This is a genomic window from Sphingobium sp. KCTC 72723 (genome assembly GCF_014280435.1).
GTDB lineage: Bacteria > Pseudomonadota > Alphaproteobacteria > Sphingomonadales > Sphingomonadaceae > Sphingobium.
Genome location: NZ_CP060388.1, coordinates 1,190,136 through 1,301,968 on the forward strand (window position 1 = coordinate 1,190,136; position 111,833 = coordinate 1,301,968).

At 62.8% G+C, this 111,833-nt stretch carries 111 protein-coding genes and 6 tRNA genes (2 of these 117 cut by a window edge); 60 read left to right on the forward strand and 57 right to left on the reverse strand.

The window, feature by feature from the left end; translation table 11 throughout:
* Nucleotides 1–1,121: the 5' portion of a M28 family metallopeptidase gene (locus SPBM01_RS05875; protein ID WP_188064424.1), read on the reverse strand. It extends 481 nt beyond the left edge of the window; the window shows 1,121 of its 1,602 coding nt (coding positions 1–1,121); it begins with the start codon at nt 1,119–1,121; its stop codon lies beyond the left edge, outside the window.
* Between the two features lie 118 nt (nt 1,122–1,239).
* On the opposite strand from SPBM01_RS05875, the gene SPBM01_RS05880 reads away from it, so the two are divergent.
* The 6 genes from SPBM01_RS05880 (at nt 1,240) to SPBM01_RS05905 (ending at nt 4,825) form a co-directional block, all read left to right on the forward strand.
* Nucleotides 1,240–1,983 carry a head GIN domain-containing protein gene (locus SPBM01_RS05880; protein WP_188064425.1) on the forward strand — a complete coding sequence of 248 codons (744 nt, stop codon included), beginning with the start codon at nt 1,240–1,242 and terminating at the stop codon, nt 1,981–1,983.
* Nucleotides 1,935–2,663, forward strand: coding sequence for a GIN domain-containing protein (locus SPBM01_RS05885; protein WP_188064426.1), 729 nt, complete (start codon nt 1,935–1,937; stop codon nt 2,661–2,663). The genes SPBM01_RS05880 and SPBM01_RS05885 overlap by 49 nt, the downstream gene beginning before the upstream one ends.
* A 101-nt stretch (nt 2,664–2,764) precedes the next feature.
* Nucleotides 2,765–3,529 (forward strand): 4-hydroxy-tetrahydrodipicolinate reductase, encoded by a 765-nt coding sequence (dapB, locus tag SPBM01_RS05890; protein WP_188064427.1) that lies wholly within the window; start codon nt 2,765–2,767, stop codon nt 3,527–3,529.
* A gap of 18 nt (nt 3,530–3,547) precedes the next feature.
* On the forward strand, nt 3,548–4,195 hold the full coding sequence (nth, locus tag SPBM01_RS05895; RefSeq protein ID WP_188064428.1) for an endonuclease III: 648 nt from the start codon (nt 3,548–3,550) through the stop codon (nt 4,193–4,195).
* Between the two features lie 95 nt (nt 4,196–4,290).
* Entirely contained in the window at nt 4,291–4,674 is a 384-nt protein-coding gene (locus tag SPBM01_RS05900) for a hypothetical protein (protein ID WP_188064429.1), read from the forward strand.
* 74 nt (nt 4,675–4,748) lie between these two features.
* Nucleotides 4,749–4,825 (forward strand) — tRNA-Arg (locus SPBM01_RS05905).
* A 5-nt stretch (nt 4,826–4,830) separates the two neighbouring features.
* On the opposite strand, the gene SPBM01_RS05910 is transcribed toward SPBM01_RS05905, so the two are convergent.
* The 4 genes from SPBM01_RS05910 to SPBM01_RS05925 all read right to left on the reverse strand — a co-directional run bounded on the left by SPBM01_RS05910 (nt 4,831) and on the right by SPBM01_RS05925 (nt 11,122).
* Nucleotides 4,831–5,325 (reverse strand): methylated-DNA--[protein]-cysteine S-methyltransferase, encoded by a 495-nt coding sequence (locus SPBM01_RS05910; RefSeq protein ID WP_188064430.1) that lies wholly within the window; start codon nt 5,323–5,325, stop codon nt 4,831–4,833.
* A gap of 79 nt (nt 5,326–5,404) precedes the next feature.
* Nucleotides 5,405–6,805 (reverse strand): efflux transporter outer membrane subunit, encoded by a 1,401-nt coding sequence (locus tag SPBM01_RS05915; RefSeq protein ID WP_188064431.1) that lies wholly within the window; start codon nt 6,803–6,805, stop codon nt 5,405–5,407.
* Nucleotides 6,806–6,808: 3 nt separating this feature from the next.
* The gene (locus SPBM01_RS05920) at nt 6,809–9,961 is read right to left on the reverse strand and encodes an efflux RND transporter permease subunit (protein WP_188064432.1); all 3,153 of its coding nucleotides are present in this window, start codon (nt 9,959–9,961) and stop codon (nt 6,809–6,811) included.
* Between the two features lie 3 nt (nt 9,962–9,964).
* The gene (locus SPBM01_RS05925) at nt 9,965–11,122 is read right to left on the reverse strand and encodes an efflux RND transporter periplasmic adaptor subunit (RefSeq protein ID WP_188064433.1); all 1,158 of its coding nucleotides are present in this window, start codon (nt 11,120–11,122) and stop codon (nt 9,965–9,967) included.
* A 116-nt stretch (nt 11,123–11,238) separates the two neighbouring features.
* On the opposite strand from SPBM01_RS05925, the gene SPBM01_RS05930 reads away from it, so the two are divergent.
* Nucleotides 11,239–11,838 carry a TetR/AcrR family transcriptional regulator gene (locus SPBM01_RS05930; RefSeq protein WP_188064434.1) on the forward strand — a complete coding sequence of 200 codons (600 nt, stop codon included), beginning with the start codon at nt 11,239–11,241 and terminating at the stop codon, nt 11,836–11,838.
* Nucleotides 11,839–11,869: 31 nt separating this feature from the next.
* Here SPBM01_RS05930 and SPBM01_RS05935 read toward each other — a convergent pair whose 3' ends face one another.
* The 3 genes from SPBM01_RS05935 to SPBM01_RS05945 all read right to left on the reverse strand — a co-directional run bounded on the left by SPBM01_RS05935 (nt 11,870) and on the right by SPBM01_RS05945 (nt 17,040).
* Complete coding sequence (locus SPBM01_RS05935; RefSeq protein WP_188064435.1) at nt 11,870–14,758, reverse strand: M16 family metallopeptidase; 2,889 nt, start codon at nt 14,756–14,758, stop codon at nt 11,870–11,872.
* A 114-nt stretch (nt 14,759–14,872) separates the two neighbouring features.
* Nucleotides 14,873–16,255, reverse strand: coding sequence for a DEAD/DEAH box helicase (locus SPBM01_RS05940; protein WP_188065579.1), 1,383 nt, complete (start codon nt 16,253–16,255; stop codon nt 14,873–14,875).
* A 314-nt stretch (nt 16,256–16,569) separates the two neighbouring features.
* Nucleotides 16,570–17,040: a pyridoxamine 5'-phosphate oxidase family protein gene (locus SPBM01_RS05945; protein ID WP_188064436.1), complete on the reverse strand. Its 471-nt coding sequence runs from the start codon at nt 17,038–17,040 to the stop codon at nt 16,570–16,572.
* A 97-nt stretch (nt 17,041–17,137) separates the two neighbouring features.
* On the opposite strand from SPBM01_RS05945, the gene SPBM01_RS05950 reads away from it, so the two are divergent.
* From SPBM01_RS05950 to SPBM01_RS05995, 10 genes are all read left to right on the forward strand, one after another.
* Nucleotides 17,138–17,713, forward strand: coding sequence for a NifU family protein (locus SPBM01_RS05950; RefSeq protein WP_188064437.1), 576 nt, complete (start codon nt 17,138–17,140; stop codon nt 17,711–17,713).
* A gap of 99 nt (nt 17,714–17,812) precedes the next feature.
* Nucleotides 17,813–18,439 carry a tRNA (adenosine(37)-N6)-threonylcarbamoyltransferase complex dimerization subunit type 1 TsaB gene (gene tsaB, locus SPBM01_RS05955; RefSeq protein WP_188064438.1) on the forward strand — a complete coding sequence of 209 codons (627 nt, stop codon included), beginning with the start codon at nt 17,813–17,815 and terminating at the stop codon, nt 18,437–18,439.
* Complete coding sequence (locus SPBM01_RS05960; protein WP_188064439.1) at nt 18,436–18,915, forward strand: GNAT family N-acetyltransferase; 480 nt, start codon at nt 18,436–18,438, stop codon at nt 18,913–18,915. Before tsaB ends, SPBM01_RS05960 begins: the two co-directional genes overlap by 4 nt.
* 114 nt (nt 18,916–19,029) lie before the next feature.
* Nucleotides 19,030–19,455 (forward strand): MucR family transcriptional regulator, encoded by a 426-nt coding sequence (locus SPBM01_RS05965; RefSeq protein ID WP_188064440.1) that lies wholly within the window; start codon nt 19,030–19,032, stop codon nt 19,453–19,455.
* 123 nt (nt 19,456–19,578) lie between these two features.
* Entirely contained in the window at nt 19,579–20,001 is a 423-nt protein-coding gene (locus tag SPBM01_RS05970) for a Fur family transcriptional regulator (RefSeq protein WP_188064441.1), read from the forward strand.
* 4 nt (nt 20,002–20,005) lie between these two features.
* Nucleotides 20,006–20,770, forward strand: coding sequence for a lysophospholipid acyltransferase family protein (locus tag SPBM01_RS05975; RefSeq protein ID WP_188065580.1), 765 nt, complete (start codon nt 20,006–20,008; stop codon nt 20,768–20,770).
* Between the two features lie 9 nt (nt 20,771–20,779).
* Nucleotides 20,780–22,159, forward strand: a complete 1,380-nt coding sequence (miaB, locus tag SPBM01_RS05980) for a tRNA (N6-isopentenyl adenosine(37)-C2)-methylthiotransferase MiaB (protein ID WP_188064442.1) — start codon at nt 20,780–20,782, stop codon at nt 22,157–22,159.
* Nucleotides 22,160–22,260: 101 nt separating this feature from the next.
* The gene (locus tag SPBM01_RS05985) at nt 22,261–23,262 is read left to right on the forward strand and encodes a PhoH family protein (protein ID WP_188064443.1); all 1,002 of its coding nucleotides are present in this window, start codon (nt 22,261–22,263) and stop codon (nt 23,260–23,262) included.
* Nucleotides 23,259–23,774 carry an rRNA maturation RNase YbeY gene (ybeY, locus tag SPBM01_RS05990; protein ID WP_188064444.1) on the forward strand — a complete coding sequence of 172 codons (516 nt, stop codon included), beginning with the start codon at nt 23,259–23,261 and terminating at the stop codon, nt 23,772–23,774. The genes SPBM01_RS05985 and ybeY overlap by 4 nt, the downstream gene beginning before the upstream one ends.
* Before the next feature lie 7 nt (nt 23,775–23,781).
* Nucleotides 23,782–24,726: a hemolysin family protein gene (locus tag SPBM01_RS05995; protein ID WP_188064445.1), complete on the forward strand. Its 945-nt coding sequence runs from the start codon at nt 23,782–23,784 to the stop codon at nt 24,724–24,726.
* Nucleotides 24,727–24,765: 39 nt separating this feature from the next.
* Here the strand turns inward: SPBM01_RS05995 and SPBM01_RS06000 are convergent, their stop codons facing one another.
* Nucleotides 24,766–25,413 carry a histidine phosphotransferase family protein gene (locus SPBM01_RS06000; protein WP_188064446.1) on the reverse strand — a complete coding sequence of 216 codons (648 nt, stop codon included), beginning with the start codon at nt 25,411–25,413 and terminating at the stop codon, nt 24,766–24,768.
* A gap of 97 nt (nt 25,414–25,510) precedes the next feature.
* Complete coding sequence (locus SPBM01_RS06005) at nt 25,511–25,912, reverse strand: Mov34/MPN/PAD-1 family protein (protein ID WP_188064447.1); 402 nt, start codon at nt 25,910–25,912, stop codon at nt 25,511–25,513.
* Nucleotides 25,913–25,929: 17 nt separating this feature from the next.
* Here SPBM01_RS06005 and SPBM01_RS06010 point away from each other — a divergent pair, with 17 nt between their 5' ends.
* The 3 genes from SPBM01_RS06010 to mtgA all read left to right on the forward strand — a co-directional run bounded on the left by SPBM01_RS06010 (nt 25,930) and on the right by mtgA (nt 28,666).
* On the forward strand, nt 25,930–26,886 hold the full coding sequence (locus SPBM01_RS06010) for an RluA family pseudouridine synthase (protein ID WP_188064448.1): 957 nt from the start codon (nt 25,930–25,932) through the stop codon (nt 26,884–26,886).
* A gap of 77 nt (nt 26,887–26,963) precedes the next feature.
* Nucleotides 26,964–27,878 (forward strand): RNA polymerase sigma factor RpoH, encoded by a 915-nt coding sequence (gene rpoH / locus SPBM01_RS06015; RefSeq protein ID WP_188064449.1) that lies wholly within the window; start codon nt 26,964–26,966, stop codon nt 27,876–27,878.
* Between the two features lie 98 nt (nt 27,879–27,976).
* Nucleotides 27,977–28,666 carry a monofunctional biosynthetic peptidoglycan transglycosylase gene (gene mtgA, locus SPBM01_RS06020; RefSeq protein WP_188064450.1) on the forward strand — a complete coding sequence of 230 codons (690 nt, stop codon included), beginning with the start codon at nt 27,977–27,979 and terminating at the stop codon, nt 28,664–28,666.
* A gap of 129 nt (nt 28,667–28,795) precedes the next feature.
* Here the strand turns inward: mtgA and SPBM01_RS06025 are convergent, their stop codons facing one another.
* From SPBM01_RS06025 to SPBM01_RS06050, 6 genes are all read right to left on the reverse strand, one after another.
* A complete protein-coding gene (locus SPBM01_RS06025; protein ID WP_188064451.1) occupies nt 28,796–31,354 on the reverse strand; it encodes a TonB-dependent receptor in 2,559 nt (852 codons plus the stop codon).
* Between the two features lie 368 nt (nt 31,355–31,722).
* On the reverse strand, nt 31,723–32,991 hold the full coding sequence (gene clpX, locus SPBM01_RS06030) for an ATP-dependent Clp protease ATP-binding subunit ClpX (RefSeq protein WP_188064452.1): 1,269 nt from the start codon (nt 32,989–32,991) through the stop codon (nt 31,723–31,725).
* 141 nt (nt 32,992–33,132) lie between these two features.
* Nucleotides 33,133–33,765 (reverse strand): ATP-dependent Clp endopeptidase proteolytic subunit ClpP, encoded by a 633-nt coding sequence (gene clpP, locus SPBM01_RS06035; RefSeq protein WP_188064453.1) that lies wholly within the window; start codon nt 33,763–33,765, stop codon nt 33,133–33,135.
* 90 nt (nt 33,766–33,855) lie between these two features.
* Nucleotides 33,856–34,863, reverse strand: coding sequence for a glycosyltransferase family 2 protein (locus SPBM01_RS06040; protein ID WP_188065581.1), 1,008 nt, complete (start codon nt 34,861–34,863; stop codon nt 33,856–33,858).
* A gap of 140 nt (nt 34,864–35,003) precedes the next feature.
* Entirely contained in the window at nt 35,004–36,602 is a 1,599-nt protein-coding gene (gene tig, locus SPBM01_RS06045; RefSeq protein WP_188064454.1) for a trigger factor, read from the reverse strand.
* A gap of 58 nt (nt 36,603–36,660) precedes the next feature.
* Nucleotides 36,661–36,745 (reverse strand) — tRNA-Leu (locus SPBM01_RS06050).
* 138 nt (nt 36,746–36,883) lie between these two features.
* On the opposite strand from SPBM01_RS06050, the gene SPBM01_RS06055 reads away from it, so the two are divergent.
* The 3 genes from SPBM01_RS06055 (at nt 36,884) to SPBM01_RS06065 (ending at nt 38,857) form a co-directional block, all read left to right on the forward strand.
* Nucleotides 36,884–37,075, forward strand: coding sequence for a hypothetical protein (locus SPBM01_RS06055; protein WP_188064455.1), 192 nt, complete (start codon nt 36,884–36,886; stop codon nt 37,073–37,075).
* A gap of 230 nt (nt 37,076–37,305) precedes the next feature.
* Nucleotides 37,306–37,911 (forward strand): RNA polymerase sigma factor, encoded by a 606-nt coding sequence (locus SPBM01_RS06060; protein ID WP_188064456.1) that lies wholly within the window; start codon nt 37,306–37,308, stop codon nt 37,909–37,911.
* Nucleotides 37,829–38,857, forward strand: coding sequence for a FecR family protein (locus tag SPBM01_RS06065; protein ID WP_188064457.1), 1,029 nt, complete (start codon nt 37,829–37,831; stop codon nt 38,855–38,857). Before SPBM01_RS06060 ends, SPBM01_RS06065 begins: the two co-directional genes overlap by 83 nt.
* On the opposite strand, the gene SPBM01_RS06070 is transcribed toward SPBM01_RS06065, so the two are convergent.
* A complete protein-coding gene (locus SPBM01_RS06070) occupies nt 38,854–39,555 on the reverse strand; it encodes an NAD-dependent deacylase (protein WP_188064458.1) in 702 nt (233 codons plus the stop codon). The genes SPBM01_RS06065 and SPBM01_RS06070 overlap by 4 nt on opposite strands.
* Before the next feature lie 110 nt (nt 39,556–39,665).
* Between SPBM01_RS06070 and SPBM01_RS06075 the strand changes: the two genes are divergently transcribed.
* The gene (locus tag SPBM01_RS06075; RefSeq protein ID WP_188064459.1) at nt 39,666–40,937 is read left to right on the forward strand and encodes an ammonium transporter; all 1,272 of its coding nucleotides are present in this window, start codon (nt 39,666–39,668) and stop codon (nt 40,935–40,937) included.
* A 5-nt stretch (nt 40,938–40,942) separates the two neighbouring features.
* Entirely contained in the window at nt 40,943–41,788 is an 846-nt protein-coding gene (locus SPBM01_RS06080) for a glycosyltransferase family A protein (RefSeq protein WP_188064460.1), read from the forward strand.
* On the opposite strand, the gene SPBM01_RS06085 is transcribed toward SPBM01_RS06080, so the two are convergent.
* On the reverse strand, nt 41,785–43,119 hold the full coding sequence (locus tag SPBM01_RS06085; protein WP_188064461.1) for an MFS transporter: 1,335 nt from the start codon (nt 43,117–43,119) through the stop codon (nt 41,785–41,787). The genes SPBM01_RS06080 and SPBM01_RS06085 overlap by 4 nt on opposite strands.
* Nucleotides 43,120–43,283: 164 nt before the next feature.
* Between SPBM01_RS06085 and cyoA the strand changes: the two genes are divergently transcribed.
* The 8 genes from cyoA to SPBM01_RS06125 all read left to right on the forward strand — a co-directional run bounded on the left by cyoA (nt 43,284) and on the right by SPBM01_RS06125 (nt 50,348).
* The gene (gene cyoA / locus SPBM01_RS06090) at nt 43,284–44,435 is read left to right on the forward strand and encodes a ubiquinol oxidase subunit II (RefSeq protein ID WP_188064462.1); all 1,152 of its coding nucleotides are present in this window, start codon (nt 43,284–43,286) and stop codon (nt 44,433–44,435) included.
* A 190-nt stretch (nt 44,436–44,625) separates the two neighbouring features.
* The gene (cyoB, locus tag SPBM01_RS06095; protein ID WP_188064463.1) at nt 44,626–46,656 is read left to right on the forward strand and encodes a cytochrome o ubiquinol oxidase subunit I; all 2,031 of its coding nucleotides are present in this window, start codon (nt 44,626–44,628) and stop codon (nt 46,654–46,656) included.
* Nucleotides 46,657–46,662: 6 nt separating this feature from the next.
* Nucleotides 46,663–47,307, forward strand: a complete 645-nt coding sequence (gene cyoC / locus SPBM01_RS06100) for a cytochrome o ubiquinol oxidase subunit III (protein ID WP_188064464.1) — start codon at nt 46,663–46,665, stop codon at nt 47,305–47,307.
* Complete coding sequence (cyoD, locus tag SPBM01_RS06105; protein ID WP_188064465.1) at nt 47,304–47,678, forward strand: cytochrome o ubiquinol oxidase subunit IV; 375 nt, start codon at nt 47,304–47,306, stop codon at nt 47,676–47,678. Before cyoC ends, cyoD begins: the two co-directional genes overlap by 4 nt.
* A gap of 62 nt (nt 47,679–47,740) precedes the next feature.
* A complete protein-coding gene (locus SPBM01_RS06110) occupies nt 47,741–48,391 on the forward strand; it encodes an SURF1 family protein (RefSeq protein ID WP_188065582.1) in 651 nt (216 codons plus the stop codon).
* A complete protein-coding gene (locus SPBM01_RS06115; RefSeq protein ID WP_188064466.1) occupies nt 48,388–49,713 on the forward strand; it encodes an ATP-binding protein in 1,326 nt (441 codons plus the stop codon). Before SPBM01_RS06110 ends, SPBM01_RS06115 begins: the two co-directional genes overlap by 4 nt.
* The gene (locus SPBM01_RS06120; protein WP_188064467.1) at nt 49,706–50,239 is read left to right on the forward strand and encodes a response regulator transcription factor; all 534 of its coding nucleotides are present in this window, start codon (nt 49,706–49,708) and stop codon (nt 50,237–50,239) included. The genes SPBM01_RS06115 and SPBM01_RS06120 overlap by 8 nt, the downstream gene beginning before the upstream one ends.
* A gap of 35 nt (nt 50,240–50,274) precedes the next feature.
* Nucleotides 50,275–50,348, forward strand: a tRNA-Gly gene (locus SPBM01_RS06125).
* A gap of 98 nt (nt 50,349–50,446) precedes the next feature.
* On the opposite strand, the gene SPBM01_RS06130 is transcribed toward SPBM01_RS06125, so the two are convergent.
* On the reverse strand, nt 50,447–51,355 hold the full coding sequence (locus tag SPBM01_RS06130; protein ID WP_188064468.1) for a sugar kinase: 909 nt from the start codon (nt 51,353–51,355) through the stop codon (nt 50,447–50,449).
* 180 nt (nt 51,356–51,535) lie between these two features.
* On the opposite strand from SPBM01_RS06130, the gene SPBM01_RS06135 reads away from it, so the two are divergent.
* Together SPBM01_RS06135 and SPBM01_RS06140 are read left to right on the forward strand one after the other, a co-directional pair.
* Entirely contained in the window at nt 51,536–53,500 is a 1,965-nt protein-coding gene (locus SPBM01_RS06135) for a PAS domain-containing sensor histidine kinase (RefSeq protein ID WP_188064469.1), read from the forward strand.
* Between the two features lie 145 nt (nt 53,501–53,645).
* On the forward strand, nt 53,646–54,524 hold the full coding sequence (locus SPBM01_RS06140; protein ID WP_188064470.1) for an alpha/beta fold hydrolase: 879 nt from the start codon (nt 53,646–53,648) through the stop codon (nt 54,522–54,524).
* Nucleotides 54,525–54,536: 12 nt separating this feature from the next.
* Here the strand turns inward: SPBM01_RS06140 and SPBM01_RS06145 are convergent, their stop codons facing one another.
* Nucleotides 54,537–55,469 carry an NAD(P)H-dependent flavin oxidoreductase gene (locus SPBM01_RS06145; RefSeq protein WP_188064471.1) on the reverse strand — a complete coding sequence of 311 codons (933 nt, stop codon included), beginning with the start codon at nt 55,467–55,469 and terminating at the stop codon, nt 54,537–54,539.
* 139 nt (nt 55,470–55,608) lie between these two features.
* Between SPBM01_RS06145 and SPBM01_RS06150 the strand changes: the two genes are divergently transcribed.
* Nucleotides 55,609–56,652 carry a hypothetical protein gene (locus SPBM01_RS06150; RefSeq protein ID WP_188064472.1) on the forward strand — a complete coding sequence of 348 codons (1,044 nt, stop codon included), beginning with the start codon at nt 55,609–55,611 and terminating at the stop codon, nt 56,650–56,652.
* On the opposite strand, the gene SPBM01_RS06155 is transcribed toward SPBM01_RS06150, so the two are convergent.
* The gene (locus SPBM01_RS06155; RefSeq protein ID WP_188064473.1) at nt 56,649–56,993 is read right to left on the reverse strand and encodes a DUF2794 domain-containing protein; all 345 of its coding nucleotides are present in this window, start codon (nt 56,991–56,993) and stop codon (nt 56,649–56,651) included. The two genes, SPBM01_RS06150 and SPBM01_RS06155, sit on opposite strands and share 4 nt — an antisense overlap.
* Entirely contained in the window at nt 56,993–57,709 is a 717-nt protein-coding gene (epsC, locus tag SPBM01_RS06160) for a serine O-acetyltransferase EpsC (protein ID WP_188064474.1), read from the reverse strand. Before epsC ends, SPBM01_RS06155 begins: the two co-directional genes overlap by 1 nt.
* 184 nt (nt 57,710–57,893) lie before the next feature.
* On the opposite strand from epsC, the gene SPBM01_RS06165 reads away from it, so the two are divergent.
* Nucleotides 57,894–58,667, forward strand: a complete 774-nt coding sequence (locus SPBM01_RS06165) for a sulfite exporter TauE/SafE family protein (protein ID WP_188064475.1) — start codon at nt 57,894–57,896, stop codon at nt 58,665–58,667.
* 39 nt (nt 58,668–58,706) lie between these two features.
* Nucleotides 58,707–59,636 (forward strand): hydrogen peroxide-inducible genes activator, encoded by a 930-nt coding sequence (locus tag SPBM01_RS06170; protein ID WP_188064476.1) that lies wholly within the window; start codon nt 58,707–58,709, stop codon nt 59,634–59,636.
* Nucleotides 59,637–59,641: 5 nt separating this feature from the next.
* On the opposite strand, the gene SPBM01_RS06175 is transcribed toward SPBM01_RS06170, so the two are convergent.
* The 3 genes from SPBM01_RS06175 to pgsA are packed head-to-tail and all read right to left on the reverse strand — an operon-like array spanning nt 59,642 to nt 60,904.
* On the reverse strand, nt 59,642–60,079 hold the full coding sequence (locus SPBM01_RS06175) for a molybdenum cofactor biosynthesis protein MoaE (RefSeq protein WP_188064477.1): 438 nt from the start codon (nt 60,077–60,079) through the stop codon (nt 59,642–59,644).
* Complete coding sequence (locus tag SPBM01_RS06180) at nt 60,076–60,336, reverse strand: MoaD/ThiS family protein (protein ID WP_188064478.1); 261 nt, start codon at nt 60,334–60,336, stop codon at nt 60,076–60,078. The genes SPBM01_RS06175 and SPBM01_RS06180 overlap by 4 nt, the downstream gene beginning before the upstream one ends.
* 4 nt (nt 60,337–60,340) lie before the next feature.
* Complete coding sequence (gene pgsA, locus SPBM01_RS06185; RefSeq protein ID WP_188064479.1) at nt 60,341–60,904, reverse strand: CDP-diacylglycerol--glycerol-3-phosphate 3-phosphatidyltransferase; 564 nt, start codon at nt 60,902–60,904, stop codon at nt 60,341–60,343.
* Nucleotides 60,905–61,060: 156 nt separating this feature from the next.
* Between pgsA and SPBM01_RS06190 the strand changes: the two genes are divergently transcribed.
* Entirely contained in the window at nt 61,061–62,380 is a 1,320-nt protein-coding gene (locus SPBM01_RS06190; RefSeq protein WP_188064480.1) for an MFS transporter, read from the forward strand.
* On the opposite strand, the gene SPBM01_RS06195 is transcribed toward SPBM01_RS06190, so the two are convergent.
* Nucleotides 62,377–62,574, reverse strand: coding sequence for a hypothetical protein (locus SPBM01_RS06195; protein WP_188064481.1), 198 nt, complete (start codon nt 62,572–62,574; stop codon nt 62,377–62,379). The two genes, SPBM01_RS06190 and SPBM01_RS06195, sit on opposite strands and share 4 nt — an antisense overlap.
* Before the next feature lie 108 nt (nt 62,575–62,682).
* On the opposite strand from SPBM01_RS06195, the gene SPBM01_RS06200 reads away from it, so the two are divergent.
* The gene (locus SPBM01_RS06200) at nt 62,683–64,740 is read left to right on the forward strand and encodes a transglycosylase domain-containing protein (protein WP_188064482.1); all 2,058 of its coding nucleotides are present in this window, start codon (nt 62,683–62,685) and stop codon (nt 64,738–64,740) included.
* Between the two features lie 5 nt (nt 64,741–64,745).
* Here the strand turns inward: SPBM01_RS06200 and SPBM01_RS06205 are convergent, their stop codons facing one another.
* On the reverse strand, nt 64,746–65,918 hold the full coding sequence (locus SPBM01_RS06205; RefSeq protein ID WP_188064483.1) for an NAD(P)/FAD-dependent oxidoreductase: 1,173 nt from the start codon (nt 65,916–65,918) through the stop codon (nt 64,746–64,748).
* Nucleotides 65,918–66,367, reverse strand: coding sequence for a YaiI/YqxD family protein (locus tag SPBM01_RS06210; RefSeq protein ID WP_188064484.1), 450 nt, complete (start codon nt 66,365–66,367; stop codon nt 65,918–65,920). The genes SPBM01_RS06205 and SPBM01_RS06210 overlap by 1 nt, the downstream gene beginning before the upstream one ends.
* A 108-nt stretch (nt 66,368–66,475) precedes the next feature.
* Between SPBM01_RS06210 and SPBM01_RS06215 the strand changes: the two genes are divergently transcribed.
* From SPBM01_RS06215 to SPBM01_RS06240, 6 genes are all read left to right on the forward strand, one after another.
* Nucleotides 66,476–66,898 carry an iron-sulfur cluster assembly scaffold protein gene (locus SPBM01_RS06215; RefSeq protein ID WP_188064485.1) on the forward strand — a complete coding sequence of 141 codons (423 nt, stop codon included), beginning with the start codon at nt 66,476–66,478 and terminating at the stop codon, nt 66,896–66,898.
* On the forward strand, nt 66,898–68,703 hold the full coding sequence (locus SPBM01_RS06220; RefSeq protein ID WP_188064486.1) for a cation:proton antiporter: 1,806 nt from the start codon (nt 66,898–66,900) through the stop codon (nt 68,701–68,703). Before SPBM01_RS06215 ends, SPBM01_RS06220 begins: the two co-directional genes overlap by 1 nt.
* Nucleotides 68,700–69,026: a DUF423 domain-containing protein gene (locus tag SPBM01_RS06225; RefSeq protein ID WP_188064487.1), complete on the forward strand. Its 327-nt coding sequence runs from the start codon at nt 68,700–68,702 to the stop codon at nt 69,024–69,026. The genes SPBM01_RS06220 and SPBM01_RS06225 overlap by 4 nt, the downstream gene beginning before the upstream one ends.
* A 46-nt stretch (nt 69,027–69,072) precedes the next feature.
* Nucleotides 69,073–69,540 (forward strand): Fur family transcriptional regulator, encoded by a 468-nt coding sequence (locus SPBM01_RS06230; RefSeq protein ID WP_188064488.1) that lies wholly within the window; start codon nt 69,073–69,075, stop codon nt 69,538–69,540.
* A 49-nt stretch (nt 69,541–69,589) separates the two neighbouring features.
* Nucleotides 69,590–71,524, forward strand: a complete 1,935-nt coding sequence (dxs, locus tag SPBM01_RS06235; protein WP_410483027.1) for a 1-deoxy-D-xylulose-5-phosphate synthase — start codon at nt 69,590–69,592, stop codon at nt 71,522–71,524.
* A gap of 64 nt (nt 71,525–71,588) precedes the next feature.
* Complete coding sequence (locus SPBM01_RS06240; RefSeq protein ID WP_262504343.1) at nt 71,589–73,070, forward strand: DUF4403 family protein; 1,482 nt, start codon at nt 71,589–71,591, stop codon at nt 73,068–73,070.
* Here SPBM01_RS06240 and SPBM01_RS06245 read toward each other — a convergent pair whose 3' ends face one another.
* From SPBM01_RS06245 to gpmA, 9 genes are all read right to left on the reverse strand, one after another.
* On the reverse strand, nt 73,071–73,499 hold the full coding sequence (locus SPBM01_RS06245) for a DUF3035 domain-containing protein (protein WP_188064490.1): 429 nt from the start codon (nt 73,497–73,499) through the stop codon (nt 73,071–73,073). It lies immediately after the preceding gene.
* Nucleotides 73,499–74,008, reverse strand: coding sequence for a signal peptidase II (gene lspA / locus SPBM01_RS06250; protein WP_188064491.1), 510 nt, complete (start codon nt 74,006–74,008; stop codon nt 73,499–73,501). The genes SPBM01_RS06245 and lspA overlap by 1 nt, the downstream gene beginning before the upstream one ends.
* Nucleotides 74,005–76,947, reverse strand: coding sequence for an isoleucine--tRNA ligase (gene ileS, locus SPBM01_RS06255; RefSeq protein ID WP_188064492.1), 2,943 nt, complete (start codon nt 76,945–76,947; stop codon nt 74,005–74,007). Before ileS ends, lspA begins: the two co-directional genes overlap by 4 nt.
* 142 nt (nt 76,948–77,089) lie before the next feature.
* A complete protein-coding gene (locus tag SPBM01_RS06260; RefSeq protein WP_188064493.1) occupies nt 77,090–78,019 on the reverse strand; it encodes a bifunctional riboflavin kinase/FAD synthetase in 930 nt (309 codons plus the stop codon).
* Between the two features lie 58 nt (nt 78,020–78,077).
* Entirely contained in the window at nt 78,078–78,899 is an 822-nt protein-coding gene (locus tag SPBM01_RS06265) for an alpha/beta fold hydrolase (protein ID WP_188064494.1), read from the reverse strand.
* Between the two features lie 28 nt (nt 78,900–78,927).
* Nucleotides 78,928–79,440, reverse strand: a complete 513-nt coding sequence (locus SPBM01_RS06270; RefSeq protein ID WP_188064495.1) for a dihydrofolate reductase — start codon at nt 79,438–79,440, stop codon at nt 78,928–78,930.
* Entirely contained in the window at nt 79,437–80,507 is a 1,071-nt protein-coding gene (locus SPBM01_RS06275) for a 5-(carboxyamino)imidazole ribonucleotide synthase (RefSeq protein ID WP_188064496.1), read from the reverse strand. The genes SPBM01_RS06270 and SPBM01_RS06275 overlap by 4 nt, the downstream gene beginning before the upstream one ends.
* A gap of 8 nt (nt 80,508–80,515) precedes the next feature.
* Nucleotides 80,516–81,004: a 5-(carboxyamino)imidazole ribonucleotide mutase gene (gene purE, locus SPBM01_RS06280; RefSeq protein WP_188064497.1), complete on the reverse strand. Its 489-nt coding sequence runs from the start codon at nt 81,002–81,004 to the stop codon at nt 80,516–80,518.
* A gap of 111 nt (nt 81,005–81,115) precedes the next feature.
* Entirely contained in the window at nt 81,116–81,802 is a 687-nt protein-coding gene (gene gpmA / locus SPBM01_RS06285) for a 2,3-diphosphoglycerate-dependent phosphoglycerate mutase (protein WP_188064498.1), read from the reverse strand.
* 154 nt (nt 81,803–81,956) lie between these two features.
* Between gpmA and sppA the strand changes: the two genes are divergently transcribed.
* On the forward strand, nt 81,957–83,840 hold the full coding sequence (gene sppA / locus SPBM01_RS06290; protein WP_188064499.1) for a signal peptide peptidase SppA: 1,884 nt from the start codon (nt 81,957–81,959) through the stop codon (nt 83,838–83,840).
* On the opposite strand, the gene SPBM01_RS06295 is transcribed toward sppA, so the two are convergent.
* The 7 genes from SPBM01_RS06295 to tkt form a co-directional block, all read right to left on the reverse strand.
* Nucleotides 83,837–85,093, reverse strand: a complete 1,257-nt coding sequence (locus SPBM01_RS06295; RefSeq protein WP_188064500.1) for a M24 family metallopeptidase — start codon at nt 85,091–85,093, stop codon at nt 83,837–83,839. The genes sppA and SPBM01_RS06295 overlap by 4 nt on opposite strands.
* Nucleotides 85,080–85,706, reverse strand: coding sequence for a glutathione S-transferase family protein (locus SPBM01_RS06300; RefSeq protein WP_188064501.1), 627 nt, complete (start codon nt 85,704–85,706; stop codon nt 85,080–85,082). The genes SPBM01_RS06295 and SPBM01_RS06300 overlap by 14 nt, the downstream gene beginning before the upstream one ends.
* Complete coding sequence (gene thiE, locus SPBM01_RS06305) at nt 85,703–86,419, reverse strand: thiamine phosphate synthase (RefSeq protein WP_188064502.1); 717 nt, start codon at nt 86,417–86,419, stop codon at nt 85,703–85,705. Before thiE ends, SPBM01_RS06300 begins: the two co-directional genes overlap by 4 nt.
* Nucleotides 86,420–86,493: 74 nt before the next feature.
* Nucleotides 86,494–87,399 (reverse strand): fructose bisphosphate aldolase, encoded by a 906-nt coding sequence (locus SPBM01_RS06310; protein ID WP_188064503.1) that lies wholly within the window; start codon nt 87,397–87,399, stop codon nt 86,494–86,496.
* 313 nt (nt 87,400–87,712) lie between these two features.
* Nucleotides 87,713–88,915: a phosphoglycerate kinase gene (locus tag SPBM01_RS06315; protein ID WP_188064504.1), complete on the reverse strand. Its 1,203-nt coding sequence runs from the start codon at nt 88,913–88,915 to the stop codon at nt 87,713–87,715.
* Between the two features lie 146 nt (nt 88,916–89,061).
* Nucleotides 89,062–90,072, reverse strand: a complete 1,011-nt coding sequence (gap, locus tag SPBM01_RS06320; RefSeq protein ID WP_188064505.1) for a type I glyceraldehyde-3-phosphate dehydrogenase — start codon at nt 90,070–90,072, stop codon at nt 89,062–89,064.
* Between the two features lie 31 nt (nt 90,073–90,103).
* Complete coding sequence (tkt, locus tag SPBM01_RS06325) at nt 90,104–92,071, reverse strand: transketolase (protein ID WP_188064506.1); 1,968 nt, start codon at nt 92,069–92,071, stop codon at nt 90,104–90,106.
* 220 nt (nt 92,072–92,291) lie between these two features.
* Between tkt and SPBM01_RS06330 the strand changes: the two genes are divergently transcribed.
* The 5 genes from SPBM01_RS06330 to aqpZ all read left to right on the forward strand — a co-directional run bounded on the left by SPBM01_RS06330 (nt 92,292) and on the right by aqpZ (nt 94,926).
* Nucleotides 92,292–92,489 (forward strand): hypothetical protein, encoded by a 198-nt coding sequence (locus SPBM01_RS06330; protein WP_262504344.1) that lies wholly within the window; start codon nt 92,292–92,294, stop codon nt 92,487–92,489.
* Entirely contained in the window at nt 92,482–92,817 is a 336-nt protein-coding gene (locus SPBM01_RS06335; protein WP_188064507.1) for a cell division protein ZapA, read from the forward strand. Before SPBM01_RS06330 ends, SPBM01_RS06335 begins: the two co-directional genes overlap by 8 nt.
* A gap of 294 nt (nt 92,818–93,111) precedes the next feature.
* The gene (locus SPBM01_RS06340; protein WP_188064508.1) at nt 93,112–93,693 is read left to right on the forward strand and encodes a 5-formyltetrahydrofolate cyclo-ligase; all 582 of its coding nucleotides are present in this window, start codon (nt 93,112–93,114) and stop codon (nt 93,691–93,693) included.
* Nucleotides 93,690–93,932, forward strand: a complete 243-nt coding sequence (locus tag SPBM01_RS06345; RefSeq protein ID WP_188064509.1) for a DUF2842 domain-containing protein — start codon at nt 93,690–93,692, stop codon at nt 93,930–93,932. The genes SPBM01_RS06340 and SPBM01_RS06345 overlap by 4 nt, the downstream gene beginning before the upstream one ends.
* A gap of 262 nt (nt 93,933–94,194) precedes the next feature.
* Nucleotides 94,195–94,926, forward strand: a complete 732-nt coding sequence (aqpZ, locus tag SPBM01_RS06350; protein WP_188064510.1) for an aquaporin Z — start codon at nt 94,195–94,197, stop codon at nt 94,924–94,926.
* A gap of 77 nt (nt 94,927–95,003) precedes the next feature.
* Here aqpZ and SPBM01_RS06355 read toward each other — a convergent pair.
* The 3 genes from SPBM01_RS06355 to SPBM01_RS06365 all read right to left on the reverse strand — a co-directional run bounded on the left by SPBM01_RS06355 (nt 95,004) and on the right by SPBM01_RS06365 (nt 96,437).
* Nucleotides 95,004–95,080 (reverse strand) — tRNA-Asp (locus SPBM01_RS06355).
* Nucleotides 95,081–95,166: 86 nt separating this feature from the next.
* Nucleotides 95,167–95,243, reverse strand: a tRNA-Asp gene (locus SPBM01_RS06360).
* 39 nt (nt 95,244–95,282) lie between these two features.
* The gene (locus SPBM01_RS06365) at nt 95,283–96,437 is read right to left on the reverse strand and encodes an AI-2E family transporter (RefSeq protein ID WP_188064511.1); all 1,155 of its coding nucleotides are present in this window, start codon (nt 96,435–96,437) and stop codon (nt 95,283–95,285) included.
* A 170-nt stretch (nt 96,438–96,607) separates the two neighbouring features.
* On the opposite strand from SPBM01_RS06365, the gene SPBM01_RS06370 reads away from it, so the two are divergent.
* The gene (locus SPBM01_RS06370) at nt 96,608–97,069 is read left to right on the forward strand and encodes a hypothetical protein (protein ID WP_188064512.1); all 462 of its coding nucleotides are present in this window, start codon (nt 96,608–96,610) and stop codon (nt 97,067–97,069) included.
* A gap of 10 nt (nt 97,070–97,079) precedes the next feature.
* On the opposite strand, the gene SPBM01_RS06375 is transcribed toward SPBM01_RS06370, so the two are convergent.
* The 4 genes from SPBM01_RS06375 to thyA all read right to left on the reverse strand — a co-directional run bounded on the left by SPBM01_RS06375 (nt 97,080) and on the right by thyA (nt 101,925).
* Complete coding sequence (locus SPBM01_RS06375; protein WP_188064513.1) at nt 97,080–98,378, reverse strand: dihydrolipoamide acetyltransferase family protein; 1,299 nt, start codon at nt 98,376–98,378, stop codon at nt 97,080–97,082.
* Between the two features lie 6 nt (nt 98,379–98,384).
* Entirely contained in the window at nt 98,385–99,389 is a 1,005-nt protein-coding gene (locus SPBM01_RS06380) for an alpha-ketoacid dehydrogenase subunit beta (protein WP_188065585.1), read from the reverse strand.
* Between the two features lie 138 nt (nt 99,390–99,527).
* Nucleotides 99,528–100,823, reverse strand: a complete 1,296-nt coding sequence (locus tag SPBM01_RS06385) for a 3-methyl-2-oxobutanoate dehydrogenase (2-methylpropanoyl-transferring) subunit alpha (RefSeq protein ID WP_188064514.1) — start codon at nt 100,821–100,823, stop codon at nt 99,528–99,530.
* Nucleotides 100,824–100,944: 121 nt separating this feature from the next.
* Nucleotides 100,945–101,925 (reverse strand): thymidylate synthase, encoded by a 981-nt coding sequence (thyA, locus tag SPBM01_RS06390; protein ID WP_188064515.1) that lies wholly within the window; start codon nt 101,923–101,925, stop codon nt 100,945–100,947.
* A 106-nt stretch (nt 101,926–102,031) separates the two neighbouring features.
* Between thyA and SPBM01_RS06395 the strand changes: the two genes are divergently transcribed.
* Nucleotides 102,032–102,331: a JAB domain-containing protein gene (locus tag SPBM01_RS06395; protein WP_188064516.1), complete on the forward strand. Its 300-nt coding sequence runs from the start codon at nt 102,032–102,034 to the stop codon at nt 102,329–102,331.
* Nucleotides 102,332–102,436: 105 nt separating this feature from the next.
* A tRNA-Pro gene (locus SPBM01_RS06400) sits at nt 102,437–102,513 on the forward strand.
* Between the two features lie 69 nt (nt 102,514–102,582).
* Here the strand turns inward: SPBM01_RS06400 and SPBM01_RS06405 are convergent.
* Entirely contained in the window at nt 102,583–103,032 is a 450-nt protein-coding gene (locus SPBM01_RS06405; RefSeq protein WP_188064517.1) for a hypothetical protein, read from the reverse strand.
* 134 nt (nt 103,033–103,166) lie between these two features.
* On the opposite strand from SPBM01_RS06405, the gene SPBM01_RS06410 reads away from it, so the two are divergent.
* Nucleotides 103,167–103,838 (forward strand): spermidine synthase, encoded by a 672-nt coding sequence (locus tag SPBM01_RS06410; protein WP_188064518.1) that lies wholly within the window; start codon nt 103,167–103,169, stop codon nt 103,836–103,838.
* A 21-nt stretch (nt 103,839–103,859) separates the two neighbouring features.
* Here the strand turns inward: SPBM01_RS06410 and SPBM01_RS06415 are convergent, their stop codons facing one another.
* Complete coding sequence (locus SPBM01_RS06415; RefSeq protein WP_188064519.1) at nt 103,860–104,621, reverse strand: competence/damage-inducible protein A; 762 nt, start codon at nt 104,619–104,621, stop codon at nt 103,860–103,862.
* Nucleotides 104,622–104,701: 80 nt separating this feature from the next.
* Between SPBM01_RS06415 and map the strand changes: the two genes are divergently transcribed.
* The 4 genes from map (at nt 104,702) to SPBM01_RS06435 (ending at nt 109,257) form a co-directional block, all read left to right on the forward strand.
* Nucleotides 104,702–105,529 carry a type I methionyl aminopeptidase gene (gene map, locus SPBM01_RS06420; protein WP_188064520.1) on the forward strand — a complete coding sequence of 276 codons (828 nt, stop codon included), beginning with the start codon at nt 104,702–104,704 and terminating at the stop codon, nt 105,527–105,529.
* Between the two features lie 245 nt (nt 105,530–105,774).
* Nucleotides 105,775–106,113, forward strand: coding sequence for a P-II family nitrogen regulator (locus tag SPBM01_RS06425; protein WP_043151458.1), 339 nt, complete (start codon nt 105,775–105,777; stop codon nt 106,111–106,113).
* A gap of 99 nt (nt 106,114–106,212) precedes the next feature.
* Nucleotides 106,213–107,625 carry a type I glutamate--ammonia ligase gene (glnA, locus tag SPBM01_RS06430; protein ID WP_188064521.1) on the forward strand — a complete coding sequence of 471 codons (1,413 nt, stop codon included), beginning with the start codon at nt 106,213–106,215 and terminating at the stop codon, nt 107,623–107,625.
* A 153-nt stretch (nt 107,626–107,778) separates the two neighbouring features.
* Complete coding sequence (locus SPBM01_RS06435; protein WP_188064522.1) at nt 107,779–109,257, forward strand: DUF2142 domain-containing protein; 1,479 nt, start codon at nt 107,779–107,781, stop codon at nt 109,255–109,257.
* Here SPBM01_RS06435 and SPBM01_RS06440 read toward each other — a convergent pair.
* The 4 genes in view from SPBM01_RS06440 to SPBM01_RS06455 are tightly spaced (at most 40 nt apart) and all read right to left on the reverse strand, a layout consistent with a single transcriptional unit that may run on beyond the window.
* Nucleotides 109,237–109,872 (reverse strand): phosphatase PAP2 family protein, encoded by a 636-nt coding sequence (locus SPBM01_RS06440; RefSeq protein WP_188064523.1) that lies wholly within the window; start codon nt 109,870–109,872, stop codon nt 109,237–109,239. The genes SPBM01_RS06435 and SPBM01_RS06440 overlap by 21 nt on opposite strands.
* Entirely contained in the window at nt 109,850–111,265 is a 1,416-nt protein-coding gene (gene lpdA, locus SPBM01_RS06445) for a dihydrolipoyl dehydrogenase (protein ID WP_188064524.1), read from the reverse strand. The genes SPBM01_RS06440 and lpdA overlap by 23 nt, the downstream gene beginning before the upstream one ends.
* A 40-nt stretch (nt 111,266–111,305) precedes the next feature.
* Complete coding sequence (locus tag SPBM01_RS06450; RefSeq protein WP_188064525.1) at nt 111,306–111,704, reverse strand: acyl-CoA thioesterase; 399 nt, start codon at nt 111,702–111,704, stop codon at nt 111,306–111,308.
* Nucleotides 111,704–111,833: the 3' portion of a pyruvate dehydrogenase complex dihydrolipoamide acetyltransferase gene (locus SPBM01_RS06455; RefSeq protein WP_188064526.1), read on the reverse strand. Its footprint extends 1,172 nt past the window's final position; the window shows 130 of its 1,302 coding nt (coding positions 1,173–1,302); its start codon lies beyond the right edge, outside the window; it ends in the stop codon at nt 111,704–111,706. Before SPBM01_RS06455 ends, SPBM01_RS06450 begins: the two co-directional genes overlap by 1 nt.

Consider the following 111,833-nt stretch of genomic DNA (forward strand, 5'->3'; position numbering starts at 1 on the left):
CCCAGCAAGCCCTTTTCCTCCGCCGTGACGATGGCGAACAGGACGGAGCGTTTGGGCTTCACCTTGCTCGCCTTCAGTGCGCGGGCGATTTCCAGCAGGCTGGCAACGCCCGACGCATTGTCGAACGCGCCATTATAGATCGCGTCGCCCTTGATCGGGGTGCCAACGCCATAGCCATCCAGATGCGCCGACAGCACGACATATTCGCCGCGCAATTTGGGGTCGCTGCCCGGCATCACCGCGACCAGATTGGGCGATGTGATGTCTGACCGCGTGGCCGCAACCTGCGCCTTCAACCGCAGCGTCAGGGGGAAGCTGGCGACCGGGGCGGACGCATCGGCAGCAGCGGCGATGGCGGCGAAATCCTTGCCGGTGCCAGCAAACAGCATCGCCGATTTGGCGGGATCAAGCTGCGCATTGAGGAAGGGCGCCTGCGTGTCACGCAGGGCCGCGTCCTTGAAATAGAGCGCGGGCGCACCGGCCAGCGCCACGCGCCGCACCCAGGGAATTTCGACCTGCTTGGGCGTCACCAGAGCGATGAGGCCCAGCGCGCCCTGCGCCGCCAGCCAGTTGGCCCGTTCCGACCGGGCATGAGATTTAAGCGCACCTGAAATGGTCGATGGCCCGCCAGACAGGACGACGACGATCTTGCCTTTCAGGTCCAGTCCGGCAAAATCATCATGCCCCGCTTCGGGCAGATGCAGGCCATAGCCTGCAAACACCAACGGCGCGTCAACCATGGCCGGGACCGGCCCGCCGCCGCCCGAAAAGATGAGGTCGCCCGGCACCGCCAGCGCGCTTTCCCCATCCGCCCCGACCAGCGCGGCGCTGGACTTGTCCGACTGGACGACCTGCTGGACGAAGGCGACCGGCTGGCGATAGCCATCGGTGCCAGCGGGTTTGAGGCCCATCGCCTGCAACTGGCCGATCACATATTGCGCGGCCTTTTCATGCCCCGGCGTGCCGGTGCCGCGCCCTTCCATCGCGTCGCTGGCCAGCGTTTGAACATGCGCCCACCAGCGCGCGCCATTGGCAGCGGCGCTGCCGCCGTCCGCCTGCGCCGACGCCGTTGCAGACAGCGACATGGACAATAGCGAGATACCGGCGAAAAGGGCGCGCATGGCTGTGTTACTCCACTCTAATCAAGGGCGTATCATGCCCGATCCTGTCGGACGAACAAGGGGGCTTGGAACCGCCATCTTTCTTGTGTATTACGTTGGCAATACAGTTTGGGAGACGATGATGCGCAACTCATTCATATTGTCCATGTCGCTGTCTACCAGTGTCGCCGTCATGCTTGCCACCTGCTCGCAAAAAGCGGCGGAATCGCCCGCGTCGCCCGCCGCGCAGGACTGGTCGAACCTGCGCGATTTCACCGCGATCGACGCGACCGGACCGGACAATGTGGCCGTCACCATCGGTCCCGATTTCGCCGTCCGGGCGGAGGGCGACGCAAAGGCCGTCGCCGAAATCGACATGCGTGTTCGCGACGGCAAGCTGGTCATCGGGCGCAAGTCGCAAGGCAACTGGACGTTCGGCAACAAGGGCGAAGGCAAGGACGTGACCATCCGCGTCACCATGCCTGCCATCCGCGCTGCCGCGCTGACGGGCGCGGGCGATTTCGAGCTGGACCGGGCGCAGGGTGATATGCTCGACCTGGCGCTGACCGGCGCTGGCGATTTCCGCATCGGCACCGTGACGCTCAAGACACTGAGCGCCGACATAACTGGCGCGGGTTCCATCACGATCGCAGGCACCGTGGATCGCGCCGACCTGTCGGTGACGGGCGCGGGTGATATAGAGGCGCAGGCGTTGAAAGCGGGGAGCGCCAAGGTTTCCATGCTGGGCGCGGGCGACATCGGCTTTGCCTCCGACGGGCAAGTCGCTATCAGCATCATGGGTCCGGGCGATGTGACGGTAAAGGGCAAGGCGCAATGCAAGACCAGCGGAACCGGCCCCGGCGAGGCGCGCTGTGCGCCCTGACGGCGATAGCGTTGCTGGCGGCCTCCCCCGCCCCCGCTAATGCGGCGACGCGCGGCTATACCATCACCAGCTTCGATGCGATCCGGGTCGATGCGCCGGTCATAGTGCTGCTGACCACCGGCACTGGCGCTTCGGCCCGCGCCGAAGGGGATCAGGCGTTGCTCGATCGGTTGACCGTAGCCGTGTCCGGCCGCTTGCTGTCGATCGGCCTGATCCGCCCGCGCCCCGGCGAAAAGAGCGGCGGCGCGGCAACGCTGCGCCTGTCCACCGGCGACTTGAACCGCGTCGTGCTGACCGGCGGGGGATCAGTGACGATCAACCGGATGAAGGGATTGCGCGGCGATATCGTGCTGGGCGGCAATGGCGACGTGACGGTCGCTGCGGTCGATCTCGACCGGATCGAGGTCGCGCTGGCGGGCGGCGGGCGCGCGACGCTGAACGGGCGGGCGGGCGTCGCCAACATCCGCGTCAACGGACCGGGCGCTGTGGCGGCAGCGGGCCTGCGCGCGCGGCAGGCGACGTTGGGCAATGATGGACCGGGCAGCATCGCGATAGCCGCAGACGTCACGGCCAAGATCGTTTCCACCGGCTCCGGCGATGTGACCGTGACCGGCGCTGCTGCCTGCACCGTGGACAATCGCGGCACCGGCCGGATTGCCTGCGGCGGCGAGGATTATTGATCGACGCGGCAAGCGGGCGTGGCAACGTGGGTATGGCAAGGGATGACAAAGCCGCGCCGCTCTGGCATCGGCGCGGTCGGGATACGGACATTGGGGCGATCATGACGACTATCGGAATTTTCGGGGCCGCTGGCCGCATGGGTCGCGCCATTGCGCAGGTCGTGGCCGACACGGGCCTGACGCTGGCGGGCGGCACCGACAGCAAGGCGCAGGGCGAAATTGCGCCGGGCGTCGCGATCACGGCGGACCCGGCAGCGCTGGCGGCGCAATGCGATGTGCTGATCGACTTTTCGGTGCCTGCCGCCCTTTCCATGCATCTGGATGCCTGCATCGCCGCGAACCGTCCGATCCTGATCGGCACGACCGGGCTGGAGGCGGAGCATCACGCCCTGATCGACGCGGCCGCACAGCATATTCCCGTGCTTCAGACCGGCAATACGTCGCTGGGCGTCAACCTGCTCGCCGCGCTGGTGGAGCAGGCAGCGGCGGGGCTGGGCGACGACTGGGACATCGAGATTGTGGAGATGCACCACCGGCACAAGGTCGATGCGCCGTCCGGCACCGCCATGCTGTTGGGCGAAGCGGCGGCGCGCGGGCGCGGCATCGCGCTGGCCGACCATAGCGAACGGGGCCGGGACGGCATTACTGGCGCACGGGCGCAGGGTGCGATCGGCTTTGCCGCGCTGCGCGGCGGATCGGTGGCGGGCGACCATCAGGTGATCTTCGCGACCGAAGGCGAGCGCATTGAGATCGGCCATCGCGCAGAAAACCGCACCATCTTCGCACGCGGTGCCGTAAAGGGCGCACGCTGGCTGGTCGGACAGCCTGCCGGGCGATATGACATGAAGGGCGTATTGGGGCTTTGACGCAATGAAAGTCCTGAAATGAACAAGGCGCAAATCTTCGATTTCTTCGGTCATCTGGCACAGGACAACCCGGCCCCGGTGACGGAGTTGGACTATGGCAACGACTATCAGTTACTGGTCGCGGTCGTGCTGTCGGCGCAGGCCACCGACGTCGGCGTGAACAAGGCGACCCGCGCCCTGTTCCGCGACGTCACCACGCCGCAGCAGATGGTGGATCTGGGCGAAGAAGCGCTGAAACAGCATATCAAGACGATCGGGCTGTTCAATGGCAAGGCGAAGAATGTCATTGCCCTGTCGGAAATATTGGTGCGCGATTTTGGCGGAGAGGTGCCGCAGGATCGCGACACGCTGACCACCCTGCCCGGCGTCGGACGCAAGACCGCCAATGTCGTGGTCAATACCGCCTTCGGACAGGAAGCCTTTGCGGTGGACACGCATATCTTCCGGGTCGGCAACCGCACGGGCCTGGCCCCTGGCAAGACGGTGCTGGCGGTGGAACTGCAACTGGAAAAGCGCGTGCCGCAGCCCTTTCGCCGCGACGCGCATCACTGGCTGATCCTGCATGGCCGCTATGTGTGCAAGGCGCGCAAGCCCGAATGCTGGCGCTGCATCGTCGCCGACCTGTGCCGGTTCAAGCCCAAGACGCCCGCGCCCAAAAGCGCCTGAGCAAGCCAAGCGTTATCGCGCGGTTCAGCGATGGCGTGGCAGATACGGGAAAGCCCGCGCCGCAGCGTCGATTCGCCGACAAGCAGGAGAGAGACATGAAAGCCGCCCATTTCGCCACCCTGACCCTTGCCATGGCCTGCGCCGTCGCGCCCGCCATCGCGAAGGAAACGCCCGATCCCTATGTCCCGGTAGCGGGCAAGACAGTGGATTGCGTCAATATCCGTTCGATCCGGTCGACCAATGTGCGCGATGACAAGACGATCGACTTCATCATGAATGGCAAGACGGTCTATCGCAACATACTACCCAACAGCTGCCCCAGCCTGGGTTTTGAAAAGCGTTTCTCCTACCGCACCAGCCTGTCGCAGCTCTGCTCGGTCGATATTATAACCGTGCTGTGGAACGTCGGCGCGAACCTGCAACCGGGGGCCAGTTGCGGCCTTGGCAAATTCCAGCCCATGCAAAAGGCACCAAAATAAGATGGGTGCCGAGCGATTTTGCTGCTGGCGCGACCTGCCCGCCTTTGCTAAACGCCCTTTCTGACCAGCGTCATGCACCCATAGCTCAGCTGGATAGAGCGTTGCCCTCCGAAGGCAAAGGCCAGTGGTTCGAATCCACTTGGGTGCACCATTTCCCTAATTTGCGACAGTTCGGCGCTCGAAATCGAGCAGCCAGCGTTTCGTTTCCATGCCGTCTGCAAAGCCGGTGAGCGCGCCGTTGCCGCCAATGACGCGGTGGCATGGCGCGATGATGGACAGGGGGTTGCGGCCATTGGCGGCACCGACCGCGCGGGATGCTGTGGGCTGGCCGATCGCCTGGGCAATCGCGCCATAGCTGCGCGTTTCCCCGAACGGGATCGTCAATAAGGCGGCCCATACGCGCTGCTGAAACATGGTGCCGCGAAAATCGAGCGGCAGGTCGAAACCTTGTCGCTTCCCCGCGAAATAGTCCGCCAGTTGCGTCGCTGCCTGTATCAGGACGGGATGATCGCCTTGATCGCGCAACCTGGGCAATCGCACGCGGGCGGGATCATCGTCGGGCCACAGCACCGCCACCAGCCCCCGGTCGCTGGCGACCAGGGTCAGGTCGCCCACGGGCGAAGGAAGGATGCTGCTGGCAAAAATGGTCATGGCTGTTCTCCGCAAGGCACCTTGCGGTGACTAGCCGATGTCGCGCAAGCCGCCTTCCCGTCCCTTGCGATCAAACCGCCTATTTCAGGCCGCCGCCCATGGCCCGGTACAGTTCGACCATATTGGTCGCGCGCGTCAGCCGGGTTGCGAGCAGGCTCTGTTCGGCGGTGGACAGCGCGCGTTGCGAATCCAGCGTCGTCAGGAACCCGTCCACCCCGGCGCGAAAGCGTGCTTCCGACAGGGTATAGGCGACCCGCGCGGAATCCCGCTGCGACATCTGGGCGTCAAGTTGCTGCCCCATGGTGCCGCGCCGGGCAAGCGCATCGGCCACTTCGCGGAAGCCGGTCTGCACGCTCTTTTCATAAGTGGCGAGCATCGCGTCATAGGTGGCCTTGGCATAGGCCAGATTACCCTTGTTGCGGCCGAAATCGAAGATCGGCAGCGTGGCAGACGGCGCGACCGACCAGAATTTGCTGTCCGAGGTGAACAGGTTGGAAAGGCCCGCGCTCAGCGTGCCGAACGCCGCCGTCAGCGAAATATTGGGGAAGAAGGCTGCCCGTGCCGCGCCGATATTGGCGTTGACGCTGCGTAACTGATGCTCCGCCGCAGCGACATCGGGGCGCCGCAGCAGCACGTCCGATGCGATGTCGGAGGGCAGATTTTCGATCGTCGCACTGGTCGTCGGGAAGCCTTCGGGCAGGTCGCCAATCGGCACCGTCGTTCCCGCCAGCAGGTTCAGTGCATTCTGGTCCTGCGCCACCAATGTCGTGGCTTCCGCAATGGCAGAACGAGCGGAATCATAGCTGGTCTGCGCCTGACGCACTTCCAGTTCGGACGCGATCCCCTTGGCAAAGCGTGCGCGATTGAGTTCCAGCGTCTTGCCGAACGCGCTTTCCAGATCGCGCGCGATCCGCAACCGTTCCTGATCCGCCGCCATGGTGAGCCAGGCGCTGGCGGTTTCGGCGATCAGCGCCGTTTGCGCGGCATTGCGGGTTTCGACGCTGGCGAAATATTGCTCCTGCGCCGCTTTGCTGAGATTGCGGACCCGGCCGAACAGGTCGATTTCCCACGCGGAAATCCCGACCTGCGCCTGATACAGATCGATGCGGCCCGAACCCGCCTGCGAAAAGGGCGTGTCCTGATAGGTCGCGGTGCCGCCCGCCGAAACGCTGGGCAGGCGGTCGGCGCGCTGCACCTTATATTGCGCGCGCGCCTGTTCGACATTGGCGAGCGCGACCCGCAGGTCGCGATTGTTGGTCAACGCCGTGTCGATCACGCGAGCCAGCCGCGCATCGGTGAAGAAATCGCGCCATGCCGTGTCGGCCGGAACGATCGCTGCGTCGCTGCCGGTCGCATAGGCCGGTCCCTGCGGCGTTTGCGCCGGGACGGGCAGTTGCGGCCGGACATATTTGGGCGCCATGTCGCAGGCCGCCAGTGCCAGCGATAGCGTGATGGCACCCAGCGCTTTGATATTACGCATTTCTTATGCCTCCTGCGGCGCGGCGGGCGTTGCCCGGTCATCGGCCGCTTCGTGATTTTTATGTTCGCGGAACAGCCGTTTAACGACCGTGAAGAAGACGGGGACGAAGAATATCGCCAGCACCGTCGCGGACAACATGCCGCCAACCACGGCCCAGCCGATCGCATTCTGGCCACCGGCTCCTGCGCCACTGGACAGCGCCAGCGGCAACACGCCGAAGATGAAGGCCAGGCTGGTCATCAGGATCGGGCGCAGGCGCAGCTTGCCTGCTTCCAGCGCTGCTGCGGCTGGCGACATGCCTTCGCGCATCTTTTCCTCGGCAAATTCCACGATCAGGATCGCGTTCTTGGCCGACACGCCGATGGTGGTGATAAGGCCGACCTGAAGATAGATGTCGTTGTTCAGCCCCGCCAGCGTCGCCGCGATTACCGCACCCAGCACGCCCAATGGCACGACCAGCATCACCGCGATCGGCACCGACCAGCTTTCATAGAGCGCGGCAAGGCACAGGAACACGATCAGCATCGAGAGCGCATACACATAAGGTGCCTGCCCGCCGGACGTGCGTTCTTCGTAGGAAATGCCGTTCCAGCTATAGCCCACGCCTGCGGGCAGCTTGGCGGCAATCTCCTCCATCACCTGCATCGCCGTGCCGCTCGACACGCCGGGGGCCGGTGCGCCCTGAATGTTCATCGACGGCACGCCGTTGAACCGCTCCAGCCGCGCCGGACCCTGCGTCCATTCGGTGGTGGCGAAGGAAGAGAGGGGCGCCATCACCCCGCTGCTGCCGCGCACATGCAGCGCGCCGACGGAATCGGGCGATGTACGGAATGGCGCATCGGCTTGCACGAACACGCGCTTCACGCGGTCGCGGTCGATGAAGTCGTTGACATAGCTGCTGCCCAGATTGGTGCTGATCGTGTCGTTGACGTCGGACTGGGAAATGCCCAGCGCGCCCGCCGCTGCCTGATCGACGTTCAGCTTCAACTGTGCAGTATCTTCCAGCCCGTTAGGACGGACCTGCGCCAGCCTTTTGTCGGCCCGCGCCATGCCCAGCAACTGGTTGCGTGCGGCCAGCATCTTTTCATGACCAAGCCCGCCCCTGTCGAGCAGCTGGAAATCGAAGCCAGACGCATTGCCCAATTCCTGCACGGCGGGCGGCACGAAGGCGATGACCATGCCGGCCGAAATCTTGCTGAACGCCTGATTGGCGCGTTGCGCGACTGCCATGACGCTGTTGTCCGCGCCCTTTCGTTCCGACCAGTCCTTCATCCGGGCAAAGACGATGCCGACATTCTGCCCCTGCCCCACGAAACCGAAGCCGGAAATGGTGAATACGGCAGCGACATTGGCTTTTTCAGCCTGGAGATAATGATCGCGGACGCGCGCCAGCGTGCGTTCGGTTTCTTCCAGAGTCGAACCGGACGGCAGCGACACCTGATTGATCAGCGAACCCTGATCTTCTTCGGGCAGGAAGCCGCTGGGCAAGCGCATGAAGACCAGGCCCATGCCAACGACGATCAGGCCATAGACCAGCATGGTCCGGCCCCAGCGCCGCTCGACCTTCTCCACGCTTTTCCCATATTTCACGACGCCCTTGTCGAAGGTGCGGTTGAACCAGCCGAAAAAGCCCTTTTGCGACGCATGGTCATGCTTGGCGGGCTTGAGGATGGTGGCGCATAATGCAGGCGTCAGGATCAGCGCGACAAGCACCGACAGGATCATCGAGGATACGATGGTGATTGAAAATTGGCGGAAGATGACGCCAGTGGAGCCGCCAAAGAAGGCCATCGGCAGGAACACCGCCGACAGGACCAGACCGATGCCGATCAGCGCGCCGCTGATTTCATCCATCGACTTTTTGGCCGCTTCCTTCGGGCTAAGTCCTTCTTCCTGAATCAGGCGTTCGACATTTTCCACCACGACGATGGCATCGTCGACCAGCAGGCCGATCGCCAGCACCATGCCGAACAAAGTCAGCGTGTTGATGGTGAAGCCCGACGCCTGAAGAATGGCCAGCGACCCCAGCAGCACGACCGGCACGGCGATGGTGGGGATCAACGTGGCGCGCCAGTTCTGAAGGAACAGGAACATCACGACGAACACCAGCAGCACCGCTTCGACCAGGGTGTGGATAACCTGTTCGACCGACAGCTTTACGAAAGTGGAATTGTCGACCGGGAAGTCATATTTGACCCAGGTCGGGAAGTTCTTGGACAGCGCCTCGATCTGCGATTTCACGCCCTCGACCGTGTCGAGCGCATTTGCGCCCGGTGCCAGCTTGATACCGAAACCGGCAGCGGGATGGCCGTTGAACTTTGCGCCGAAACTGTAATTTTCCGCGCCCAGTTCGACCCGTGCCACGTCGGACAGCAGAACGACCGCGCCGTCGGCATTGCTGCGCAGGCGGATGTCGCGAAACTCTTCGGGGGTTCGCAGCCGCGACTGGGCCGTGACGGTGGCGTTGAGCGCCTGACCCGCGGGCGATGGCGAACCGCCGATCTGGCCAGCGGAAACCTGCGCATTTTGGGCCTGGATCGCTGCCTTCACGTCCCCCGTCGTGACGCCCAGATTGGCCATCTTATAGGGGTCGAGCCAGATCCGCATCGCATATTGCGCGCCCAGCAACTGGGTGTCGCCAACGCCGGTGACGCGGCTGATCGGGTCTTGCAGCGTGGATGCGACGAAATCGCCGGCATCCTGCTGATCGTGGATGCCGTCATCGGCGTAGAGCGCCATGACCATCAGGAAGCTGGACGTGGATTTGGTGACGCGGATACCCTGTTGCTGCACTTCCTGCGGCAATAGCGGCGTCGCCTGCGCCAGCTTGTTCTGCACCTGCACCTGCGCGATGTCGGCGTCGGTCCCCTGTTCGAACGTCAGCGTGATCGAAAGATTGCCCGCGCCGTCGCTGGTGGAGGAAAAATAGCGCAGATTGTCGATGCCCTTGAGCTGCTGTTCGATAATCTGGGTCGTCGTGCTTTCCAGCGTCTGGGCGTTGGCACCCGGATAGGTGGTGGCGATAGTGACCGAAGGCGGCGCGATTTCGGGGAATTGCGCAACGGGGAGCGACCGGATCGCCAGCAATCCGGCCATCATGATGATGATGGCGATGACCCATGCGAAGATGGGCCGATCAATGAAATAGCGGGCCATGGTTTAGTTTGCCCCGCCGTGTTGCGGTGCTGGCGCGACCACTTGTTGCGGCGCGCCGGGTTTTACCACTGTGCCGGGGCGCAGGTTCAGCAAGCCTTCGACGATCAGCCGGTCGCCCGGCTTCAACCCGTTGGTGACGATCCATTTGTCGCCGACCGCCCGGTCCACCGTGACCTGACGCATTTCCGCCTTATTATCCTTGCCGATGACCATTGCGGTGGCGCGGCCGCGCGCGTCGCGGGTAATGCCCTGCTGCGGCGCGAGGATCGCCTGCGTCCGTTGCCCTTCGACCAGCTTGGCGCGGACATACATGCCCGGCAGCAACAGGCCATCAGGGTTGGGGAAGGTCGCGCGCAGCGTCACCGCGCCCGATGTCGGATCGACCGACACTTCGGAAAATTGCAGACGACCCTCGATCGGGTAGGTGCTGCCGTTTGGCAGGAGCAACTGGATACGCGCGCCGCTTGCTGCGCTTACGCCGCCGCTTTTCATTGCCTGCTTGAGGTCGATGATCTGCGCCGCCGATTGGGAGACATCGACATAGACAGTGTCGGTGCGCTGGATCGTCGCCAGTGCGTCCGCCTGGCCCGCCTGTACCAATGCGCCCGGCGTGAACAGCGACCGGCCGATACGACCCGAAATGGGCGCGCGGATGCGGGTAAAGCCTTGGCTTACCTGCGCCGCCTGCACCGCGCCACGCTGCGCCGCAACATCGGCGCGCGCCTGCTGAGCGGTCGCGTCGGCATTGTCATATTCCTGACGACTGACGGCGTTGATGCCGACCAGATCGCGGTAGCGCTGCGCCTGAAGCGCGGTCGAACGGATTGCGGCGTTGGCGCGTGCCAGCGACCCCTGCGCCTGCGCCAGCGCGGCCCGATAAGGCGCATCCTCGATTTCGTAGAGCAATTGCCCGGCGCGGACATCGCCGCCTTCGGTGAACAGGCGGCGGCGGATGACACCGCTGATCTGCGGCCGGACTTCGGCGATTTCGACAGCGGCGATACGGCCCGGCAATTCGTTGACCAGCGGCGCCGATTCGGTTTTCAGCGTCACTACGCCAACCGCGGGCGGCGGTGGCGCAGGCGGCGCGCTTTCGCTGCACGCACCCAGAGCCAGGGCCGACGCGCACGTCAGCAGCCCGATGAACACCCCCTTTTGCATCGTCAGATTTCCGTCCCGATGAGATCTACATTTTGGAATGAACGTTCATTCCGCTTGCGGTGCAGGTAGGACCATGTAAAGGGCAATTCAAGAGCGAAAAATGCCGAGAGGGTGAAATGGTTGCATTGCAGCATGAAAAAAAAGGGCCGGAGAGTGGCCGTGCCAGGATTATCGCCGCTGCGCGTGACCTGTTCGTGACACATGGATTTCACCAGACATCCATGTCCGAACTGGCCGGCGCTTCGCAGGTGTCGGTCGGGCAAATCTATCGGCTGTTCAAGGGCAAGGAAGACATAATCGAGGCGATCGTCCATGCCGACGCCGACGAATGGGCCGATGCGATGGCCGCGCTACGCACGCGACTGGATGCTGGCGAACTGACGATTACGCAGACGTTCGAACTGGTGCTGTTGCATAATGTCGATGAAAAGGACGAAGCGCTGTCCTTCGACATATTGGCCGAAAGTTTTCGCAACCCGGCCGTGGCGCAGACCGTGGGCGACCTGTGTTTGCGTTTTCGCAGTTTCCTGCGCGATTTTGCCTGCATCGCCAATCCCGACCTGTCTGGCGAAGCGCTGGACGCGGCGGAGGAAATGATCATGGCCTGCATGTTCGGCCTGGGCCATCGCAGCCTGTCACGACCCAAATTGCCAGCCGCCATAGTCGCGCGCCGGGCAGCCGAGATGATCGTTGCCGGGCTGCGGGCGGTGCGGTGATCCCGGATCAGCCCATACCCACAGCCCTGGTTTATTTCGCGGCCACCCCGTCGGGCAGGACGACAGCGGACCAGCTCTTGCCCGGCACCAGATAGCGGCTGGCGAGCGCCTGCAACTGCGTGGGGGTTACGGTCAGCATGTCCTGCGCCATCGTTTGCATCGCCTGAACATAGCGCGGATCATGGGTCGCGCCCTCCATCTGGTTCATCCAGAAGGCGTTGCCGGTGCCAGCGCGCATCAGCATTTGCCGCATCGGGGCGACGGCGCGTTGCAGTTCGTCGTCGCTGACCGGCGTTTTAGCCAGATCGGCCGCAGTCGCCTTTACCACTTCATAGAAATATTTGATCCGGTCAGGCCGTATCTGGCTGCTCACCAAAATATAGCCGCCACTGTCATAGGAAAATGGCCAGCTATTCTGGACGCTGGGCGAATAGGCTGCCCCCTCTGTCGAACGCAGCCGGTCGAACAGTCGATCGTTGAATATCTGCGTCAATATCTCCAGCTGGCGCGCTTCCTTTTGCAGGGTGAAGCCACCCGCCGTCGGCCATGCCATGACGGCTGCGGCCTGTTCCTTGTCGCCCTTGTGCCGCAAGATGACCGGCGCTTCGACATGGGTGGGAAAGCGCATCAGCCGGTTCGCGGCAGGCACTGGCGTATCGGTGCGTGCGGGGAGCGCGCCCAGCGTGGACGCGACTGCCGCAATTGCATCGTCCGCTTTCACCTGACCGAAAATCTGCACCTCTATCGGTCCCGACGCCAGCATGGGTTCCCATGTCGTGCGGAATGCCTGCGGCGTCAGGCCGTCAATCTCCGCGCGCGACGGGGTGCGGAAACGAACGTCCTTGTCATGCAGCAGCCAGTTCAGGTCACGCCCCAGCACAGCGTCGGGTGATCGCGACATGGCGTCATAAGCGACCGACGCACCGGTCTTGACCCGTGCGATCGGCGCGGGGTCCCATCCCGGCGCGGCCAGCTTGGTGGCGTACAGGCGCAACTGATCCTTGTAATCGGCCGGGCGCGTAACCGCCTGCAACTCGAACGCATCGTCATCGACGGCAAAGTCCATGCCCATGCGACGACCTATGGTCAGTTCGTCGAGTTCCCGCTGCCCCAGCGTGCCGATGCCGCTGGCGACCAGCGCATAATCGCCCGCCCAGCTTGCCACCGGCTTCGTTGGGGAAAATGCCTGCTGGCCATGGCCGAAACGCACATTGATACGCACCTTTTCGGTTTCCGCGTCATTGGCGAACAGCGTCAGCTTGACCCCGTTGGCGAAGGTGATGGTTTCCATGCCCGGCAGGCCAATGGCCGTGCGCGATATGATAGTGCCGGGCGCGCCCAGCTTTGGCAGATCGGCCATCGTCACGGCCTTGTCCGCCAAACGCGCATTAGTTGCGGCCTTGACCGGCGCAGCGACGGCGGCGGCCAATTTGGCGTCGATACCCGGCTGCGTCTTGCCTGTAATAAGTAGCGCGCGGAATACGCCCGCCGAAAAGAGCCGCCGGGTCGATTCCACGATCTTCTGGGGCGTCATGGCGGGCTTGCCGGAACGAAAAATCTCGACCGCTGCCTGTGGGCTGACCGTGGTTTCGCGAATATCGACTGCACTCACCAGGTCGGTCGCCTGCTTCGCGCCCGCTTCGGTGTCGGCATTTTCGACCTGGATCGAAAGCGCGGTGTTCATCTGCGTATATTCGCGCTCGATTTCCTGCGCGCTGGGCGGCGTGGCTTTGGCATCCTCCACGATGGCGCGCACGTCGGCCAGCGCCTTTTCCCAATTGTCGCCGGTCGGGATGATGGTCATGAAGGTGCCGTCGGCAGACCGGCTGACATCCTGCTGTTCGACGCTGGCTTGCAGGAAGCTACCCCCTGCCCGCGCCGCCTGCTCCAGCCGTCGGCTGATGATCTGAAGCGCGAGCATGTCGGTCAGCTTGTCCTGATTGTAGAGGATCGTGTCGGCGCGCGGCTTCCACGGACGCAGCCACGCCATGGTCAGGCCCAGGGGCGATCCTGGCTCTATGGCGACACGAGTGGCAGGCAATTTGGGATCGGGCATACCGAAATCGGGCAGCGGCGCGCCCTTGCCCGGCGCTATCCAGCCAGCGAAATTATCCTTGATAAGTTGTTCGGCCAGTGCCGGATCAATATCCCCCGCGATCGAGATCACGGCATTTTCCGGGCGATACCAGCGATCGTGAAAAGCAACCATCTTCGCGGCCGTTGCGGCGTTAAGCGTTGCTACCGTGCCGATCGGCGCATGGTCGGCCAGGGGTTGGCCGGCGAAGAAATGCTGGCGACTGATATCGGAAATGCGCATTTGCGGTCCGTCGCTCTCGCGCCGTTCGGCCAGCACCACGGCGCGTTCGGCATTGACCGCGCTGTCGACGATGTTGGGATCGGCCATCATGCCAGACAGGATTTTCAGGCTCTCGCCCAGCGTCATCTGGGTCGCCTGCGGCAGGTCGAGCGCGTAGGTCGTGCCGGTCGGCGTTGTCTGCGCATTGCTGTCGCTGCCGAAGGTGACGCCCAGCCGCTGCCAGATACGCTTCGATTCGCCGTCCGGCACATGGCGGGAGCCTCTGAACGTCAGATGCTCCATGTAATGGGCATAACCCATTTCTTCGGGCTGCTCCATCAGCGACCCCGCGTCGATCCGCAGACGGACGGATACCTGCCCCGGCGGCACGCCATTGCGGCGGATCGCGTAGCGCAATCCGTTGGGCAAAGTGCCAAAACGCCATGCCGGGTCGATCGGCACATCGCTATTTTCGTAGAGCCATGGGCGGACCTGCGCCTGCGTCGCCCCCTGCAAGGTGGAGGCGGCGGGTTCCGTGCGTGCGCTGAGCGATGCGGGCGAACCCGACAGCAACAGGGCAATGACAGTGAGCGAAGCGGCGGTGCGCCGGGGGGAAAAGATCATAGGCCTATGAGCCTAACGTCCTTTTCCTGAATGGCCACTGACAATCATAGTCATTAAAAAAGGGCGGCGGACATGATGCCCGCCACCCTTTTCAACAACTCAGTTCAATTCAATTCAGCGCGGCGTGCCGGTGCGCTGAACCGCGCCCTTGTGCGCGCCAACGGCACCGCCGCTACGGCGACGATGGAAGGGACGCTTTTCGCCGCCTTCTCCGTCAGGGCGATGCGCCCGGTCAGGATTGCCACGCGACGGCTTTTGGCCGTCCTGATATTTACGCTGGCCATCGGCGCGGCGGGCCTGCTGCTGCGGCGTCTGCATCGGGCCTTTCTTGGGCGCGGCAGGCTTTGGCAGGGCGCGCACGGCGTCCATGAAGTTTTCGGGCAGAGGCTCGATTTCCAGCTTTACGCGCGTCGCCTTCTCAATGGCCTTCAGGTAAGGCCGCTCGTCATCCGCCACGAAGCTGATCGCAATGCCATCGGCCCCGGCGCGCGCGGTGCGACCGATGCGGTGGACATATTGTTCGGCGACATTGGGGATTTCAAAGTTGATGACATGGCTGACACCCGACACGTCGATGCCGCGCGCGGCAATGTCGGTCGCGACCAGCAGCTTCACCTTGCCCTGACGGAATGCCTGCAATGCCGTGGTGCGCTGGCCCTGGCTCTTGTTGCCATGGATAGCGAAAGCGTCGATCCCTGCGCCTTCCAGAAAGCGCACGACGCGATCGGCACCATGTTTGGTGCGGGTGAAGATCAACGCACGGTCGATGTCTTCGCTGGCCAGGATCATGTGAAGCAGCGCCTGCTTTTCCCCCTGGTTGACGAAGGTGGCGCGCTGGTGAACGCGCTCTGCCGTGGTGGATTGCGGCGCGACGCTGACCTTGACCGGATCGTTCAGGAACTGGGCGGCGAGCGCTTCGATTTCCTTGGGCATGGTGGCCGAGAAGAACAGGTTCTGGCGATCGCGCGGCAGCATCTTGGCCACGCGCTTCAACGGATGGATGAAGCCCATGTCCATCATCTGGTCCGCTTCGTCGAGAACGAAGATTTCCGTGTGGCTGATGGTGAAGGCACGCTGGTCGATCAGGTCGAGCAGACGGCCCGGCGTGGCGACGACAATATCGACGCCACCGGCAAGGGCGCGAATCTGCTTGTTGACCGGCACGCCGCCGAACACGGTTTCCACGGTCAACTTCATGAAGCGGCCATAGTCACGGAAGCTCTGCGCGATCTGCGCAGCGAGTTCGCGGGTCGGCGCCAGCACCAGCATCCGGCAGCCCTTGATCGGCGTAACCTTTGGATTACGGGCGAAATAGTCGAGGCTGGGCAGCGCGAAGGCTGCGGTCTTGCCAGTGCCGGTCTGGGCGATGCCACACAGGTCACGGCCTTCCAAAAGGACGGGAATCGCCTTTTGCTGGATCGGCGTGGGCGTCACATAATTTTTGGATTCGAGCGCCTTCATGATCGGCTCAGCCAGACCAAGTTCGTTGAATTGCATTGAAAAACTCACAAGTAAGCCATGCGCCAACCTGTTTCTGCGGACGCAGCAAGGGCGCGAGGCGGGTTACGAAACGACCCGCGTGAAAAGGGAAGCCTCAAGCTTGACGCAGACTCTCATTGGCCGGTCCGTGGTCCTTGCGTGGCTGTTTCAGCCTACGGGGATGCGGACGATCACGCTGCCAATCGCTAGGGGGCCATGATGGCCCGTCTGCTGCGCTGCAACGCATATGGCGCAAGTGCAGGCAAATAGCAAGCGACCGCAGGATCGCTCCTGCGGTCGCCGTCAATCGTTACGTCTGACGGTCAAACAGGTCAGAGCGAGACTTCGGCGTGCTTGCCCTTCATTTCGTCGCGCACGTCGCCGCCCAACAACTGTTTGAACACGCCCTTGATCGACATGTCCGCTCGCCAGATTTCGGCGGTGCCAAGGTCGAAGCGCAACATCAGCAAGTCGGGATCGTTGCGACCGCCCGGATACCAGGCCTCCACTTCCTTCGACCAGAAGCGGTCGATCACCGCCGGGTCCATCTCAGTCGTCAGCGTGCCGTCGATGCAGGCGAACAGATTATGGTCCTTTGCCACGAACTGCGCCATCGCCGCACCGCCGGGTGCCAGTCGATTGCCCTTGCTGGTGTAGAACCAGAAGCAATGATTGGCGTTAGGATCAAGCTGCGCGGTCATCGGTTCGCTATGGTCGTGACTGCCCTGCAATCCGATCATCAGAAAAGGGCTGCTGGAAATTTCGGCCCAGAAGCGTTCGCGGATTTCGGTGTCGTTGGTCATATCTGCTCTCCTTGCCGGTTTGCATCATCAATCGACATCTGCCCGCGAAGTTCCCGAAACGCTTGATCTCCTCCACGCAAATCTCCACATAGCGTCCATGCTGATAGAGACGGAACTCACGCCCAACCCGGCGACCATCAAATTCCTGCCCGGCCGCACGGTCATGGGTGCTGGAACCCGCGATTTCGCGACCCCCGAAGAAGCGGAAGCGTCGCCACTGGCCGACGCGCTGTTCAGGCAGGGCGATGTCACGGGCGTATTTTTCGGCGGTGACTTCATATCGGTCACGATCGCGCCGGGATCGGAATGGCGCGACGTAAAGCCGGACATATTAGCCACGCTGCTGGAACATTTTTCCGCCGACATGCCGCTGTTCGCGTCAGGATCCGCGCTGGGCATCAGCGTGCCGGACGATGAGGAACAATTTTCCGACGATCCTGCCGACGCCGAAATCGTGGAGCAGATCCGCGACCTTATCGACACGCGGGTTCGCCCGGCAGTCGCCAATGACGGTGGCGACATCGTCTATCGCGGTTTCGACAAAGGCACTGTCTACCTCAAGATGCAGGGCGCGTGCGCAGGTTGCCCGTCGTCCAGCGCGACGCTGAAAAACGGCATCGAACAGTTGCTGAAACATTATGTGCCGGAAGTGACGGAAGTGCGCGCGGTCTGACCACCGGCCCTTGTCCTTTGCGCCATTTGGCAAATCGCGACCAATCGACTAACCGCCAAGATGATTCCGCACGATGCGGATGCTTGAGGGGAGTATGATTTGCGCCTTTTGGTGATCGACACCGCGACACAGGCTCTTTCCGTGGCGTTGCTGGAAAATGGCGCGCCGATCGGACGCTTTCATGACATTGTCGGGCGTGGCCATGCCGAAGCCCTGCTGCCCGCGATCGCTGCCCTGCCCCATGGCGGACGCACCGACGCCATTGCCGTCGATGTCGGGCCGGGCAGCTTTACCGGCGTGCGCATCGGCGTTGCCGCCGCCCGCGCGCTGGCGCTGGCATGGGCGATACCCGTTCAAGGCTATAGCGCGCCTGCCCTGATCGCCGCGAAAGCAGCGCAGAACCATGGGGGCGGGCCAATTACGGTCACCATCACCGGGGGGCATGGCGAATTATTCTGGCAAATGTTCGATACCACCGGACTGGTCCCCATGACGGCGATTGCGTCCACACCCATCGCAACGCTGGCCACCCAGTTGGAAGCAGACGCCTTTTACGGCACCGGGGCGGAAACGCTGGTTACGGCGCGCGGCCATGGCACGGCGGTTACGATCTATCCCGATGCCACCGATTTCCCGCTGATCGCATCGCTGCCCCCCCTGCCTGCCACCCCGGTCTATGGTCGCGGCGCGGATGCCAAGACCATGGCGGAGCGTGCGGCATCATGATGCCGCGCCTTACCCTCGATTGCTATGACCAGAGTGATCGCAACGCGATGGCCGACGCAATGACCGTCATGACCCAGGCATTCGACCCGGCGTTCGGCGAAGCATGGACATTGCCGCAACTGGCCAGGATCATGATGATGCCCGGCACATGGCTGACGATCGCGCGCCTGGACGCTGCGCCGCTCGGCTTTGCATTGGTGCGGTCGGTGCTGGACGAATGCGAATTACTGTTGCTTGCCGTCGATCCGGCCTGGCGCAAGCGCGGCATTGGCGATGCGCTGTTACGCGACAGTCTTTTGACTGCCCGCCGTAGAGGCATCACGTCGATGAACCTTGAAGTGCGGGCCGCGAACAATGCCGTGCATCTTTATGAGAAAGCAGGCTTTGAATATGTACATCGCCGCCCCGGTTACTATCGCGGACATGATGGACAACTTCACGATGCTCTTAGCTTTCGCATCGACATGCTCGCCTGATGCAATAGGGTCTTGCGAAAAATACCTGTGGGGTCTAGCGCTTTCCGTACCGCTCCTGAAATGAATTTCCTTGGGCGGGTCGCACCAAATACAGCCTTCGCAGGAAACGAAAAAATGGAAAACGAATCCGCCCAGAGCGAAATGCTCATTACTTTGACATCCGACATTGTCGCTGCGCATGTCTCTAACAACAGTGTTGCCGTCTCTGACGTTGCGACATTGATTCAGAATGTTCATGCCGCGCTGTCGGGTTTGAGCGAACCGGCCCCTTTGCCCGAAGTAAAGCTGGAGCCTGCGGTTTCGGTTCGGTCCTCGATCAAGCCGGATTTCATCATCTGCCTGGAAGATGGCAAGAAGCTCAAGATGCTCAAGCGCCACCTGATGACTCATTATCAGATGACCCCCGACGATTATCGCGCAAAGTGGAGCCTGCCCGCCGATTATCCGATGGTCGCCCCCAACTATGCCGAACAGCGCCGCACGCTCGCCAAGAAAATTGGCCTTGGCACCAAGCGTCGCCGGGTGCCGCGCGCGAAATAAGCGGTCACGCTGCCTTAAAAAGCCTGATGGAAGGGGCGCATCGCCGATGCGCCCCTTTCCTGTATCTGGAAAAGTCGCTAGGCTTGGGCGAATTTTCCGAAATGCTATTTTAAGCGAGCCTGCATGAACCGCAAAATCGACGTCGAAGCGCTGTGCCATGAAAAAGGCCTGCGCATCACCGAGCAACGCCGCGTGATCGCTCAGGTGCTGAGCGATGCGACTGACCATCCCGATGTCGAGGAATTGCACAAGCGCGCAGCCGCGATTGATCCGGGTATCTCGATTGCCACCGTCTATCGCACCGTGCGCCTGTTCGAGGAAGCCGGCATATTGGAACGGCATGATTTCGGCGATGGTCGCGCCCGTTACGAAGCGGCACCGGAATCGCATCACGATCATCTGATCGACGTCGAAACCGGCAATGTCATCGAATTTGTCGACCCTGAACTGGAACAGTTGCAAAAGATCATTGCCGAGAAACTGGGCTTCCGCCTGGTCGATCATCGCATGGAACTTTATGGCGTCGCTCTCGACCGGAAAAACTGATCGAATAGCGATGTTTCGCCGCGCGACGCGCATCGCAGCTCTTGTCGCCAGCCTGCTGGCCTGCCTGATCCCGCATCTGCTTTGGCGCGCGCTCGGTCGCCGTTCACCCTGGCCGCGCCGCTTTCTGGCGATGGCCGGGCGATCGGTCGGGGTGCGCGTGCATATGTCGGGACGGCCCCATGACGGCGACATGTTCCTGCTCGCCAACCATGTCAGCTGGATCGACATATTGGCGCTGGGCGGGGCGACCGGCGCGGCTTTTGTCGCACATGACGGTATAGCGCGCTGGCCAGTGGTCGGCTGGCTGGCGGCGCAGAACAACACATTGTTCGTCGCCCGCGAAAGGCGGGCCATGTTGTCAGGCCAGATCGACGCCCTGCGCGACGCGATGCTGGGGCATCAGCCTGTTGCCCTGTTCCCTGAAGGCACGACCAGCGACGGCAGCGGCCTGCTGCCGTTCAAGCCATCGCTGCTCGCCGTGCTGTTGCCGCCACCGCGCGCCGTGCTGATCCAGCCAGTGCATATCGACTATGGTGCGGCCACTCATGCCATTGCCTGGCATGGCGAAGAACCGGCCGGGACCAACGCCTGGCGCATTTTGGCGCGCAAGGGGCCGATCGACGTGACACTGCGCTTTCTGGAACCGTTCGATCCGGCCGTCTGCGCCGATCGCAAGGCGATCGCAGCGACCGCGCGGGAAAGGATCGCCGCGAGTATCGCCCGGCAGCAGCAGCAGCGCCCTTCCACTCCTGCGCCGCGCCCTGTATAGCTGGACGGCATGAATCGTAACGACGCCCCCAACAGCCCCGTGACCATCAAGGCTCCGGCCACTTTCCACGTCAAATCCTTCGGTTGCCAGATGAACGTCTATGATGGCGAACGCATGGCCGAAATGCTGGGGACGCAGGGTATGACCGCCGCTGCCGATGGCGCGCAGGCGGATCTGGTGATCCTCAACACCTGCCACATCCGTGAAAAGGCAGTGGATAAGGTCTATTCCGACATCGGCCGCATGACGCGCGAAGACGGCACCCGCCCGATGATCGCCGTCGCCGGCTGCGTCGCGCAGGCGGAGGGCAGCGAAATCAGTCGCCGTGCCAAGACCGTGGACATCGTCGTCGGTCCGCAGGCCTATCATCGCTTGCCCGACCTGATCGAAAAAGCGCGGCGGGGCGAAGCGGCCGTCGATACCGACATGCCTGCCGCCTCCAAATTCGCTGCTTTACCCGGACGCACGAAACAGGCGCGGCCCACCGCATTCCTGACCATCATGGAAGGGTGCGACAAATTCTGCACCTATTGCGTGGTCCCCTATACACGCGGCGCGGAAATCAGCCGGTCGTGGAACGCGATACTGGATGAGGCCAAGGCGCTGGTCGATGGCGGGGTGAAGGAAATCACGCTGCTGGGCCAGAACGTCAACGCCTGGACCGGCGAGGACGACAAGGGCCAGATGCAGGGCATGGACGGGCTGGTTCGCGCCCTTGCAAAGATCGACGCCCTAAGGCGCATCCGCTACACCACCAGCCATCCCAACGACATGAGCGACGGCCTGATCGCGGCGCATGGCGAAATAGACAAGCTGATGCCCTTCCTGCATCTGCCGGTGCAATCGGGTAATGACCGCATCCTTAAAGCGATGAACCGCAGCCATAGCGTCGATAGCTATCTGCGCCTGATCGAGCGTGTTCGTGCCGTCCGGCCAGATATTGCGGTGTCGGGCGACTTCATCGTCGGCTTCCCCGGCGAAACGGAAGAAGAATTCGCAGATACTCTCAAGATCGTCGACAAAGTGCGCTATGCACAATGCTATTCGTTCAAATATAGCCCCCGCCCCGGTACGCCCGCCGCCGACATGGATGGTCAGGTGCCTGCTGCCATGATGGACGATCGCCTCGCCCGGCTACAGGCGGCGATCAATCGCCATCAGGTGGATTTCAACACCGCCACTGTCGGTCGCCGCACCGATATCTTGCTTGAGCGCAAAGGCCGCTATCCTGGCCAGTTGATCGGCAAGACGCCATGGTTACAGTCTGTCCATGTCGATGTCGCCAGTGACGGACAATCTGTCGGCATCGGTGACATGATCGATGTCGATATCATCAGCGCCGGACCCAATAGTCTGGCCGGCGCATATAGCAGGAGGAAAGCCGCTTGAACCAAAGCCTCGTCATTCCCGCATATGTGGGAAGCCATCTCCCCGACCCACGGCTTTGGCCGGTTCTTACGAGATGTCCGACGAGCAATGGAGGCTTTTGAATGGGCAAGAAACCGCACCCGCCCCGCACCGACATCGCCCAACGCGCCCGGCTGGAAGTCACCTTTGAAAAGCCGCATCTGCTGGGTGCGCTGTTCGGGCAATATGACCAGAATCTGGTGGCGATCGAAAACCGGCTGGGCGTCTATATCGCCGCGCGCGGCAACAAGTTGCAGATAGAGGGCGAGGCGGAAGCCGCCGCCCGCGCTCGCGACGTGATGACTGGCCTGTATAACCGCATCGTCGCCGGACAGGAAATCGACGCAGGCGCCGTGGAGGCTGTCATCGCCATGTCATCGGAACCCACGCTGGACGGCATCATTCGCCACGATGTCGCCGAACCGCCCACGGTGATGATCCGCACCCGCAAGAAAACCATCGTCCCCCGGTCAGCGACGCAGGTCACCTATATGGAGGCGCTCAATCGCAACGACATCATCTTTGCGCTAGGGCCAGCAGGCACCGGCAAGACCTATCTGGCGGTGGCGCAAGCGGTCAGCCAGCTCATCACCGGGTCGGTCGACAAGCTGATCCTGTCGCGCCCCGCCGTGGAGGCTGGCGAGCGGCTGGGCTTTCTTCCCGGCGACATGAAGGAGAAGGTCGATCCCTATCTCCGTCCGATCTACGACGCGCTGTACGACACGCTGCCCGCCGAACAGGTGGAACGGCGCATCGCTTCGGGCGAGATCGAGATTGCTCCGCTGGCCTTCATGCGCGGGCGCACGCTGGCCAACGCCTTCATCGTGCTGGACGAAGCGCAGAATACCACCATCGCTCAGATGAAAATGTTCCTCACCCGCTTTGGCGAGGGCAGCCGCATGGTCATCTGCGGCGATCCCAAACAGGTCGATTTGCCGCAACCCGGATCGTCAGGGCTGGCCGACGCCGTCGCACGGCTGAACGGGGTGGAAGGAATCGCCATGGTGCCGTTCGGCATCGGCGACGTGGTGCGTCATCCGGTTGTCGGTCGCATCGTCCAGGCCTATGAGGGACCGGACGCATGATCGACGTCGCTGTCCTCCACGACGAAGGCTGGCCCGGCACCGACTGGGAACTGCTCGCGCAGCGCGCAGTCGTGGCCGCCATCACCCAAAGCCCCTATGCCGCCTTTGCAACGGACGAGGCGTTGTACGAAGTCGCAGTCAAGCTGACCAGCGACGCGGAAGTCCATGACCTCAACCGCGCCTATCGGGACAAGGACAAGCCGACCAACGTCCTGTCCTTTCCGATGGTGCAGCCCGACCTGTTGCAAGCCACCGCCAATACCGACGATGGCGAAATCCTGCTGGGCGACATCGTGCTGGCGGAAGGGGTGTGCGCGAGCGAGGCCACGGACAAAGGCATCAGCATCGCCGATCATGCTGCGCATTTGATTATCCACGGGACTTTTCATTTGCTCGGATATGATCATATGGACGACAATGAAGCCGAGGCGATGGAAGCGCTGGAAGTCGCTGCACTCGCCAGCCTTGGCCTTTCCGATCCCTATGGGGATCGCATGACATTAGGGGATTGATAGAATTATGGCTGAGGGCAGCCCGAAGGACGGCAACGGTTCCAAGGAATCGGACAGTAGTAATGACGGCGGTTTATGGAGCGGCATAAAGTCGCTTCTGTTCGGCGAGGGTGAAGCAACCAGTCTCCGCAAGGAACTGGAGGAAGCGCTGGACGAATATGACGAGGAGGAGCAGGACGAAAGCACCGCTCCCCCGGCCAAGGGCGACCTGTCGGCGATCGAACGTCAGATGGTGCGCAACCTGCTCCATTTTTCCGAACATACGGTCGATGACGTAGCCGTGCCGCGCGCGGACATCGTTGCTATCGAGGAAAAGGCCAGCTTTGCCGATCTGGCCGCCCTGTTTGCCGAAGCGGGCCATAGCCGCATCCCGGTCTATCGCGACACGCTCGATACGATCGTGGGCATGGTCCATATCCGCGACGCCTTCGCCATTCTTGCAGGCAAGTCGCCGGTGCCGGAGACGCTGGAACCGCTGATCCGCCAGCCGCTCTACGTGCCCGAAAGCATGGGCGCGCTAGACCTGCTGGCCGAAATGCGGGCCAAGCGCACGCATCTGGCCATCGTGCTGGACGAATATTCCGGCACCGAAGGGCTGCTGACGTTCGAGGATCTGGTCGAGGAAATCGTCGGCGACGTCGAGGACGAGCATGACGATGCGCCCGAAGCCATGCTGGTGCCGCTGGACGGCGGCCTGTGGGAAGCAGATGCCCGCGCCGAACTGGACGATGTGGCCGAGGAAATCGACGAGCGGCTGGGCGATGTCGAGGAAGATGTCGATACGCTGGGCGGTCTGGCCTTCGTCATTGCCGGGCGCGTGCCTGAACCGGGCGAGATACTCCTCCACCCAGAAAGCGGATGGAAGCTGGAGATATTGGCCAGCGACGGACGCCGCGTGACTCGCCTGCGCCTGCATCCCCCCGTGGACAAGGTGGAGGATAGGGACGACTGAACACGGCCGGGCCGCTCATCACGGCCCGGCGGTTTGCCTTCACCCCGGAATGGAAGCACCAAATAACAGCACTGGCTCGCCGGGGGCGGACAGGGCAATTTCGCCGCCTGCGCTCGTCACCAACTGACGCACCATCCATGCTGCGGCGGTACGCGACCCCAGCCCTTCCGGCGGCAGCGTCCCGGCCAGCGCAGAGCGTAGTTCCGGGTCCAGAATGACCCTCGGCCCTTCACCCCGGACAACGATTTCGGTGACGCCCGGCCGCTTTTCCGCCCCGATGTCCAGTTGGCCACCGCGCACCAGCGCATCACCGACGATCAGCGACAGGTTGAGCAGAACCTTGACTGGCAGCTTGCCCAGCATCTGTTCCTCGACCATCCAGCCGACCTTGACGCGGCCCGTGCCGACGAACATTCCCTCAATCGCGACCCGCGCTTCATGCGGCGGCACCGCATCGCCAAATCCGCCCGCAGAACCGAAGGCCAGACGGAAGAATTTCAGCTTGTTCGCCGATGTGCGCGCACTGTCCGCCAGCAGATCCAGGCACCGCTGGCGCATTTCCGGGTCAGTTTCGTCCGCCATCAACTCCAGCCCGTTGTTGAGCGCGCCGACCGGGCTGAGCAGGTCGTGGCACAGGCGCGAACAAAGCAGGCTGGCGAACTCGATGCTGTCAGTGGATTGGGTCATGAGGGGTTCTGTATCGCCCGATTGTGATAGAAAAAGCGTGTAGTCCGCTAATGCGCTGGCCCGCCGGGCGATGCAAGCCCGCTGCGTCGCGTTTCGCTCACAGGACGCACAACGTCGCCGGAACGAAATGCACGCGCCCATCCGCGTCGGGTAACGCGCTCCACAGGCCAACGTCGCTACCCGCAACGATCAGCCACAAGCTGCCATCAGGCGCGGCGCACGCGAGATCGGTAGCAGACGGTTGGGCTACGCCGGAAGGGTGAGAATGATAATGGCCGATGACCGCTGGACCACGCGCGCGCGCCCGACGGTGCGCCGCGATCAGCGTGGCCGGATCCAGTTCGAAATGGCGGGCAGGATCGGGCGCCACATTGGCGGCAGGCATGATCGCGTCGATCCGCCCCGCTTCGCCCAGCAACAAGCCGCACACTTCATGCGGTTCCGCTGCCGCCAGTGCTGTAATCCGGTCCAGCAGCGAACTTGCAATTTCGTGGCTCATTCCTACATCCCTAGACAATGGGTCCGGGGGTTTCCATCATCGAAGCGACAATCATGCAGGCGCAACATGGGTTTCGGCTGGACCGTGCGCTGGCGGACCTGCTGCCCAACCTGTCGCGCGAGCGGCTGAAGGCACTCATCAACGATGGCCATGTCCGCTTGACCGGACAATCGGCAAAGATCGGCACCACTACTAAGGTAGCGATCGGCCAGCATTATATCGTCACCCTGCCTGCGCCGGTTGCGCTGGACACAGTGGCCCAGGACATTCCGCTGACCATCGTGCATGAAGATGCCGACTTGATCGTGGTCGACAAGCCTGCCGGTCTGGTCGTCCATCCTGCCGCCGGCAATCTGGACGGGACGCTGGTCAACGCGCTGCTCCATCATTGCAAAGGGCAATTATCCGGCATCGGCGGCGTGGCCCGCCCCGGCATCGTCCATCGCATCGACAAGGACACGTCCGGGCTTCTCGTCGTCGCCAAATCCGACAAGGCGCATGAAGGATTGGCGCGTCAGTTCAAGGACCACAGCATCGAACGGCTATATGCCGCGATCGTCTATGGCCATCCGGTCCCCGGCAACGGCACGATCGACGCCTGGCTCGGCCGTTCCGACGCTGATCGAAAAAAGATGGCCGTTCATCGGGAAGGGCGCGGCAAACATGCGGTAACCCATTATCGCATCATGGAGCGGTTGCAGGACGCCGCCATGGTCGAGTGCAAGCTGGAAACCGGCCGCACCCATCAGGTTCGCGTCCATATGGCCCATATCGGACACCCCTTGATCGGTGATCCGGTTTACAGTAGGGATAGAAAAGGTTTCAAATCAATACTGGAAACACTGGGTTTCAAAAGGCAGGCATTGCACGCCAAAAGCCTGGGGTTCATACATCCGGTATCGGGCGAACGGCTTATGTTCTTAAGTGCACTGCCTGCCGATATGCAGGAACTGTTAAGCCAGCTCCACGTATAGAGTTTGACAAGTTTGCGCTGGTGTTTTGGACGCCTCTTCTGGGTTCCGCCACGCATGAAAGGGAAAGGTGAAGCGACATGGCCAACAAGAGCAATGTCCCTGCGGTTCCGGCATTAGGCGGTGAAGCCAGCCTCAACCGTTATCTTTCGGAAATCCGCAAATTTCCGCTGCTCACCCCTGAGCAGGAATATATGCTGGCCAAGCGGTATGAGGAGCATCAGGATCCTGAAGCCGCAGCACAGTTGGTGACGTCGCATCTGCGCCTGGTGGCGAAGATCGCGATGGGCTATCGCGGCTATGGCCTGCCGGTCAGCGAGCTGATTTCCGAAGGCAATATCGGCCTGATGCAGGGCGTGAAAAAGTTCGAGGCCGATCGCGGTTTCCGGCTGGCGACTTATGCCATGTGGTGGATCCGTGCTTCGATTCAGGAATTCATCTTGCGCAGTTGGTCGCTGGTCAAGATGGGGACCACTGCGGCGCAAAAGAAGCTGTTCTTCAACCTGCGCCGGATGAAGAATAATATCGAAGCGTTCGAGGATGGCGACCTGCGCCCTGAGGACGTGACCAAGATCGCGACCGATCTGGGCGTGTCTGAGCAGGACGTGATTTCCATGAACCGCCGCATGGCGATGGGTGGCGATACGTCGCTCAACGTGCCGATGCGCGAAGATGGCGAAGGTCAGTGGCAGGACTGGTTGCAGGACAATGATCCGCTTCAGGACGAGCGGGTTGCCGACGAACAGGAAAAGACCATGCGTCATGAGATGCTGGTGGAGGCGATGACTGACCTGAACGATCGGGAAAAGCATATCCTGGCCGAACGGCGCTTGGCCGAAGAACCCAAGACGCTGGAGGAACTGAGCCAGGTCTATGGCGTGTCGCGTGAGCGGGTGCGCCAGATCGAGGTGCGGGCGTTTGAGAAACTGCAAAAAGCAATGATGCGGATTGCGGGCGACAGGTTGAGCCAGATGGCGCGCTTTGCCGTAGCCTGACACCAAGCTGGCCTGAATGACAAAAGCCCCGGAGCGATCCGGGGCTTTTTTGTTTGCAGGCCGCTTGAGCGGCGCGACGGGCGCGTTAGGCTGGCGGGATGACAATCCCCTCCCCTCCCCGCCGTTCACGCTGGATCAGCGTACCGTTCAGGATCATCCTTGGCTTCGTTGCGCTGTCGCTGTTGATGGTCGCCATCTATCGCTTCGTGCCGCCGCCGGTGACGTTGACGATGCTGTTCGACGCCAATGGCATCACGAAGGACTGGACCAGCCTGGACGAGATCGACCCGGATATGGCACGGGCGGCGATTGCGGGGGAGGACGGGAAATATTGTTCGCATCATGGTTTTGATGTCGACGCGATTGCCAAGGCGGCGATCCATAATGCCAGCGGCGGGCGCATAAGGGGCGGATCGACGATCAGCCAGCAGACCGCGAAAAACGTGTTCCTGTGGCAGGGCGGCGGGTTCGTGCGCAAGGGGCTGGAGGCGTGGTTCACCATGCTGATCGAGGCGATCTGGGGCAAGCGGCGGATCATGGAAGTCTATCTGAACGTCGCGGAGACGGGGATCGGCACTTATGGCGTGCAGGCAGGCGCGATCCGTTATTTCCACCATGGTGCAGACCGGCTGAGCAAGGCAGAGGCCGGGCGGATCGCCGCCGTGTTGCCGCTGCCCAAGAAGCGCGCGGCAGTCGCACCGTCGGGCTTTACCCGGCGCTATGGCAACACGATCGCGCGGCGGATCGAGGTAGTGCAGCGCGATGGGCTGGACGGGTGTTTGCGGTGAAACTTCGCTAACATAGGCCATATCGCCTGTAGCAAGTCGGGCTGCAAAGGTTTTCCTACATATAACTAACGGAAAAGGGGCGCGAATTTCTTCGCGCCCCTTTTCTTGGAAGTCAGGTGATCGGAAAGATCAGAAGCTGACGTGCAGCGAGCCGGAGACCGCGCGGGGCGAACCGATCTGCACGAAGCCGGGCGTGCCATACACGCCGGTGGCAGGCGTGAAGGACTGGCTCGACCCGCCGCCGAAACCGCCGACGTAGAATTTGTCGAACAGGTTGCTGACGTTAAGCTGGAAGTAGGTGCCTGCTGCACCCCAGCGCGCCAGCGAGAAGCGGGCGTCGAGATCGACCAGCGTGTAGGCAGGTGCCGCCGCGCTGTAGATCTGAACCGGCGTCAGGGCTGTTGCCGTGTTACGGTAGGTCGGCAGGTTGGTGTCGTAAACGAAGCGCTTGCCGGTCCGCTTGGCCTGAATACCCACGGTCAGACCTTCGAAATTGACTTCGCCGCGTGCGCCCAGCGTGTAGGTCGGCGCGCCGCTTTCACGCTTGCCAGCAGTCGGTGCGAATACCGGGGTAGAGACACCAGCCACGGTAACAGTACCGATCTGAAGATCGTCCTGAATCTTCGACTTCAAGTAGGAGCCGAACACATAGAGCGAAATCTGCTCGATCGGCTGATAGCCGATGCTGCCGTCGAAGCCGTATTTTTCGACCTTACCCAGGTTACGATAAACGCTGACGTTGAGTTCGGGATCGAACGCGGAGGCCAGACGGTCCTTGTAGCTGGTGTACCAGAAGCTGCCCTGGGCCTGGAACTTGCCTGCGGTGTAACGCGCGCCAAGGTCGAAGCTGTCGGTGGTTTCCGGATCGGGCTGGGCCGCGTCGTTGCTCTGGGCAAAGAAGAAGGCGTTGTAGAGCGAGTCCGTCCCCGGAACGCTCAGACCCTTCGAATAGTTGGCGAAGATGCTGGCTTCGGGCGTGATCTTGAAGTTCAGGCCGACGTTCGGCAGCACCTTGTTATATTTGAACTTGCGGGTCTGGGGCGCAGCCCAGGTCGGGTTCAAAGCGCTGGTGTTGGCCGGAATGGCAACGCCGGTGCCAAAACACTGGGTGGTGCCGGTCGCAGTGCTGGTGAAGCAGTTGTTCGACAGCTTGCGGCTGAAGAACGGAGCGCGGACACCCAGGTTCACGGTCAGAGCTTCGTCCATGAACTTGCCGACATATTCACCCGACACTTGGTGCAGGATGGCATAGGACAGGCGGTCACGCTTCTGAAGCGAGTTACCGGCCGTATCCGTCAGCGGGTTGTCGACAGCGAACACGTCGATCGTTTCGCCGTTGCTGCCGATCAGGCCGGTTTCGCCGGTCTGGCGGTGACGACCATGGTCGAACGTGTAGGCGACACGCACGCGGTTATTTTCGTCGATGTCGTAACGCAGCGAGCTGATGACCGCGAAACGATGCGTCTGGGTCTGGCTGGGTGCCAGAACGGTGACGGTGTCGCGGGTGTCGCCGTCGCCGTTCAGGTCACGACCGAAGAACGGCGTGCTACCGAAATAGCCGACCACCGGCTGAACGACGGTGCTGCTGGGGTTAAGGTCGAAGAAGCCTTCGTTGGCCGTGGCAGTGCCGCCGCCATTCGCCTTCACATATTGATAGCTGGGATCAACAGTCAGGACCAGATTGTCGGCCAGCGTAAAGCGCGAGTTGATGCGGATGTTGCCGGTGTTCGACGGATTGAAGCGATAGTCGAACACAGTGCCGCAGCTGTTGGCGACATCGGCAAGGCCAGCACGCGGAGTCGTCGTTTGACAGGCCGCCAGCGTGTAGAAACGCTCGTCCTTGTTGATCGGATAGCGGTTGGCCGAGTTCGGCCCGGCAACGCGACCCTGATCGGTATCGACGCGCAGTGGCAGCGAACCGAAGAAGTTGTTGCGGTTGGCGTTGTAATGGCCAGCGACCGAGATGAAATCGCCATTGCTGCCGATCGGCTGATAAACTTTGGCGTTATACTGCTGCTTGTCGATCTGGCCGAAATTGTTGAACACATTGTCGTTGCGCGTGGTCGAGGCCGAGAACCAGGCCTTCGTGCCGAAGGGCGTGAACACGCCGGTTTCGACCAGGCCGAACAGGCGGAAGAAGTCGTAATCGCCAGCCGCGCCAGCCATCGTCACCTTGAAATCGTCCGAACCCTGGATCGAACGATAGTTGACGGTGCCGCCCGAAGCAGCTGCCGTGGGGCTATCCACGTCGGTCGAGCCCAGGTTGACGTTGATTTCCTCGATCAGTTCGGGGTCGAGCTGCTGGTTGGAATAGATGGCATAGTTGCCGGTGTCGTTGAGCGGCATACCGTCGAACGTCAGCGAAACGCGATCCGGGCCGAAGCCGCGAATGTTCAGCTGACCACCAGCCGAACCATAGGGATCGTTATTCTGGAAGCTGACGCCGGGAATGAGGTTCAGCGCGTTCAGGATGGTGTTGCCCGAACCCTGCTTGGCGATCAGTTCCTGGGTAATGACACCCTTTGCCTTCGTCGTGTCGGGCAGGACGATGCCAGCGACGCCGGGAACCCGCCCGCCGGTAACGACGATCGTGTCTTCAAAGTCGATCGAGCCGGTCGACTGCGCGAATGCGGCGCCCGGAACGGCAACAGCGGCGATTGCGGCGCTGCACATCAGAAACTGCTTCATAAGACCCTTGTCCCTTTTTCAAGAGTGGCGCGCGGAGGCGCCCATGTTGTTTTTGCTTTTCCAAGCCACGACCGCCTGTGACGGTCCGTGACGACGGCCCTGTGATGCTCTGATTGCAAAATTGTTACAATGCACGCGCAGGACTGTCACATTCCCACCCCAGCCCATCAGACGTTGCTGATCGACCCGCCGCAATTGGCCATTAATTGTTTAATTTTAGTGACTTGATAGGCATTTTGCACGTTAGTTTGACAGTGGTGCAATTTTGCAACGCAGCAGGAATTTTTGTGCGAGTGCAGCATAGGCCAAGAAAAAGGGCCAACGGTTGCCCGTCGACCCTTTGATTTTCAACCCGAATGGACGGAATTTCAGGCGGCGTCCTCGGCCCGCTTGTCCTTTTCGCTGAACACGCGAATCGGTTCCTTGGTCCCGGCGACGACATCCTTGTCCACCACCACTTCGCCGACACCCTGCATCGAGGGCAGGTCGAACATGGTATCGAGCAGGATCGCTTCGAGAATGGAGCGCAGCCCGCGTGCGCCGGTCTTGCGCGCGATCGCCTTGCGGGCAATAGCGACCAGCGCTTCATCGGTGAAGCTGAGTTCGACATTTTCCATGTCGAACAGCTTGCCATATTGTTTGACCAGCGCGTTTTTGGGTTCGCCCAGAATCTTGACCAATGCGGCCACGTCCAGATCTTCCAGCGTCGCGATGACGGGCAGACGACCGACAAATTCGGGGATCAGGCCGAATTTGAGCAGATCTTCCGGCTCGCTCGACCGCAGCAGTTCGCCGGTCTTGCGTTCTTCCGGCGCTGCGACATGGGCGCCGAAGCCGATCGACTTGGCTTCCAGACGGTCACCGATGATCTTTTCCAGACCCGCAAAGGCACCGCCGCAGATGAACAGGATGTTGGTTGTATCGACCTGCAAAAACTCCTGCTGCGGATGCTTGCGCCCGCCCTGCGGCGGAACGGAAGCAGTGGTGCCTTCCATCAGCTTGAGCAGCGCCTGCTGCACGCCTTCGCCCGACACGTCGCGCGTGATCGACGGGTTTTCGGCCTTGCGGCTGATCTTGTCGATCTCGTCGATATAGACGATGCCGCGCTGCGCCTTTTCGACGTTGTAGTCGGACGCCTGGAGCAGCTTGAGGATGATGTTTTCGACATCTTCCCCGACATAGCCCGCTTCGGTCAGGGTCGTGGCGTCGGCCATGGTGAACGGCACGTCGAACGTCTTGGCCAGCGTTTGCGCCAGCAAGGTCTTGCCGCAGCCGGTGGGACCGACGAGCAGGATGTTCGATTTGGCCAGTTCGACCTCACCGGGCTTCGACCCGTGGTTCAGCCGCTTGTAATGGTTGTGGACGGCGACCGACAGCACCCGCTTCGCGCGCTTCTGACCGATGACATAATCGTCCAGCACGTCGCAGATTTCCTGCGGGGTAGGCACGCCGCCATCCTTCTTGCCGACAAGACCGCCCTTGGTCTCCTCGCGAATGATGTCGTTGCACAATTCCACGCATTCGTCGCAGATGAACACGGTCGGCCCCGCGATCAGCTTACGCACTTCATGCTGCGATTTGCCGCAGAAGGAGCAGTAAAGCGTGCTTTTAGAATCCGAACCGGTAAGCTTAGTCATTCGCCATTCTCTCTATCCCCGCCGTTTCACGACCACCAAGATCATGCCGGGCGAGGGATTTTCTGGTCCAAAGGCCATTCTAGACCGTGGCGCGCCGGTTCCACAAGGGGGGAAAGTGGCGCGCCAGGGTAAAGACAGGCTTTATGCGTCGGGCGTTTCTGCCACGGGGCGACGGTCCAACACTTCATCGACCAGGCCAAAGGCCTTGGCCTCGTCCGCTTCCAGGAAGGTGTCGCGGTCCATCGCCTTTTCCACTTCCTCCAGCGGGCGGCCGGTATATTTGGCGTAAAGATCGTTCAGGCGACGGCGAATCCGCAGGATTTCCTTGGCCTGGATCTCGATATCCGACGCCATGCCCTGCGCGCCGCCGGACGGCTGATGCACCATGATGCGGGCATTGGAGAGCGCGATGCGCTTGCCCGGCTCACCTGCGGCGAGCAGGAAGCTGCCCATCGAGGCGGCCTGGCCGATGCATACGGTGCCGACCTGGGGACGGATATATTTCATCGTGTCGTGGATCGCCATGCCCGCCGTCACCACGCCGCCGGGCGAGTTGATGTACATCCAGATGTCCTTTTTCGGATTTTCCGATTCGAGGAACAGCAGCTGGGCGACGATCAGCGACGCCATATGATCTTCCACCTGGCCGGTCACGAAGATGATCCGTTCACGCAGCAGCCGCGAGAAGATGTCGAAGCTGCGTTCGCCACGGCTCGACTGTTCGATGACGATAGGAACCAGCGCGGCCATGGGATCATGCATGATGTTGGTCATTTTGCTCTTTCAGTCTGGTGCTTTTGCCCAGCCCCTACATCGGCACAAATGGCGAATGGTTCAAGGGGGCGTGTGGCGCGAATGGCAGGTTCAGGGTCGGATATGATAGTCGGACGGCGCGCGGAAGGCGAGATAGGCGAGACGCCGCACTTCCTGCCGCCCGCGCACCACCGTGTCGAGGATGAGGCCGCACATCGCCAGCAGCGTGGCCAGAATCATGAGGCCAGTGACAAGGACAGCGGTGGGGAAACGCGGCACCAGGCCGGTCTGCACATAGGTCACGATCAACGGCGCGGCCAGGCCAAGTCCCAGCGCGACGAGGAAGGCGGCAATGACGCCGAAGAACAGGATCGGCCGCTCGATACGATAGAGGGTGATGATGGTGCGCAGGATGCGCCAGCCATCGCGATAGGTGCTGAGTTTGCTGACCGATCCTTCGGGCCGCGCGCCATAGGCGGTGACGATTTCGGCGACCGGCATGGCAAGTTCGAGGGCGTGGACGCTAATTTCCGTTTCGATCTCGAAACCTGCCGACAGGACCGGGAAGCTTTTGACGAAGCGGCGGGAAAAGACGCGGTAGCCCGACAGGATGTCCGTAAAACTGCGGCCGAACAGCTGCTTAAGCAGGCCGGTCAGCGCCCAGTTGCCGATGCGATGGCCGCGCCGATAGGCTTCCTCCACTTCCGAACGGCGGCATCCCACGACCATGTCGAGATTGTCGGCCAGCATGGCGGCAACCATCGCCGGGGCGGCGGCGGCTTCGTAGGTCGCGTCGCCATCGGCCATGATGTAGATGTCGGCATCCACGTCGGCGAACATGCGGCGCACGACATGGCCCTTGCCCTGTTGGGTCACGCGGCGGACGATGGCCCCTGCCCCGGCCGCCAGGTCGCGGCTGCCGTCGTTGCTGTTATTGTCGAACACATAGATGTCGGCATGGGGCAGCGCGCGGCGGAAATCCTCCACCGTCTGCACGATCGCGCCCGCTTCATTATAGCAGGGCAGGATGACCGCGATGCGTGGTTCCGCATGGACGGTATCGGTATCCGCGCTTTTGCCGTTCACTGGCTTACCATCCACTGGCGGAAATTCCTTCATCGCACGCCCATCCCTGCCCATTTCCATATGCAGCCATGGGCGATCATGATTAATATTTCCTCTGCCATTACCGGCGCGAAATGAAAAGCGCCCGCGCTTCGCAAGGAAGGCGGGCGCTTTTTCAAACGGACCGGGCGGGCTTATTCAGCCTTGGCGGCGGCCTTTTTGGGAGCAGCCTTTTTCTTGGGCTTTTCCTCGGCGGCAGGGGCTTCGGCATCCGCTTCCGGTTCGGCAGCCGCAGCCTTCTTGGGCGCGGCCTTCTTGGCCTTGGCGGGGGCTTCTTCAGCTACTGCTTCGGTTTCGGCGGCTGGTTCGGCCGCTGCCTTCTTGGTCGCAGCCTTCTTGGCCTTGGGCTTTTCGTCATGGTCATGACCGCAGTTGGGACCATGGACATGGGGCTTGATGTCGCCGTCTTCGGCTTCGATCGCCGCTTCCAGTTCTTCCTTGGTCACGGCGCGATCGGTGACTTCTGCCTTTTCGAACAGGAAGTCGACGACCTTGTCCTCATAAAGCGGCGCGCGCAGCTGGGCTGCGGCCATCGCATCCTGACGGACATATTGCACGAAGCGTTCGCGGTCCTGCGGGCCGTACTGCTGCGCGGCCTGCATGATCAGGCGGTTCATTTCCTGATCGGATACAGTCACGCCATTAGCCTGGCCGATTTCCGAGAGAAGGAGGCCAAGGCGGACGCGACGCACCGCGATGGCGCGATAATCTTCCTTTTCGGCTTCCATTTCGGCCAGTGCCGCTTCCGGGTCGGCTTCATGGCCGGCTTCGTGCTGAAGCTGCGCCCAGATCTGATTGAATTCGGCTTCCACCATGCTGGGGGGAACGTCGAAATCATGCGATGCGGCCAGCTGATCGAGCAGCTTGCGCTTCATGTGGGTGCGGGTCAGGCCGTTATGTTCCTGCTCGATCTGGCCCTTGAGCAGATCCTTGAGCTGGTCCAGCCCTTCCAGACCCAGCGACTTGGCAAATTCATCGTCCAGCTTGGGCTTGTCGCCGTCGAGGATCGCCTTCACCTTGATGTCGAAGGTGGCAAGTTTGCCAGCCAGATGCGCCGCGCCATAATCTTCCGGGAATGTCACTTCGATGACCTTCTCATCGCCCTTCTTCAGGCCGCCAAGCTGTTCTTCGAAGCCGGGAATGAACTGGCCCGCGCCGATCGTCAGCTTGACGTCTTCGGCAGCGCCGCCTTCGAACGGTTCGCCGTCGACCTTGCCGAGGAAATCGATGGTCAGCGTATCGCCGTCCTGCGCCGCATGATCGTCGGCCCGTTCTTCCAGAGCGCCCTGCTGCGTGGCGATGCGACCGGCGGCCTCATCGATCTGCGCTTCGGCGACTTCGACGGTCAGGCGTTCCAGCTTGAGGCCATCGACGCTGGGCGCTGCGATTTCGGGCAGCACTTCCAGCTCGACCTTGATTTGCGCGTCCTTGCCGAACTCGAAACCTTCGTCCAGTTCGACCGAAGGCTGCATCGCGGGACGCAGCTTCTGGTCGGCGATCAGCTTCTGGATGCTTTCCTGAATCGAATTGTTGAGCGCTTCGCGCTGCAACTGTTCGCCATGCATCTTCTTGACGAGATTGGCAGGCACCTTGCCAGGACGGAAACCAGGCATCCGCACTTGCGGGGCCATGGCCGTCACTTCCTTTTCCACGCGAGCGTCGATATCCTTCGACGTGATGGTGACAGTGTAGGCGCGCTTAAGGCCCTCGTTCATCGTCTCGACAGTCTGCATGTCTTCTCTCAACGCTTTCTTCAGCTGAATTTCGGTGGCGCTGCCGCGGTCGGCATACTGGTGCGGGCGAAGGGACTCGAACCCCCACATCTTGCGATACCAGAACCTAAATCTGGCGCGTCTACCAGTTTCGCCACGCCCGCATCGGTCGCCGGTCGGCGCGGCATAGAGAAAAGCGCAGGCAGAGGCAAGGGCCACAGCCATATGCCGGGAAAACAGGCATCTGGAACCTGTTGCCACGATCATGCGTAGGTCATGTGACTATCACAGGAGAGACGCCCATGGCCACCCGTCCCGATCCTTCGCCCGATGGCGTCCCCCCGCCAGACATCATCGATCCGCAGTCGCCGGACGAAACCCCGCCCCCTGCCACCCCGCAAGAATTGCCCATGACCGAGCCGGACGAGATCACGCCGGTCGGCCCCGATTATGATCAACCCGACAGCGCACCGATGGAAGTGCCGCCAAACTGACGTGGCGACAGGGTCGCCAGACCGATTCCATCAGCCACCCGCAACAAAATTTGCCGCCCGCGACATAAACCCACGCTTTGCGACCCCAAAGCCACAGTTTGTCATGCGATCGCTAAAATTAGGCCGCTGTCGCGCTGGACAGCGGCCTGCAACCATGGTTGGATCATGTCATAGAGAAGAAATATACCGAAATGCTGGAGAGGCGCGGCTGACAAAAAATGGGGGTCAACGTGCATAGGGTTCGCGCTAAACTGGAATGGTTCAAGACAGTGATATTGCCGCAGGAGGCCGCTTTGCGCGGGCGTCTGCGCCGCATTCTGCCTTCTACCCATGAACTGGACGACATGGTCGCCGAAGTCCTGGCCCGCGCCTATGCGACGGAAAACTGGGAAAATGTCAGCACCGGCCGCGCCTATCTGTTTACCATTGCCCGCAATCTGGTGATCGACAATGCCCGCCGTAACAAGGTGGTCAGTTTCGAAACGATCGCCGATCTGGAATTGCTGGGCGGCGAAAACACCATCGAGGCGCAACTTCATGCGCGTGAAGCGTTGCGGCAGGTCGAGGTAATCGTCGAGTCGTTGCCCACGCAATGCCGCCGCGTCTTCATACTTCGCCGCATCCACGAAAAATCCATGTTGGAAATAGCGGAGGAGATGGCTCTGTCCGTTTCTACTGTTGAGAAACATCTGGCCAAAGCCATCGCAATAGTTATGCGGGCCTGGGCAGAACGTGAGGAAACGGACTTCGAACGTGCAGGGGTCGGGACCAAAGTCAGGATGCGGGAACAGGGACGCGATCGAAGCGGAAGCCGCGCGCCTGCTGGCCAGGCTTAACAGCGACCCCACGCCTCAAGACGAAGCCGATATATGTGCCTGGGTCGAATCGGACCCGCGCCATGGTGTCGCCTTTGCCCGCGCCGAAGCCGCGTGGGAAGCCACCGACCGACTGAAAAGCGCCGCTGCCGACGTCACCCTGCCCCCCATGGCGGCGATCATCAGCGAGGAACAGCAGCGCCGCCTGTCCCGCAACATACTGATCGTAGCGGCCGTTGCCGTGGCGCTGTTCATCGTTGCCGCGATTGTGACGGTGCGCACCTTTACCGGGGTCGAGCGGTACGAAACCCGCGTCGGGGAAATCCGCGACATTGCGCTGGACGACGGGTCAACCCTGCATCTTAACAGCGGCAGCGAGGCCGAAGTCCGCTTTACCGCCAATGGCCGCAAGGTGCGGATCATCAAGGGCGAAGCATCGTTCGAAGTCGCCCATGACGATAAACGCCCGTTCGACGTAGAAGCGCGATCCGCCGTAATTCGCGCGGTCGGCACTGCTTTCAATGTGCGGATGCGCCCGTCCATGGTCGAACTGACCGTCACCACCGGCGTCGTCACGGTCCATTGCGGCGACCGTGCAGGCAAGAAAGTCGATGCCGGTAGCGGCGCCGTGATCCAGCCACGCAACATCGCACTGACCCGGCTGGGTGCCAAGCTGGTCGATCAGCGCACGGCGTGGCGCGAACAGATGGTCGAACTGGACGGCGAAACGATCGAACAGGCGACGGGCGAATTCAACCGCTATCGCACCACGCCCATCCTGATCGGCGACAATCGCGTGTCGGCATTGCGCATCGGTGGCCGTTTCCGCGTGACCGACAGCCGGGAGTTTCTGTCCGCGCTGCAACTGAGCCTGCCGATCCGCGCCGTGCATGGCGAAGATGGATCGGTGATGCTGCTGTATCGGGACGAGGAACCGGCTGTAGCCGCCAGCGCGTCGGCGCTTTAGCCGAGCAAAGTGCGGACGAGGTCCGGCACCAGTTGCGTTGCGGGGCCGAGCCGGGTTTCTTCGAACCAGATGCTGCCCGCCGATGGATCCAGGTTGAGTTCGAGCGTGCGTGCGCCGACATGGCGAGCGGTCTGGACGAACCCCGCCGCCGGATAGACCGCGCCCGACGTTCCGATCGACACGAACAGGTCCGCGTTGCGCACCGCTTCGTCGATGGCATCCATGGCATAGGGCATTTCGCCAAAGAACACGATATCGGGGCGCAGCGCGGGCCGGGCGCAGGTGGCGCAAGGGGTGCCGGGCGGCAACGAGGCGGTCCATGGCACAGTCACGCCACAGGCCGCGCACAGGGCCGATTGCAACTGACCGTGCATGTGGATCAGCCGGCGCGCGCCTGCCCGCTCATGCAGGTCATCGACATTTTGCGTGACGATCAGCAGGTCGCCATCCCATGCCGCATCCAGCGCGGCCAGCGCATCATGCGCGGCATTGGGCGCGACTTCGGCCAGTTTCGCGCGGCGTTCATCGTAAAAGCGGTGGACCAGCGCGGGATTGCGCGCGATCGCCTCTGGCGTGCAAACCTCCTCCACCCGATGCCCCTCCCACAATCCATCGGGACCGCGAAAGGTGGCAAGGCCGCTTTCGGCGCTGATACCCGCGCCGGTGAGGATCATGATGTTCTGGATGTCTTGCGCCATGCCTTCATGCATAACGATGCCATCGGGTGGAGGCTATGGGCGACTGCTTATCGAAGTCTTTACCCCGTGGGCGTTAGGACCAAAGCGATATGCGATTGCCGGATTTGATCATGCGCCCCTCCCTTGCCCTGCTTGCTTTCCTTTTCATCGCCCAGCCCCAGCCTGCCTTTGCGCAGGTGGCCGCTGCCGATAGCGGCGACACGGGATGGATGATCCTGTGCGCGCTGTTGCTGATGTTTGCGGCTCTGCCGGGGTTGATGCTGCGCCATGCGGGGCAGGTGAATGTGCGCAACGCGCTGTCGGTCGTGGCGCAGGGCGTCGTGGTGGTGGCGATGGTGTCGCTGGTGTGGGGCGTGGCGGGCTATAGCCTGGCCTATGCGCCGGGCAGTGCGTGGCTGGGTGGCGGGGCGAACCTGTTGCTCGCCAATCTGGGGCAGTTGCGTGACGGGCTGACCGTGCCGGAATCCGCGTTCGTATTGTTTCAGATGGCGCTGGCGATGCTGGCCGCCGGATTGCTGGTCGGCGCGATTGCCGAGCGGTGCCGGATCGGCTGGTGTGTGGCCTTTGCGCCGCTATGGCTGCTGCTGGTCTATGCACCGATCGCCCATGCCATATGGGGCGGCGGGTGGCTGGCGGATCTGGGCGTAATGGATTTTGCCGGGGGGCTGGTGGTGCAGGCAAGTGCGGGCTTTTCCGCGCTGGCGCTGGCGCTGATCGTCGGGCGGCGGCGTGAGGCGGCTGGCGCGGGTCATGCGCCGTTGCTGACGATTGTCGGCGGCGTGCTGATGTGGATCGGCCTGTCGGGGGCCGTGGGCGGATGGGCGCTGGGGGCGACCGACGATGCAGCGACGGCGCTGCTGAACCATCATTTTGCGGCTTGCGCGGCGGCTTTGGTCTGGGCGTTGCTCGACCAGATGCTGGGCGCGCGGACCAGCGCAACTGGCGTGTTGAGCGGGGCGCTGGCGGGGATTGCCGCGATTTCGGCCTGCGCGGCGCTGGTCGGCACGGGCGGCGCTATGCTGATCGGCGCGATAGCTGCGTTGATATGCCGGAGCGTCGCAGCGCTGGTGGCACGCCGGGTCGATGATGCCAGCGGCATATTCCTGATTCACGGGGTTGGCGGTGCGACCGGGGCGCTATTGTTGCCCCTGTTCGCCATGCCGGTGCTGGGCGGGGTCGGCTTTGAAGGGGCGATCAGCCTGACCGGCGCACTGGTGAGCCAGTTCGTCGGGCTGGCAGTCGTCGCGCTGTGGGCCATGGTCGGCAGCGCGATCGCGGCGCTGATCGTGTCGGTCGTCATCCCCATGCGCGTGGATGCGCAGACGGAAGCGGACGGGCTGGATGCCAGCCAGCATGGCCAGCAGGGCTGGGACTTCCGTTAGGCGCCATGACGGTCGCCGTCGCCATATTCGCCCATCAGGAGGAAAAGCGGATCGGCCGATGCCTCGCGTCGTTACCGCTCGACCGGGCGGGGACGATTTTCCATGTACTGGTCAATGGCACGACCGACGCCACTGTGGCGCGGGCGCGGGCGGTAGCAGGCGCGCGGGCCAATGTCGTCGTCCATGACATCAAGGCAGGCGGCAAGGCGCGGACGTGGAACCATATGATCCATGGCCTGCTGAACGGCGACGAGGATGCCGTGATCTTCATGGATGGGGACGCGGAAATCGTGGCCGGGTCGATCGATGCGCTGGTGGCGCAATTGGCGGACCATCCAGCGGCGAACGCCACCGCCGGGATGCCGATGAACGGGCGGATGGCCAAAGTATATCAACAGGGATTGAAAGACGAAGGCGGGCTGTTCGGCGATCTTTATGCGTTGTCGGGGCGATTCGTCGCGGCGATCCGTGAGAAGGGATTGCGCTTGCCCGATGACCTGATCGGTGACGACGGGCTGGTCGCAGCCTGGGCGCATACCGATCTGGGCAGCGATGCGTATTGGGTGCATGACCGGGTGCTGGCGTGCGACGATGCCGGCTTCCTGTGCGAGCAGGTCAGCATCGCACGCCCGTCAAGCTGGGTGATGCAATATAAGCGGCTGATCAACTATTCGGTGCGCTATTTCCAGAACCGGATCGTGTCGGACATCATGACGCGGGAGGGACCGGACGGCCTGCCCCCGCGCCTGGCCAGCCTGTATGGCGAGTGGCTGCCACGATTTCGACCGCGTGCCGGACCGACCGGCTGGTTCGACCGCAAGGCGCTCGCCAGGATGCGTTCCGCGATTTAGCGGTCCTTGCCTGCCAGTTCCTTGTTCACGAACAGGGCAAAGCCTGTGACGACTGCGCCGGACAGCAGATAAGCGCCCGATGCGGCAAGGCCAAACTCCGTCGAAATGAGCAGCGCCACCAGCGGCGCGAAACCTGCGCCGACCAGCCAGGCCAAATCCGATGTCAACGCCGACCCGGTATAGCGTGTCGCCGTGCGGAAGTTGGAAGCGACCACGCCGGACGACTGGCCAAAGCTCAACCCAAGCAGGATGAAGCCCAAGACCATGAAGGCGACTTCGCCCAGATCGCCGCCATTGAGCAGCAGCGGTGCAGCTACGGCGAATATCGCAATGCCGACCGCAGAATAGGCCAGCAGCGTGCGGCGGCCCACCATGTCGGCAACGAAGCCGGACACGATGATCGCCAGCACGCCGACGAACGCGCCGATGACTTCGATCATCAGGAAGCGTTCGAGCGGCTGGTCGGTGTAGAGCGCAATCCACGACAGCGGAAAAACCGTAACCATGTGGAACAAGGCGAAGCTGGCCAGTGGGGCAAAAGCACCGATGACGATGTTGCGCCCTTCGCTGCGGACGGTTTCGATGACGGGCGAGGGTTGCAGTTCGCGGGTTTCGTAGAGCCGCGCAAACTCCTCCGTCACGACGATCCGCAGGCGCGCGAACAGCGCCACCACGTTGATCGCGAAGGCGACGAAGAAGGGGTAGCGCCAGCCCCAGTCGAGGAAGTCAGCGCGCGACAATGTGCTGAGGAAGAAAGCGAACAGGCCGCCCGCCACGATCAACGCGAGCGGTGCGCCCAGTTGCGGCATCATGGCGTACCAGCCGCGCTTTTCCTTTGGCGCGTTGAGCGAAAGCAGGGAGGCAAGGCCGTCCCATGTGCCACCCAGCGCCACCCCCTGCCCCGCGCGAAACAGCGCCAGCAAGATCGCCGACCAATGGCCGATGGTGTCATAGCCGGGCAGGAACGCGATGGCCGCCGTCGATCCGCCGAGCAGGAACAGCGCGATGGTCAGTTTGACGCCGCGTCCATAGGCCCGGTCGACCGCCATGAAGATGAAAGAGCCGATCGGCCGGGTGATGAAGGCGAGTGCGAAGATGGCAAACGACCACAGCGTGCCGTTCAGCGGGGTCATATAGGGAAAGACATGCGCCGGGAACACGATGCAGGATGCGATCGCATAAACGAAAAAGTCGAAAAACTCCGATGTCCGGCCGATGATCACGCCAATCGCGATTTCGCCGGGCGCGATCTTCTTGCCGTGATCGGCATGAAGGTTGCGCACGTCGCGCTCTGCCTGCGTCGAATTGGGCGGGGTCGTCGCGGAGGTCATGGGGTGTCACTGGCCTTCATAGTGCGGGAACGATTGGTCACCGCACATCGTTGCACGGCGAATCACCCACTGTTCAAAAAGCGTCATGCCCCATTTTGCAGCTGCGCAGGGATAGGACAAAAGGTCCAATGTCGTGCCATGATCCAAACCATTATGCGGGCATCATGACAGCCCGCCCTTTCGCCAGAACCCGCGTGATCCTGCGCCGACTCGCCCCGTTGATGCTGCTGCCCCTGGGCGCGTGTAATTGGGTGGTGATGTCCCCTGCGGGCGACGTTGCAGTGCAGCAACGCGACCTCATCCTGATTTCGACCGTGTTGATGCTGCTGATCATCATTCCCGTCATGGCGATGACGGTCTGGTTCGCATGGCGCTATCGGGAAAAGGCGCAGGCGAAGGATTATGATGCCGATTGGGATCATTCGACCAGTCTGGAACTGCTGATCTGGTCGGCTCCTCTGCTGATCATCATCGCGCTGGGCGCGGTGACATGGACCAGCACCCACCTGCTGGACCCCTATCGCCCGATCGAACGGATCGACCATGCGCGCAAGGTCGATCCGGCCACAAAACGCCTGCTGGTCGAAGTGGTGGCGATGGATTGGAAATGGCTGTTCATTTACCCTGAGCTGGGCATTGCGACGGTCAATGAACTGGCCGCGCCGGTCGATCAGCCGATCGAATTCAGGATCACGTCGTCGTCGATCATGAACAGTTTCTTCGTCCCTGCGATCGCCGGGCAGATTTATGCCATGCCGGGGATGCAGACCAGCCTGCACGCAGTCGCCAACCGGCCCGGCACGTTCGACGGCTTTTCCGCCAACTATTCGGGCGCGGGCTTTTCCAACATGCGGTTCAAGTTTCACGCCATGGACAACAGCGGGTTCGACCAATGGGTCGCGCGCGTAAGGGCCAGCGGTGCCACGCTCGACCGCGCCACTTATGCCAAGCTGGAGCAGCCGAGCGAGAAGGTGAAGCCGCTATATTTCGCCGGGGTCGCGCCAAAGCTGTTCCACGCCGCGCTCAACATGTGCGTACAGCCGGGCAAGAAGTGCATGGACGCGGTGATGATGACCGACATGCACGGCGGCGCGGGCAAAGAATCGGCGCGTGACGTCGCTGGCCTGCGCCATGACGGCACCATCGATGTAGGCGGGTTCCACCCGGTCGAGCCGGGCAAGAAGGGCGAAATCGCGCAGCCTGCGGGCATGACCCAGGCAGCGGAACGCACGCCGGCCGAGCAGGGTAGCCAAGCGCCGGGACAGCAGGATCATGACGGGCATGGGGGTGGTCATGAGGGCCATGAAGGAATGTGAAGATGATCACACATCAAAACTTCCACGGGCATCGTCACCCTGAACTTGTTTCAGGGTCCATTTCGCCCCACGCGCCTCCGCCCAAGATCGTGAAATGGATGCTGAAACACGTTCAGCATGACAAAAATCCAGTAGTGGAGAGCGTGCGCCTCTCTCTCGTCACCTCCCCCCATTCAAGGCCGTAACGCCCATGTCGCCCCATCCCGCATCCGAAAATAGCGGCTTCTGGAAACTGATCTTCGGTCGGCTCGACTGGAGTTCGTTGCCGCTGCATGAACCGATCGTCGTCGGCACCTTCCTGATGGTCGTGCTGGGTGGCGCGGTCGTTTTCGGGCTGGTGACGAAGTATAGATTGTGGGGCATGTTGTGGAACGACTGGTTCACCACCGTCGATCACAAGCGCATCGGCATCATGTACATGATCCTTGGCCTCATCATGTTCGTGCGCGGCTTTGCCGACGCGCTGATGATGCGGTTGCAGCAGGCGATGGCGTTCAACGGATCCGAAGGCTATCTGAACGCCCATCATTACGACCAGATTTTCACGGCGCACGGCGTCATCATGATCTTCTTCGTCGCTATGCCGATGATCACGGGAATCATGAACTATATCGTCCCGCTTCAGATCGGCGCGCGCGACGTCAGCTTCCCCTTCCTCAATAATTTCAGTTTCTGGATGACGACGGCGGGCGCGATCGTGGTCATGATGTCGCTGTTCGTGGGCGAATTTGCGCGGACTGGCTGGCTGGCCTATCCGCCGCTGTCCGGCATTGCCTATTCGCCGGGCGTGGGCGTCGATTATTATATCTGGGGCTTGCAGATAGCGGGCATCGGCACATTGCTGTCGGGCGTCAACCTGATCGCGACTATCGTGAAGATGCGCGCGCCGGGCATGACGATGATGAAGATGCCGATCTTCACCTGGACATCGCTGCTGGCCAACGTGCTGATCGTCGCGGCCTTCCCGGTGCTGACCGCCGTGTTGGCGCTGCTGTCGCTGGACCGCTATATCGGCACGGCCTTCTTCACCAACGACATGGGCGGCAACCCCATGATGTATGTGAATTTGATCTGGATCTGGGGCCACCCGGAAGTCTATATCCTCATCCTGCCGCTGTTCGGCGTGTTCAGCGAAGTGACCTCTACTTTCTCGTCCAAGCGGATCTTCGGTTATAGCTCGATGGTCTATGCGACGGTGGTGATCGCCATTCTGTCCTACCTCGTCTGGCTACACCATTTCTTCACCATGGGGTCGGGCGCCAGCGTCAACAGTTTCTTTGGCATCACCACGATGGTCATCTCCATTCCGACGGGGGCCAAGCTGTTCAACTGGCTGTTCACCATGTATCGCGGGCGCATCCGTTTCGAATTGCCGATGATGTGGACGGTGGCATTCATGCTGACCTTCACGGTCGGCGGGATGACCGGCGTGCTGCTGGCGGTGCCGCCCGCCGACTTCGTGCTGCATAACTCGCTGTTCCTGATCGCGCATTTCCACAATGTCATCATCGGCGGCGTGTTGTTCGGCCTGTTCGCGGCGATCAACTACTGGTGGCCCAAGGCGTTCGGCTTCCGGTTGGACAAGACATGGGGCGTGCGCAGCTTCTGGCTGTGGGTCGTGGGCTTCTGGGTCGCGTTCATGCCGCTCTATGTGCTGGGCCTGATGGGCGTCACGCGCCGGATGCGCGTGTTCGACGACCCGTCGTTGCAAATCTGGTTCCAGATCGCAGCGTTCGGTGCTGTGATGATCGCGGCCGGTATTGCCTGCATGTTCATCCAGTTCGGCGTCAGCATCAAGAACCGCGAAAAGCTGCGCGACACCACGGGCGATCCATGGGATGGTCGCACGCTGGAATGGGCGACCAGTTCGCCGCCGCCGGACTATAATTTCGCCTTCACGCCGGTCATCCATGATGGCGACGCCTGGGCGGACATGAAGAAGCGCGGTTATGAGCGTCCACTGAGCGGCTATGCCGCGATCCACATGCCGTCCAACACCGGCACCGGCATCATCATCGCGGGGCTTTCGGTCGCCTTCTCGGTCGGGATGATCTGGTACATGTGGTGGCTGGCGGGCCTGTCTTTCGTGGGCATACTGGCCGTCGCGATCGGCCACACCTTCAACTATAAGCGCGACTTCTACATTCCCAAGGATGTGGTCGAACGCACCGAAGGCGAGCGCAGCGCGCTGCTCGCCAAGCCTCTTTCGGCGCAGGGCTGAACCATCATGGCCAGTATATCGAAGATCGACCCGACCTTCCTTGACGAACAGGGCAACCCGCTGTTCCATCTAGGCGAGGAACCGCATCATCCCGAAGGGTCCAGCACCGCGCTGGGCTTCTGGATGTATCTGATGAGCGATTGCCTCATCTTCGCCTGCCTGTTCGCTACCTATGCGGTGCTGGGCGGCAGCTATGCCGCGGGACCGGGGCCGAAGGATCTGTTCGACCTGCCGCTGGTCGCGCTCAATACCGCGATGCTGCTGTTTTCGTCGATCACCTATGGCTTTGCCATGCTGGCGACGGAAAAGAACCGGGTCGGCGCGACGCTGGGCTGGCTCGGCGTGACCGGGTTGTTCGGTCTCGCCTTCCTGAGCATCGAACTGTATGAATTTGCCCATCTGATCCATGAAGGCGCGACGCCGCAGCGGTCCGGCTTCCTGTCTGCCTTCTTCACGCTGGTCGGCACGCATGGGCTGCACGTCACCTTCGGCATCATATGGCTGGTGACGCTGATGGTGCAGGTCGCGAAGAAGGGGCTGATCCCTGCGAACCAGCGCCGCCTGATGTGCCTGAGCATGTTCTGGCACTTCCTCGACGTCATCTGGATCGGCGTCTTCACCTTTGTCTATCTGATGGGGATGCTGCGATGAGCGCGCACGATCACGATCACGGTCACGACGATGCGCAGGGCGCGCACGGGACCATGGGCAGTTACATGATCGGCTTTGGCCTGTCGGTGATCCTGACGGCCATCCCCTTCTGGCTGGTGATGACCGGCTATTTCGAAAATCCGCAGACGACCGCCTTCATCATCATGGCGTTCGCGGTTGTCCAGATCGTCGTCCACATGATCTACTTCCTGCACATGAACACCCGCTCGGAAGGCGGATGGTCGATGATGGCGCTCATATTTACGCTGGTTCTGGTGGTCATCACCCTGTCCGGTTCGACATGGGTCATGTATCATCTCAACAATAATATGATGCCCAAGATGGAGCATGATATGAGCCAGATGCCGTGACATTGCCCCGCCCCCGCCGCGCGACGGCGGGGTTTCCGGTCGGGCTTACGCTGATCGCAGTCATGCTGTTTGCCGGCTTTTGTGCGCTGGGGTGGTGGCAGGTCGAACGGCTGGCGTGGAAGCGCGACCTGATCGCGCGGGTCGAGGCGCGGGTTCATGCGCCCCCCGTCCCGGCACCGCTATACATTGGCAAGGACGATGCGTATCGCCGCGTAACCGCCACCGGCACCTTCCTGCATGATCGCGCCGTGCTGGTGCAGGCATCCACGGTGCGAGGCGCGGGGTTCTGGGTGCTGACGCCGTTGCGCACCGGGACCGGCACGATCCTGCTGATCAATCGCGGCTTCGTGCCGCCAGAATCTAAAACGCGCTATGACCGGCCATCGGGACCGATCCGCGTCACTGGCCTGCTGCGCCTGACCGAGCCGGGCGGCGGCTTCCTGCGCAGCAACGATCCACCCGCCGACCGATGGTATTCGCGCGACGTGGCCGCCATCGCCACCGCCCGCCGCCTTTCCTGCGCCATCCCTGATTATTTCATCGACGCCGATGCCGCACCGTCGCCCTATACGCTGCCGGTGGGCGGGTTGACCGTCGTGCGCTTCCCCAACAGTCATCTGCAATATGCCGTCACCTGGTTCATACTGGCCGCCATGGTCGTGGGGGCGTATATCGTCGTCCTGCGCCATACAGGGAAAGACCAGCGGGCATGAAGGCCAGATTGCCGATCGACGCGCGCTGGCTGCCCAGCCACTGGCCCGCTGATGCTGCCGGGCGCAAGAATATGGCGCTGTTGATGCAGTTGCGCTGGATCGCGATTGCGGGGCAGGTCGCCACCATATTGATCGTGCATTATGGCATGGGCATCCGCCTGCCCCTTTTCCCCATGCTGGTGGTGCCGTGCATCGCGATTGCAGTGAACCTGGGCAGCCTGTCGATCCTGCGCCGCCGATCGGACATCAGCCATGCCGAACTGTTCGTAGCGCTGCTGTTCGATGTGCTGGCGCTGACGTCGCAACTTTACCTTAGCGGCGGGGCGACCAATCCCTTCATCTCGCTCTATCTGGTGCAGGTGGCGCTGGGCGCCGTGCTGCTGCATCGATGGAGCGTATGGGGCATCGTCGTGATTTCCGCGCTGTGCGCGGCGGCGCTGGCCCTGTTCTATCGCCCGCTGGACCTGAGCGATGCGCTGGAGGGGCGATTGTTCGACCTGCATATCGTGGGAACATGGATATGTTTCACGATGATCGCCGTGTTGCTGGTGCTGTTCATGACGCGGATCAGCCGCAATCTTCAGGACCGTGAAGCCTATCTGGCGCAATTGCGGCAACAGGCAGCGGAGGAAGAACATATCGTCCGCATGGGGCTGCTGGCATCGGGCGCGGCGCATGAACTTGGCACGCCGCTGGCGCAACTGGCGGTCGTGCTGGGCGATTGGCGGCACATGCCGGAGATCAAGACCCATCCAGCGCTGGCGGAGGAAGTGGGCGAGATGCAGGCGGCAGTCACGCGCTGCAAAACCATCCTGAGCGGCATATTGATGTCGGCGGGCGAAGCGCGGGGCGAAGCGCCCCAAATCACCAATGTCCGCGATTTCATCGACGGAATCGCGCGCGACTGGCGCGCGGCCAATCCGGGGATGCCGCTGCGCTGCGATTATGGGCCGCATGATTATCCGCGCATCATTGCCGACCCGGTGATCCGGCAGGCGATCGTCAACCTGCTCGACAATGCACGCGAAGCCGGCGCGACCTATATCGACCTGCTGGTCGGGCGCGACAGCCAGTCGCTCAACATCGCGGTGCGCGACAATGGCAAGGGGTTCAGCGCCGACATGCTGGGCGATTTCGGCAAGCCATACCGATCGAGCAAGGGCAGGCAGGGCGGCGGCCTCGGCCTGTTTCTGGTCGTCAATGTCGTGCGCAAACTGGGCGGCAATGTCAGCGCCAGCAACGGCGCGGATGGCGGGGCAATGATCCTGCTGCGGCTGCCGCTGGGGAATGTCGCGGTGGAAGAGGAAACGGCACATGGATGACGAACGGTTGCTGGTCCTGGTGGAGGATGATCAGGATTTCGCCCGCACGCTCAGACGATCGTTCGAGCGGCGGGGGTGGCGCGTGCTGCTGGCCGACAGTCATGCCGTGCTGGCGGGCCTGCTGGCCGATCATCGCCCGACCCATGCTGTCGTGGACCTGAAACTGGACGCGGAATCCGGCCTCGTCTGCGTCCAGACGCTCCATGCCCATGACGCAGCAATGGTCATTGTCGTGCTGACCGGCTTTGCCAGCATCGCAACGGCGGTCGAGGCGATAAAGCTGGGCGCGACCAACTATCTGGCCAAACCGTCCAACACCGACGACATAGAGGCCGCCTTCGCCCGGTCGGGCGGCGACATAAGCGCGCCGCTCGCTCCGCGCCCGACGTCGATCAAGACGCTGGAATGGGAACATATCCATGAAGTGCTGAAAGACAGCGACTTCAACATTTCCGAAACTGCCCGCCGTTTGGGGATGCACCGCCGCACATTGGCGCGCAAGCTGGCCAAGCGGCAGGTCGGTTGACGGACGTGTTTCGTCGTGCCATTGGCGGGCGCAACGCGGGTGTAGCTCAATGGTAGAGCAGCAGCTTCCCAAGCTGACGACGGGGGTTCGATTCCCCTCACCCGCTCCACGACAATAGCGAGACGAACCCCCGCCTTTTGTGCGCTGCGCCCTGCCGGGCTGCGCTGGGCGGTTCGATTCCCCTCACCGCTCCAGTCCCCAGACATTTCAATAAGGCGCAGCGGCATCCCGTGCGGGAATCGCGCCGCGATGGCCGATATTCCATCCCGCCAGCCGATGGCCCGCCAGCGCCGCATCGGCAGGCGTCGCGCCCGCCAGCCGGGCGTGGAGGTAGCCGCCGTTGAAGGCGTCGCCCGCCCCGCTCGAATCGATCACGTCAACTCGCTGCGGAATGGCGATGACCACCCCGTCGATCATACAGCCATCGCCGCCCAGCTTGACCACGACTTCGCGCCCGTCGGCCCCGCCCCATCGGGCGGCGGCGTCCTGCGCATCGTCGGCCTCGCCCATTTCGACTTCGTCCGCCAGCGTCGGCAGGCCCATGTCGCTGACCGCGATCGCCCGGTCGCGCCAGTGGCACGCGGTCGCGGCGTCGGGCCACAAACGCGCGCGGTAATTGCCGTCGAACGCAACTTTACCGCCCTTCGCGCGCACCGTTTCGCAAAGCGCCAGCAATGCTTCGCGCCCTTCGTCCGGCAGGATCGCCAGAGTGATGAGCGAGAAATAAAGCAGGTCGCTTTGCCCCGCAGCGGCCACCATGGCGTCGCTGCCGGGCAGCACGAACATGCGCCGCGCCGCCGCGTCGCTGCGCCAGTAATGGAAACTGCGTTCGCCGGTAGCGTCGGTTTCGATGGCGTAGAGGCCGGGCAACCGGTCGGCCGCGCGCAATACCAGGCTGGTGTCGACGCCTTCGGCCTCCCATGCGGCGCACAGGTCCGCGCTCATCGGGTCGGCACCCATCGCACTGGCCAACCGGACCGTGTCGCCAGCGCGGGCAAGGTGAACGGCGGTATTGATGACGTCGCCACCATAGCGCAGGTTCCAGCTGTCGCCCGTGCCACGGCTCAGTTCCAGCATCGCTTCCCCGATCACCGTCACGATTGCGCCTGCCGCCATGTCCTTGCCCCATCCCTTTCCTGTTTGAGCCAGCTTCGTGCGGAGGGGGGGCGGCGAAGTCAAGACGCCTTGCCCTTCATCCTGCTATTTGCAACGATGTGGAACGTTAATAGGGCGTTGGCGTTTTGCCTTCAGGCAAAGAATGCGGACTGTCCGCCCGACGTGCCGTTCGGGGAACAGATGATAAGCGCCAACAGTAATTCTTCCGGCGACCGCTTCGAACTGCTGGTTCAAAGCGTCACGGATTATGCCATCTTCATGCTGGACCGCGACGGCATAGTCGTCAGCTGGAACGCGGGCGCACGCTGCATCAAGGGATATGAAGCGGACGAAATTATCGGGCGGCATTTTTCCTGCTTCTACACGATAGAGGACCAAGCGGCGGGCGTCCCTGCCCTTGCCCTGTACACAGCCGAACATGACGGCCGGTTCGAAGCGGAAGGATGGCGTGTGCACAAGGATGGCACCCCTTTATGGGCCAATGTCGTGATCGACCCGATCCGCTCCCCGCAGGGCGATCTGATCGGCTTTGCCAAGGTCACCCGCGACCTGACCGAACGGCGTGCTGCACAGGACGCGCTGCGCCATAGCGAGGACCGCTTCCGCCTGCTGGTCGAAAGCGTTACGGACTATGCCATCTATATGCTCGACCCCATCGGCACGGTGACCAGCTGGAACATGGGTGCGCAACGGTTCAAGGGCTATGCCGCCGAGGAGATAGTCGGCCAGAATTTCGCGCGCTTCTATTCCGACGAGGACAGGCTGGCCGGTTTGCCATCGCGCGCGCTGCACACGGCGCAGGTCGAAGGCCGGTTCGAGGCGGAGGGGTGGCGCATCCGCAAGGACGGATCGCGCTTCTGGGCCAATGTCGTGATCGACCCGATCCGCTCCCCGCAGGGCGATCTGATCGGCTTTGCCAAGATCACCCGCGACCTGACCGAACGGCGCGACGCGCAAAGGGCGCTTGATGAAGCGCGCGAGGCAATCATCCAGACACAGAAGATGGACGCCATCGGCAAGCTGACCGGCGGGGTGGCGCATGATTTCAACAATTTGCTGGCAGTGATCGTCGGCAGCCTGGACCTGGCGCGGATGCGCATGGCCAGTGGCGGGGACATCAGCCGCTATCTGGACAATGCGATGGCGGCGGCCGAGCGCGGCGCGACGCTGACGCAGCGGATGCTCGCCTTTGCGCGCAAACAGGAACTCAAGCTGCAAAGCGTCGATTGCATCGCGCTGGTGCGGGACATGGCCGAATTGCTGCAAAGCACGCTCGGCACGGGCATCGCGATCGACACCCATTTTCCGTTGGCGATGGTCGCTGCCCATGCCGACCCTGCGCAGTTGGAACTGGCGCTGCTGAACCTGGCGGTCAATGCGCGCGACGCGATGCCAGGTGGCGGGCGCATCGTCATCGACGCGGCCGAAGCGCTCGTGTCGCCCGACGAGCGGCCCGATCTGGCGGCGGGCGCCTATGTCCGCCTGTCGGTATCGGACGAAGGCGATGGCATGGACGTTGCGACGTTGCAGCGCGCCCGCGAACCATTTTTCACGACCAAGGGCGTGGGCAAAGGCACGGGACTGGGGCTGTCAATGGTGCATGGCTTTGCGCAGCAATGCGGCGGATCGCTGACCATCACCAGCGATGGTGGCGTTGGCACGACCGTCAACCTGTGGTTGCCCGTGGCCGGGGCCGATGCGGTCGTCGCCACGATAGTCGATCATGCGCCAGCCACCCAGAACAGCGACCAACCACTGGTGATACTGGCGGTGGACGACGATGAGCTGGTGCTGATGAACACGGCGGGCATGTTGGAAGCGCTGGGCCATACCGTATTTCAGGCGTCCTGCGCCGCAGACGCGCTGCGCCTGCTGGAGCAGGGGGAGGTCGACCTGGTGGTGACGGATCATGCCATGCCCGGCATGACCGGCGCGCAACTGGCCGACGCGATCGACCAGTTGCGGCCGGACCTGCCCGTCATCATCATCACCGGCTTTGCCGAATTGCCCCCCCATGCCAGCAAACGCCCGCGACTGGACAAACCCTTCCGTCAGGCGGAACTGGCGCGGCTGGTGGCGCGGGTCGGGCATCAGGGCGCGGCCGCCCGGCCGATCCGTCTGGCGCCACAACCCGGCGACATATGAAGTGCCGCGCGTCATTATGCGAAATACTGGCAAGATCATGATCGAAATAGTGGAAAAAGCGGCACTTTAGGTCGCTATCTACTTGCATGGGCGGGCCGCTTGGCCAAAGGGGTTCGCAACGCCCCCTTACAAGCCGCAGGATTGCATGGACACGCCCATCGCGCGCACGCCGACATCGCACTTCTTTACGTCGCTGCGGACCCGTCTCCACTATCTCGACTGGGGCAATAGTTCCGCGCCACCGCTCATCCTGGTGCATGGCGGTTTCGATCATGCGCGCAGTTGGGACTGGACGGCGCGCGCGCTGGCCGACGATTATCATGTGATCGCCCCAGACCTGCGCGGCCATGGCGATAGCGCATGGTCGTCCGACAGCTCCTACATGATGGCCAATTATGTCTATGATCTGGCGCAACTGGTCGAGATGATCGACCGTAGCCCAGTCACCATCGTCGCCCATTCGCTCGGCGGGTCCATCAGCTTGCGCTATGCCGGGCTGTTTCCGGAAAAAGTGGCGAAGATCGTTGCGATCGAGGGGCTGGGCCTGTCACCCGACCGCCTGCGCGAAGTGAAGCAGCACGATGGTCCGGCTGAATTGCGCCAATGGATCGACACGCGCCGCGCCAGCGCCCGCCGCACCCCCCGCCGCTATCCCACGATAGAGGCTGCGGTAGGCAGGATGCGCGAACGTAACGAACATCTATCAGTCGCACAGGCGCTGCACCTGACCATCCATGGCGTCAACCGCAACGAGGATGGCAGCTATAGCTGGAAATTCGACCCCTATCTGAACGGCATGGCACCCAAGGCCGCTTCGGACGACGGACTGCCCCAATTTTGGGAACGCATCACCTGCCCGACCCTGCTGTGCCTGGGCAGCGACAGCTGGGCGTCCAATCCGGTCAAGGACGGACGCGCCAGCCATTTTCAGGACGCCCGGCTGGTCGAATTCGCCGATGCGGGCCACTGGTTGCACCATGACCAGTTCGACCGCTTCATCGCCGAGCTGCGCGCCTTCCTCTGAACGGCGCGCGGGCTAAGCCTTGAAGCCTGCAATCGCGGCCTGATATTCCGCCTTCAACTGCGCTATATAGTCCCCGGCGGACTGCACCTTGGCGATCGCGCCGATGCCCTGACCGCACCCCCACACGTCGCGCCACGCCTTGGCCTCGCCGCCGGTCGCGCTGGCGAAATCCATGGCCGCCGCCTTGCCCAGATTGTCCGGGTCCAGCCCCGCCGCAACGATGCTGGGGCGCAGATAATTGCCGTGGACGCCGGTAAACACATCGGAATAGACGATGTCGCCCGCGCCGCTATCGACGATCATCTGCTTATAGCCATCCTCCGCATTGGCCTCGCTCGTCGCGATGAAAGGCGACCCGGCATAGGCCAGGTCAGCGCCCATCATCCGCGCGGCGGCAATCGCACGCCCCGTAGCGATAGAACCGGACAGCGCCAGTGGTCCGTCGAACCAGCTGCGAATTTCCTGCACCAGTGCAAAGGGGGACAGGGTGCCGGCATGACCGCCCGCCCCAGCCGCCACCGCGATCAGGCCGTCCGCGCCCTTCTCTATCGCTTTTCTGGCAAAAACATTGTTGATGACGTCGTGCAGCACGATGCCACCATAGCTGTGGACCGCTTCGTTCACCCGTTCCTGCGCACCGAGCGAAGTGATGATGATCGGCACCTGATATTTCACGCACAACGCCAGATCCTCGTCCAGCCGGGGGTTGCTGCGGTGGACGATCAAATTGACGGCGAAGGGGGCGTCCTTGTCGGTCAATTCCGTCTGCAACAGTTGCAGCCATTGTTCGAACATGCCCGAAGGCCGCGCGTTGAGGGAGGGAAATGCGCCGACGATCCCCGCACGGCATTGGGCCATCACCAGCGCAGGCTGCGATATGATGAACATCGGCGATCCGATCAGCGGCAGCGACAGGCGGCCTTCGAGCGACGCAGGCAGGGTCATGGACGGGCTTTCCTCTCTTATTCCTTATCCCTCGCGCTATCATCGCTGCGCCAATGGAAAAAGGACAAAAGGAACTGTATTGATCAGATAATACAGCAGTGCTAGGATCGGCGCTTCAACCGCTGCCGGAGCAGGACCGATGTATAGCGAAAGCGACCTACAGGATGCCGTAACGGCGGGCGCGATATCCGCCCAAAATGCACAGGCGCTGCGCGATCATGTATCCCGGTTGCGGGCCAGCCCAGTGGTGGATGAAGAAAATTTCCGCCTGCTGACCGGCTTCAACGACATATTCGTGGCCATCGCCAGCGTGATCCTGCTGGTCGCGGTCGGATGGCTGGGCAATGGCTTGCGATTCGGCGCGGCGGAGCATCACCCCGCCTTCATGTCGGGCGCGCTGGTGGCGGCGGCCAGTTGGGGATTGGCTGAATATTTCACCCGGCAACGGCGCATGGCCCTGCCCTCCATCCTGTTGCTCGGCGGGTTCGTCGGCGGGGTCGCCTTTACGCTGGGCGCATTGGCAGCGCAGTTGTTCCCCGATGTCGGCGATCGCGTCGGATCGCTGATCCTGTCGGGCGTGGCGGCAATGAGCGCGCTGGCGGCATGGCTGCACTGGCGGCGTTTCATGGTGCCGATCACTGTCGCAGCCGGTGCGGCGGCCGCAGCGGGCGTGGTCGCCGGACTCATCCTGGCGGCCTTTCCGGGCAGTTCCACGCTGGCCTTCCTGCTGATGCTGGCAGGCGGCATTGCCATCTTCGCCTTTGCGATGTGGTGGGACATGAGCGACCGCACTCGCACGACGCGCCGCGCAGACGTGGCGTTCTGGCTGCACCTGACTGCTGCGCCGATGATCGCCCATTCGCTGTTCCAGTTGCTCGACCTGTTCGACGGGCGCGACATCAGCGCTGGCAAGGCCGTGACGGTGATTGCCCTCTATGTCGCTTTCGGTGTCATCGCACTGGCGATTGATCGCCGCGCGCTGATGGTGTCCAGCCTGGCCTATGTGTTCTTCGCGCTCTATGCCCTGTTCGAACAGGCGGGCGTCGTCGGCCTGTCTGTCGCCTTCACGGCGCTGGTGATCGGCTCTGCCCTGCTGCTGCTGTCGGCACTGTGGCACAATGCTCGTGCGCTGGTGGTGGGTTGGCTGCCCCCGGTGCTGGCCGATCGGCTGCCCCCGGCCTAATCCTCGACGATCCGCAGCAGCTTGCGTTCGACCGGGGCCAGCACGGCCTGCAAGTCCTGCCCGCGCTTCAGCACATGCCCGCCTTCGCCGACCAGCGCCCACATGCCCTGCCGCTGGCGCAACGCCGGGCGCTTTTCGATACGATATTCGGGGCGCTCGGCCGATCGGCGAAAGGCGCTGAATATGGCGGCCTCGCGCCCCATATCCATCGCATAGTCGCGCCAGTGGCCCGCCGACACCATCCGGCCATACAGATCCATGATCCGTTGCAATTCCAGCCGGTCGAACCCGACCTGACCAGCATTTGCCCCAACAGCAGGGAACGGCGTCACATTCGACATCAGGCCCGGTCACGCGCCTTGAACAGCGAAGCATCGTCATCGGGCAGGCGTGGCTGCTGCTTTTCCGCCAGCAATTCGCCCAAGCGCTTCTGCAACCGCTCGACTTCGCACTGAAGCAGTTCCAGCTTCTGCTTTTCCGGGTCGAAACAGTCGGAACAGGGCGTGCCATAAGGCATGAAGTCACGCTGATAAGCCGTCACGTCGACGAGCATCGCGCGGGCGGGAATGCCCACCATCGTTGCGCCTTCGGCCACATCCTTGGTCACTACCGCATTTGCACCGACCCGCGCACGCGCGCCGACATTGATCGGTCCCAGAACCTGCGCGCCCGAACCGACGATCACGCCATCGTTGAGCGTGGGATGCCGCTTTCCCGCAATGCCATTGGCCGGATCGGTCCCGCCCAGCGTCACATTCTGATAAAGCGTCACGTCATCGCCAATCTCCGCTGTCTCCCCGATCACGGTAAAACCATGGTCGATGAAGAAGCGGCGGCCGATCCGCGCGCCCGGATGAATGTCGTTGCCGGTCAGGAAGCGCGAGAAATGGTTGATCGCCCGCGCCAGAAAGAACAATCGCGCGCGGTAAAGGCGATGCGCGACCCTGTGAAAGGCCAGCGACCAGACACCGGGATAGAGCAATATTTCCGCGCGGGACCGTGGCGCAGGATCGCGCGCCTTGATCGAATCGAGATAGGCAATAAGGTCACGCAGCATCAAACCGTCCCTGAACAGGCCCGCTGGCGTGGCGTGCCAATTTCCGTACTCACCCACTATAGGGATAAAGCGCGAATTTTTCCAGAGAGGGCGCTACTTGCCCTTGCGTCGACCAAACAGAAACTTGCTTGGCGGCGCGGGATATACCAATCATGGCGGTAGAGAATATAGCAAGAGGCATTGGATGATCGACGCTTTTATAGCCCATTTCGGCGAAATCCTGCCCTTCATCCTCGTGGGATTCGGTGCGCAGATCATCGATGGTGCTTTGGGTATGGCCTATGGCGTCATCTCCAGCACGCTGTTGCTGTCGATGGGCCTGCCGCCCAGCCGTGCGTCCGCCAGCGTCCATGCCGCAGAAACCTTCACGACCGGCGTGTCGGCGATCAGCCATATCCTGCACCGCAATGTCGACTGGAAACTCTTTGCCCGGCTGATCGTGCCAGGCGTCATCGGCGGGGTTTCGGGTGCCTATCTGCTGTCGAATATCGACGGCGCGGTCATCAAACCCTTCGTGCAATTCTATCTTGCGGCCATCGGCATTTTCCTGATCTGGCGTGGTTTCCACCTGCCGCCCAAGGCACGCGACCCCAAATGGGTAACGCCGCTGGGTCTGGTCGGCGGCTTCATGGATGCGTCGGGCGGCGGCGGCTGGGGGCCGATCGTCACGTCCAACCTGCTGATTCAGGGGGCCAGCCCACGCCACACGATCGGCACCGTCAACACGGTCGAATTCATCCTGACCCTGTCGATCAGCCTGACCTTCCTCATCCATCTGGGGTGGGAAACATTCACGACCTACACGGTCGGCCTGTTGATCGGCGGCGTGGTTGCCGCGCCATTCGGGGCGATGCTGGCCCGGCGCATCGCGCCGCGCGTCTTGTTCATGGCGGTCGGCATCATCCTGACGATCACGTCGCTGTTCGGGGTCGTCAAATATCTTGGATATATCGGCTGAAACACTTATATTCGGCTTTCTGATCGAGGAAGCCGATAGATGTCCAGTTACCTGCCAACCCTGAAACAGTTGCAATATCTGGTCGCCTTGAAGGAACAGGGACATTTCGGGAAGGCAGCCGATAGCTGCTACGTCACCCAATCGACTCTGTCGGCGGGCATTCGCGAACTGGAATCGCTGATCGGCGTGACCCTGGTAGAGCGCACCCGCCGGGTCGTCCGCTTTACGGCGCTGGGCGATCGCATCGTGGACAAGGCGCACCGGGTGCTGCGCGAGGCGGAGGAACTGGCCGCCATCGCCGAGGCATCGGGCAAGCCGTTGACCGGCGAGTTGCGGATGAGCGTCATCCCGACCATCGCGCCGTTCCTGCTGCCCCGGCTGCTGCCCCGGCTGCGCGCCGACCGGCCCGAACTCAAACTCTACCTGCGGGAAGAAACGACCCAGGCCGCGATCGATTCGCTGCGCCACGGCAATGTCGATTGCGTGCTGATGGCGCTGCCCTTCCCTACCGGCGAACTGGACAGCGAAATCCTGTTTCAGGACCGGCTCTACATTGCCTTCCCGCATGACGAGCCAGTCGATCCGCCCGAATGGATCGGCCCGGACATGATCGATGAAAGCAAATTATTGCTGCTGGAAGATGGCCATTGCCTGAAAGACCATGCGCTGGCCGCGTGCAACCGGCCTGAATTGCGGGCCAGTGCGACGATGATGGGGACATCGCTGCATACCCTGATCCAGATGGTCGATAACGGCCTTGGCGTGACGATGATTCCCGAAATGGCAATTGCCAGCGGAATATTGGAACATACGCGCATCGCCGCGCGCCCATTGCAATCGGAACGGTCGTGGCGCGACATCGCGCTGGTGTGGCGCAAGAACAGCCCGCGCGAAAAGGAATTCAACCTGCTGTCGGGCATCCTGCGCGACGCGGCAGCGATCAATTGCCGTCTGCCGGAAGCGGCCTGAAGCCCCTACCAGCCGCGCGCCTTGGCTTCATCCTCGGCGCGCGCTTCGACCCAAAGCGCAGCGCCATCGGCGAAATGCTCTTTCTTCCAGAAGGGCGCATCCGATTTCAGCCAGTCGATCAGGAAAGCACAACTTTCGAGCGCAGCCCCGCGATGGCGCGACGCCGTGCCGACCAGCACGATCCGCGCGCCCGGCTCCAGCCGCCCGACACGGTGGATCAACGTAATCCCCAGCAATGGCCAGCGCGCCAGCGCTTCGTCGGCGATGCGACCGACCTGCGCCTGCGTCATCGCAGGATAATGTTCCAGTTCCAGCGCCAGCACGCCGCCCCCGCCCCGCACCACGCCCGTAAAGCTGGCGACTCCGCCGCCGCCCAGCGATTCGAGCGCCGCCAGTTCGGTCGCGACATCGAAATCTTCGGCCTGAATGGCGATGCGCCTCATCCCCCCGTCACCGGCGGGAACAGCGCCACTTCGCGGGCATCACCAATGACCGTGTCGAGCGGCGCAAATCTTTGATCGATCGCCGCGCGCAATCGGGTCGAATCGGACAGCGCCTGGCCATGGCCATCACTGTGGCCCGCCAGTTGGGCAATCACATCGGCGATGGTCGTGCCGGGCGCAGGGCGCGCTACGCGCTCCTCATCCACACCCACGATTTCGCGCACCCAGGCGAAATAGACGATGGTCAGATCGGCCATCGCCCTAGTCCATATGCTTGATGCCGACGCGCAGATAATCCCATCCGGTGATCAGCGTCAGGATGGCGGCAGTCCATAAGGTGATGATGCCCACTGCCTGCACGAACGGATAATGCGGCACTGCGCCCGCCAGGATCAGCGCGCCCAGCGCGACGATCTGGAACGTGGTTTTCCATTTGGCGAGCCGCGATACCGGCACGGACACCTGCAACCCGGCCAGAAATTCGCGCAGGCCCGATACAGCAATTTCACGCAGCAGGATGATCATCGCGGCGATGACGTGCATCCCGGCAATGTCGCGCGTGGCGGCCAGCATCAGGATGACGGCGCCGACCATGATCTTGTCGGCGATGGGATCAAGGAAAATGCCCAGTCTGGACACCGCTCCCTGCGCACGGGCCAGATAACCGTCGAAATAATCGGTTATGCCCATCAGGCAATAAAGGGCGAAGGCCAGCCCATAGCCGGTTGTCCAGCGCGCACCGATTTCGGCCGGCCAGAGCAGGGCGACCAGCAACGGCACGGTGAATATACGCGAAAGCGTCAGCAAATTCGGCAGCGTCAGCATGGCCGCGAACTGCCACAGTCCGGCCCGTCGCACAAGCGGGCCGTGCGCCCGCCATCGCGTCCCTGTGCCAAGCCATGTGCCAAGCCATTGGACAGGGACGCCGCCAGCGGCTAGACCCCGGCCCGGTCGCTCACGGAAAAGAAGTCATATTCTCTCATGCAAGCCTCTCTCAGGCTCTTGAACAAGCGCCGTTTCCTGCCGCTTTTCATCACCCAGTTGCTGGGTGCGTTCAACGACAATCTGTTCAAGAACGCGATGGTCCTTTTCGTCGTCTATCAGGTCTATAATGACGAACGGTCCGAAACCTGGTTCAGCGCGCTGGCCACGGGGCTGTTCATTCTGCCCTTCTTCCTGCTGTCCGCGCTGTCGGGGCAACTGGCGGACCAGCGCGACAAGGCGCTCATCATCCGTTGGGTGAAGGCTGCCGAAATTGCGATCATGATTGTGGGAGCGGCGGGCCTTGGCCTGATCTGGGGCGGCATTGCGGTCCACACGCTGGCGATTCCCCTGCTGCTGGCGGCATTGTTCGCCATGGGCATCCATTCGACATTCTTCGGCCCGATCAAATATGCGATCCTGCCCCAGCATCTGCACGATGATGAAGTGCTGGGCGGCACCGGTCTGGTCGAAGCAGGCACCTATATCGCCATTCTGGCAGGCACGATCCTGGCCGGCCTAATCCCGGTGGAAATCGCCGCGATCGGCATCATCATCACTGCCCTGATCGGCTATGTCGCCGGGCGGGAAGTGCCTTCCGCACCATCGTTGCTGGAAAGCCAGCCAATCGATTATCACATCCTCCGGTCGTCGATTAACCTGGTCCGCGGCACGATGCACATTCGCCGGCTCTTTCTGGCGATCATGTCGATCAGCCTGTTCTGGGCCGTCGGTTCCATCCTGTTCATTCAGTTTCCGCCACTGGTGAAGAACGTCCTGACTGCCGACAAACCAGTCGCCAGCCTGTTCCTGGCCATCTTCTCGATCGGCATCGCCATCGGCTCGATTGCGATCAACCGGCTGTTACAGGGGCATGTATCGGCCAAATATGCTCCCGCATCGGTGATCGGCATGGGGCTGTGCATCGTCGCATTCCATTTCGTATGCGCGATGTGGACGCCTTCACCCAATGGTCAGATGCTCTCGCTGAGCGGGTTTCTCGCGCATCCGATGGCCATGGCGCTGTCGGCCTGCCTGCTGGGGGTCGCGACCTTTGGCGGCATGTTCGTGGTGCCGCTTTATGCGTTCCTGACCACCACGGTTGAAAAATGCGAAGCGGCGCGGACCGTGGCGGCCAATAATATCGTCAATTCGGGCGCGATGGTGATCGGGTCGGTGCTGGCCATTGGCCTCAGCATCGCGGGCGTATCCGTCGTGATGCAATTGCTGCTGGTCGCGTTCCTCTCGCTCCCTTGCGCCTGGTTGGCGTGGAAGCTGCACAAGGCGTGCGATGGGCCGCTTTGCAGCGATCCCGCTTAATAGATAAAGCTGTAAAAGGCCGTGAAGAAGGCCGCAAAGCTCAGCCCGAATAATTTCCAGTCGCTATCGTCATCGACCATCTTGCGCCTGCTTGCGGGCGCGACATCGGCCACGCGCAGCACATGCTGCGGCAACCGCTGACGGAAGGGGTGACGGGCGGATTCTGTCGTCAGGACAAGGGGGCGCGTTCGCATGATGAGGAGTTAACGCAATCTTTACCTTTTAGACCACGGTAAATGGTGGTTAATTTCCGGTTGTCCCGGTGCGGGACAGGCTTGACCGTATCAGGTGAATAATACAGCATGGTCGAACCAATGAATGATCCGCTTGCCCCCGCTCCCCTATCCCCGGCCCCCCGCGAATTTGGGGCAGGGCCGCCCAGCGCCTTTGCCCCGCCCACCCCATGGCGGCGGCGAGTCCAGATTTTCGGCTGGATCGTAGCGGCATTCCTCGCGCTGCTGATGGTCATTATCGCCTGGCTGGCGGTGACTGCGCCATTGTCCAGGTCGTTGAAGCCAATCGCGCCGCCCAGCGTCAGCCTGATGTCGGCGGACGGGCATCTGATCGCCCGGCGTGGCGCGGTGATCGACAAGCCGGTGACGATGGCGGAACTGCCCGCCCATGTCCCGCAAGCCTTCATGGCGATAGAGGATCGTCGCTTTCCGACCCATTGGGGCGTCGATCCGCGCGGTATTGCCCGTGCCATGTGGCACAATATCCGGTCCGATGGTTCGTCGCAGGGCGGCAGCACGATCACCCAGCAACTGGCCAAGGGCGTGTTCCTGTCCAGCGACCGCACCTTTGGCCGCAAGGCGCGCGAGGCGATGATCGCTGTATGGCTGGAGGCATGGCTGACCAAGGACCAGATCATGGAACGCTATTTGTCGAACGTCTATTTCGGCGATAATGTCTATGGCCTGCGCGCCGCCGCCCGCCATTATTTCAACCGTTCGCCCGACCGACTGACCATCCCGCAGGCCGCAATGCTGGCGGGATTGCTCAAGGCGCCATCCCGCCTTGCCCCCACCAGCAATCTGAAGGGCGCACGCACCCGCGCCGCGCTGGTGACGCAGGCGATGGTGGACGCCGGCTATATCACGCAGGCGGAGCGCAATGCCCTGCCCCCCGCGCGCCTGAACGTGCATGAAACCCCCGATGCGACGACCGGCACCTATTTCGCCGACTGGGTGCTGCCGCAGGCGCGCGACCGTGCCGGTGCAGTCTATGGCGCGCAGGAGGTTGCGACGACGCTCGACTGGCGTATCCAGCGCCTGGCCGAAGCGGCGATCCGCCGTGCGCCGCTGGGCGGCGCGCAGGCTGCGCTGGTGGCGATGAAGCCGGACGGCAGCGTCGTCGCCATGGTCGGCGGCAAAAATTACAAGACCAGCGCCTTCAACCGCGCGGTGCAGGCCAAGCGCCAGCCCGGATCGACCTTCAAACTCTTCGTCTATCTCGCCGCCTTCCGCGCCGGGATGACGCCCGAAGATATGATCGACGACACGCCGATCATCACCGGCACATATCGCCCGGCCAATCATGGCCGCAAATATCGGGGCCGCATCACGCTGCGTCAGGCATTCGCGGCTTCGAGCAATGTGGCTGCGGTCCGCCTGACCCAGAAGGTCGGCGTGGACAATGTCATCAAGGTGGCCCGCGACCTGGGCGTCACTGCGCCTTTGACCGAAGATCTCAGCCTGGCGCTCGGCACGTCTGAGATTCCTCTGGTGGAACTGGCCGAAGCCTATGCGTCAGTTGCGGCGGGTGCCTATCCCGTCCTTGCCCACGGCCTGCCGCCCGAAGAACAGGGCTGGTTTCAGAAGCTGATGCAGCGCCAGCGCGCGTTCGACGATGACGAACTGGAAATGATCCGCGACCTGCTCTCCTCCGCCGCCAATCGCGGCACGGGCAGCGCGGCGGCGCTGCGCACCAGCACGTTCGGCAAGACAGGCACGACGCAGGACAGCCGCGACGCGATCTTCGTGGGCTATGCGGGCGGACTGGTGACGGCGGTGTGGATCGGCAATGACGACAACACGCCCCTTCCCGGTGGCGCAGCAGGCGGTGGCATCCCCGCGCGCATCTGGCGCAATTTCATGGGCGGCGCGATCAACGAAGCGGTCGAGGACGCACCGGAAGAAACGCAGGACGCCGATCTGGTCAACGCTATCGCCAACGTCACGGTGGAAACGGGGGTCGGCAATGTCGGCGTGGGCGTGGACGAAGGCGGGATGACCGTGAATATCGGCGGCAACCAGTTGCGCATTCCGACCGATCAGCCGATCCCCGGCCTGCCCCCCATCACCCCCCCGCCGCGCATGGCACCCACTACCCCGCCAGAGGAAGGTGATCCACCGCTATAGGCTTGTTAAACCGCCTGCCCGGCGGCCCATCCACTGGCCCAGGCCCATTGGAAATTATAGCCGCCCAGCCATCCGGTCACGTCCACCGCCTCCCCAATCGCATAGAGGCCCGGCACCTTGGCCGCTTCCATCGTGCGCGACGACAGGCCTGCCGTCGCGATGCCGCCGACGGTGACTTCGGCCTTGGCATAGCCTTCGGTCCCGGTCGGTTCGAACGGCCAGTCGGCCAGTTGCGCGCCGACCTGCCGCAACACTTTGTCCGACAGCGCCACCAATTCCCCCTGCACGCCGATCCGCTCCAGCAGCGCATCGGCCAGCCGCTCGGTCAGCGCCTGCGCCAACAGCTTGCGCAGCGATACGCGCGGCCGATCCCGCTTTTCCGCCAGCAGCCAGTCGGGCGCACGGTCGGGCAGGAAATTCACATGGATAGGGGTGCGATGCTGCCAGTAGCTGCTGATCTGCAACATCGCCGGACCCGACAGTCCGCGATGGGTGAACAGCGCCGCTTCACGGAAACGAGTCTTGTTCCAGCGCACCTCCACGTCCGCCGACACGCCCGAAAGCGCCTGAAACAAGACTTCCTCCAGCCCCAGCGTAAACGGCACCAGCGCCGGGCGCGGCTGAATGATGGCCAGACCAAATTGGCGCGCGACATCATAGGCAAAGCCGGTCGCTCCCATTTTCGGGATCGACGGCCCGCCCGTCGCCAGCACCAAAGCCGGCGCACGATGGGGAACGCCGCCGATCGCCACGCGATACAGGCCATCGCCATGGGTTATGTCGGTCACTGACTGCCCCAGCGCCATGGTCACGCCGCCGATGCTACATTCTTCGTCCAGCATCGCGACGATCTGCTTGGCCGACCCGTCGCAAAACAACTGCCCCAGCGTCTTTTCATGCCAGGCGATGCCGTAGCGATCGACCAGTGCGATAAAATCCTGCGCACTATAACGCCCCAGCGCCGATTTGGCGAAATGCGGGTTGGTCGAGAGGTAACGATCCGCATTGGTGTGGATATTGGTGAAATTGCACCGCCCACCGCCGGAAATCAGGATTTTCTTGCCTTGGCTGTCGGCATGATCGACCAGCAGCACCCGCTTGCCCCGCTGCCCGGCGGTGGCCGCGCACATCAACCCAGCCGCACCCGCGCCCAACACGATCACGTCCCAATCGGCCATCACCGTCCCCGCTTCAGGCGGACGACCGCTTCGTCCAGTGCAGACAGGAAACGCGATCGGTCATTCTTGCCGAACGGCGGCGGCCCGCCAATCTGGTCGCCGCCCGCCCGCAAATCCGCCATGATCGCGCGCGTCGCGATGGCCGCGCCAATGGAACTGAGCGTGAAGGGCTTGCCATTGGGTGCGATCACCACAGCGCCCGCTTTCAGGCATCGGTCGGCCAGCAATATGTCGGCGGTAATACACACCGCGCCCGCGTCCGCCCGCTCCGCGATCCAGTCATCCGCCGCATCGAATCCGTCGCTCACCACGACCCGGTCGAGCAATGGATGGGCTGGGATGCGGATCGGACTGTTGCTCACGATCGTCACGGGGACTTCATGCCGCCAGGCGACCTTATAGACCTCCTCCTTCACGGGGCAGGCATCGGCATCGACCAATATCTTCATGTTCCGCCCGATAGGCTGCCCGGCCGCGCGAAACAATGCCCCGCCTTATTTCGCCCGGTGTCATTCGCCGCCTTCACCCCGCCGTCATCCTGCCCTACATGGGTCGGGATGAGCGCCCCCCTGTATAACAAAGACATATTGCGGCTTGCCGCCAGCATCCCCCACCACGCCCGCCTGCCAGACCCGCAGGCGAGTGTGGAGAAACGCTCGCCCACCTGCGGATCGCGGGTGACGGTGGACGTGCAGATGGCCGACGGCCGCCTCGCGGAAATGGGACTGGACGTAAAGGCCTGCGCCCTTGGGCAGGCTTCCGCCGCGCTGATGGCAGGGCAGGCGATCGGCATGAGCGCGGCTGAACTGGCCGATGCGCGCGACCGCCTGACCGCCTATCTGTCGGGCGCGAGCGACGATCTGGATTTCTGGCCGGGCCTTGCCGTTTTGGCCCCGGCGCGCGGCTACCCCGCACGTCACGCGTCGATCCGCCTGGGTTTCGAAGCGATTGCCGAAGCCGCCCGGATGGCAGACGCCTGATGCAGACCGCGCAATCCGCACCCGTCAGCGCCACCGAAATATTGCTGTCCGACGGCGTCATCCTGCTGGGTGCCGCTGTCCTGTTCGTCATATTGTTTCGCCGCTTCGGCCTTGGCGCTGTGCTGGGCTATCTGGTCGCGGGCGCGCTGGTCGGGCCGCAGGGGCTGGGACTGGTCGGCGGCGGCGAATCGAAACTCGCCATCGCCGAAATCGGCATCGTCCTGCTGCTGTTCCTCGTCGGGCTGGAACTGCATCCCGCCCGGCTCTGGCGGTTGAAGCGCGACATTTTCGCGCTTGGTCTGGCGCAGGTCGTGCTGTGCGGCTGCGTGCTGACCGCGATCATCTTCTATTTCACAGGGTTCAGCTGGGGTGCGGCAATCGCGCTTGGCCTGCCGCTGGCGCTGTCCTCCACGGCTCAGGTGCTGCCGGGCCTCAAATCCAGTGGCCGCATCAATTCGCCCTTTGGTGAGAAGGTGTTTTCGATCCTGTTGTTTCAGGATCTCTCGATCGTTCCACTCATCACCATCGTCGCCGCCCTGTCGCGCAATCCCGCCGATGCCGGGGGACCGCCCGGCTGGATGATGGCGGGCTATACCGTCGCGGCGATTGCGGGGCTTGTGCTGGCGGGCCGCTTCATCCTGCGCCCCCTGCTGGCGCTGGTCGGGCGGTTGGGCGAGCGGGAATTGTTCGTCACGGTCGGCCTGTTCACTGTGCTGGCGTCCGCCGCGCTGATGCACAGCCTGCATCTGTCGACGGCGCTGGGCGCATTCGTTGCCGGTGTGATGCTGGCCGATTCGCCCTACCGGCATGAGATCGAGGCGGATGTCGAACCATTCCGATCGATCCTGCTTGGCCTGTTCTTCCTCGCGGTCGGCATGGTACTGGACCTGCGCGCCGTCGCCGACAATCCGCTGTTCGTCCTGTCGATGGCGATCATGCTGGTGGCGACCAAAGCCGCGATCATCACTGGCCTTGCCCGCCTGTTCGGCATGGACTGGCGACCGGCGCTGGGTGCTGGCCTGCTGCTCAGCCAGGGCGGCGAATTCGGTTTCGTCCTGTTCGCGCAGGCGCAGGGCGCACTATTGATCGCGCCGCAGGCCGCCAGCCTGTTCAGCGCCATCGTCACTTTTTCCATGGCGACCACGCCATTCCTGATGCTGTTCGCCCGCAAGTTCGAATTTGCCCAGCCCAAGAACGGGTCCGACTTGCCCGACCCGGACGAGGCGCCACGCGGCACCGCCATCATCGTGGGCTATGGCCGCTTCGGGCAGACGGTCGCGCAAATGTTGATGGGCCATGGCTTTGGCGTTGTCCTGATCGACAAGAAGCCTGCGCAGATCGAAGTGTCGAGCCGGTTCGACATGAAAGTCTATTATGGCGACGGCACGCGCATCGACCTGCTTCATCGGGCGGGTGCCGACGAAGCGCGCCTGATCGCCTTCTGCATCGACGATCCCTCGCTCGACTCGCACATGCTCCAACCCATCGCCAATGCCTTTCCACAGGCCGCCCTGATGGTCCGCGCTTTCGACCGGCGGCAAGTGCTGGCATTGCAGGACATGGATCTGGCCGGCGTCGTCCGCGAAGTCTATGAATCGGCCATCTGCATGGGGGTTCAGGCGATGCAGTCCCTTGGCGTCTCCAATGAAGAAGTTGAGGAAGTCGAACGGCAATATCGCGCCAATGACGGTCAGCGCATGGCGCTTCAGATCGAACATGGCACATTGCTGGCGGCCAAAGACCTGATGTTCCGCCCCGGTCAGGCCATGCGCCTGCTCAGCCGTGGCGATGGAGACAAAGCATGATCGCGATTCTCGCCTGCCTGTCGGCAGCATTGGCCATCGGCGCGGGCGCATTCGGCGCGCACGGCGTGACCAGCCCCAAAGCCGTCGAATGGCTGCGCACCGGCGGGCTATATCAACTGATCCATGCCGTGGCGGCGCTGGCGATCATGGGCGTGGCGCGCGGTGCGGCGGCATTGATGCTCGGCGGCGCGGCGATCTTTGCCGCGACGCTGTATGCCATGGCGCTGGGCGCTCCCAAATGGCTGGGCGCGATCACGCCGATCGGTGGCGTGCTGATGATCGCGGCGTGGCTATGGGCGGCATGGACCTTCGGGCAGCGCTGACAGCACGCCCTTGCCCCCGACCCTGCGCACGCCTAGACGTGGCATCATGGCCCATGACCATCATCACCATCAGGAACCGACCGGCACGAAACTGGCCGATGCCGCGCAAGCCACGCTGGTCGCGCAGAACGAGCAATGGACGCCCATGCGCGCGGCTATTTTCGACGCGCTGGCAGCGGAGGAAAAGCCCGCATCCGCCTATGACATTGCCGACACCGTATCGAAGGCACGGGGCAAGCGCGTCGCGCCCAATAGCGTCTATCGCATCCTCGACCTGTTCGTGACGAACAATATCGCGATGCGGGTGGAAAGCGCCAACGCCTACATCGCCAACGCGCATCCCGGTTGTCACCATGACTGCATCTTCCTGGTGTGCCGCACCTGCAAGCAGGCAACTCATGTCGATGACGACAAGGTGACAGGCGACGTCCGGGCGGTGGCCGAACATGAAGGATTCCGGGCCGAACGCCCAGTGATCGAGATTTTAGGCACTTGCGCGAAATGCGCGGCCTGACGCTGCCGTTGCGCTTCGCTGTGGAACGGCCTAGCGCCCTAACGAGTCTATGTCTGTCATGAACACACCCCCGCAAACCCCGCTGCTGGACCAGGTCGTCTGGCCATCGGACCTTCGCACCCTCAAGCCGGATCAGCTGACTCAGTTGGCCGACGAATTGCGACAGGAAGTGATTTCGGCCGTCGGCGTGACCGGCGGTCATCTGGGTTCGGGTCTGGGTGTCGTGGAATTGACCACCGCTATCCATTATGTATTCGACACGCCGCGCGACAAGCTGGTGTGGGATGTTGGCCATCAATGCTATCCGCACAAAATCTTGACCGGCCGGCGCGACCGCATCCGCACCCTGCGCATGGGTGGCGGCCTGTCGGGCTTCACCAAGCGGACCGAATCCGAATATGATCCCTTTGGCGCAGCGCATAGCTCGACCTCGATCAGCGCAGCGCTGGGCTTTGCCATCGCGAACAAGATGCAGGATCGTCCGGGCAAGGGCATTGCCGTGATCGGCGACGGTGCCATGTCTGCGGGCATGGCCTATGAAGCGATGAACAATGCGCAGGCAGCGGGCAATCGGCTGGTCGTCATCCTCAACGACAATGACATGTCGATCGCCCCGCCAGTAGGTGGCCTGTCCGCCTATCTCGCGCGGATCGTGTCCAGTCGTGAATTTTTGTCCGTACGCGATGCGTTCAAGCGCCTCGCCCGCAAACTGCCCGGCCCACTGCACAAGGCGGCGCGCAAGACCGACGAATTTGCGCGCGGCATGGCGATGGGCGGCACTTTGTTCGAGGAACTGGGCTTCTATTATGTCGGCCCGGTCGACGGCCATAATCTGGACCAGTTGATCCCGGTGCTGGAAAATGTCCGTGACGCCGCAGAAGGTCCATGCCTGGTCCATGTCGTCACGCAAAAGGGCAAGGGCTACGCCCCCGCCGAAGCGGCTGCCGACAAATATCATGGCGTCCAGAAATTCGACGTCGTCACTGGTACGCAGGCCAAGGCACCCCCAGGCCCGCCCAGCTACACCAATGTCTTTGCCCAGGCGCTGATCGCCGAAGCGCAGCGCGACCCGACTGTCTGCGCCATTACGGCGGCCATGCCGTCCGGCACTGGCCTCGACAAGTTCGCAACTGCCTTCCCCGACCGCATTTTCGACGTCGGCATCGCCGAACAACATGCCGTAACGTTCGCGGCGGGCTTGGCGGCCGAAGGGATGCGTCCTTTCTGCGCGATCTACTCCACCTTCCTGCAACGCGCCTATGATCAGGTCGTGCATGACGTGGCGATCCAGAATTTGCCAGTGCGCTTCGCCATCGACCGCGCGGGTTTGGTCGGAGCGGACGGATCGACTCACGCGGGCAGCTTCGATGTCACCTATCTTGCCACGCTGCCCAACATGGTGGTGATGGCGGCGGCGGACGAAGCCGAACTCGTCCATATGGTCCACACCTGCGCCGTCCATGACAGCGGGCCGATCGCGCTGCGCTACCCGCGCGGCAACGGCACCGGCGTGGACATGCCCGTGGTCCCCGAACGGCTGGAAATCGGCAAGGGTCGCATCGTGCGCGACGGGCGGCAAGTCGCCATACTTTCGCTCGGCACCCGGTTGGAGGAAGCGTTGAAGGCGGCAGAAGTGCTGGAAGCGCGCGGCCTGTCCACCACCGTCGCCGACCTGCGCTTCGCCAAGCCGCTGGACGAAGCGATGATCCGCAAGCTGCTGGCGACTCACGAAGTCGCCGTGACGATCGAAGAAGGCGCGATCGGCGGTTTCGGCGCGCATGTGCTGACGCTGGCCAGCGACCTGGGCCTGACCGACGCGGGCCTGAAAATCCGCACCATGCGCCTGCCCGACATGTTTCAGGATCAGGACAAGCCGGAAAAACAATATGCCGACGCCCGGCTGGACGCCGACGCCATCGTCGACACCGTGCTGACGGCCTTGCGCCACAATAGCGCGGGGCTGGGCGCGGAAGCGCGCGCCTGAAGGTCGCCCGGAACCAAAGTCTCGGCTCTGCGTCCTAGCCCGACCGGGGTAAAAGGAGGGGCAATTGCGGGACAAACGGCGTGCGGCGCGGGCATATTTTCTGGCGGCGCTGCTGCTGACGACTGCCTGTCAGGACAAGGTAGCGGACGTTGCCCCGCCCCGCGCGCATGATCCGGTTCCGATGCCGCGCGAACGGTCGCTGATTGCGGTGCCGATCGACGCCGACGCATCCTCTTTGCGTCAAGCGATAGAGGATGCGATCCCACGCACGCTCTGGACCATCAATCAGCGCTCGCCCCGCTGTATCGCCCCGCAGCGGGTCAAAATTTTTGGCGAAGAGTTGAAAGTCACCCCGCCCATCGGCTGCACCATCGTCGGCACCGTCACGCGCGGCCCGGTGTCGTTGCAGGGCGAAGGCCGCGACATCATCGCCAACATTCCCATTCACGCCCGCATCAGCGCGCGCGATGTGGGTGGCGTGCTGAAGGGCGAAACCGCAACCGGATCGGCCAATGTGCAGGCGCGCATCGCCATTGACCTGTCACGCGACTGGCAGCCGCGCGGCACGGTGCGACTCCATTATGACTGGACCACCCCGCCCGGCATTGATTTTCTGGGCCAGCGCATCCGCTTCACGCAGCAGGCGGACGAAAAACTGCGCCCCATCGTCCGGCGGCTGGAACGTACCTTGCCGCAGGAACTGGCCAAGATGAACCTGCGTGCCGATGCGGAACGACTGTGGCGGCAGGCGTTCGTGACCTTGCAAGTGAACGAAAAAAATCCGCCCGTGTGGATGCGGATCACGCCTGCGAAAATATTCTATAATGGTTATACCATGCGCGGCCGCACGATCCGCCTTGATCTGGGCATGGAGGCAACGACCGAAACATTCGTGGGTGATCGCCCCGCCAATCCGGCCCCCACGCCCCTGCCCCCGCTCGACCGGGCGCAGACGGGCGACAGCCTGAGTTTTTTCATCCCCGTGACCGCCCAATATAAGCAACTCGAACCCGTCATCGCCCGCGCCCTGAAAAAACGGGCAATGCGGCCCATCACTTTACCGGGCATTGGCGAAGTAGCCGTGCAATTCGACAAGGTGAGCTGTTACGGCACGGATGGCGGGCGGATCGCGGTGGGCGTGGATATCGAAGCGCGTCCGCTATCGGCGGGCAGCACCGAAACGCATGGCCGCATCTGGCTGGCGGCGCGTCCGGTCAATGCGCCCAACTCACCCACGGTCAGCTTTGCCGATCCAGTCATCAGCGGCGATACCGATGGCGTCGGCGGCGACATGCTGCTGACGATCGGCCAGAGTCCGGGCTTTTCCAACCTGATCGCAACCGCGCTGACGCAGAATTTCGCAAAGGATATTGCGGAATTGAAAGGGAAAATCAGCCGGGCGATCGACATGAAGCGCGAGGGCGACTTCGTTATTCATGCCAAGGTGGGCCGGTTCGAAACCGGGCAAATCCATGCCTATGGCCAGGGTCTGCACTTGCCCGTCCGCGCGACGGGCAAGGCACAGATCAGCTATCGACCGCTATAATTACTGCTGGGGCGCTGCCGCAGGCGGCACGGCGGCGCGCGCATCCTGACCATCGCCTTCGGGCGCGGCGATGATGTCGCGGGTCACGGCGCCCTTGTCCACGACTTCGGTGCCGGGGTCGCCCGCCGACGAACGGATGCCAGCCGCTGCACTGGCACGGCCAGCCTGCGTCAGCGTCGCACTTTCCGTCGCGCTGCGCTGCGCCGGGCCACCGAACATCGCTTCCATTGCGGCCTTGCTCGAATCGACGGCAGCCGCCGAAGGCGTGCCGGGTGCGGGCGGGACCAGCGCGAAATCGGGCGGGATGACCAGGGGTGCCTGACGCGAGACGGCGAATTCGTCGGGACGCTCACGGTTGAACAGGCCACCGCCGCCGCCACAGGCCGACAGGGTGGAAAGCAGACCAGCGGCGAGGATCATTTTACGCATTACTTCAAAGTCTCCGTCTTTGCGCTCTTCTCGCGCAGCAGCAGCGCCCGCGCAAGCAGGATCAGCACCCCGATGGTGATCGCTGCGTCGGCCAGGTTGAAAATCAGGAAGGGCCGCCATTCGCCAAAGTGCAGGTCGGCATAGTCGATGACGAAGCCCAGCCGCATCCTGTCGACGATATTGCCGATCGCCCCGCCCAGCACCAGGCCGAGCGCCGCAACGTCCTGCCGCGCCTTTTCCCGCCACATCCACACGCCGACAAACCCGGCGATCAATATGGTCATGCCCACCAGCGCCCAGCGCATCAGGTCCGTGTCGGCGTGGAAGAAGCCCATCGAAACACCGCGATTTTCCAGCCAGCGCAGGCGGAAAAACGGCAATATCTCAATCCCCGCATCCGCCCGGCTTTGCAGCGCAAGCGGATAGGTGACGCTATATTTGACGAGTTGGTCGAGCGCGAGCGTCACGATGGCGACGGTCAGGCCCAGCGGGCGGTGATTGACGCTCATCCCTGCAACACCGTGTCGCAACGGTCGCACAGCGCGCCGTCGTCGGTCACTTCGGGCAGCAGACGCCAGCAGCGGCCGCATTTATGCCAGTCGCTGGGTTTGACGATGATGCCGTCGCCTACCCCCATTTCGAGGCGGGCAACAATAGCGATTTCGGCGAAGTTCACACCGTCGCTGGGGACCAGTTCTCCCATGGTCACGTCGGCTTCCAGACTGGATCGGACGATCTTTTCACGGCGCAGCGGTTCGATCGCTTCGTTCACTTCCTCACGCTTGGCGCGCAGGTTGGTCCATTTGTCGCCCAGCCCGGTGTCGATCCACTTCGCATCGACTTCCGGCCATTCGAGGAAATGGACGCTATCTTCGTCACTTGGGAAGCGACTTTGCCATACTTCCTCAGCAGTGAAGGGGATGATCGGCGCGGCGTAGCGGACCAGCGCGTGGAACAGCGTGTCGAGCAGGGTGCGATAGGCGCGACGCTTGGGGTCGGACTTCGCATCGCAATAGAGGCAGTCCTTGCGGATGTCGAAGAAGAAGGCTGACAGGTCGCTATTGGCGAAGTCGAACAATGCGCGGGTATAACGGGAAAATTCCAGCCAGTTGTCGCTTGCCGCTGCCTTGTCCACGACGGAGCGCAGTTCCGCGTCCAGTTCGGCCAGCCGGTGGAGCATATAGCGCTCCAGTTCCGGCATGTCGGCGGGCGCGACACGCTCATCCTCAGAGAAATCGGAAAGCGCGCCCAGCATATAGCGGAAAGTATTGCGCAATTTCCGATATGCGTCGGACGATCCGGCCAGCACTTCCTTCCCGATCCGCACGTCATCGAAATAATCGGTGCTGGCGACCCAGACGCGCAAAATGTCCGCGCCGCTTTCACCCATGATCTTGAGCGGATCGACCACATTGCCCAGCGATTTGGACATTTTGCGGCCCGTGCCGTCGAGCGCGAAGCCGTGGGTCAGCACCGCGTCATAAGGCGCGCGGCCGCGCGTGCCGCAGCTTTCGAGCAGTGAGGACTGAAACCAGCCGCGATGTTGGTCGGATCCTTCCAGATACAGATCGGCGCGCGCGTCGGGACCATAACGGCCTTCGACCACGAAACTGTGGGTGGAGCCGCTGTCGAACCAGACGTCGAGAATGTCGTTCACGACTTCATAGTCGTTGAGGTCATAATCGGGACCGAGCAGGCTTGCATGATCCGCGCCGAACCATGCGTCCGCGCCAGCGCCCTTGAACGCTTCGATGATGCGAGCATTGACTGCCGGATCAACCAGATATTGCCCACTCTTGCGATGAACATAGAGCGCGATCGGCACGCCCCATGCGCGCTGGCGCGAGATGACCCAGTCGGGACGCCCTTCGACCATGGAACGGATGCGGTTGGTGGAGCGCTCCGGCACCCAACGGGTCTGGGCGATGGCGTCGAGCGCGATTTCGCGCAGGGTTGCGCCGTTGCCTTGAAGCCCCTCTCCTTCAGGGGAGGGGTTGGGGTGGGGGGTATCGTCAAGTGCGGTGCCATTCGGCAAGCCCCCACCCCCGGCCCCTCCCCTGAAGGAGAGGGGAGAAGAAGGCCTATCCATCGGGATGAACCATTGCGGGGTGCAGCGATAGATGATCCGCGCCTTCGACCGCCAGCTATGGGGATAGCTGTGGCGGAAGTCGCTGGCGGAGAGCAGCGCGCCTGCCGCGCGCAGATCGGTGCAGATCGGGCCATCGACGCCGTTGAACTTGGTGTTGATGACGCTGCCCTGCCCGGCCAGCCATTCCCAGTCGTCGCGATAGAAGCCCGCATCGTTGACCGCGAACACCGGGTCGATACCCAGCTTCTTGCAGGCGATGAAATCTTCCTCGCCATGGTCGGGCGCCATATGGACGAGGCCTGTGCCTGCGTCGGTCGTGACATGGTCGGCCGGGAGCAGCGGGCGAGGCTTGGCGAAGAAGCCGCCGAGCGCGTGCATGGGGTGGCGTGCGATGGCACCTGCTAGGTCAGTGCCTTTGCCTTCCCACAATATTTTGAAGGAGTTAAACTCCTCGTCACCAAACATTGGCAAACCGAGAGGGCCATTGCTGCGAAGTCGGCCAAAGAATGAACGCCAAAGAGCAGGACTGATGAGATATTTCCGACTTTCACAGCTCTCAAACTGGACAGCGACAACTGCGTACTCAATCTCTTCCCCATAAGCGATCGCCTGATTAACCGGGATCGTCCAGGGCGTCGTCGTCCAGATCACCGCATGAGCGCCGACCAATTCCGGCGCATTCGGCGCGCTAACAATCTCGAACGCCACGTCGATCTGCGTCGACGTCACATCCTCATATTCAACTTCGGCTTCGGCCAGAGCGGTCTTTTCGACCGGGGACCACATCACCGGCTTCGCGCCGCGATACAGTTGCCCGCTCTCCGCGAATTTCAGCAATTCGCCGACGATGGTCGCTTCGGCGTCGAACTTCATGGTCAGGTAGGGATCGGCCCAATCGCCCATCACGCCCAGACGCTTGAACTGTTCCTTCTGCACGCCCACCCAGCGGTCGGCATAGGCGCGGCATTGGGCGCGAAATTCCTGCGCAGGCACTTCGTCCTTGTTCAGCTTCTTCTTGCGATATTCTTCCTCGATCTTCCATTCGATCGGCAGGCCGTGGCAGTCCCAGCCCGGCACATAGGGCGCGTCCTTGCCCAGCAGGCTTTGCGAGCGGACGATGATGTCCTTCAACACCTTGTTCATCGCATGGCCCATATGAATGTCGCCATTGGCGTAGGGCGGGCCGTCATGCAGGATGAAGCGGGTGCGACCGGCGCGCTTTTCGCGCAGCTTGCCATACAGGTCCATCGCCTCCCACTTGGCGGCGATCGCGGGTTCCTTCTGCGCCAGACCCGCCTTCATCGGGAAGTCGGTTACAGGCAGGAAAACGGTGGACTTATAGTCGGGCTGATCGGTCATAATGGGTCCGGTATCAAATAATGTCCGTTCGCCCTGAGCGCAGTCGAAGGGGTTGCCTGAACGCAGTGAAGGCACTTCGCGCCGCTCAGTAGAAGGCTTCGACTTCGCTCAGCCCGAACGGGTGAGAAAATATGTCCGGCCATTAGGCGAGGTAGGGCGTTCCCGCAAGGATTTGCCGCGCATCGTCACAGTCCCGCGCGATCTGCGCCATCAGCGGGTCGAGGCCGTCATATTTCGCTTCGGGCCGCAGATAGGCGATCATCTGCACCGCGATCTGCTGGTCATACAGGCTTTCGGCGAAATCAAAGAAATGCGGCTCCATCAATTCCTTTGGCGGATCGAAACTGGGGCGGATGCCAAGGTTCGCCGCGCCGTCCAGCACCCGCCCGTCGGGCAAAATCCCGCGCACCGCATAAATGCCATAGGCAGGCCGCAGATAGCTGCCCATGTCGATATTGGCCGTGGGAAAGCCGATGGTGCGGCCCAGCTTGTCGCCATGCTGCACCACGCCCGCAATCGCGAAAGGCCGGGTGAGCAGCCGGGTCGCGGTGGCGCAATCCCCGGCCTTGAGCGCGTCGCGAATGCGGCTGGATGAAATGCCCTGCCCGCTTTCATCGCATACCGGCGGCACGGCCTGCGCCGCCATGCCCAGCGCGCGCAGCGTGTCCACCGTGCCGCTGCGCCCCTTGCCAAAAGTGAAATCTTCGCCCGTCACGACCATGGCGACGCCCATATCATCGCGCAGCAGCGCAACAAATCCGGCCGCGTCGAGCGCCGCGAGTTCAGGCGTGAAGGCAAACACCAGCATCGCGTCGGCACCCGCCGCGGCAAATAACGCCTGCCGTTGGTCCAGCGTCGTCAGGCGAAAGGGCGGCGTGTCGGGGCGGAACAGGCGCATGGGATGCGGGTCGAACGTGGCGACTATGACCGGACGGCCTTGCGCGCGGGCGTGCGCTATCGCACGGTCCACCACCGCCTGATGGCCCGCATGAAAGCCGTCGAAATTGCCAAGCGCCATGACCGCCCCGCGCAGATGCGCAGGAACCGGGGCGCTGCTGAAAAGCCGCTCCATGCGCCGCGCTATAGGGGGCATGGCGCGTCAGGGCAATGCAGCGTCCCGGCTCTTTACGTTACCCGCGCAGGAAGGCGATCAGGTCACCATTCAAGCGGTCCGGCACAGTCGCAAACAGGCCATGGGGTTCGCCGTCATATTCGATCCATTGTGCGCCCGCGATACCCGCCGCAGCTGCCCGGCCGCTGGGGTCGATCGGCACCGTCTTGTCCGCGCTGCCATGAATGACCAGCGTGGGCATGGTGAAGCTGGCAAGGTCAGGGCGGAAATCGGTGCGGCCGAACGCATCGACGCAGGCGATCGTGGCGATCGGGCTGGCCATCAGGCCCAGCGCGAAACTCCAGTCGAGCAGTCCCTTGCTAACCGGACTGGTGACCCAGCCGACGCCGTAGAAATCCTTGGCGAATGACTGGAGAAAATCGAAGCGATCCTTGCGGATATCCTCCTGCATCCCGGCGAAGACATGCTCCTCCACGCCATCGGGATTGTCATCGGTCTTGAGCAGATAAGGCACGACCGACGATACCAGCACAGCGCGATCAATGCGTGCCGCGCCATGGCGGGTCAGGTATCGCGCAATCTCGCCCCCGCCCATCGAAAAGCCGACCAGGCTGACGCGCGGCAGGCCCAGATGGGCGATCAGGTCGGCCAGATCATCGGCGAATATGTCATAGGTGTAGCCGGTCGCCGGATGGCTGCTATGGCCAAAGCCGCGCCGGTCATAGGTGATGACCTGATGCCCCGCCTCCACCAGCGCGACGACCTGATATTCCCACATGTCGCCGGTCAGCGGCCAGCCATGGATCAGGATGGCGGGCGGGCCTTCGCCAGCGACCTTGTAATGGATATGCGCGCCGTCGCGGGTGTCTAACATGGGCATGGGGCAGTCCTCTTCTATGGGGACTGGCTTAACCCTTTGGCGTGGCGGCCTGTTCCGGGGCGATGCGACGAAGGGACACGAAACTATAGGCGGGCCGCCCGTCCTGCGCGCCATGGGCCTGCCGCGCCGTTTCGGTCCAGTGCGCCGGGTCGGGATAGGCGATGGCGGCGTCGCCCTGCGCCTCTACATGCACTTCCGTCAATTCGATCCGATCGGCGCGGTCCATGAACAGGCGATATATTTCTGCGCCGCCGATGATCATCACCGTGGGTGCGTCGGCCAGCGCCAGTGCAGCATCTACATCATGCGCGACTTCCGCGCCCTGCCCGCGCCACACACGGTCGCGGGTCAACACGATATGGCGGCGGCCGGGCAACAGGCCGGGCAGGCTGTCGAACGTCTTGCGCCCCATGATCATGGGATGGCCCAGCGTCAGCGCCTTGAAATGCTTGAGGTCGGCGGGCAGTCGCCAGGGCAGGTCGCCGTCCCGACCGATCACGCCATTGTCGGCGCGGGCGAGGACCAGCACGATCTCGCTCATAGCGTCAGCCGCGTGACATGCCCCATCTTGCGACCGGGCCGCGCTTCATGCTTGCCATAGAGGTGCAGATGACTGGCCGGGTCGGACAGGATGGCCAGCCAATCATGCGCGTCGTCGCCGATCAGGTTGCGCATCTCCACCCCGCGCGCCGCCAGCCCGGTATCGCCAAGGGGCAGGCCACACACCGCGCGGACATGATTTTCGAACTGGCTGGTGAGCGCACCCTCGATCGTCCCATGGCCGCTATTATGGACGCGCGGCGCCATTTCGTTGAACACCGGGCCATCGGCACTGGCGAAAAATTCGCAGGTCAGCACGCCCACATAATCGAGCGCGTCGGCAATTTTTTGCGCCAGCGCGCGGGCGGCGGGCACCTGTCCCTCGATCAGCGGCCCGGCAGGCGTAGTCGACGTGCTGAGGATGCCGTTGACATGAACGTTGGCGGCGCTGTCCCAAAAGCGCACCTGCCCGTCCGCGCCACGCACCAATATGACCGAAAATTCCTCGGCAAAGGTGACAAAGCCTTCCAGAATCGCGCTTTGGCGTCCGATGGCGTTCCATGCGCCGACGGCATCGCCCGGCTCGTTGAGCCGCGCCTGACCCTTGCCGTCATAGCCCATGCGGTTGGTTTTCAGGATCGCGCGGCTGCCCACCTGCTCGATCGCGCTTTCCAGATCGTCCAGATTTTCGACCGGGGCGAAGGGCGCGGTCAGGCCACCCAAATCACAGACGAACCGCTTTTCCGCCAGCCTGTCCTGCGCCACGCGCAACGCCTGCGCACCGGGGCGCACCAGCGTCTTTGCCGCCAGCATTTCAACCGCCGCCGGGTCGATATTCTCAAATTCGTAAGTGACGACATCCACGCCCTGCGCGAACGCAGCCAGCGCATCCGCGTCGGCATATTCGCCCCGTGTCCAGCCCGCGCATATATCCGCCGCCGGGCCGCTCTCCTCCGGCGCATAGATGACGGTGCGATAGCCCAGTTGCGCAGCGGCCAACGCAATCATCCGGCCAAGCTGGCCGCCGCCAAGAATGCCGATGGTCGAACCGGGCGCGATCGTCGTCATGGGCGCGATCAGTCCTCGACGGTTTCGGCGACGGCGTCGGTCTGCTTGCTACGCCATGCGTCCAGACGCCCGGCCAGCGCGCCATCGTTGATCGCCAATATGGATGCAGCGAGCAGCCCGGCATTGATCGCGCCGGGCTTGCCGATCGCCAGCGTGGCGACGGGAATACCGCCGGGCATCTGGACGATGGACAGCAGCGAATCCATGCCCTTCAATGCCTTCGATTCGACCGGCACGCCCAGCACGGGCAGCCGCGTCATCGACGCGCACATGCCCGGCAGATGGGCCGCCCCGCCTGCGCCCGCGATAATGACTTTCAGGCCGCGCCCGACCGCGCCGGTCGCATAATCATAGAGCCGCTGAGGCGTGCGGTGGGCCGACACCACTTTGCATTCATGGGCCACGCCCAATGCTTCGAGCGTTTCGGCGGCGTGGCGCATCGTGTCCCAGTCGGACCGCGACCCCATGATGATGCCAACCTCGATTGCCCCGCTCATGCCCAACGCTTCCCCTCATCGCGCGGTCACAACGACGCCGCCCGGAAAGCAAAGCCCCTTAGCGGCAGCGCCGTTAAGGGGCAATGATTCATAGCATTTGAGTGATCGCGGTTACCGTTCCGACAGATAATAGCGCTCGATCGCGCTCAGATCGTCGGCCAGTTCATAGACGATCGGCTGGCCGGTCGGGATTTCCAGTTCGGTGATTTCGTCGTCGGGAATGTTCGACAGATGCTTCACCAGCGCACGCAGCGAATTGCCATGGGCGGAAATCAGCACGCGCTTGCCCGCTTTCAGGTCAGGCGCGATGCGGCTTTCCCAATAGGGCAGCACGCGCGCGATCGTGTCTTTCAGGCTTTCGGTCGACGGGATGGCAATGCCGTCATAACGGCGGTCGGCCGACAGGTCGAATTCGCTGCCCGCTTCCAGCACCGGCGGCGGAATGTCGAAGCTGCGCCGCCACACCTTGACCTGCGCATCGCCATGCTTGGCCGCCGTCTCCGCCTTGTCCAGACCCGTCAGCCCGCCATAGTGGCGCTCGTTAAGGTGCCAGTCCTTTTCGACCGGCAACCACAGCCGCCCCATTTCCTCCAGCGCCAGATTGAGCGTCTTGATCGCCCGGCTCTGGACCGAAGTGTAGCATTGGTCGAAATCCAGCCCCTTGGCCTTCATCAATTGCCCGGCCGCGCGCGCTTCGCCCACGCCCTTTTCGGTCACGTCCACATCCCACCATCCGGTGAAGCGGTTTTCCAGATTCCATGTCGACTGGCCATGGCGGATAAGGACGAGAGTAGGCATAGGGCGCGTCTCCTGCACGATAGCGGCAAATGATGGCTGCATCCCATAACGACCAAAATCATGCGCGCAAGGTTGCAGCCGCCTGGGCATCCCCCACATTGCAGTCGGTCCCCCAATGCGATAGCCCGCATGGACAGCAGCGAAGGAACGCACATTGGCATTTGTGAAGGGCGCGTGGCGCATATTGGTCGCGATCAAGGACGGGCTGGTGCTGCTGTTCCTGCTCCTCTTCTTCGGCGCGCTCTACGCTGCCCTCTCCTTTTCGCCCAAGCCCGCCGCCAGCATCGCGTCGGGCGCGCTGCTGCTGGACCTGGATGGCAGCATCGTCGAACAACCGGCCGAGGTCGATACATTCTCCCTCCTGTCCGGCTCCGCCCCGCAGACGAAGGAATATCGGCTGTCCGACATCGTGACCGCGCTGGACGCGGCCAGGGACGACGCCAAGGTGAAGGCCGTAGTGCTGAACCTGGACGAGTTCATCGGCGGTGGTCAGGTGGCGATCGCACGGGTGGGCAAGTCGCTGGACGCGGTGCGCGCGGCAAAAAAGCCAGTGCTGGCCTATGCCACCCTCTATAATGACGACAGCTATCAGCTTGCCGCCCATGCCAGCGAAGCGTGGAGCGATCCGCTGGGCGGTGTCGCGATCATGGGCCGGGGCGGATCGAACCTTTATTATAAGGGGCTGATCGAAAAGCTGGGCGTCAACACCCATGTCTATCGCGTCGGCACCTACAAGAGCTTCGTCGAACCTTTCATACGCGCCGACCAGTCGCCCGAAGCGAAACAGGCCAATCAGGCGCTGGCCGACACGCTGTGGCAGAATTGGCAGGATGACGTCGCCAAGGCCCGGCCCAAGGCGAAGATTGCCGCCTATGCGCGCGATCCGGTAGCCGCCGCCCGTGCCGCCAGTGGTAATATGGCCAAAGCGGCGCTTGACGCGGGGCTGGTCGACAAACTCGGCGACCTGTCAGCATTCGGCGCGCGCGTCGCGCAGGTCGCGGGGGAAGCGTCAGGCGACAAGGCCGGGGACTTCGCGAAGATCGACTTTGCCGCCTATGTAAAGGCGCGTCGCCCCGCCAATGACGGGCAGATCGGCGTGCTGACCGTAGCAGGCGACATTGTCGATGGCGAAGCTGATCCCGGCACGGCGGCGGGCGACACGATTTCGGACCTGCTGCTGACCGCGCTGGATGAAAAGGATTTGAAGGCGCTGGTCGTGCGCGTCGATTCGCCCGGCGGATCCGTCATGGCGTCGGAAAAAATCCGCAGCGCCATTTTGAAGGCGAAGGCGGACGGCCTGCCGGTGGTCGTGTCCATGGGCAATGTCGCGGCCAGTGGCGGCTATTGGGTGTCGACCCCCGCCGACATGATCTTTGCCGAACCTGATACCATCACCGGGTCGATCGGCGTGTTCGGCATCATCCCCAGCTTCGAAGGCACGCTGGCCAAGATCGGCGTCACCACCGATGGCGTGCGCACCACGCCCCTGTCGGGTCAGCCCGATGTGGCAGGCGGCACCACGGCGGAGTTCGACCAGATCATGCAAATGGGGGTCGAGGATATTTATCGCCGCTTTGTCGGACTGGTCGCCACAGCCCGGCGCAAATCGCCACAGCAGATCGACGCCATCGCGCAGGGCCGCGTATGGGACGGCGGCAACGCACGCCAGATCGGTCTGGTCGACCGTTTCGGCGGGCTGGAGGACGCGATCGCCGAAGCCGCTCGCCGGGCGAAGATCGACCCGGCCACCGCTCGCCCCTATCGCATCGAAAAGACGCCCGACAAATGGGCCGAATGGATCGAAGCGATGGCGCAGCGCAATCAGGATGACGCAGGTGCGCCACGCGACATGCTGGCGCGGCAGGCATGGGTCCAGCGCGCCTGGGCGATGCAGGCGGTCGCGGACTTAAAAGCGCTGGTCATGGGTGGCGGCGTGCGCGCCGACTGCCTGGAATGTCGCGGCTATGGCGCGCCACGGGCGCAAGCTGCGCAGGACACGCAAGGATTGCTGGCGATGATGGCGCGCGCCTGGTCCTAACCGATCGGTGCCTCGATCGACACTGGCGGTTTGGAAAACCATTGCGGCCCATGCGCCGTCATGTGGAAGCAATCCTCCATCCGCACACCCATGACGCCGGGCAGATACAGGCCCGGCTCATTGGAAAAGCACATGCCAACGTCCAGCGCCGTGGTTTCGCCATGGACCAGATTGACTGGCTCATGCCCCTCCATGCCGATGCCATGGCCGGTGCGGTGCGACAGGCCGGGCAACGCATAGCCGGGGCCATAGCCGCGCTTTTCATAATGCGCCCGCACCGCATCATCCACCGACCCGGCGGCCACCCCCGGTCGCGCGGCGGCGAACGCGATTTTCTGCCCGTCCGCCACATCGTTCCAGACCCGCCGTTGCTGCGCGCTGGGGGTTGCGCCATGCACGAACGTGCGGCTGATGTCGGACTGATAATCCTCCACCGTGCAACCGCAATCCATCAGCACGACTTCGCCCGCGCGCACCGCCTGCGGCTTGCCCGACCCGTGGGGATAGGCTGCCGCTTCGCCCAGCAGGATCAGGTTGAATTCAGTCTTGCCACCCAGCGCGCTGGTCGCGGCAGTCATCAGCGCGCCAATGTCGCCGGGCGTCATCCCCGCCTTTATCTGGGGATAGGTCCAGCGATAGGCTGCCATCGTCACATCGGCCGCCGTCTGCATCAGCGCGATTTCCGCCGCGCTCTTGCGCATCCGCAGCGCGCGGGTCACGCTGTCGGGAACCAAAGTCGCCTGTGGCAGCGCGGCCTGGATGCCATCGACCGCGAAATAGCGTACCGTTTCCTCGATGCCGATTCGTCCCTTTGCCAGCCCCTTCTCGGTCAGGAAGGCGGCAATGACGGCATGGGGGCTTTCATGTTCCTGCCACACCCGAACCTCCGCCGCGATGCCCAGCGATTCGGCGATCGAGGGCCGCTCGAAAAAGGGGCAGACGATCAGCGGCATACCCCGCGCCGGGATCACCGCCGCCGTCAACCGCTCGCTGCGCCACCAGCGCACGCCGCTATAATAGACAAGGCTCGCCCCCGGCTCGATCAGCAGCGCGTCGATGCCCTGCGCCTGCATCATCGCCTGTGCGCGGACAAGGCGATTGGCCCGTTCACCCTTGCCGATCGGCACCACGCCGCCGGTGATGGAAGCAAGCGCTTCCCCCGCGCGCTCCTGCGCAAACAGGCGCGGACTGACCGCCCCAGCGGCCAGCCCGGCAGCCAGCCCAAGAACCGCGCGCCGGTCAGGCGTAAGCATAGGGACCACCGGCGATCAATGCGGCCTGATAGGCCGGGCGCGCGTGCATTTCCGCCAGCCAGCGGATGATGTTGGGGCGACTCTCATTCAACCCGCCCCGCGCCCGCGACGCTTCCAGCGGAAAGCTCATCATCATGTCTGCAGCGGTGAAAATATCGCCCGCGAAATAGCGCCGCCCGGCCAATTCCGTTTCCAGCCAGTCGAGATGATCGTTCAGCATCCGCTGCACCGTTGGCCGCGCGGGGCGCCCCAGCAGGCCCAGCTTACCGATGATCAACAACGCCAGCAGCGGCGGCATCATCGACCCTTCGGCATAATGGAGGAACTGGCGATACCGGATCGCACCGTCCATGTCCGCCGGCGACCCGAACCGCCCTCCGGCGCGCACGACCAGATAGTCCATGATCGCGCCCGTTTCGATCAGTCGATGTCCGTCCACTTCCACCACCGGCGACCGGCCCAGCGGATGCACCGCACGCAATTCGCGCGGCGCACGCATCGTCTTGGGATGGCGCTTGTAGGTGCGGACTTCATAGCCCTCGCCCAGTTCCTCCAGCAGCCACAATATCCTTTGCGACCGGCTGTTTTCCAGATGATGGACAGTGATGGTCATCGCGGTTCCGGCGCTCCGTTGCGGGCCTGTTGCAGCACTTCGGCAAAGGCCGCGACACCCGCGCCCGGCCCGCTGGCATGATTCCACACCGCGCTGCTGACCGCCAGGAAATCCGCACCAGCCGCCACCAGCGGCGCGGCATTATCCGCCGTAACCCCGCCGATCGCGACACAGGGCAATTCAAACAAGGTCGTCCACCACCCCAGGATCGAAGGATCGGGATGATGGAATATTTCCTTGGTGGTGGTCGGGAAAAACGCGCCGAACGCGACATAGTCGGCCCCAGCCTCTCCCGCTTCCATCGCCAGGTGGCGACTGTCATGGCAGGTGACGCCGATCTGCACCTTCGGACCCAATATCTTGCGTGCTTCCCGCGCATCGCCATCACCCTGCCCCAGATGCACGCCATCGGCACCCAGACGCTGCGCCAGCGCGACGCTGTCATTGATGATGAACGCGACTTCCCGTTCCGCGCATAGGATCTGAAGCGGCGCGGCCAGTGCGGCAATCGCGTCCTCGTCCAGCCCCTTCAATCGCAACTGGAACGCAGCCACATCGCCGCCATCCAGTGCAGCGGCGAGCATATCCACGAACCCCGCGTCGATCGCGGGAGGCGAAATCAGGTAAAGCTGGCAGGCGGGGCGAAAGCCCTGGGCAAACTGATCGGCAAAATGCGGATCGAGCGCGAGTTCTTCATCGGTAAAATCGGTCATGCCCCGCGCTTAACGCATCGCGGGGGACCGGGGAAGAGGTGCCGGGCGGACTTACCGCCCGCCCGGCCAGTATATCAGGCCGCGACCGGCGTTTTCGCCACCGATGCGCCGTGGATTTCGTCGATTGCTTCGCCCAGCGATGCGTTGAATTCATCGTCGCTCATCGGGTGGCGCAGGTCGTTGAGCAGCGCGCGGCTGAAGCTGGCGATGATGCCGCGATTCTTGGCCAGTTCCACGCACGCTTCGGGACGGGCAAAGCCACCCGACAGCGCGACGACGCGCAATACGCCTGGATGATCGACCAGCGGATCGAACAGACCCGCCTTGGTCGGCAGCGACAGCTTGAGCATCACCTGCACGCCCTGCGGCAGGGCATCGAGCGCCTTGACCAGTTCTTCCAGCAGGATCTGGTCGGCTTCAGCGCGTTCGGGCGACTTGATATTCACTTCGGGTTCGATGATCGGCATCAGACCGGCGGCAAGTACCTGATGGCCAATTTCGAACTGCTGCTTGACGACAGCGGCAATGCCTTCGCGGTTGGCCAGGTTGATGACCGACCGTTCCTTGGTGCCGAACACGCCCAGCGCCTTGGCACGGTGCAACAAGACGTCGAGGTCGGGGTTGGGCTTCATCACCTGAACGCCATTGACTTCGTCTTCCAGACCCTTGTCGATCTTGATGAAGGGAACGACGCCCTTTTCGATCAACGCCTGCGGGGTGGGCTTGCCATCGACCGTGCCGTCCATCGTGCGCTCGAACAGGATCGCGCCCAGCACCTTGTCGCCGGTGAATACAGGCGACGTGATGATGCGGCTGCGCATCGCGTGGATCAGGCCGAACATTTCCTCGTCACTGGTCCAGGCGCTTTCCTCCACGCCATAACCCTTCAAGGCCTTAGGGGTCGAACCGCCGCTCTGGTCCAGCGCGGCGATAAAGCCTTCGCCGTCGGCAATCTTCTGCTTCATGGTCTGATCCAGCATCTGCACATACTTTCTCTTGGTTCGCCACCTTGCCGGCGGCATTGATATGCCATGGCGCAGGCGCTCCATCGCCCGCCACGTCCCAAACGCTCCCCAACAGCGAACGCTTTCTCAGGCTGTTAGCCAGTCCCATGCCGCATCGCAAGAAACAACGCACCTGCAATATGGCCGTCGGCGTCCTGAAAAGGGCCGCTTATCATGGATGATCGGCTGGCAAAGGACAGGGGACGCTCCTCATCGAACGCCTCTCCGCCAGCCAACAAAAAAGGGCGCAGCCTTGCGGCTACGCCCCTTGTCCCTCACGAGGGGCCGTTCAGACGAACAGCGCCTTGACGCCCGGCAATTCCTTGCCTTCCATCCATTCCAGAAACGCGCCACCCGCCGTCGAAACGAAGGTGAAGTCGGCCGCTGCGCCTGCATGGTTGAGCGCTGCGACGGTATCGCCGCCACCCGCCACGGAAACGAGTTGCCCTTCCTTGGTCAGCGCCGCCGCCGTGCGCGCCAGCGCCACGGTCGCCGCGTCGAACGGCGCAATCTCGAACGCGCCCAGCGGACCGTTCCACACCAAGGTCCGGCAGTTTTTCAGCACGTCGCCCAGCGCTTCGACTGCGGCAGGGCCAACGTCCAATATCATTTCGTCGGCGGCCACTTCATGCACGTTGCAGGTGCGCAGGCTGGCCGGATTGGCGGCAAATTCCTTGGCCACCGCGACATCGTAAGGCAGGTGAATGGTGCAGCCTGCCGCTTCGGCCTTGTCGAAGATCGCTTCGGCGGTGTCTGCCAGATCCTTCTCGCACAGCGACTTGCCGACATCGACACCGCGTGCGTGCAGGAACGTGTTGGCCATACCACCGCCGATGATCAAGTGATCGACCTGCGTCACCAGATTGTTGAGAACGTCCAGCTTGGTCGAAACCTTTGCGCCGCCCACGACCGCCGCGACGGGCTTGACCGGGGTGCCGAGCGCAGCCTGCAACGCATCCAGTTCCCGTTCCATCGCCCGACCGGCAAAGGCGGGCAGCTTGTGCGCCAGCCCTTCGGTCGACGCATGGGCGCGGTGCGCGGCGGAAAAAGCGTCGTTCACATACAGGTCGGCAATCGCCGCCATCGCTTCCACCAGCGCGGGATCATTTTTTTCCTCGCCCGCGTGAAAGCGCGTATTTTCAAGGATCGCAATGTCGCCGGGACGCATCACTGCGATGCCATCGACGGCCGCCTCACCCTGACAGTCAGGGATGAACTGCACTTCGCGACCCAGCACCTGGGATAGCGGGCGCGTGATCTTCGACAGCGAAAATTCCGGGTTCTTCTGCCCCTTGGGGCGGCCGAAATGCGCCAGGATCAACACCTTGGCACCGCGATCGGCCAGTTCCAGCACCGTGGGCATCGCCGAACGCAAGCGGGTATCGTCACTGACCGAACCGTCCTGCATCGGTACGTTGAGGTCTTCGCGGACAAGCACGGCCTTGCCCGTGATGTCGCCCATATCGTCGAGCGTCTTGAACGGCTTGGTCATATATGTCTCCCCTGATCCTAACAGACGTCATCCCAGCGAAGGCTGGGATCTCTCTTCCCTTCCCGGCTGGAGGAAGAAAGCGAGATCCCAGCTTTCGCTGGGATGACGAGAAAGGGCAGACTTTCGCCTGCCCTTCAACCTTTGTGTTACAGGAACTTCGCCACTACGCCGGCGGTGTCGATCATGCGGTTCGAAAAACCCCATTCATTGTCGTACCAGCTCAGCACACGGACCAGCTTGCCATCGACCACGGCTGTTTCCAGGCTATCGACGGTCGAGCTGCGCGGATCGCCATTATAGTCGATCGACACCAGCGGCTCGTCGGAATAGCCCAGCACGCCCTTGAGCGGGCCAGCTTCCGAAGCCGCCTTGAGCAGGGCGTTGACTTCATCCTTGGTCGTTGGGCGGCTCGGAATGAACTTGAGGTCCACGACCGAGACATTGGGGGTCGGCACGCGGATCGACGAACCGTCCAGCTTGCCCTTCAATTCGGGCAGAACTTCGCCCACCGCGCGGGCAGCGCCGGTCGATGTCGGGATCTGCGAAAGGGCGGCGGCGCGGGCGCGGCGCATGTCGCTGTGCAACTGATCCAGCGTGTTCTGGTCGTTGGTATAGCTGTGGATCGTCGTCATGAAGCCGCTTTCGATGCCGATCGCATCGTTCAGCACCTTGGCGAGCGGAGCCAGGCAGTTGGTGGTGCAGCTGGCGTTCGAAATGACGATGTCGTCGGCGGTCAGCGCGTCATGGTTGACGCCGAACACGACGGTGCGGTCGACATTGGTGCCGGGCGCGGAGATGATGACGCGCTTGGCGCCAGCGGTCAGATGCGCGCTCGCCTTGTCCTTGGTGGTGAAGATGCCGGTGCATTCCAGCGCGATGTCCACGCCCTGCGCCGCGTGGGGCAGCTTGGCGGGATCACGCTCGGCGGTCACGGCGATGCGCGTGCCATCGACGACCAGGAAATCGCCATCGACGCTGACGTCGCCCTTCCAGTTGCCATGCACGGAGTCGCGCTTGAACAGCAGGGCGTTGGACTTGACGTCGCCCAGGTCGTTGATGCTGACCAGTTCCAGGTCATGGTCGGTGCGCGACAGGATGGCGCGCGCCACCAGGCGGCCGATACGTCCGAAACCGTTAATTGCTACCTTCGTTGCCACTGCACTAGCCTCCTTAAGGTGTTGTTTTAGATCAGTTGTTGAGCGCAGCCACAATCTGCGGCGCGATTTTCGCGGCGGTCAGGCCGAAATGGTCATACAGCGCTTCCGCCGGGGCCGACGCGCCGAAGCTGTCGATGCCAAAGCGCAGGCCCGCAATGCCGGTATGGCGTTCCCAGCCAAAGGTCGTCCCCGCCTCGATCGACACGCGCAGCACATGGTGCGGCAACAGGTCGTCCTTGTAGGATTTGGGCTGTGCCTCGAAATGCGCCCAGCTTGGCATCGACACCACGTCCGCGCCGATGCCCTGTGCTTCCAGCGCCTTGGCGGTATCGACCGCAATCTCGACTTCGGACCCCGTGGCGATCAGCACGACCTTGCGATCGGCCGTCGCGGCGCGCAGGCGATAGGCACCCTTGGCCGACAGATTTTCGCTCTTTTCAGTGCGGAGTTGCGGCAGGTTCTGGCGGGTGAGCGCCAGCACCGACGGGCCGGTCGCATCCTTCAGCGCCAGTTCCCAACATTCCGCCGTTTCGACGATGTCGGCCGGGCGATAGACGTCCAGGTTCGGAATCATCCGCATCGACATGACATGCTCGATCGGCTGATGGGTCGGCCCATCTTCGCCAAGGCCGATGCTGTCATGGGTCAGCACATGGATGACGCGCTGCTGCTGGAGCGCCGCCAGACGGATGCCGCCACGCATATAGTCGGAAAAGACCAGGAATGTGCCGCCATAGGGGATGACCCCGCCATGCAGCGCCATACCGTTCATCGCGCAGGCCATGCCGAATTCGCGGATGCCATAATAGACGTAACGACCCGAATAATCGTCCTTCGTCAGCGGCCCAGTCGACTTGGTCTTGGTATTGTTGGACCCGGTCAGATCGGCCGAACCACCCAGCGTTTCAGGCAGCAGGTCGTTGATCGCGCCCAGCGTCAGCTCGCTCGCCTTGCGCGTCGCAACCTTCTGCGGCGCAGCGATCAGGCTGTCGATATAGGTTTCCAGCGAGAAGTCGGCAGGCAGTTCGCCTGCCATGCGACGGATAAATTCAGCCGCATTGGCGTTGCCTGCAAGGCGCGCTTCCCACGCAGTGCGAACGTCAGCCCCCTTCGCGCCGATAGCCTTCCATGCCGCCGCAATATCGGCGGGAATGACGAACGGTTCGGCGGTCCAGCCCAGAAATTCGCGCGCGGCGGCGACTTCGGCTTCACCCAGCGCCGAACCATGCACGCCCGACGTGCCAGCCTTGTTGGGCGAGCCATAGCCGATCTTGGTGGCGCAGGCGACGAGCGAGGGGCGCGGATCGGCAACGGCTTCGGCCAGTGCGCGGCGCACATCGGCGACGTCATGGCCATCGCACGACACCACATGCCAGCCAGTCGCGACATAGCGCGCGCGCACATCTTCGCTGCTCGACAGGTCGACCGCGCCGTCGATAGTGATTTTGTTATCGTCCCACAGCACGATCAGGCGGCCAAGGTTCAGGTGACCGGCCAGGCCGATCGCCTCATGGTTGATGCCTTCCATCAGGCAGCCGTCACCGGCAATCACCCAGGTCCGGTGATCGACCAGATCGTCGCCGAACTGCGCGTTCAGATGCCGCTCGGCAATCGCCATGCCAACGGCGGTGGCCAGGCCCGAACCCAGCGGGCCAGTGGTCGCTTCCACGCCCGCCAGCTCGAAATTCTCAGGATGGCCAGCGCACGGGCTGTGCAACTGGCGGAAACTGGCAATATCCTCGATCGTGGGGCGCGCATAGCCGGTCAGGTGCAGCAGGCTGTAGATCAGCATCGACCCATGGCCCGCCGACAGGACGAAACGGTCGCGGTCGGCCCATTTGGGCTGGGTGGGATCGAATTTCAGATAATCGCCGAACAACACGGTCGCAACGTCCGCCATGCCCATCGGCATCCCCGGATGGCCGCTATTGGCGGCCTGCACCGCGTCCATGGAAAGCGCCCGGATGGCGTTGGCGAGCGACATATCGGAAACGGTCATTATGGGCGGGCGTCTTTCCTGAATTTGGTGCCGGAACAAGGCACCGAAACATGAAGCGGCAAGCCGCCCGCATCCAGAGCAGGCGAGTCGAAGTCGCGCTTCCTTTGTCGCGTCAATCCCGATGCGTCAACCGCATGTCATGGCCCCCGGCACGCAATCGACGCATTACGGGGCGTAAAGACTGCTTTTGCCCCGGTTGAAATCCCGCTATGCCCTGACAATGGCAAGCGAGCGCATGATGCGGGCGATCGGCACGTTGGAACGTGCGGTCAGTCGGCTCGAACAGGAAGCGGCCGATCTTGTGGCGGCCGCCGCCCACCCTTCCAACCATTCGGACATCGACGTCCCCGCCGCGCACGCTGCGTTGCGCTCGCTTGATGATCTGATTGCGGACCTGAAAGGGCAAACGCATGGCTGACATCACCCTGACCATCGCCAGCCGCCATTATGACCTGCGCTGCCGCGACGGCGAAGAAGCCCATATGGCCCATCTCGCCAGCCTGATCGAGGAAAAGGCCCGCGCCGCGCAACAGATGACGCCGGGCCTGACCGAAGTGCGCAGCCTGCTGTTTGCGGCGCTGTTTCTGGCCGATGAACTGAGCGACCTGCGGCGCGAGATGGCGGGCCGTCAGGAACGGCTGATGCTCGAAACGCAGGACGACAGCGCAGCGCAAGCGATAGAGGCGCTGGCGGCCCGCATAGAAAAGCTGCACGAGAGGCTTGCCGCCCGGACTGCGGACGCCTAGATTGGCATCGACGGGTTCTGCCTGGTACGAGCTTTAGCGAACATCCCTGAGGCGATAATCACATCCAAGGGGGCTGTCCCTGGGCGGGTTCCGGTCCGTTCTACATGGTCCCCACCTGACGTTGAGGCGTCAGAGGATATTCCAGCACACGGCCAAGGCGGTCCCGTCACCTTTCCGCTCAATGAAACACAAACACAGAGCATCGTGCTCCCGCGCAGGCGGGAGCCCAGTTCAAACCGCGGGACTGGACTCCCGCCTACGCGGGAGCACAATCGTGGATTTGGCAGGCGCTTCGTGAACAGCGATTTTTCCAACAAGACCAGCCTGCGCACCCTCGCACGCGATCGCCGCAGCGCCTTTGTCGCCACGCTCGACCCGCTGGCCCATCGGCTGGCGTTCAAGGTTCTCCCCTCCCCCCTCGCCCGGCGCATCGCCGACGCGCACATTGTGACGCTTTACATGGGGCTGGACGATGAAGCCCCCGCGCAACGGCTGGCCGCCTTCCTGATCACGCAGGGCAAGACCGTCGCCCTGCCCCGCGTGCTGGACCGGCTTGGGTCGATGGATTTCCTGCCCTGGACGCCCGACGCGCCGCTGATCCCCGGCCCGTTCCGCACCAGCCATCCAGAAACCGGCGACGGCCCCGTCGCGCCCGACGTCATCATTGCCCCGCTGGTCGGGTTCGACCGGGCGATGAACCGGCTGGGTCAGGGCGGCGGCTATTATGACCGCGCCTTCGCCCGCTTCCCCGACGCAGTGCGTATCGGCGTCGCCTGGTCGGTGCAGGAACTGGACGATGTGCCTGCCGACCCGTGGGACTTGCCGCTGCACATGGTCCTGACCGAAGTCGAACTGATCGAAGGAGAGCAGGCATGAGCATCGACCCGCGCCATTATCATCAACCCAGCTGGCGCAAGCCTGTGGGGATGCTGGCCATCATGGCGCTGATCGCGCTGTGGGCGGTCATGGTGGCCAGCCTGTCTGGCCTGATCGGCACCCTGCCGGTCTGGGCGCAAACGCCGGTCTATGTCGTGCTGGGCATTGTGTGGATCTGGGTGCTGCCGCTGCGGCGGCTGCTCGCCTGGATGGAAACCGGGCGTTGGCGCCGCGGATAAGCGGTGACAGGCGCGCCGTTCCGGGTTATTCCTGAAACGTTGAGCGACCGTAACGGATAATGCCCGTCTCAAATGGGCTACGGTCTGCCTGCGACGGGAGGCGAGCCATGTTCATGTGCGGGCCATCACCATTGTCACGGCGCGCCCATTGGGGTGCGGCCAAGCCCCTGTCGCTTCTTTTCCTGACTTTGCCGGGCGGTGCCACCCTGCACCGGCGATCATGCACGCCGGTGGCGCGGGCAATCTCTTACAGGAGGAAGCGATGGTTCCATTGAGCAAGCGACTCTTCGCCGAAACATTCGGCACATTCTGGCTGGTATTGGGCGGATGCGGCAGTGCGGTCCTGGCGGCGGGTTTTCCAGACGTGGGGATAGGCCTGCTGGGCGTTAGCCTGGCCTTTGGATTGACTGTCCTCACCATGGCCTATTCGGTCGGTCATATTTCGGGTTGCCATCTCAATCCGGCAGTGACCGTGGGGCTATGGGCTGGGGGACGCTTTCCCGTGCGCGACATCGCCCCCTATATCGTTGCGCAGCTTGTCGGCGCAGTGATCGCGGCGGCAGTGCTGCTCTATATTGCAAGCGGCCAGCCGGGATACGAACTGATGGGCAACGGGCTGGCGGTGAACGGCTATGACGCCCAATCGCCCGGCGGCTACTCCCTGTCAGCCGGACTGCTGATAGAGATGGTGCTGACCTTCGGCTTCCTGATGGTCATCCTGGGATCGACCGACAGCCGCGCGCCCGCAGGCTTCGCCCCGATCGCGATCGGGCTGGCACTGACGCTCATCCATCTGATCAGCATTCCGGTCACCAACACATCGGTCAATCCGGCACGCAGCACTGGCCCGGCGCTGCTGGTCGGTGGAGTAGCGTTTCAGCAATTATGGCTGTTCTGGCTGGCACCGATGATTGGCGCGCTGGTCGCAGGCGGCACTTATCGCTGGCTTGCCCAGGAACCGCTGGCCCCGGCCATCGTCGGGGATCATCTCTAGGAGTTCGGATTTCGGGCCGATGCCAATCGTGTCGGTCCGATATTTTGCGCGGTTTGCGCCACTTCCCCTATAAGAAGTGGCGCGAGTGACGGGGCTCGAACCCGCGACCTCCGGCGTGACAGGCCGGCACTCTAACCAACTGAGCTACACCCGCGCAGGGCGGCACCTGTTCGCAGTCCTTTTTGGGGACCACCAGACGATGCATGTCTGAATGAACCGATCCACTTCCCATACAGAAAGTGGCGCGAGTGACGGGGCTCGAACCCGCGACCTCCGGCGTGACAGGCCGGCACTCTAACCAACTGAGCTACACCCGCGTTCGGTGAGCGGTCCTCTATGGTCGCCCGCCGATACTGTCAACCGTCCGTAACATCTCTTTCGTCTTTCTCGTCACTTTCTTTGCGCGGATCGACCGTCAACGTGCCGCGCTCGAACAGAAAACCTGCGATGTCCGGCGTTCCCGCCGCCGCCACGACCGTCTGGACGATGATCAGCAACGGCACGCCCAGCAACGCCCCCGGCGTCCCCCAGACCCATCCCCAAAAGGCCAGCGACACCAGAATCAGCAGCGGGTTCATCGTCAACCGCCGTCCCAGCACGGTGGGCGTGATGACATTGGCCTCCACCAGATGAAACGCGACCTGAAGCGCGGCAGGCATCAGCGCGACCCACACATCGTCGAACACCATCAACCCGCCCAGCCCCAGCAGCACCGCCGCCAGCATCGGCCCGAAATAGGGAATGAAGTTCAGCAAAGCGACGATGCCGCCCCACATCAGCGGCGACGGCATCCCGATCAGCCACAGCGCCAGCGCGATCGCCAGCCCCAGGCATAGGTTGATGGTGGCAATGGTAATGACATAGGCCGACGTTGCATCGACGACATTCTGGATCACCCGCGCAACGGCCATCGCGCCGTCGAAACTGCCCCGGCTGTTTATCGTGCGACGGCGCAGCCGGGTCCACCCGGCCAGAAAGAAATAGATGATGAGCAGCGCGAACACCATCTGGATGATCGCCGACGGGGCCGATGTCGCCGCAAACTGAAGCAGCGACCGGGGCGTATCCACCGCCGCCGTCTGCGCCGCCGCAACCGGACCCGTCGCCAGCATTTGCACCGTTTCATCGACGAAGCGCTGGAGGTTGGCGTAAAAGTCGATCAGCGGGGCCAAGTTCGCCTGTATCTGTGGCAGCCGCCGAGGCAGGATCAGGAACCAGTCGGTCGCCGGCACGATAATCAGCACCAGTGCAGTGTTGGCCACCACCAGAAAGCCGATGACCGAAAGCAACGCCGCCAGTCCGGACGGCACTCGCCGCCGCTCCATCCATTCCAGCAACGGCACCAGCGCAACGGCGATCACCAGCGCAGCGGTCAGCGGCAGGAAAAACTCCGCCCCTGCCCGCAACGCGAAGGGCAGCGCCAGCGCCAGCCCGATCCCCGCCGTCAGTGCGATAGACGCCAGCAACCGGTCGCGCCTGCGGTTGATCTCATGCTGCTCACCCGGTTTCACGCCTGATCGAATCCCTGTGCTTATGCCCGTTTCATGATGTGCGCCGCGCGCAGGGGACCGTCAATTTGCAATGCAGTCGCGGACCGAAAGGAAAAACAGCGGCTTAACCAAATATTGGGCCATCGCCGCTACAACTGGCCGTGGGGACGCAAAACGTAACGGGGCTTTGGATGAAGGCAGCTTATATCGTGCTGGCGGGCATAGCGCCGCTGCACGGCGCAACGGCGCAACCTGCGCTGCGGCTCGACACCCAGATGTTCGTGGAGCGCGTCACGACCGACATCAACGGCCGCCCCCGCCGCCTGCTCGCCAGTGCGGATCGGGCCGCACCGGGCGACCAGTTGATCGTCATCGTCCACTGGCGCAATGAAAGCGACCGCCCCCTGCGTGATCCTGCCGTCACCCGCGCCCTGCCGCGCGGCGTGCAACCCAACGCGACCGACCCGGCGATACAGGTATCGGTCGATGGTGGCGCACATTGGGGCCGGATGGACCAGCTATGGCTGCCCACGCCCCTTGGCGGCACCCGCCGCGCCGTGCCGGCGGACGTCACGCACATCCGCTGGACCCTGCCCACCGCCGTCCCGCCGGGTAAGGGCGGACGGCTGACCTACCGCGCGACGATGCGCTGAACCGCGCGATTTAGTCCACGAACAGCAGCGCCGGATTTTCCAGCAACCGCCGCACAGCCTGCACATAGCTGGCCGCGTCCCAGCCATCGACAACGCGATGGTCGCAACTGATCGACAGGTTCATCAGCTTGGCGGCGACGATTTCCTTGCCGCGAAAGACCGGCCGCTCGATCACCCGGTTGGGGCCGATGATCGCCACTTCAGGCCGGTTGATGACCGGCGTGGTCGCAATCCCGCCCAGCGGACCCAGCGACGTGAGCGTCAGGGTGGAGCCGGACAATTCCTCCGACTTCGCCTTGCCCGTCCGCGCCGCATCGGCCAGCCGCCCGATCTCGCTCGCCAATTGCCAGACATTGCGGTCCTGCGCGTCGCGGATCACCGGCACCATCAGGCCAGCGTCCGTCTGCGTCGCCAGCCCCAGATGCACCGACCCATGGCGCGTCACCACGCCCGCTTCATCATCATACCGCGCATTAAGCATCGGGAAATCCGCCACCGCGCGGCAAATCGCCACGATCAGCAGCGGCAACATGGTCAGCTTGGGCCGGTCCCCGCGTCCACCGTTCAACTGCGCCCGCAACGCCTCCAGCGCGGTCACGTCGATTTCCTCGACATAGGAGAAATGCGGGATATGCCGTTTGGAAGCGGCCATATTCTCCGCGATCCGGCGCCGCATCCCGATGACCCTGACCTGCTCGTCGGGCCGCCGCGCCGCCCGTCCCGCCGGGCGATACCCCTGCCCCTGTCCATAGAGCAGATAGGCGTCGAGATCGGCATGACGCACATGATCGCCCGCCGATTTCACCAGCGCAAGGTCAATGCCCAGATCCTTCGCCCGCGCGCGAACGGCAGGGGAGGCAAGCACTTTCTCTCCCCCCCTCCCTGTTAGGGAAGGGTCGGGGGTGGGTGGAGGCGAAGCCGACACTTCCTCGTGGACGACGGCAGGCTCGCTGCGCTCGCTGCCCACCCCCGGCCCCTCCCCAACAGGGAGGGGAGATTCTGTTACCGCCGTCTCCGCCGCAATCGCCGCGTCCGAAGGCGCTGGCGCAATTGCCTCGCCACCCTCGACCTCGACCTCAATCTCCACCAGCATCGCGCCGATCGACACCTGATCGCCCGGCTCCCCGGCCAATCGCGTGACGACGCCCGCCACCGGGCTTTCCATCTCGACTGTCGCCTTGTCGGTCATCATGTCGGCGATCGGCTGATCCTCCTCGACCCGGTCGCCCACCTTGACGTGCCAGCCGACGATCTCGGCCTGCGCTATGCCCTCACCAATATCGGGCAACTTGAATGTGAAAAGCGCCATGACAGCTCAATCCTTCATGATCTTGTTGATGGCTTCGCGGATGCGGACGGGTCCGGGGAAATAGGCCCACTCCAGGCTATGCGGATAGGGCGTGTCGAACCCGGTCACGCGCTCGATCGGCGCTTCGAGATGATAGAAACAGCGTTCCTGCACCTGTGCCATCAACTCCGCGCCGAACCCGCTGGTGCGCGTGGCTTCATGGACGATCAGGCAACGCCCGGTCTTTTTCACCGACGCCTCGATCGCCTCTATGTCCAGCGGCACCAACGAACGCAGGTCCACGATGTCCGCGTCCAGCCCCATGGCCCTTACGGTATCCTCGACCACATGGACCATCGTGCCATAGCACAGGATCGTCAGCGCCTCCCCCGCCCGGACGGTTCGCGCCTTGCCCAGAGGGATGCGGTAATAGCCGGTCGGCACCTGCGCATCTGCATGACCTGCCCAGCTTTTGGCGGGCGTGTCATAATGGCCATCGAACGGCCCATTATAGATGCGCTTGGGTTCGAAGAAGATCGTCGGATCATTATCCTCGATCGCGGCGATCAGCAGCCCCTTGGCGTCATAGGGGGTAGACGGAATTACCGTCTTGATCCCCGAACAATGGGTGAAGATGCCTTCGGGCGATTGCGAATGCGTCTGCCCGCCGAAAATCCCCCCGCCAAAGGGCGATCGCACCGTCATCGGCGCAATGAACTCGCCCGCCGACCGATAACGCAGCCGCGCCGCTTCGCTGACCAACTGGTCGAGCGCGGGATAGATATAGTCGGCAAACTGGATTTCCGGCACCGGGCGCAGGCCATATGCGCCCATGCCCACCGCCACGCCGATGATCCCGCATTCGGTGATCGGCGTGTCGAACACCCGGTTCTTGCCATATTTTTCCTGCAAGCCCGCTGTGGCGCGAAAAACGCCGCCGAAAAAGCCGACATCCTCGCCCATCACGACCACATCGGGGTCGCGTTCCATCATCACGTCCATGGCGCTGTTGATCGCCTGGATCATGTTCATATGGGTGGTTTCAGTCATGGGAAACCTCCAATTCCGTCATCCCAGCGGAGGCTGGGATCTCTCTGGCTTCAGGCGCGACGTTGCAGAAAAGGGAGATCCCAGCCTCCGCTGGGATGACGGGCATTGTGCTGAAATCCATCACAGCCCCGCCGCCTTCCATTCGTCCAGCATCTGTTGCTGCTGTTCCTTCAGGTGCCACGGCATTTCCTCGAACACATCCTCGAACAGGCTCTCCATCGGATGATGCAGGCCGTGGCCAAGGATACCGTTCTTCTCCGCTTCCCGCGCGGCGTCGCGGACATGTTCGGCCAATTCCTTGTCCATCGCCGCGTGCCGTTCCTCGTCCCAGATGCCCAGCGCGATGCAATGCTGCTTCAACCGGGCGATCGGGTCGCCCAGCGGCCACAGGCTGCTTTCCTCGGCGGAACGATAGGCGGTCGGGTCGTCCGACGTGCTATGCCCCTCGACGCGATAGGTGAAATGCTCGATCAGCGTCGGCCCGGCATTGGCCCGCGCCCGGTCGGCGGCCCATCGCGTGGCGGCATAGACCGCCAGCACATCATTGCCATCGACCCGCAGCCCCGCAATGCCATAGCCGACCGCGCGCGCGGCGAACGTCGTCGCCTCACCGCCCGCAAAACCTGAAAAGCTGCTGATAGCCCATTGATTATTAACGACATTCAATATGACGGGCGCACGATAGACACTGGCAAAGGTGCAGGCATTGTGGAAGTCACCCTCCGCCGTCGATCCTTCGCCGCACCATGTCGCGGCGATCCGCGTGTCGCCCTTGGCCGCGCTTGCCATCGCCCATCCGACCGCTTGCGGATATTGCGTCGTCAGATTGCCGGAGATCGAGAAGAAGCCAGCCTCCCGCGCCGAATACATGATCGGCAACTGCCGCCCTTTCAGCCGGTCGCCCTTGTTGGAATAAATCTGGTTCATCATGTCGATGATGGGCCAGTCGCGCGCGATCAATATCCCCTGCTGGCGATAGCTGGGAAAGCACATGTCGTCGCGCGACAGGGCCAGCGCCGCGCCGATCGACACGGCTTCCTCGCCCGTGGACTTCATGTAGAAACTGGTCTTGCCCTGCCGCTGCGCGCGAAACATCCGCGCGTCGAACGCGCGGGTCAGCGCCATCGTGCGCAACATCCGCAACAGCGTTTCGGGCGGCAGCTTGGGGTTCCATTGTCCGCCTGCCACGCCATCGGCGTCCAGCACCCGCACCAGCCCATAGGCCAGATCGCGCATCGTGCCGGGCGCCGCCGCTTCGTCCGGTCGCGGGGCTGCATCGACGGCCGGAATGTCGAAATGGGTGAAGTCGGCGCTTTCGCCCGGCCGGGCTGGCGGTTCAGGAACATGCAGGCGCAGCGGGGGCAAATTGCGCCCTTCATGGCCTTGCACAGCGCCGTGATCGTCGGGATCGGTCATCCTGCCTCCTATGGTGCATTGCAATAATATTGCTTAATGCGGACATTAAATTACAACGTTATAAAAGGCAAGCCTCCCTTACCCAATTTTTCGTGACCCTATGTCCATCTCGCTGTCTGTTTCAGACCGCGACAGGCGCAGAAATGGCGGCTTGCGGCGTATAATCCACCACCTCGAAATCCTCGATGGCATAGTCGAAAATGGATGAAGGGGGGCTTTTGATCCGTAGTTTCGGCGCGCCCGACGGAATGCGACTCATCTGCTCCTCCACCAGCGCAGCGTGGTTCAGATAGAGGTGAACGTCGCCCCCCTGCCAAACGACTTCCCCCGGCTCCAGATCGCATTGTTGCGCCAGCATCCGGGTGATCAGCGACAGGCCGAAAATGTTGAAGGCAAAGCCCAGCCCCAGGTCGCAACTGCGCTGAAACAGCAGGCCGTTCAGCTTCCCGTCGGACACCTGGAACTGATAGGTCATATGACAGGGCGGCAGCGCCATCTGCGCCACTTCCGCCACGTTCCAGCCGGTAAACAGCAAGCGCCGCGACCCCGGCGTCGCCCGGATCGCTGTGACCAGATCGGCAATCTGGTTATGCCCCTTGTCCGCCCGCCGAAACAGGCCATCCCCGGCTGGTTCATAACGCGGCCAGTTCACCCATTGCGCGCCATAAACCGGGCCAAGATCGCCCCACTGCAACGCGAACGCCTCGTCCGCAATGATCCGCGCCTCGAACGCATCCCGGTCGATCGTCTCGCCCGTCGCCCGGCGATAGCTGTCGAGCGGCCAGTCGGTCCAGATATGCACCCCCTGCTCCACCAGCGCGCGAATATTGGTGTCCCCGGTCAGGAACCACAGCATCTCCCGCGCCGCAGCCTTCCAAAAGACGCGCTTGGTCGTCAGCAGCGGGATCGCATCGTCCGCCAGCGAAAAGCGCATCGTCGCCCCCAGCACCGACCGGGTACCAACCCCCGTCCGGTCGATCCGCTCGTCGCCCTTCGTCCAGATATGCCGCATCAGGTCCAGATATTGCTGTTCATAATGGGGTGCGGTCGAAGGGGGCGTATCGGTCAAGGCGGGCTTCCTGCGAAACAAGGACTCTGGCATTGCCTGCCTTTAGCCCAAGGACGCCACAGCCGCCAACGCCGCATATAACTGCCAGATCGGATCAATCTGCGCTGGCGATTCCGCGCCGCCGGGGCATCCTGCCGTCATGGCCCATGTCGATGCTCTGGACCTGCTGATCCTCGACCCCGTCTGGCGGCCCTGCCATCGCGTGCCGCTGGCCGGGGAATGGCGCACCATCCTGCGTCGCGTGCTGGACCATGACGGGCAATGGCTGGCCCTCTATCAACACCGCAGAACGGCCGCTGGTCCCTTCCCCGCCCCCGCCGACATCGCACTGACCCGATCGGTGGCCCGGCGACTGCGCGCGCTCGATATGCACCTGGCCGATCATATGATCCGGGCAGGCGAAAAACGGTTCAGCTTCCGCGCAGCAGGGCTTTTATGACGGCAGCAAAAAAAGCGTCCCTGCCCGCTTGCCAGCCTGAAAAGCCGTCTCTATAGGCTGCGACCTGCCTTACGGGGCCGCTCACAAGGCGGCACCGGCATCGGTCGGGGAATAGCTCAGCCTGGTAGAGCACTGTCTTCGGGAGGCAGGGGCCGGAGGTTCGAATCCTCTTTCCCCGACCACATGATTTTCGCGCCGTTCCGGTATTTCGCCACCCCATGCGGGGGGCGCGATACCGGCGCGCCTTTCCCTCAATCGGCCAGGTAGAAATCGCGCAGCGCCCGTGCGTCATGCAACGCATTGTGCGGCACCCGGCTGTTGGCCGCCGCGCTGAAACCCGCCGCATTGATGAGTTCGAGCCGCAGGCCGAAATCCACCCCCGCCATGCGCCCCGGCCCGGTGACCAGCAGCGCGCAAAAATGGGCCAGATCCTCCGGCCAGTCCGCTATGATTACGGGATCGGAATCCCCCTCCAGATAGGCAGCGACATGATCGGCCGCCTCCACCCGGTTGAGTTGCAGGTCGATGCCCGGCGGCACATGGCGCAGATAGGGAACGACATGCTGCGACACCCAGCCCTCGACTTCGTCCGGTAACGGCAGTGTGACGTAAAATTCCTGGTCGCCATGTTCGGGGACCAGCGCGACGCTGATCAGCGCGCCGCCAAAGCCGTTAAATTCAGTATCGAGAAAATAGCGCATGAACGAAATACTGCCTGCCGATCGGTATGTCTGGCCATCAACGGACGGCATCGCCTGGTGCCTGTAGCATTTGCGTGACGGAAGCCAAGCTGCCATGCGCTCCATCCACCGATACGCCACGCAAAGGACAGAATATGACGCCGCGCGAATATCTTGGTTCCGCCCCCATTCCGGGCGGGGACGAACTCAAGCTCTATCGCCGGGACAAGGATTTTATGATCGTGCTGGACCGCAACGAATTGATGAGCAGCCGGATGAGCGGATCGGAAAAGGCGCTGGCCGACATGACGATCGAACGGCTGGCAGGCCGCCGCGCGCCGCATTTGCTGATCGGCGGTTACGGCATGGGCTTTACCCTGCGTGCGGCGCTGGCGGCGTTGCCGGGGGACGCGCGTATTACGCTGGTCGAACTGGTCCCCGAAATCATCGCATGGGCGCGCGGCCCGATGGTCGATCTGGCAGCGGGTTGCCTGGACGATCCGCGTGTCGAACTGGTCATGGGTGACGTGGCAACCGCCATCGTCGATGGTCCGGGGCGTTATGACGCCATCCTGCTGGACGTGGACAATGGTCCCGATGGCCTGACCGTGGAGGCCAATGATCAGCTTTATTCCGGCAAAGGCCTTGGCATCGCCAAACATGCGCTGCGCCCCGGCGGCATATTGGCGGTATGGTCCGCCGGATCGGACGATGCATTCACCCGCCGCCTGCGCAATGCAGGCTTTGATGTGGACGAAGTCGCGGTCAAGGCGCGCGACAACGGCAAGGGGCCACGCCATGTCATCTGGTTCGCGCGGAAAAACTAGGCGCGATAGCGCGCGCCTATCCTATATGCCGCCTGCAACGACTGGCCAGCCGCCGCTTTCCAACGCAGCGGACAGGCTGGCCACGCAATTGTCGATCGCCGCCTGATCGGTCGAGCGAATCACGAAATTCGCGCCGGTCCGGCCTTCGCGGAAAAAAGGATAGCTGCCGATCTGGCACCCGTCATGCGCCCGTTCCGACCCGGCGAGCAGGTCGGCAATCTCGCTTTCGGCCACCCAGCATCCGATCGTCGCTGATAATAGCGGCAATCCGCCTTCCAACGTCCCGGTCAGGCTGTCGAGCATACCGGCCGTAATATGCGGCACGCCCGCCATGATGAAGATATTGCCATGACGGATGCCCGGCGCACCAGACATGCGATTTTCGATCAGGCTTGCCCCGGCAGGAACGCGCGCCATGCGCAACCGGGCTTCGGTCAATCCGCCGCGCGTTGCATAATAGCCCGCCAGCATCGTGCGCGCGCCGTCATGAATTTCCACCGAAACGCCCAGTGCCGCCGCGATCGCATCGACCGTGATGTCGTCATGAGTCGGGCCTATGCCGCCCGTCGTGAACAGATAATCGTTGCGCGCCCGCAGGATGTTGACCGACTCGACGATCGCGTGCCGGTCATCGGCCACCACCCGCACTTCGCGCAGGCGGATCCCCTGCACATTCAGCCATGTGGCGATCTGCGCAATGTTGCGGTCCTGGGTGCGACCGGACAGGATTTCATCGCCGATCACGATCAGCGCGGCGGTCCACAGACGGTTCGTATCGGCCATGGCAACGCCCATAGCCTGCGCGGCGCGCAATGCCTAGCCGCCCTCTCGCATTATGCGGCACATGCCCCTATAATCGGTCCATGACCGAATATATGACCATGACGGCCGATGCGCCCGTCTCCCGCTCCTCGGCGATTAAACTCTATGATGAGGCGGGTTTCGCCGGGATGCGCAAGGCCGGGCGACTGGCCGCCGAAATCCTCGACGCCCTTGTCCCCCATGTCGTGCCGGGGGTCAGCACCGGCGAACTGGACGACATCGTCCGGCGCATGACGCTGGATGGCGGCGGGGTGCCTGCAACGCTGGGCTATCGCGGTTACACGCACAGTTGCTGCACCTCGATCAACACCGTCATCTGCCATGGCATCCCCGGCGACTACCGGCTGAAAGACGGCGACATCGTCAATATCGACGTCACTCCGCTGGTCGATGGCTGGCATGGCGACACCAGCCGCATGTTCATCGCGGGCGATGCGCCGATCAAGGCGCGGCGACTGGTCGAAGTGACCTATGAATGCCTGATGCTGGGCATCGAGCAGGCAAAGCCGGGCAATCATCTGGGCGACATCGGCCATGTCATCCAGCGTCATGCCGAAAAGCACCGTTATGGCGTGGTACGCGACTTCTGTGGCCATGGCCTAGGCCAGGTGTTTCACGACAGCCCGGAAGTCGTCCATATCGGCCGCCCCGGCACTGGCCCGGAGCTGCACCCCGGCATGTTCTTCACCATCGAACCGATGATCAACATCGGTAAACCGGGCGTGAGGATGCTGGATGATGGCTGGACGGCGGTGACGCGCGACCGCACCCTGTCCGCCCAGTTCGAACACAGCATCGGCATCACCGAAACCGGCTGCGAAATCTTCACCAAAAGCCCTGCCGGACTGAATGCGCCGCCCTATCTGTGAGCGCGCCGGACAAGCTGCCCAAAAAACGGGCAGGAAGGCATGAAATTGCCCTGAATTCAGGCAATATGGACAAAGATTGCTGCATCGCCGAAAGCATGTTCTAGCGATTCGCGATTTGGCACGGTAATTGAAGAACAAGGGGAACGGCGCCAGCCTTTGGGGGGCATGACGATCGTTCCTTGAGGAGAGAGGGGTTCAGGTTTCGCCTGCATCCCTGCGTGCGTCATGGGTTGGGAATATGAGTGATGAAAAAGATCGAAGCGATCATTAAGCCGTTCAAGCTGGACGAGGTGAAGGAAGCGCTCCACGAAGTAGGCGTATCCGGCATCACCGTCACCGAAGCCAAGGGTTTCGGCCGCCAGAAGGGCCATACCGAACTTTATCGCGGCGCCGAATATGTCGTCGATTTCCTGCCCAAGGTGAAGCTGGAGGTCGTCGTGGACGACGCGCTGGCCGATCGTGTGGTCGAAGCGATCTGCGCCGCTGCGCAGACCGGGCGCATCGGCGACGGCAAGATCTTCATTTCCAATGTCGAGGGCGCTGTCCGCATCCGCACCGGCGAACGGGACAGCGACGCCATCTGATTTTCAAGCAAATTCTCGCCGCTTCCTGCGCGGGGCGACGGAACAATGGGCATCCATCTACCCCTTCGGGGGGGTATCAAACGAGAAGGGCAAGCGCACATGGCCAATACGCCAAAAGACATCCTGAAGATGATCGAGGAAAAGGAAATCGAATGGGTCGATGTTCGCTTCACCGATCCCAAGGGCATCTGGCATCACCTGACCATGTGCGCCAACGTCATCGGCGAAGATGAGTTGACCGACGGCCTGATGTTCGACGGCTCCTCGATCGAGGGCTGGAAGGAAATCAACGAATCGGACATGATCCTCAAGCCGGATCTCGACGCTGTATTCTTCGATCCGTTCAGCGCGACGCCGATGATGATCCTGGTCTGCGATATCGTCGAACCACTTGATGGCTCGCTCTATTCGCGCGATCCGCGCTCGACCGCCAAGCGCGCCGAACAGTTCCTCAAGTCGACCGGCCTGGGCGACACGGTCTATATCGGCCCGGAACCCGAATTTTTCATGTTCGACAGCGTCGAATTCGACAACACCTACAGCTCGTCCTTCTACAAGCTGGACGATGTCGAATTGCCGACCAACACCGGCACCAGCTATGACGGCGGCAACATGGGTCACCGCCCGCGCGCCAAGGGCGGCTATTTCCCGGTCGGCCCGGTCGATGTGACCACCGACATCCGCGCCGAAATGGTGACGACGCTGATGGAAATGGGCCTGCCCATGGACAAGCATCACCATGAAGTCGCGGGCAGCCAGCACGAACTGGGCCTTACCTTCGGCAAGCTGGTCGAAACCTGCGATCGCATCCAGATCTACAAATATGTCGTGAAGATGGTTGCCCAGGCCTATGGCAAGACCGCAACCTTCATGCCCAAGCCGATCAAGGAAGATAACGGGTCGGGTATGCACACGCATATTTCGATCTGGAACAAGGGTGAGAACACCTTTGCCGGCGACGGCTATGCCGGCCTGTCTGAAACCTGCCTCTACTTCATCGGCGGCGTCATCAAGCACGCCAAGTCGCTGAACGCCTTCACCAACCCGACCACCAACAGCTACAAGCGGCTGGTGCCGGGCTATGAAGCGCCCGTGCTGCTCGCCTATTCGGCGCGCAACCGTTCGGCTTCGTGCCGTATCCCCTATGGCGCCGGCACCAAGGCGAAGCGCGTCGAATTCCGCTTCCCCGATCCGCTCGCCAACTCCTACCTGTCGACCGCCGCTCTGCTGATGGCGGGCATCGACGGCATCGAAAACAAGATCCACCCCGGCCCGTCGATGGACAAGAACCTCTACGATCTTCCCCCGGAAGAACTGAGCCTGGTTCCCACCGTTTGCGGCAGCCTGCGTGAAGCCCTCGACAGCCTGATCGCCGACCACGACTATCTGCTCAAGGGCGGCGTGTTCACCAAGGATCAGATCGAAGCCTATATCGAGCTGAAATGGCCCGAAGTCGCCCGCTGGGAAATGTCGCCTTCGCCGGTCGAATTCGACATGTATTATAGCGGCTGATCTTTTTTTCAGCGCAGCACAACGGAAAGGCCCGGTCGCACCAGCGACCGGGCCTTTTCCATGTCCGTTTGCCGTCCAGCAAGATTCGCACATCAAGGAGAAATATTAAGGCCCACAGCCTAAAAAGCCCGTAACGGACGGTATGGAGCAGCAATGCGAAACGAGCGGATCAGGGCGACGCAGGCGACGCGCGCGGACATGCTGTTCGCTGCGCCATGGTCGGCGGTCGAAAAGATGCTGCTACTGGCGACCTGCGCCGCGACGCTGTTCTTCGCGTTGGTGACGCCACCTTTTCAGGCTCCCGATGAAAACCAGCATTATATGAAAGCGTTGCTGCTGTCCGAAGGTCGCCTGCTGGCCGAGCAGCGCGGCGCGGCGATCGGGGCCGCACTTCCGCGCTCCGGCATCGACCTGCACCGAGTCGATTTTTCTACCGAAGTGCCGCCAACGGCGCGCCGGTTCGATCCATCGACATTGGCGCAGGCTTGGCGCGCCGATACTGGCCGCCCCGGCGCGATCTTCGCCGAATTTCCCAATGTCGCCAACTATGCGCCAACGCTCTACGCGCCCGGTGCTGCCGGACTGCGGATCGGCGATGCAATCGGCCTGCCGCGCGTTGGTGCCTTCTATGCCGGGCGTCTGGCCAATGCGTTGACGGCGCTGGCTCTGCTGGCGCTGGCCCTGCGGCTTATTCCCTTCGGCCGGACGGCGATGCTGGGCGTTGCGGTGCTGCCGACATTTTCCTACCAGATCGGATCGCTTTCGCCTGATGCCGTCATCAACGGCATCGCGTTCCTTGGCCTGGCGCTGGCGTTGCGAGTCGGCTTCATGGGGCAGTCGTCGAAGGGAATGTTCGCCGCCGCCCCGTTGCTGGCGCTGGCCAAAGGCGTCTATCTCCCGCTGATGGCGGCGGGTCTGCGCTGGCCCCGACATCGACGCGATGCGCGGCCGTGGCTGATCCTTGGCGCTATGCTGCTGGGCGCGGCGGTGTTTGTTGGCTGGATGAAATATTCGGGCGGCAGTCAGGCGCTCTATCATATCATGTCGCGCAAGACGGGTCAGAGCGTGATGACTGCGCCACTGGCCGACCAACTGGCGGTGATCCTGAACGATCCGGTCGGCTATGCCCGAATCCTGCTTTCAAGCATGGTCGAGCGCGGGCCAGTCTATGCGTTGCAGATCGTCGGCCGGTTCGGATGGAACGCAATTCTGATGCCGCTGATCGCCTATCCAATCGCGGCGGTCATGCTGGGCGCGGCAGCGCTGAGCGGCGCGGGTGCGCGTTTTGGCATAGGTCAGCGGCTGTGGTGGATCGCGGTCGTGGCGGGAACGGCCATGCTGATCGAAACGGCGATGTATCTGACCGGCACGCCACCCGGCGCAGACTTCATCCAGGGGACGCAGGGTCGCTATTTCCTGCCGCTCTTGCCACTGGCGTTGATGGCATTGTCGCCCGATCGCCCGGTGCGGGGTGCGCGCACCGTTTTTGCCGTCAGTGCATTGGTCCTGATCGTCATGGCCGGATTCACCGTCTGGGACAGTTTCTGGATCCATGGTTTTGTCACCAGCGACGGGATGCCGCCGCACGAAAGCCTGACCCGCGCGCTATTCCTACCCTCGCCGCGCTGGTAACCAGACGCGGCAAAAGACCAGCCAGCCCAGCCCTTCGACAAAGCCCGCGACGACGTCGCTTGGCCAGTGGACGCCCAGCCAGACCCGGCTGATCCCGATGAGCGCGATCATGCCGCCTGCCGCCCAATAGCCGCCGCGTCGTGCCGCCAACATCGCCAGCGCGCCGAACATCATCATGTTGCCCGCCGCATGGCCGCTGGGGAAACTATAGCTATGCACGATGTCGAGATGGGGCAGAAGGTCCGGGCGGGGCGCAGCAAAAATCTGTTTCAGAACAAGGTTTAGCACGGTGCCGCCCGCCATCATCAGCGCCAGCCAAAGCGCTGCCGCGCGGCGTTTGGTAGACAGCAAGATGGACAATGTGATCGCTAAAATCACGAGCCGCCCGATCGTGTCCCCGACCACCGATGCCATGCGCATCAGCAGCGAGATATGCTGCCCCACGCCATTGTCGCGCGCAACGCCCGCCCGCCCCATCAACCCGACATTCAGCGCGTCGAGCCACCCGGCCCGCTGCATCAGCGCGATGGCCAGGACGCAAAAAAGCGCGAGAGCCAAAGCCCCCGCGCCCTTTGCCACAATTGTGCGCCGATCAGATATGGAGCGCGCGACCATAAGCCGCCAGCACGCTTTCGTGCATCGATTCCGAAATGGTGGGATGCGGGAATACCGTGTGCATCAGTTCCGCTTCGGTCGTTTCCAGCGTCTTGCCGATGGTATAGCCCTGGATCATCTCGGTCACTTCCGCGCCGATCATGTGCGCGCCCAGCAGTTCGCCGGTCTTGGCGTCGAACACGGTCTTGGTGAAGCCTTCGGATTCGCCCAGCGCGATTGCCTTGCCATTGCCGATGAAGGGGAACATGCCGACCTTGACCTCGTAACCCGCTTCCTTCGCCTTGGCTTCGGTCAGGCCCACGCTGGCGATTTGCGGGTGGCAATAGGTGCAGCCTGGGATGTTCCGCACGTCCATGGCGTGGGGATGCACATCCTTGTTGCCCAATGCCTGCGCGATCGCTTCGGCGACGATGACGCCTTCATGGCTGGCCTTATGCGCAAGCCATGGCGGCGCGGTCACGTCACCAATGGCCCACATGCCATCGACATTGGTGCGGCCATAGGCGTCGGTCTTGATATGGTAGCGCTGGTCGGGTTCGATGCCGACATCTTCCAGACCCAGATTTTCGACGTTCGGCACGATGCCGATGGCGACGATGGCATGGCTAAATTCGGTGGTCGTTTCCTTGCCAGCCTTGTCCTTGATCGTGGCAGTGACGCCCTTCTCGCCAGTCTGGATCATTTCGATCTTCGCACTGGTAAGCACGGTCATACCCTGCTTCTTGACGGCCTTCTCCAGAAAGGCGGAGACGTCGGCATCTTCGACCGGGACGATACGGTCCATCATTTCCACGACGGTCACGTCAGCACCCATATCATTGTAAAAGCTGGCAAATTCAATACCGATCGCGCCCGAACCGATGACCAGCAGCTTGGTCGGCATTTCTGGCGGGGTCATGGCGTGGCGGTATGTCCATACCCGCTTGCCGTCGGCCTTGAGTTGCGGAAGGTCGCGGGCGCGCGCGCCCGTGGCAATGATGATATGTTTGGCGGTCAGTTCTTCGGACTTGCCGTCCTTGGTCACGGACAGCTTGCCCTTCGCCACCAGCTTGCCATCGCCCATATGGACGGTGATCTTGTTCTTCTTCATCAGGTGGGTGACGCCCTGATTAAGTTGTTTGGCAACGCCGCGCGAGCGCTTCACCACCGCTTCGATGTCGGCGGTGATATTGTCCGCGGCCAGGCCATAATCCTTGGCGTGCTGCATATAATGGAAGATTTCAGCCGAACGCAGCAGCGCCTTGGTCGGGATGCAGCCCCAGTTGAGGCAGATGCCGCCAAGATTTTCGCGCTCCACGATTGCGGTCTTGAGACCCAGCTGGGCGCTGCGGATCGCGGCGACATAGCCGCCGGGACCGGAACCCAGAACGATGACATCATATGTTTCAGCCATAGTCACTCTCGCTCATTTTTCTTGAAATTTGGTCGGTGTTTCAGCCCGTGATGGGCGGAACGGAACGGGGCTGACGATCTTCGCCGATCGCCACGAAGGTGAAGCTGGCCTGCGTCACGCGATAGGAACGGTCGTCATGGCGCGCACGACGCCATGCTTCCACCGCGATCTTCATCGACGTGCGACCGACCGAGGCCAGCGACGCGAACACAGATACTTCGTCGCCGACGATGACGGGGCGCAGGAAGGTCATGCCCTCCACCGAAATCGTGACGGCACGGCCATGGCTGTAGCGGGCCGCGACCGAACCCGCCGCCGAATCCATCAGGCTCATCAACCAGCCGCCGAAAATATCCCCATGTGGATTGGTATCGGCAGGCATGGCGATGACCCGGATCGCAGGACTGTCCTGCGGCGGCGTTTCGTCGACAAATGGCATCAGGCCAGCATACCGATCGGGTTTTCGATCAGTTCCTTGAACGCCTTCATCAGGCGCGCGCCGTCCGCACCGTCGATGGCGCGGTGATCGAAGCTGCCGGTGGCAGACATGACGGTCGCGATCTGGAGT

Coding starts and splice junctions, on each gene's coding strand:
- dapB (WP_188064427.1), top strand. CDS start 2,765: ATGACGACTATCGGAATTTTCGGGGCCGCTGGCCGCATGGGTCGCGCC.
- SPBM01_RS06130 (WP_188064468.1), bottom strand. CDS start 51,355: ATGGCGGCAGGCGCAATCGTGACGGTGATCGGGGAAGCGATGCTGGAA.
- SPBM01_RS06140 (WP_188064470.1), top strand. CDS start 53,646: ATGGACACGCCCATCGCGCGCACGCCGACATCGCACTTCTTTACGTCG.
- SPBM01_RS06080 (WP_188064460.1), top strand. CDS start 40,943: ATGACGGTCGCCGTCGCCATATTCGCCCATCAGGAGGAAAAGCGGATC.
- SPBM01_RS05945 (WP_188064436.1), bottom strand. CDS start 17,040: ATGACCAACGACACCGAAATCCGCGAACGCTTCTGGGCCGAAATTTCC.
- SPBM01_RS05910 (WP_188064430.1), bottom strand. CDS start 5,325: ATGACCATTTTTGCCAGCAGCATCCTTCCTTCGCCCGTGGGCGACCTG.
- SPBM01_RS06005 (WP_188064447.1), bottom strand. CDS start 25,912: ATGAGCCACGAAATTGCAAGTTCGCTGCTGGACCGGATTACAGCACTG.
- tkt (WP_188064506.1), bottom strand. CDS start 92,071: ATGACCGTTTCCGATATGTCGCTCGCCAACGCCATCCGGGCGCTTTCC.
- SPBM01_RS06295 (WP_188064500.1), bottom strand. CDS start 85,093: ATGCTTACGCCTGACCGGCGCGCGGTTCTTGGGCTGGCTGCCGGGCTG.
- thyA (WP_188064515.1), bottom strand. CDS start 101,925: ATGCCAGAGTCCTTGTTTCGCAGGAAGCCCGCCTTGACCGATACGCCC.
- SPBM01_RS06135 (WP_188064469.1), top strand. CDS start 51,536: ATGATAAGCGCCAACAGTAATTCTTCCGGCGACCGCTTCGAACTGCTG.
- SPBM01_RS06225 (WP_188064487.1), top strand. CDS start 68,700: ATGATCGCGATTCTCGCCTGCCTGTCGGCAGCATTGGCCATCGGCGCG.
- SPBM01_RS06395 (WP_188064516.1), top strand. CDS start 102,032: ATGGCCCATGTCGATGCTCTGGACCTGCTGATCCTCGACCCCGTCTGG.
- SPBM01_RS05940 (WP_188065579.1), bottom strand. CDS start 16,255: ATGCAATTCAACGAACTTGGTCTGGCTGAGCCGATCATGAAGGCGCTC.
- SPBM01_RS06055 (WP_188064455.1), top strand. CDS start 36,884: ATGGCCACCCGTCCCGATCCTTCGCCCGATGGCGTCCCCCCGCCAGAC.
- rpoH (WP_188064449.1), top strand. CDS start 26,964: ATGGCCAACAAGAGCAATGTCCCTGCGGTTCCGGCATTAGGCGGTGAA.
- SPBM01_RS06440 (WP_188064523.1), bottom strand. CDS start 109,872: ATGGTCGCGCGCTCCATATCTGATCGGCGCACAATTGTGGCAAAGGGC.
- SPBM01_RS06195 (WP_188064481.1), bottom strand. CDS start 62,574: ATGCGAACGCGCCCCCTTGTCCTGACGACAGAATCCGCCCGTCACCCC.
- SPBM01_RS06330 (WP_262504344.1), top strand. CDS start 92,292: ATGGCAAGCGAGCGCATGATGCGGGCGATCGGCACGTTGGAACGTGCG.
- map (WP_188064520.1), top strand. CDS start 104,702: ATGACCGAATATATGACCATGACGGCCGATGCGCCCGTCTCCCGCTCC.
- miaB (WP_188064442.1), top strand. CDS start 20,780: ATGAATCGTAACGACGCCCCCAACAGCCCCGTGACCATCAAGGCTCCG.
- SPBM01_RS06000 (WP_188064446.1), bottom strand. CDS start 25,413: ATGACCCAATCCACTGACAGCATCGAGTTCGCCAGCCTGCTTTGTTCG.
- SPBM01_RS05970 (WP_188064441.1), top strand. CDS start 19,579: ATGAACCGCAAAATCGACGTCGAAGCGCTGTGCCATGAAAAAGGCCTG.
- SPBM01_RS06345 (WP_188064509.1), top strand. CDS start 93,690: ATGAGCATCGACCCGCGCCATTATCATCAACCCAGCTGGCGCAAGCCT.
- SPBM01_RS06375 (WP_188064513.1), bottom strand. CDS start 98,378: ATGGCGCTTTTCACATTCAAGTTGCCCGATATTGGTGAGGGCATAGCG.
- SPBM01_RS06425 (WP_043151458.1), top strand. CDS start 105,775: ATGAAAAAGATCGAAGCGATCATTAAGCCGTTCAAGCTGGACGAGGTG.
- SPBM01_RS06380 (WP_188065585.1), bottom strand. CDS start 99,389: ATGAACATGATCCAGGCGATCAACAGCGCCATGGACGTGATGATGGAA.
- SPBM01_RS06200 (WP_188064482.1), top strand. CDS start 62,683: ATGGTCGAACCAATGAATGATCCGCTTGCCCCCGCTCCCCTATCCCCG.
- SPBM01_RS06230 (WP_188064488.1), top strand. CDS start 69,073: ATGGCCCATGACCATCATCACCATCAGGAACCGACCGGCACGAAACTG.
- SPBM01_RS05960 (WP_188064439.1), top strand. CDS start 18,436: ATGATGCCGCGCCTTACCCTCGATTGCTATGACCAGAGTGATCGCAAC.
- SPBM01_RS06085 (WP_188064461.1), bottom strand. CDS start 43,119: ATGACCTCCGCGACGACCCCGCCCAATTCGACGCAGGCAGAGCGCGAC.
- cyoC (WP_188064464.1), top strand. CDS start 46,663: ATGGCCAGTATATCGAAGATCGACCCGACCTTCCTTGACGAACAGGGC.
- SPBM01_RS05935 (WP_188064435.1), bottom strand. CDS start 14,758: ATGATCTTTTCCCCCCGGCGCACCGCCGCTTCGCTCACTGTCATTGCC.
- SPBM01_RS06310 (WP_188064503.1), bottom strand. CDS start 87,399: ATGCTGGATCAGACCATGAAGCAGAAGATTGCCGACGGCGAAGGCTTT.
- SPBM01_RS06010 (WP_188064448.1), top strand. CDS start 25,930: ATGGGTCCGGGGGTTTCCATCATCGAAGCGACAATCATGCAGGCGCAA.
- gpmA (WP_188064498.1), bottom strand. CDS start 81,802: ATGCCTACTCTCGTCCTTATCCGCCATGGCCAGTCGACATGGAATCTG.
- SPBM01_RS06210 (WP_188064484.1), bottom strand. CDS start 66,367: ATGAAGATATTGGTCGATGCCGATGCCTGCCCCGTGAAGGAGGAGGTC.
- ileS (WP_188064492.1), bottom strand. CDS start 76,947: ATGACCGATCAGCCCGACTATAAGTCCACCGTTTTCCTGCCTGTAACC.
- ybeY (WP_188064444.1), top strand. CDS start 23,259: ATGATCGACGTCGCTGTCCTCCACGACGAAGGCTGGCCCGGCACCGAC.
- SPBM01_RS06410 (WP_188064518.1), top strand. CDS start 103,167: ATGACGCCGCGCGAATATCTTGGTTCCGCCCCCATTCCGGGCGGGGAC.
- glnA (WP_188064521.1), top strand. CDS start 106,213: ATGGCCAATACGCCAAAAGACATCCTGAAGATGATCGAGGAAAAGGAA.
- SPBM01_RS06115 (WP_188064466.1), top strand. CDS start 48,388: ATGAAGGCCAGATTGCCGATCGACGCGCGCTGGCTGCCCAGCCACTGG.
- cyoD (WP_188064465.1), top strand. CDS start 47,304: ATGAGCGCGCACGATCACGATCACGGTCACGACGATGCGCAGGGCGCG.
- SPBM01_RS05925 (WP_188064433.1), bottom strand. CDS start 11,122: ATGCAAAAGGGGGTGTTCATCGGGCTGCTGACGTGCGCGTCGGCCCTG.
- clpP (WP_188064453.1), bottom strand. CDS start 33,765: ATGACCAACATCATGCATGATCCCATGGCCGCGCTGGTTCCTATCGTC.
- SPBM01_RS06370 (WP_188064512.1), top strand. CDS start 96,608: ATGAAGGCAGCTTATATCGTGCTGGCGGGCATAGCGCCGCTGCACGGC.
- SPBM01_RS05985 (WP_188064443.1), top strand. CDS start 22,261: ATGGGCAAGAAACCGCACCCGCCCCGCACCGACATCGCCCAACGCGCC.
- SPBM01_RS06025 (WP_188064451.1), bottom strand. CDS start 31,354: ATGAAGCAGTTTCTGATGTGCAGCGCCGCAATCGCCGCTGTTGCCGTT.
- SPBM01_RS06070 (WP_188064458.1), bottom strand. CDS start 39,555: ATGGCGCAAGACATCCAGAACATCATGATCCTCACCGGCGCGGGTATC.
- SPBM01_RS05920 (WP_188064432.1), bottom strand. CDS start 9,961: ATGGCCCGCTATTTCATTGATCGGCCCATCTTCGCATGGGTCATCGCC.
- SPBM01_RS06415 (WP_188064519.1), bottom strand. CDS start 104,621: ATGGCCGATACGAACCGTCTGTGGACCGCCGCGCTGATCGTGATCGGC.
- cyoA (WP_188064462.1), top strand. CDS start 43,284: ATGACAGCCCGCCCTTTCGCCAGAACCCGCGTGATCCTGCGCCGACTC.
- SPBM01_RS06190 (WP_188064480.1), top strand. CDS start 61,061: ATGCAAGCCTCTCTCAGGCTCTTGAACAAGCGCCGTTTCCTGCCGCTT.
- purE (WP_188064497.1), bottom strand. CDS start 81,004: ATGAGCGGGGCAATCGAGGTTGGCATCATCATGGGGTCGCGGTCCGAC.
- cyoB (WP_188064463.1), top strand. CDS start 44,626: ATGTCGCCCCATCCCGCATCCGAAAATAGCGGCTTCTGGAAACTGATC.
- SPBM01_RS06075 (WP_188064459.1), top strand. CDS start 39,666: ATGCGCCCCTCCCTTGCCCTGCTTGCTTTCCTTTTCATCGCCCAGCCC.
- pgsA (WP_188064479.1), bottom strand. CDS start 60,904: ATGCTGACGCTGCCGAATTTGCTGACGCTTTCGCGTATATTCACCGTG.
- aqpZ (WP_188064510.1), top strand. CDS start 94,195: ATGGTTCCATTGAGCAAGCGACTCTTCGCCGAAACATTCGGCACATTC.
- SPBM01_RS05930 (WP_188064434.1), top strand. CDS start 11,239: ATGGTTGCATTGCAGCATGAAAAAAAAGGGCCGGAGAGTGGCCGTGCC.
- SPBM01_RS06270 (WP_188064495.1), bottom strand. CDS start 79,440: ATGAGCGAGATCGTGCTGGTCCTCGCCCGCGCCGACAATGGCGTGATC.
- mtgA (WP_188064450.1), top strand. CDS start 27,977: ATGACAATCCCCTCCCCTCCCCGCCGTTCACGCTGGATCAGCGTACCG.
- SPBM01_RS06155 (WP_188064473.1), bottom strand. CDS start 56,993: ATGTCGAATGTGACGCCGTTCCCTGCTGTTGGGGCAAATGCTGGTCAG.
- SPBM01_RS06275 (WP_188064496.1), bottom strand. CDS start 80,507: ATGACGACGATCGCGCCCGGTTCGACCATCGGCATTCTTGGCGGCGGC.
- SPBM01_RS05965 (WP_188064440.1), top strand. CDS start 19,030: ATGGAAAACGAATCCGCCCAGAGCGAAATGCTCATTACTTTGACATCC.
- SPBM01_RS06110 (WP_188065582.1), top strand. CDS start 47,741: ATGCTGTTTGCCGGCTTTTGTGCGCTGGGGTGGTGGCAGGTCGAACGG.
- SPBM01_RS05900 (WP_188064429.1), top strand. CDS start 4,291: ATGAAAGCCGCCCATTTCGCCACCCTGACCCTTGCCATGGCCTGCGCC.
- SPBM01_RS06220 (WP_188064486.1), top strand. CDS start 66,898: ATGCAGACCGCGCAATCCGCACCCGTCAGCGCCACCGAAATATTGCTG.
- SPBM01_RS06120 (WP_188064467.1), top strand. CDS start 49,706: ATGGATGACGAACGGTTGCTGGTCCTGGTGGAGGATGATCAGGATTTC.
- SPBM01_RS05950 (WP_188064437.1), top strand. CDS start 17,138: ATGCTGATAGAGACGGAACTCACGCCCAACCCGGCGACCATCAAATTC.
- epsC (WP_188064474.1), bottom strand. CDS start 57,709: ATGCTGCGTGACCTTATTGCCTATCTCGATTCGATCAAGGCGCGCGAT.
- SPBM01_RS06260 (WP_188064493.1), bottom strand. CDS start 78,019: ATGGAGCGGCTTTTCAGCAGCGCCCCGGTTCCTGCGCATCTGCGCGGG.
- SPBM01_RS06145 (WP_188064471.1), bottom strand. CDS start 55,469: ATGACCCTGCCTGCGTCGCTCGAAGGCCGCCTGTCGCTGCCGCTGATC.
- tig (WP_188064454.1), bottom strand. CDS start 36,602: ATGCAGACTGTCGAGACGATGAACGAGGGCCTTAAGCGCGCCTACACT.
- SPBM01_RS06265 (WP_188064494.1), bottom strand. CDS start 78,899: ATGCCCATGTTAGACACCCGCGACGGCGCGCATATCCATTACAAGGTC.
- SPBM01_RS06335 (WP_188064507.1), top strand. CDS start 92,482: ATGGCTGACATCACCCTGACCATCGCCAGCCGCCATTATGACCTGCGC.
- SPBM01_RS06215 (WP_188064485.1), top strand. CDS start 66,476: ATGAGCGCCCCCCTGTATAACAAAGACATATTGCGGCTTGCCGCCAGC.
- lspA (WP_188064491.1), bottom strand. CDS start 74,008: ATGAGCGTCAATCACCGCCCGCTGGGCCTGACCGTCGCCATCGTGACG.
- SPBM01_RS05885 (WP_188064426.1), top strand. CDS start 1,935: ATGCAAGACCAGCGGAACCGGCCCCGGCGAGGCGCGCTGTGCGCCCTG.
- SPBM01_RS06205 (WP_188064483.1), bottom strand. CDS start 65,918: ATGGCCGATTGGGACGTGATCGTGTTGGGCGCGGGTGCGGCTGGGTTG.
- thiE (WP_188064502.1), bottom strand. CDS start 86,419: ATGACCGATTTTACCGATGAAGAACTCGCGCTCGATCCGCATTTTGCC.
- dxs (WP_410483027.1), top strand. CDS start 69,590: ATGTCTGTCATGAACACACCCCCGCAAACCCCGCTGCTGGACCAGGTC.
- SPBM01_RS06165 (WP_188064475.1), top strand. CDS start 57,894: ATGATCGACGCTTTTATAGCCCATTTCGGCGAAATCCTGCCCTTCATC.
- SPBM01_RS06300 (WP_188064501.1), bottom strand. CDS start 85,706: ATGACCATCACTGTCCATCATCTGGAAAACAGCCGGTCGCAAAGGATA.
- SPBM01_RS05880 (WP_188064425.1), top strand. CDS start 1,240: ATGATGCGCAACTCATTCATATTGTCCATGTCGCTGTCTACCAGTGTC.
- SPBM01_RS06170 (WP_188064476.1), top strand. CDS start 58,707: ATGTCCAGTTACCTGCCAACCCTGAAACAGTTGCAATATCTGGTCGCC.
- SPBM01_RS05995 (WP_188064445.1), top strand. CDS start 23,782: ATGGCTGAGGGCAGCCCGAAGGACGGCAACGGTTCCAAGGAATCGGAC.
- SPBM01_RS06435 (WP_188064522.1), top strand. CDS start 107,779: ATGCGAAACGAGCGGATCAGGGCGACGCAGGCGACGCGCGCGGACATG.
- SPBM01_RS06315 (WP_188064504.1), bottom strand. CDS start 88,915: ATGACCAAGCCGTTCAAGACGCTCGACGATATGGGCGACATCACGGGC.
- clpX (WP_188064452.1), bottom strand. CDS start 32,991: ATGACTAAGCTTACCGGTTCGGATTCTAAAAGCACGCTTTACTGCTCC.
- SPBM01_RS05915 (WP_188064431.1), bottom strand. CDS start 6,805: ATGCGTAATATCAAAGCGCTGGGTGCCATCACGCTATCGCTGGCACTG.
- SPBM01_RS06180 (WP_188064478.1), bottom strand. CDS start 60,336: ATGGCCGATCTGACCATCGTCTATTTCGCCTGGGTGCGCGAAATCGTG.
- lpdA (WP_188064524.1), bottom strand. CDS start 111,265: ATGGCTGAAACATATGATGTCATCGTTCTGGGTTCCGGTCCCGGCGGC.
- SPBM01_RS06150 (WP_188064472.1), top strand. CDS start 55,609: ATGTATAGCGAAAGCGACCTACAGGATGCCGTAACGGCGGGCGCGATA.
- SPBM01_RS06175 (WP_188064477.1), bottom strand. CDS start 60,079: ATGAGGCGCATCGCCATTCAGGCCGAAGATTTCGATGTCGCGACCGAA.
- nth (WP_188064428.1), top strand. CDS start 3,548: ATGAACAAGGCGCAAATCTTCGATTTCTTCGGTCATCTGGCACAGGAC.
- SPBM01_RS06450 (WP_188064525.1), bottom strand. CDS start 111,704: ATGCCATTTGTCGACGAAACGCCGCCGCAGGACAGTCCTGCGATCCGG.
- SPBM01_RS06405 (WP_188064517.1), bottom strand. CDS start 103,032: ATGCGCTATTTTCTCGATACTGAATTTAACGGCTTTGGCGGCGCGCTG.
- SPBM01_RS06385 (WP_188064514.1), bottom strand. CDS start 100,823: ATGACCGATCCCGACGATCACGGCGCTGTGCAAGGCCATGAAGGGCGC.
- SPBM01_RS06040 (WP_188065581.1), bottom strand. CDS start 34,863: ATGAAGGAATTTCCGCCAGTGGATGGTAAGCCAGTGAACGGCAAAAGC.
- SPBM01_RS06245 (WP_188064490.1), bottom strand. CDS start 73,499: ATGCGTAAAATGATCCTCGCCGCTGGTCTGCTTTCCACCCTGTCGGCC.